Raw genomic sequence first — 115,343 nt, forward strand, 5'->3', positions numbered from 1 at the left:
TTGGTTTGCCTTTTCGTTTACTTCCTTATAAGTCAGCTGTTTATCTTCAAACACTACAGCAATATTATTGGGTGTCTTTTCTACCTGCTCTTCAAACAGTTGATGTATAGTCTTATCCTTAGGATACCGGACCTTTGTATCGTTAAAGTCATATAGTATTTTCTGCTTTTCTTCCTGTGAAAGCATATCAATTTCTGACAACCTTTTTCCAGGATAAACCGTTATCTCTTCCAGAACATTAAGGTAATGGGCTGCAAACCTTTCTACAGTCTCTTTCTTGAACAGCCTTGTGGCATATTCCAAATCAAATGCAATACCTTCCTGGGTTTCCCGAGCATTTAATGTCAAGTCAAATTTGGATATTCTAAATTCATTTGTATAGGGTATAAACTTAAGCCTATCTATCTTCAATTCTGATGAGCCGGTATTTTGCAATACAAACATAGTATCAAAAAGAGGATTCCTGCTCATATCCCTCTTTACATTAAGCTTTTCCACCAGTTCTTCAAACTGGTAGTCCTGATTTTCATAAGCCCTTATAGAGTTTTCCCTTACTTCCTTTAGAAACTCAGCAAAGGTCTTTTCTCCCTGGGGATAGTTCCTCATGGCTAAAGTATTTACAAACATACCTATTATGTCTTGTAAATCTGTATGAGGTCTTCCAGCTATAGGGCTTCCCACTATAATATCTTCCTGCCCCGTATACTTAGACAGCAGTATGTTGTATGAAGCAAGCAATGTCATGTAAAGAGTAGCCCCATTATCCCTTGCAAGCTTAATAAGTTTTCCCGTAAGCTCACTGCCTGCTTCAAAACGGATAAAACCTCCGTCAAAGCTTTGAACCGAAGGCCTTTGGTAATCTACTGGCATATTCAGCACAGGAATTTCTCCATTAAATTCCTGGAGCCAGTATTCCTCCTGCTTCTTTATTTTGTCCCCAGCAAATAGTTCCTTCTGCCAAACAGAATAGTCCTTGTACTGTATACGGAGGGAAGAAGGGTTATTTCCTCCATACATATCCATGAACTCATGTACCAGTATATCCATGGACGTACCGTCAGATATGATATGGTGCATGTCAAACATCATGACATGCTTGTCTTTTCCCGTTTTCACAAGGCCTACTCTTAGCAGCGGAGCAATTCCAAGATCAAACGGCTTTATAAATTCTTTTACGATTTCCCCCACTTTTTCTTCGTCAGATTCTAGATACACTACACTAAAACCCACAGGATCATTGATCTTCTGGACGGGTTCACCCTCTATGAAATGGAAAGATGTTCGAAGGGTCTCATGCCTATTTATAAGCTGTTGGAAGGTCTTCTGAAAAAGCTCCAGATCAATACTGCCTTCAACCAGCAAGCTGCCTGGCATATTGTATGCTGTCCCTGCTCCTTCAAACTGATTTAATATATACAGCCTTCTTTGGGCTGATGACATAGGGTAGTATTCCATCTCTTTAGCAGTTTGGATAGATTGATATATACTCTCCTTTGCTTCCTTCATATACCTTGCTATTTCCGCTATAATTGGAGCCTTAAATATTTCCTTAAGAGGCATGTCTATATTGAACTCTTTGTGAATTCTCGCTACAAGGCTTGTAGCCTTTAAAGAGTGTCCACCTAACATAAAGAAGTTGTCATTTCTTCCTATCTTCTTAATTCCAAGGATGTCTTGCCAAATCAGTGCAAGCTTCTCTTCAAATTCGCCTATAGGCGCTTCATACTCTATTCCCGTATTTATATTACCTTCGGGTTCAGGCAATGCCTTCCTGTCTATCTTGCCATTAGCTGTCAATGGCATTTTTTCAAGCTGCACAAAGTATGATGGTACCATGTATTCGGGCAGTTCTTTTAAGAGATGCTCCCTTAGTTCTGATATTGTCAGCTCATTTTCTCCCGCTATATATGCACACAGGTATTTACTGCCCTGATGGTCTTCCTTTGCAATCACCAAAGATTCCTTAATTGAAGGATGCTTTAGCAGTTGTGCTTCTATTTCACCAAGCTCTATCCTAAAGCCTCTTATCTTTACCTGGTGGTCTATTCTACCCAGGTATTCCATTTCTCCATCAGATAATAACCGGACCAGGTCTCCAGATCTATATAACCTCTCTTCCGGCTTGTACGGATTTTGAACGAACTTTTCCTTTGTAAGCTCCGGTCTTCCAAGATATCCTCTGCAAACTCCGTCTCCTCCTACACAAAGCTCTCCGGCTACTCCAATGGGAACAACTTTCATGTTCTTATCCATTACATATGTTGTAAGGGTTGGTATAGGCCTTCCTATGCTGCTCACATTAGATCTAATTTCTTCCTCTTCTATCTCTTTATATGTGACATGCACTGTTGTCTCGGTTATTCCATACATATTGATGAGTCTAGTTCGCGGGTACTTCTTTCTCCATCCCTTCAACAATGCAGGCTTTAATGCTTCCCCTCCGAATATGACATATCTTATCTTAAGTTCTTTTTCTTCATATGATACTTCTTCATTGGCTATATTATAGAAGGCTGAAGGTGTCTGATTTAATACGGTCACCTTCTCATTCCTTAGAAGTCTCAGATACTCTACATTGCTGCGTGCTGTCATTTTAGGAACTACCACCAATCTGCCCCCATATAACAACGCCCCGTACATCTCCCATACGGAAAAATCGAAACTCATAGAATGAAACATAGTCCATACATCATTTTCGTTAAAATCAAACTGCATTTTACTGTTAAATAACAGCCTTACTATGTTTCTATGCTCTATCATTGCCCCTTTGGGTTTACCTGTAGAGCCTGAGGTATATATTAAGTAAGCTAGATCGGAAGGTTTATTTACCTCCGATAAGTTATATTGTTCATCTGAATATTCCTGCTCATCTTCTAAATTTATTACTGTACCTATTGATGTATATTTGTCTATAAAATGTGATTGGGTCAACAGGATCACTGCCCGGCTGTCTTCCAGCATATGACTTATTCTTTCCTCAGGATAATCTGGATCTATGGGAAGATATGCCCCTCCTGCTTTTAATACCCCTAGGATTGCTACTATCATCTCAAGTGAGCGTTCTGCCAGAATACCTACGATACTGTCCGGTTTGACTCCTTTAGCCCTTAATACATGGGCCAACCCATTTGATTTTTTATTGAGTTCACTATATGTAAGCTTTTTACCCTCAAATACCACAGCTACATGATCAGGGTTCTTCTCTGCCTGCTCTTCAAAAAGCTGATGGATAGTCTTGTTTTTAGGATACTGTGCCTCTGTAGCGTTAAAGGTATATAGGATTTGCTGTTTTTCTTCCTGTAACAGTACATCAATTTCCCACAACCTTTTTTCAGGGCATGCCGTTATCTCTTCAAGAACGGAAATGTAATGGGTTCCAAACCTTTTTATTGTCTCCTTCTTAAACAGCCTGGTACAATATTCAAGGTTAAATGTTATACCTTCTTGACCCTCTACCACTTCAAGCATAAGGTCAAATTTTGCCTTTCTGCCTTCCAGCCAGTTGTTGTATTGTTTGAAGTTTATACCCGTTGCTGCAAATTCTGTCTTGTTTGAAGTGCGCAGTGCAAACATAGTGTCAAAAAGAGGATTCCTGCTCATGTCCCTCATGAGATTAAGTTTTTCTACAAGTTCTTCAAACTGGTAGTTCTGATTTTCAAAAGCCAAAAACGCATTTTCCCTTACTTCCTGCAAGAATTGGACGAAGGTCTTTTCTCCCTCAGGATAGTTCCTTATGGCCAAGGTATTTATAAACATACCAATGATACCCTGCAGGTCAGCATGGGGCCTTCCGGCTACAGGGCTTCCAACTATGATGTCTTCCTGTCCAGTGTATCTGGACAGGAGTACGTTATATGCAGCCATCAGTACCATGTATAAGGTAGCTCCATTATCTGTTGCAAGCTTATTTAGTTTGACTGAAAGTTCAGGGTTTATTTCAAAGCTTACAGCATCTCCTTCAAAACTTTGTACCGCCGGTCTTGGATAGTCAGTAGGCATATCCAGTACCGGTATATCACCCTTAAATGTCTGGAGCCAGTATTCTTCCTGCTTCTTTATTGAGTCTCCGGCAAACATCTCCTTCTGCCATACAGAAAAATCCTTGTACTGTATCCGTAGTGGCAAAAGGGTCTTCCCTTGGTACAAATCCAAAAACTCACTCATAAGTATATTGACTGATATACCATCTGATACTATGTGGTGCATGTCAAACATCATAACACGCCTGTCTTCGTTCGTTTTTACAAGTCCTACTCTCAGTAATGGAACTTGGCTAAGATCAAAGGGCGTTATGAATTCTTTGACTATTTCTGCTGCTTTTTCTTCATCTAGTTCCAGGTACGTAATACTGAAATCCACGTAATCATGAACCTTTTGTACTGGTTCACCCTCAACCATATGAAATGATGTGCGCAGAGCCTCATGTCTTTTTACTAGCTCCTTGAATGCCTGTTCGAAGCGTACTGCATCAATGTTTCCTTCCAGCAGTACGACGCCTGGCATGTTATATGCAGTACCTGCTCCTTCAAGCTCGTTTAGTATATACAGCCTTTTCTGGGCAGATGACATAGGGTAAAATTCCTGCTCTCTGGCAGAAGGTATTCCAGAAAAGGCATTTGGCGTATATTTTGAAACATCTTTTCCTTTTTCTTTTAGCATCGTCTCAAATAGCTTTCTTTTTTCTGGAGAAAGAGATTCTATTCTTTTCATCAAATTATCCATAACTTCGTCCCTCTTCTCTATTTCATCTCTTTTAATTCCTATTTATAGATTTTCAATCATGCTTAAAATTTCTTCGATTTCCACTGTATCGTTAAGTCTATTTTTAATACTTTTTGCTATTGCCGAAATTGTAGGAGCCATAAACACTTCTTTTAATGCAAATTCTATGTCAAATTCTTTATGAACCCTTGATACAAGATTGGTTGCCTTTAATGAGTCTCCTCCTAATTCAAAGAAGTTATCATTTACTCCAATCTTCTGGACTCCAAGGATTTGGGTCCATATCAGTACAAGCTTCTCCTCAATTTCACCGAATGGTACAGCATAGTCTACCCCTGTATTAATATTTCCATCAGGGGCAGGCAGGGCATTTCTATCTACCTTGCCATTCGCTGATAAAGGCAGTTTTTCCAACTGTACAAAATATGAAGGGATCATGTAGTCTGGCAGATCTTTGGAGAGATACTCCCTTAATTCCGGTATTGTCAATTCACTTTCTCCAACTATATATGCACAGATGTACTTGTTCCCTTGGGGGTCTTCCCTTGTTGCTGCCACAACTTCTTTTATTGAAGAATGTTTTAGAAGCTGAGCTTCTATTTCTCCAAGCTCTATTCGGTATCCGCGGATCTTAACCTGATGGTCTATTCTGCCCAGGAATTCGATATTCCCGTCAGGCAGCCATCTTCCCAGGTCTCCTGTTTTGTACAGCCTTATCCCCTTTTCTTCTCTGAAAGGATCTTCAAGGAATACATGGGCTGTTTTTTCAGGGTCATTTAAATAACCCCTTCCTACACCTGTTCCAGAGACGCAGATCTCTCCTTTTACTCCGATAGGGCACAGGTTCATGTTTTTATCTGTTATATATAGATTCATATTTTGTATAGGCTTGCCTACAGGAATGTTCTCTCCTTCATGAGCAGCTTCCATAGTATATAGAGTAATATCGTCCGCTGCCTCTGCAGGTCCGTAGGCATTAACTACTTTAGTATTTGGACATAGGTCAAACCATTTCCTTACTATGCCGGATTTTACGGTTTCTCCCGTTATCAGCAAGTAATGAAGTTTTTCCGGTTTATTCCCTGTATTTTCCACATACTCAAGCATTAAAGCAAGGTATGAAGGTACCACCTCAAGGACCGTTATGCCATCTTCTATGATCCGATTCGTAAACCTTGCAACATCCTTTACTATTTCATCTGGATAGATGATAATTTGAGCTCCTATGGTTAGGGCTGCAAAGAACTGCCATACAGATACATCAAAGTATTGAGGCGAGTTCTGGGATATTATGCTGTTGTTAGTTATACAAAGTTCCTTTATTTCCGCATGGATGTGGTTTATCATGCCAAGATGCTCTATCATAGCTCCCTTTGGTACACCAGTTGAACCAGATGTATATATAACATAGGCCAAACTATTTATGTTTATATCTAGATCTAGGTTTTCGCCACTTTCAGCCTCAATCTCTTTTTCACACTGGTCAAGGTATATAATTCGGCCTTTATAGTTCTCACTAAGCTGCTGGGTCACATAATCTGATAAGGTCAACACATAGGCAGCTTTAGATTCCTTAAATATATCAAGCACCCTTTGTGTAGGGTATTTTGGATTTACAGGTATGTAAGCCCCCCCTGCTTTCCATATACCAAGTACCGATTCTACAAATAAGGGTCCCCTCTCCAGCATGACAACTACGGCTTCTTCTCTACCAGTGCCAGCCTTTAGCATGTACCTTGCTATCCTGTTTGCCCTTTGGTTGATCTGGCCATATGTAAATCTACGGCCTTCATACGCTACTGCTATATTGTCTGGACGTACTTTCGTCTGCTGCTCAAACAGGTGGTGTACCGTCAGGTGATGTTCAAATTCAACCTTCGTATCGTTAAAGCCGTATATTATTCGCTCCTTTTCTTCTTGGGATAACATATTGATTTCTGATAGTTTTTTTTCAGGGTTTGAGGTTATCTCTTCAAGGATATTAAAGTAATGCTGAACAAGCCTTTCTATCGTCTCCTTCTTAAACAGACGTGTAGCATATTCCATCCATAATATTATATTATGACCATCTGGTATCAACTGGAATGTTAGGTCAAATTTTGATGTTTTACTTTCAACCGGATATTTGGAATACTTTAATTCACCACGATGTTCCATAATATGCTCATCAGAAGGAACAATATTAAACATAACAGTAAATAAAGGATTTCTGCTTGAATCTCTCTTTACGTTAAGTTTTGTCACAAACTGATCAAACCTGTATTCCTGATTTTCATATGCTTCTAAGGAGCTTTCTTTTACTTCTTCCAAGAACTCAGTAAAGGCCTTATTTCCCTCTGGGAAATTCCTTAATGCCAGGGTATTTATAAACATCCCCAGTATTCTTTCAGTATCAAAATGAGTTCTTGCCGCTATAGGAGTACCAATAATTATGTCTTCCTGTCCTGAGTATTTATACATTAGTGTATTTAATGCCGCAAGAAGTATCATATACACGGTGGCTCCTGTTTGGGAGGAAAGTACATTTAATTTATCCATCAAATGACTGTCTAAATCAAATAGCAACCTATTTCCTTCAAAGCTTTGAAGGACAGGCCTAGGATAATCTGTAGGCATATCAAGGATAGGAATTTCACCCTTGAACCTATTAAGCCAGTATTCTTCCTGCTTTTTGTAAACCTCAGTGCTAAACAAGCCATTCTGCCACTGGGCAAAATCCTTATATTGCACCTCCATTGCCGGAAGGCTTTCACCACTTAATATAGAAACTATTTCATCAAAAGTCCTGATTATTGAAGTTCCATCCGAGACTATATGATGTACATCAAGCAAAAGTATTTGCCTGCTAGCATGGATTTCTATAAGACCTACTCTTATTAAGGGTGCTTTGCTTAAATCGAACGGTCTTACAAATTCATCGATTATTTTCTCTACTCCGTCTTCCTCAGACTCAAAATATTCTATAGTAAAATCAACTTCATCTTGTATCCTTTGCACAAGCTCCCCATCAATCATCTCAAAGGATGTCCTAAATGCTTCATGCCTTTGTATCAATGTTTTTAATGCTTCCCCAAGGGCAACCCTTTCAATCCCACCTTCAAATAAAATTCCCACAGGTATGTTATACCCAATGTTGTTACCCTCAAGATTATTAATGATATACATCATCTTTTGTGCAGATGAGGTTTCATAGTACTCTTTTTCAGAAACTTTAGGTATTCTTTCAAGCTCAGCCTTACCCATATTTAGGGAACCCTGTTCTGAAATCTTTCCCGATTCGTATAGCTTTGATATCATTTGCTCGGAAAGATCGTATATGCTGGAACCCTTAAGAAGTTCTACTATGGAAACAGGTGTTTTAAAGGCAACCTCCATCCTGTTTTTTATTTCGGTGGCCATTAATGAATCCATCCCAAAAACAGTTAGTGGTTGTTTGGTACTTAGATCCTCAGGATTATAACGCAAAACCTTCGCTACTATTGTTTTAATATGCATTTCAACGATATTCTGCCTGCTCTGTATTGGAGATGAAATAATATCCTCCAGGATATCAACATCCACCTTTGATTTATTTATATTCTCTTGTTGTCCTGACTCATCTTGCAAAAGAGTTTTAAGCGCATGTGGAGAACTCATGGGTGAGAACCATTTTTCCCCAAACGTTTGCCACGAGAGTATAGGTAGAACCACAGACTGTGCAACAGCTTCTCCAACAAGGTGCTCCATAGCCCTAATTCCCTTTTCTACCGTTACAGATTCTATGGATTTTTGTATATAATACTCCGGATCACGTTCCATAAACCTTGCAGCCATTCCAACCTCTGACCATGGTCCCCAATTGATACTCAGTGCAGGAAGTCCTCTCGATAAACGGTAATGTGCAAGTGAGTCCAAAAAGGCATTCCCAGTTGCATATGCTCCCTGGCCTGGTGAACCAAATACAGAAGCAACTGAAGAAAATAAAATAAAGAAGTCAATAGGCCGTCCCTCTGTCATACGGTGAAGGTTCCATGCACCATTTACCTTAGGCGAAAGGACCCTATAAAAAGTCTCATCTTTACTAACCTCAAGAAATTGATCATCCGTAATACCAGCAGAATGTACAACACCTCGAATAGGAGGCCTTTCTTCCTTATCAAAATCTTTAAAAAATCCAGCAAGCTTTTCCTCATCAGTTACATCCACTGATCCAATATATACTGTTGCCCCCTGGGACTCCAGCTTACGAACAAACTCAATCCTCTCTGCAAGGCTGCTGCCTGGCTCTACATTGTTCCATTCAGAACGTTTTGGAAATTCTCCGCGTCCAAGCAGTACCAGATGTCTTGCTCCCTTGGCAACCATCCACTGGGCTGTAATCATACCTATGCCACCAAAAGCACCTGTAATAACATAACTTCCATCGGGGCGAAGATGTACGGGTACTTGATGCTGCATATCAATCCGCAGTTTATCGATTCTTGCTGCAAGTCTATTCCCATTACGGAAAGCAATTTGGTTCTCTCCATTACCTAAGACTTCTTTTAACAGCATTTCCATTTCACCCGCATTGGCCTCTATGTCAAGGTCTACAAGGCCTCCCCAATTTGAAGGCAACTCATGGTAACCTATGACGGTGCCAAGGCCCCATACCAACGACTGTAAGAATGCAGAATTTGGAGTAGCCCTGTTGATCATTTGGGCTCCTCTTGTAATAACCCACAGCTTAAAATTTAATCCCAGATTTGTGGTTGCTTGTACCAGGTGTTTTAATACAAACAGGTTTTCAAAACAAGCTTTTTCTATAGCTGTATTACTAACTTCCTGGATCTCAAGGATATTGAGGCTCCACATATATACAATACCTGTTAGCTTCGTTTTAATTTTTGAGAATTCATCAAACAACGCTCTAAGATCCTCAATGCTTCGAGGGTTTATATATATCTCACGCTCTTCATACTGCCAACCAAAATTCTCACCAGGATATACCATAAAGCATTCTTCTCCCCTTTTTTCAAGGAGATTTGCCAGTTCTTTTCCTGCTGCTTTATGATCCACAAAAATAAGCCATGCTCCAGAGTTAGCAGCAGCTGTGCGGGTATCAACTTCTTCACTTTTTAGAAGCTCCCAGTTTATCTCATAAAGATAATCCTTAACTCTTCCAGCATCAGACCCTCCACTATTTCCAAGTTCCTTAGTTCTTATGCCCAGTATTTCGGCGATTAGATTTCCGTCCTCACTATATAGACGGATGTTGGCGTTCAAATTATTATCTTTCCTATCTACCATCTGCGTATGACAAAGCATGACAGGCTCCGGCCTTCCATAAAGCTGCACCCTGTCTATTCCTACAGGTAGGAATGATTGGCCTTCGTTATTTTCATCTTCATTAAGTGGTGCAACTGCCGCAATGGTAACCTGGAAACAGGCGTCCAATACTGCCGGGTGAAGACCGTAGATAGAGCTATCAATCTCCAGTATTTTAGGGATCTCGATCCTGCCAAGAGCTTCGTTATCACCTTTCCATATCTTGTCTATACCTTGGAAATAAGGACCATAATGGAAACCCATTTGATAGAAGGTTTTATAACATACTTCTTTTCCGTATTCTTTGGTACAATTGCCAAGTATTTGAATCAACTCATCTTTAGCAGTGATCTTTATGTTTTGCCGTTTTCTTATTGTGCCGGATGCATTGCATGTCCAAGTCTTATCTTGTCCCGGTATCCTGCTTGAAATCTCGAATTTTGCGGTTTTTGGATCCAAAACCACCTGCACCACAGGTGATACTCCTTGATTTAAAAATAAAGCATTTTCAAACTTTATATCTTCAACTGTATAAAAACCCTCTCCAAAATAGCTTCTGGCACAAGCCATTCCCAGCTCTACATACCCTGCTCCGGGGAAAACTTCTATACCTTGTATTTTATGATCAGAAAGATACGTCATATAGGTAGTATTAAGTTCAATCTCCCATATAGGGCTGGAAGTTTTCAAACGGCGTCCTAAAAACTTGTGCTTATTTTTTCCCTGCCTAAATTCACTTGATTCCTGCGTTTCCATCCAGTATTTATCCCATTGCCATGGATAAAGAGGGAGACTTACAAACTCACCTTGGTACCGGTAAATCTTGTTCCAATCTATAGGGTATCCCAGTGCATATAGATTCCCTAAGTTCTCCAGTATTGAAACCTGTTCGTTTTCATTTCTTTTTATAGAGAACAACTTCTTACCTTCAACGTTTTTAGCTGACAGACAATCAGAAATAGAAGCTGCTAAAACAGAGTGAGGGCCCACCTCAATAAATAAGTTATAATTCAACGAAATCATTTCATACATTGCTGCTTCAAAACGTACCGGCTCTCTTACATTTTTATACCAGTAATGTCCATCACACTCTGTACCCGTCAGCATTTTCCCTGTAACCGTGGAATATATCGGTATCCCGGCAGGCTGGGACTTTATTCCTTTTAATGCCTCCAATAGCTCCTGCTCATATGGTTCCATTTGGTAACTGTGATACGCTACATTGACCTTTAAAAGCCGCGCAAACCCCCCCTTATCCTGCAACTGTTTTTGGATCTGCTCAAGGGCATCAGGATCACCTGACAAAGTTACCGAATTTGGGCTATTGATTGCTGCCATTGAAACACCTTTTATGTTCTCATCCAGCAGGGCCACAACTTCTTTTTCTGGTAAACCTACCGCCAGCATTGTGCCCTTGTTTACTGCTTTTTGCTGTGCACGGCTTCTGTGAATACTTACCAACATGGCATCTTCAAGGCTGTAAATTCCTGCAACATATGTAGAAGCCACTTCTCCAACACTGTGTCCTACCACCGCATGGGGTATAATACCCAAGGATTTCCATACTTCAGTCAAACCCACCTGAACAGCAAAATTGGCAGGTTGAGCAAACTGGGGCTGGTCCAGACGTGAATTCTCCTCATCGGCGAGAAGTTCCTCCAGTAGAGACCATCCAGCATACTGACGTGTAAGTTTATCGCATTTTTCTATCATATTTCTAAACACAGGGTCTTTTTCAAGGAGCTGTCTGCCCATAGCCCACCATATGGGCCCCATACCTGTATATACAAAAACAGCTTTATTGTACTTTCCTGCCTCAACATTTCCCGCAGACATCCCCTGGCGTGCTTGTCCTTTAATATACGCTTCCAGGTTTCCTGCAAGTTCTTCCTTTGAAGATGCCGAAACCGCTAGTCTATAGTCATGATGGGTGCGCTTTTTGCTCATCATGCTTCCAATATCATATAAAGAAATACTTTCTCCACTTCCATTAATAAAATCAACATACTTTTGCGCATAGTTTTTTAGCGCCTTTTCTGAGCGCGCAGATATGGGAATCATATATGGCCATCCGGTATTTACATTAACTTCAGGAGTACCCTCTTTTTGGAGATCTGTAGCTTCCTCCAAGAGGATATGGGCATTTGTTCCTCCAAAACCGAATGAATTTATGCCAACCAATGCGGGTTGCGGCAAAGGCTCCAGGGTCTGAGGAATTCGTATACATAAATCGTCAAAGGGAATTTTAGGGTTTGGATTCTTAAAGTGCAGATGTGGAGGTATTTGCTTATGCTTTATGATTAGTGAAGCTTTTATCAGTGCGGCAACTCCTGCAGCGGCCTCAAGGTGGGCAATGTTTGTCTTAACAGATCCGACAATACACTTTTTATCTTTTGGCCTGTCTGTTGAAACCACTCGTGCTATTGCATTAGCCTCAATAGGGTCTCCAACCGGAGTGCCGGTGCCGTGAGCTTCAATATATGTTATATCTGAAGGTGATATTCCTGCCTTTTTGTATACCTCCTTCATTAAGTTTTCCTGAGCCTGCCCGTTTGGAACAGTAATCCCGTCTGTGTGGCCGTCCTGGTTTACACCCGATCCACTTATTACGGCATAAATCCTATCTCCGTCTTCGATAGCATCTGACAGGCGTTTTAAAACCACAACGCCGGCTCCTTCTCCTCTTGCATAACCGTTTGCACTGGAATCGAAAGTTTTGCACCGTCCATCGGGAGATAAAAAACCACCCTTACTTTCCGCTATGGTATACTCAGGTGTAGCTATAACACTTACTCCGCCTGCTATTGCGAGATTACATTCATTATTCAATAAACTCCCGCATGCAAGGTGTGTTGCAACCAAAGAGCCCGAACACGCTGTATCTACAGACAAACTTGGACCTCTGAAATCATATATATATGAAATCCTGTTGGACAACATTGTCATCATCATACCCGTTGCCGAATGTGTATCTAAACTTTCAACCGATTCGTTTTTAAATTGTATTGCTTGATAGTCAAGGGTGAAGCCCGCTACAAAGACACCGGTATTGGTTCCTGCTAGCTTGGCCGGATCCAAGCCTCCATCTTCCATTGCTTCCCATGATGTCTCCAGCATCAGTCTTTGCTGTGGATCAAGAAAGGCCGCTTCCCTTGGAGAAATACCAAAAAACAAAGGGTCAAACTCATCTATTTTATCTAAAAATCCACCATGACAGGTGTAATGCTTGCCTGGCTTTGATTTGTCAGGATCATAAAACTTTTCTAAATCCCAGCGGCCTTCGGGTAAATCGGAAGTCATATCTTTTCCCGCAGTCAATGCTTCCCAGAACTCCTCAGGCCCCCTTATTCCTCCTGGCAAACGGCATCCTATTCCTATAATGGCGATTTTATCCATAACTTTCGACCTCCAATACTTTATTTATATTCTCTTGAATAGCTTGTCTGATAATTGAACAACCCTGCTGCAAAAGTTCAAGCTCGATGGTTAACGGAGGCATAAGTTTTATAACACTGTCTTTTCTTCCTGCGCTTTCGATGATTAAACCGTTTTGGTAACATTCCTCTACTACTTTTTGCGTGATTCGCTCATCCTCCACATTGGAAAAATCAATACCCCAAATCAAACCTGCACCCCGAATGGTCAGGCCCTTATGTAATGACAAAATCTGCTTGGTTAAATATTCTCTTACAAATGCTTCCTTATATTTCACAGACTGTTCCAAATTATTCATTTCCCAATATTCCAACGCAGCTGTAGCTCCAATGAAAGCAAGCTGGTTTCCCCGGAACGTACCGTTATGCTCACCAGGCTTCCAGACATCAAGTTCCGGTTTCATCAGCAGAATAGACATGGGAAGGCCATACCCGCTGATTGACTTGGAAAGCAGTACAATATCAGGGATCATCCCGGCACGTTCAAATGAAAAGAACGGTCCGGTGCGTCCGCAGCCAACCTGAATGTCATCGCAAATCAGTAGAATACCGTGTCTGTCGCTAAGTTCCCTCAGCCTGAGCATCCATTCGGGTGAAGCTATATTTACGCCGCCTTCCGCCTGAATGGTTTCAAATATAATAGCCGCCGGTTTTTCGATTCCCGAGTGACCGTCGTTTAGAACGGCTTCCATGTATTCAATAGTATCGAATGAGTCAATTGGACTCTCGGAGTATGGGAAAAAGGTAACATCGCATAATGCTATGCCGGAGGAAGATCTTTTCTGAATGTTGCTGGTAACAGCCAGACTCCCCAGCGACATTCCGTGAAATCCTCCCATAAACGCAAATATACCAGTCCGTTTAGTGATCTTTCGGGCAAGCTTCAGCGATGCTTCTACAGCGTTTGTACCTGTAGGCCCGCAAAATTGAATTTTATAGTTTAACTTTCGGGGTTCCAATATGATCTGCGAGAATTTTTCGATAAATTCACGTTTCGCTTTTGTGTACATATCAAGCCCATGAGTAATACTGTCCGATTCAAGATAAGCGAGTATCTTTTGTTTGATGTATTCGTTGTTATGTCCATAATTTAAAGCTCCTGCTCCTGCAAAAAAATCAACAAATTTCTTTCCGGATTCTGAATAAATCAGTGCACCTTTAGCCCGGTCAAACACATCGTAGAAGTTTCTACAATATGCTCTTACGTTGGATTCATACTGCTCAAAAATTTCCATACTCATAATTCCTCCCTTAAACTGAAGTTAGTGTTTAAACACTAACTTCAGTTTATTTTTCCGGCCCAATCCACATCCATGTTCTCTCCCGGCTTGTGGTGGATGTGCATCGTTGCCTTTGTCCTCCCCCGCCCACTCCCGTTATTACTTACAAAACTGGGTGTACATGTACGGTAGGATTGTAAAACCTGCAAGGGTGGAAAATAAATAACATCTTAGTTCTTACCGCCATAGCCCTTATAAGTAGCGTAAACTGCATCTGCATATTGATTGGCCAGAATAGGACGGCCATAAGAGTCTGTAGCTCCCGGATACCAGTTATCTCCTCCGTTATAGTGTAATAAGCCATTATATATGTTGCCGAATCTAGTAATCTTTTCATTTAAAATCAGTCCGCCCAAGCATACCTGATCTTGTTCACTGCCGTGATTATAAGCACGGCCAAATTTTGAGCTGAATTGAGATAAATAAGCATTACGTGTGTTTGGTTCTACCTGCATCAATCCGTCGCCGGCTGATGGACTGCCTGGTAAGCCTGCACCAAAGCTGCTTTCCTTTTTGATCACAGCACTCAGCAATAAAGCAAAATCTCCGCCTTTATCGAATTTATCGCCCGCATTCATTGTGTATGTCCATATGTGGCTTGGAACTTCGGAAGGCTTTGTTACTGAAGGACCTGTTGGTGGCGTTGTTGGCGGTGTTGTAGGTGGCGTAGTTCCGCTGCCGCCTTTCTTCCATAAAGCAGGAACATTGGATGGTTCCCAGCCTACAAGGGAAGTATGTGCCTGAAGACAGGTATAAGTACTTCCACTATATGTTACTGTATCATTTACCGAATATGCAGTATTTGGACGTTCATACAATATTTATACCATAACGAACATTGTTCGTAAAGAACAATGTTCGTTATGTGTTAGAACACCTACATGTTCTAACTTTAGAACTCTCATCTTTTTCGCGCCTCCAAAAGGCGGAATTTAGGAGAAGAGGATATCTTGTTGTCGTGTGAAAGTATATCGCAACGCTCCACTACCCGCCGGATATATATCGCTAGCTCCAGAAGTTTGGGCTTACCGGACGCGCTGGGGTTATGGCGGCAGCCGCAGGACCGATCGATGAGGATCGGACGGATTGACGCGGCATCAATGCGTCAAAGTCAAGAGGCCGCTGAAGAGCTTTCGTAAGCTTTTTTCTGTTGCGGACGGAACCACGAGGCAGCAAGAGCGAGTAGAGAAGTCCCTATTAGTGCGATGATGACCCAGCGGTAACCGTGAATGACGAAAGCAAAATCAACGGCAGAAATCACATTGTTCTTTCCGGAATACAGCACGTTCTTCAGGTGGGCTGGCAGCGCTGCGCCGACGATGGTTAAAGAAAGAGCCGTACTCAGCACTTGACCCAAGTTATATAGCATGGACCGCAGTCCATTCGTCACCCCGCGGCTTTGCTCCGGAACGCTTGACATGATCTCCGTCGTATTGGGGGTAAGGAATAAACCGGTCCCGACCCCGATTAACAACATGCCGCAAGCGGTGACCCCGTAAGAGAAATTTCCACCGACCACGAATAGGAGTAGTAGTCCTGCTATAGAAATAAGAATTCCAAGTGAGGCCAGAACTCGAATGGCCGCCTTCTTAGTCAACATGCCAGCAATCGGAGAAATGACCAACATCCCTATCGTAATTGGAAGGATCCTTAGACCGGCATTAAGCGCGTTTTGGTGGAAGGCAAATTGGTAATAGAGAGCGAAGAGCAGAGCAACCGCCGTACGGGCAAAAGAATTAAAGAATGTAGCGATGTTCCCCATACTGAACGTCCAGCTTTCAAAAAGGCTTAAATCTAGTAGAGGTGATGCTGAACGATGCTCATGCCATAAAAATATAGTAGTAAATATGGCGAATATCGCAAAACCTCCGATCACCTGCTTGTCTCCCCAGCCCAGTTCTCCCCCCTTGGATAAAGCAATGATTAGACCCGCTAAAGCGACAAAGATCATGATGCCTCCATATCCGTCCACTTTTTTATGGAGCTGCGCTAGGGGCTTCACCCTTAGAATCCAGAGCCCCCAGATGAGAGCAATGATCCCGAAGGGAACATTAGACCAGAACACCCACCTCCAGCCTCAGGCGGTCGTGACCACGCCGCCGACGACCGGGCCAAGCACCTGCGCGACGGAAGCGGACAATAAATTCAGACCGAGACCGGTGCCCAGCTGCGATTGGGGAAACGCATCGGTAATCAGCGGTGTTGTGTTCGTCACTACGAGCGCTCCTCCGGCAGCCTGTACGATCCGAAGAAGGATTAGTACCTCTACATTAAAAGCATAACCGAATAGTAAACTGGATACGGTAAAGATGGCCATTCCTATTAAATACATTCGGCTTCTTCCGAAAATATCCGAAATTTGTCCGAAGATTAAAATCAGGATAGTGTTTACCAGCATATAGGAAAGTAAAATCCAGCTGGAAGCTGCCGCATTCGCATGAAATTGCTGGCTTAATTCCGGCAATGCGACATTAAGCGTTCCGATATTGACCAGAACCAGGAACGCTCCGAGACTGGTTACAGATAAGACATACCAGGGGTACATCCTATCGGACTTGGGACTTCTCTTTTGGGTCATAGAGACCAACCTCCTGAAATAAAAATAGTATTTTTAAAAATCAGATCGTAAAGATCTTTTTTTATATCATTAACCGGCAAATAATAAGGTATGAGAGTTTTTTTATTTGAAATTATAATCGGATTAATTCTTATATCTAATTCAGTTAAAACGCAGTGAGTTTTGTTATTTTCTGCACACCAAATTTTTTGAGCGTACATTTCATAAATAGCTTTTTGACTTGAACGTTTGTCATCAGGGTCTATTTGAGAGGAATATTTTATGAATATAAACTTTTCCTCATTTGCCGATTTAATCCACATATCAAAAACTGTTTCTACAACTTTACCAGCCACAGAAACTGTGATTTTATGTGGCCTCTCACAGTAATCCAAGACAGAAAGGTCAGTTTCAGTTAATACCCAATGATCATATTGAAGGGAATTATAAAGTCTGACCTCCCTACCAAGCCTCTTACTAAAAACATAAAATCTATTTCTCCCCATCTCATTCTCTATCTTTCGGACTGGTGAGTACATAATATGCATTTCCTCCAATATTTTGTAGAAGTTTGACATAGTTCTATATATTCGATCTTTGATTAAACACTCCTTTGTTGAAAAAACACCTTTTCTGTCGAATTCTAAAAAAGTATCGAACGGATTTTTTCATGTAAACGTTTGTTGGAAAAGCGTTATTCATCTTCTAAAGTTTGTTTCTGAACAGATAAGCATAGCTGTATCAGTAATGCTATTGCATAAGACTTTTACTTCTCCAGTCAAGTAGGTAACTTAGTGTCATTTCCCAGTCAAGTAGGCAACTTTGTGTCACGAAATAATGACACAAAGTTGCCTACTAAAAACAGAAAAATCCTTATAAAATAAGGGTTTCTTTGGTAGGATAATATTTATCCATATTATTTACTGCATTTCTCATCTCTTCGTCTGTTAAATGTGTATAAATCATTGTTGTTTGAATCGATGAATGTCCTAATTGGTTTTTCAATCTAGGCACATCATTGTTCTCCAAGTGATAACGCGTTGCAAATGAATGCCTTAGAGAATGTACGGTTAAAGCCGGCTTTCCAAAAGCTGTAGCATATTTTTCGATCAGTTTCTCTATGGATCGCTGAGTTAAGCGTCTGCTTTTTCCTTTACGGCCTATGGGAGCTGCAATAAACAAAAAGGCTTCGTTTTTTTCTGGGATATATCTAGATTCTCTGATCTGCAGATAATTTTCTAAATCAAGTAGAGCTTGCTTGCTGAAATACACATATTGTTCTTTATTACCTTTGCGTATAACCCTCACTAAAGCTTTAGTCATATCCAGATCTTCAATGTCAATGCCTGCTACCTCAGAGAGCCTAAGTCCTGATCCTAATTGGCGTGGATGTAAGTGAAATAGTGGTCCGCCCCACAGCGCAAATGTCCAGGGACATCCTCATTAATGATCAATAAGGATCAGGTGCCACCTCATTACGAAATTTCTTGATCTCCGCAAAAAACTCAAAAATGCACCTCCAATTGTTAGTAGTGGTTAACAATTGGAGGTGCATTTCATATTCTTTAGCTTCTTTTATATTACATGAATGATTAATATCAATCCTTAGGCAATTCATTAAAGAAAGCGACATCTTCTATCGGTAATCTTACCGTCTGGTGTCCGGGCTTCACCGCCTTACCGATGGCGATAAGCATAACAGGAGCGTATCTCGCCGGAATATCAAACTCTTCTACAAATTTTACTTGGTCAAATCCGCCCATCGGGACCGTATCAAAGCCTTTTGCACGGGCGACAAGCATTAGCTGCATGGATACCAGTCCACTATCAATAAATACTTTTCGGAGTACATTTTCTGGAGGCATACTCGCGAACAGTCTTTGGTATCGCTCCACGAATGATTTAGCTGTCTCTTCAGGCATGTACCCCGCATCGACCGCCATCCCGTAAACTTTCTCGGCCAATTTATAGCCTTCCAAATCTCCGAGTATCGCAATGACAGCTGAAGCCTCAATCACTTGCTGCTGGCTGTTGGCGATCGGAAGCAGTTTTTGTTTTAGCTCCTGCGAGTCGATGACGAGAAACCTCCACGGCTGGAGATTGGCGCCAGAAGGAGCCAGTGTAGCTAGCTGCAATATATCCTTCATTTCGTCCCGTGAGATCTTTACTTCGCAATCATAGTACCTTACAGATCTCCGATCTTGAATAACATCAAAAAAGTGCGCCTCCACCTTCTGTGACGATTGTTCAACGGACATGCTTCTCTCCTCCTCATAATTACCTTGCCCCAAGTTGGCACAAGATGTTCTAAATAATTAGTAGTAGACCTTCAAAACAAATTCAACCATTGCAGTTAAATAAGCTTTTTTGTTACTATAAATTATTTAGTGTATACTTTAAAGTAGACACATTATTTTTATATAGATCTATAAATTAGACTAACTATACTATAGTAAGGAATGATTTTGTGGATATAAGCAAAGAGGACGAACAATGTCTCATCTCCATTCGCGAGGCGTTGGAGGTTGTTCGCGGAAAATGGGCTATTTTGGTACTCACCTTACTTAGTCTGGGTCCGCAGCGATTTAATCAGATGCGAAGATATTTAGACAATGTCAGCATCAAGTCTTTAACGGATGTCCTGCGTCATTTTGAGCGGCATGAAGTCATCAACCGCCAGGTGTTCCCTACCTCACCTGTTACTGTTGAGTATTCGCTAACAGATAAAGGAAGGGCGTACATACCTGTACTTCGGGAGATGCGCATATGGGGTGAAACCTGGGGAGGAACAACGGCAGGCGTTGATGATGACGAAACCCCGCTTGGGTAAAGTAATAGTTTAGACTGGCTCTTAAAAATGAAACGGCAACAGCTAGGGACCAGAAAATAAAGTCTTTGTTATGGTCTTAATACAGTATTAAGTTCATGTGATTAATGTTTAGATTTGCATCAAATCGGCAATCGGACTATGTTCTTGTCAATTCTGGTAATCGATACAAGTTCTTGTCCTTGGCTTGGGATAAGAACTTGTATCGATAAAATAAAAAAGCCGCTAAATTAGCGACTTCAATGGGTATATGTTCTTGTCCTTCGACACCTTTGTGTTTACATTATGGAGACTGGCTACATTATTATAGCCAGTCTCCAATTAGCCTTAGAACTATAATGAAAATCTTCACTCAATCGATTAATTGCATCAATTACTTTGCGTGCAGTATAGGGTTATGACCAGGATTCTTTATATTTCTTTTGCATATTCAGTAATTTCAAATGCCATCGTAAGACGCGGCAAAGTTATGCCTGCCTTTTTTGCTTCTCTCACAACTTCAAGTACCGCAAAACCTGCTTTACTATTGTTGTATTCCACAAAAAGCCGCGGTAAGCTGCCTTTTGCAAAAATAACCTTGTTAAAAAGTGTGCCGAGAAGTCCCGGTGGAATTTTAGTCAGCAGGAGAGAAATGGCATCAAGCTTTGCACCTCTTGCTTTAAGTACAGGGATCATTTCTCTCATATTTAACCCAACATTGGAGAATGAGGCACTATGGTTCATGAGCGCTGGAAAACTTCCCCGTTTTAACACCTCAGCTTCCATCGCTGCATTCATGGCAAAGTGATTCCATAGCCAGTTTTGCATATCCTTTACCCAGCTAATTTTAAAATGGGCACTTTCAAAACATTCCTTGACCAATTGGTTAATATGCTCAGTGCCTGCCCGTGGTTTTTCTAGAATTACCATTTTCAAAAAACCACCTCTAAGCTTATTGTCCGCTATGCCGCCTCCTGCTCCGGGGAAGCCAAAGACAACATTGTTCATAGACAATGGTGCGATCGATGATTTCAAATCTTGCCAAATGTTGTTGAATATGAGGATAGGGGTATTTCCTGCGGCAGTTGATAGGAATTGTGCTACTTCCGGAAGTTGTTCAGTGTTGACGCTCACAAGAATGAGATCATAATTTGGAAGGATCTCCTCATTCAGCTTGACGTTCCAGCTTTCTTTTATTAGCGTTTTCCCTTTTCGTGTGTCCCACATTTCAAGCTCGATACGGCTTCCGAGGGTTTCTTTCCTCCCCTTTCTAACGTAAAACTCAACTGTATGACCTGCCTGTTCGAAAGCCCACGCATATTGGGTCGATATTACACCTCTACCGAAGAATAAAATTTTCATGTTAGACTCCCCCAAAGAGTTGATAATCCGTTATTAATGATTAAACAACGTGTTGTATAATAATATTGTATGGATTCACCATACAGTCATCAACCATCAGATTTTCAATATCTGTCGGATCATCTATTGAACTGGAAAAGGAGGCAAATCATGAACAAGCAACCTGAAATTACGGACAAAACCAGGCAGACCTTTATAAATGTGTTCTGTGATTTATATAGCCAAAAGCCAATTGAAAAAATATCTATTCAAGAGATTGCCAACAAGTCAGGGTATAACCGCAGTACATTTTATCAATACTTTACAGACATTTATGAGTTGCTGAACTACGTTGAAGAGAAGGTTTTGAAATCCATTAACGAGGAAATGGCAAGCAGGGAACTTTCTACGCATACTTTCCAAGATGCGCTTCAATGCTTGGAAAATACAGAAGAAATTTCTGTCCTAAAAGCCCTCCTCGGTGACTATGGTTCTGTTCATTTTGTTGAACGCCTGAAAAGAGAAATTCCCTTTGAGAGATTGATTGTGAATCTTCCAACAAATGATGTCTTAGCGCCATACCTGGTTGAGTTTTACATATCAACATTACTATCTTTGTTTCGCCTCTGGATACGCAACGGCAAAGATTTATCGTCGGAAGAATTGGTCAAACTGATCGATAGCCTATTTGCAAATGGGATAAAACCGTATTATATCTTTGGCGCAGTCAATGAAGGGTAAACGCGGATCAAAATGGTATTCTATACTCTATATATCGTCCCAAAAATTTCACTAATTTATAACGATGAAGACGACAGTTCAAAACGGCCATTCGTTTGCACACTTAAGACGGAAGGCTGTTCCTTATCACTTCAGCTACCTTGTATAGGGGGATCTATAATCGAAGAGCAACGCGAAGACCCGATGATGATCTCATCGGGTCTTCGCAAGTTTGATCCGAACATGCTCGTCTAATTCGAACATGTACAAATGAAATTCATAATGCAAACGGCAACCCCGTCGAGAAATCCAACGGGTTGCTGTTTTAAGCCTCCAATACTTTTCCAGCATTTTTTGTGAGGTTTTTGCGGAGGGCCGGAATTGGTAATCACCACTTTAATACAAGCGGCAAGAACACTTCGTCCACAATCTCGACTTTAGACTTTTTAATCAAATAAAAGACCATCTCAAATCCATATTTTTTTAATGTATTTTTCTCTTTAATACTCTTAACTTTTTTTAATATGTTTATAAATTGTTGTTCAACTGGTTGATATCCTTTTCTATAACGCTTTATCTTATTACTTTCTGCTGGTTTGCGAAAATCCTCCAACGGTCCCCCATCTGAGTGTTTCGTAACTCTAATTTTAGGTAACTCCTTCATTTTGATTTCTCCCCAACTTTTTTTAATATTGTTATATTGGAGATTCTGGAGATGTAGGGTTGGCGAATATAAGTTCTAAAATTAAAATTATTACGAGTATTCAATTTGAGTTGGACCAGTGTCAAGGTAGTAAGTGCCATGGATGAGGTTGACCGGGGGTAGGTGGATGTGACATACACTCTAATGGTACGTAAGGTGCATCGACACCTACTATAGCCCAATCACAAGTAGCTCTATCCGAATGCCACCAAGTTGCAACATTACCGGGACTGTATCGTCCAATATGAACATGTGCTCCATACGAACGACCTGAATCGTCCACCGTTCCAAGGAATACCCCTCTTGTAATTGACATATTTTCCACTATACTGGAATCCGGTCTAACGTGATGATACCCGGTGTAGTACCGATCACTACCTTCGACCAGAATCATATTATCATTCCCGGGGCAGTTGTTCGGATCTGGACAATGCGGTAAACCTCGCCTTATAAATCGTACTGTGCCCGATTCCATGGCATAAACAGGCGTGCCCAGTCCGTGTGCGGTCTGTCCTGAATATGAAATACCATTAAACACCAAGTCTTTCCCGGGGGGGATATGACCAGGTCCACACCCCTGAGTGACCCAGACTCTTTCCGACGTATTAAATGGATGTCTGCAATATATTTTCAAATGTTCATCTCCCTGTAGATTTTATATAAATTACGTGATTATCCAAATTTGGTGTTTGTCCATGCTTGTCAATAAAATATAAAAAAGCATCTTCTTTTCATGTCATATTAAATAACTAACTTCCCTATTTTTCATACATTAGCTCCTTTGTGCATTCGACGTTTTGCAAATTCTTGTAATGTTCTTGTTTGTAAACCTTCCCGATCTTGTTCCAACTCAAAACCAGGCGCAGTTTCTTCAAAGCCATCCTGTTCTTCACCATCATAGCTGTACATCTTTTTCAGCAAGTTCCAAAGTGTTTCTATTTCTTCCATTGTTAAATTTTTACATTAATGGTTCTCCTATCATTTGGACTTGGTTCTGTAACTAGTGATGTTAAACTTCCAAAATACTCATCCCCGCGAATCTGTATCTTATTCAGAACTGAGAAAAGAGTCGCGTAAGCTTGTTGCATAAAAAATAAATCTTTAAGTTCCTTCGAATAATCCATTATTACCCCCTCTATTAAGACAACATAATGTCTTTTTTCGTCATAGCACTTTTGCTCATAAAGTGAATATGTTGTCTTTTTGTTTTCCCAGAACTAGTTCATGAGAAAATAAAAAGACCGCGCTTGGCGCGGAAATAAAAAATATATTTACTTTATGACGTCCTGGCAATCAGTTAGGGCGAGGTGCGGCTGGTCCAAGCCCAATTGAGCAGAGCCAATTCAGCGCTACCTCATGCAGCACGTTGATGTTGTCTACCTGACAGTGTTCTAATCCCCCAAGTCGTCTATCCTCTATTGGGAAGAACGTCTTGTTTTTCGAACCCGCTTGCTCATAATTTTTCAAGGCTTGTGTCAGCGGATTTGGCTGAACCAATATCTCTTCCGCTCCGTGCATTACAAGAAGCGGACATTCTATCTGGTGTAGCACGCCTTCAAGATCATAGGCAAAACGCGGATTACCCGCAAAGTCCTCCAAACTTTTTGCCCCCAGAATTCTCATGCCATGTGCCGCTAGACTCGGTGGCATCCATTTAAGCATTGCATCCCAATCAAAAGCGTGTGTACCGCCGTCGGAGATGACGGCAGCAATCCTGTGATCGAACGAAGCGAATCGCAAAGAGTCGTAAGCCGCAAAGCTCTCACCGTGCACGATAATCTTATCGGGATCGACTTCCGGCCGCGTTAGAAGAAAGTCGATTGCTCGGGAATGGAAAGCCTCACTGTCCGCTCGTCTTCCTTTTCCCTTTTCGTACAGCGAGAGGCCGGTGCCTGGCTGGTCATAGACCAGAAAGTTATATCCACACGAAATAAAAGCGGGACCTAGCCAGAAATAGTTTTCAATTGACCACTCGTCGCCACCGTTGAGAGCAAAAAGGGTCGGCTTCGGACCTTTTATCCAGGAAGGGGAAAAGAAGTAACCATCAAGCTTGACATCTTCGTAATCGATTTGGATCTTCTCCGGTTGGACATCGAAGTACTTCCCGGCAGCTTCGAAGAGTTCATTTACTTTTTTAAATACACGGATTTTCTCGGTGTCATCATCCATCACCGTATATTCCGCAATTCTGTAGTAATTGCAGGCACGAATGTAGCAGTTTCGTGCTGTATACCAGTTTCCAGCCGTTTCGGCCTCCTTGCCGTGTCTTTCCAATGCCTGAGCCGTTATGAGCCATTCCCTGTGCCATGTGTCCTTGTCATCAGGGTCGATTTTTTTGCAGGCCTCGTAGATCTCGGTGACGTCCGTAGCACCGAGGCTTGCCATACCTAAAGCTTTGGTGACTTGGTATGACATCATGTAGTGATTGGGCCAACGGCTGAACTCAATTGACATTGTAACATCCCCTTTTCCGGTTCTATTATTGTAGTTTTTTTACTACAAGTAATTTTTACAACACAAAGATAAAGCTTCTTTAAAAGAAAAATAAATGTTTGTAAAGAGAATATAAAAAATTATAAAACACTGAAAAAATAAAAATGGCTGCTGCCTGGGTGTTCACAGCTGGCAGCAGCCTTTAACTCCTGTAGTAAAGAAAATGTACAAAAATAAAATCAGTGTTGTGTGGTCAAGGGAAGGCTAAATCTTATCCCCAAACCGCCATATTCGGAAGGGTAGGCACCAATTTCGCCCCTATGATGTTCAATAATGGATTTACAGCTTGCAAGACCCAGTCCCAGCCCGCCCTTTTGGATTTGCCGCGATTTATCCACAGTAAAAAATTTGAGGAACAGAGAAGATATATCCTTATCCGGCACTCCAATTCCATTATCCTCGATTTGAAAATAGGCATACTGTCCTAGCAGGTATCCGGTCATATACACTTTCAGCTTATTTTCCCCCCCATATCTTACAGCATTGCTAAAGAGGTTGCCGAAAACCCGACGTATCATCGGTTCATTGACCATCAGCAATATATTTTCTGTGAATGAATGGCGGCAAGTAAGCTCGATGTCAAGTCCCGCCAACTCATACTCATATTCAAGGGCAATGTTTTCAAATAATTTTGATGCTTTTACAGGTTTAGCTACCATAGATTCCAACTCTAGTTTTTCTTTGGTGAAACTGGAGAAATAATTGATGAGTTCGACCATATATCCTGACTTTTTTTGAATTAAATCATAATATTCCTGCTTTTCAGTTTCTGGTAAATCCTTGTGCGTAGCCAGCAGTTCAGTAAAACCATTAATAGATGTCAAGGGTGTTTTCAAGTCGTGGGCAATTGCCGCGATCATATCGGTCTGTTCTTTGTGCGCGAGTTGAAGCCGATGCTCCATCTTATTGAAGTGTTTATAAAGTTCTCCGATCTCGTCATTACTTCTCATAGCTAGTGGAGGCAGTGGATGTACAATATCTACTTCTTCAAACCTAGTATTCAGAAGCTGAATGGGTTTCTCTATACAAAAATGAATATAGATAATCAGAATAATAAATATGAAACAGGCAATTGCAAATATGGGCAGGAGCAATGCTATATATCGCGAGTCCAGTAATGAACTGCGTATAGGGGAATATACTGCAAAGACAAGCTTCAGGTACATTCCAATCGAAAACATGAACAATATAAACATCAGCAGGAACAAAAGAGGAAGCTTTATTTTCAGTTTCATACTATTGCTCTCTTTCCGTGTATTTATAACCTATGCCCCATATTGTTTTAATAAAGTCATATTCAGGACCAAGTTTCTTACGGATATTTTTTATATGAACCGTTACGGTATTTATTTCTCCGTATTCGTCTCCCCAAACGTTTTCATATATCTGCTCACGAGTCAATACATTATTGGGGTGGCGCATGAGGACAGACAGAATCTGAAATTCCTTCGTTGATAAGTCGAGCTTTCTGCTATTCAGGAATGCCTCAAACGTCTTATCGTTCAACATGAGCGGAGAATCCACCTTTTCGTTACTGGAACTAAGTTCATCCCACTCTTTAAAAAGCCTGTCCACTTTTCTGAAGTGAGCCTTTATCCTGGAGACAAGCTCCTGAATACTGAAAGGTTTGGTCATGTAATCGTCTGCTCCTATTTCGAGACCGACGATTTTATCAATGTCCTTATCCCGCGCACTTAAAAACAGAATTGGAACATTATAAAAATTTCGGATACTTCTGCAGACATCAAGTCCATCCATATCAGGCAGCACTATATCAAGAACGATGAAATCAATGTTATTTTCTTCTAATGCAGATAAGGCTTCTTTCCCAGAATATGCCGACAGTATTGCAAATTGCTCGTACCTTAAACTCTTTGTGATGAGTTTTACGATTTCTTCATCATCGTCTACAACTAATATCGTTTTTAGCATATTTGTACCTCCCAGCCGTTTTAAATGGACTCAAGAGCCGCATGGACTTCTCGCATTGAAAAAAGTCGCGCTCAAAGCGCCTCTCCAGTCTCGGATAAGCTGGAATAAGAGCTTTGAGCAACGACCTGAGTAATACTGAGATCTAAATTGCAAATTTTTTTTAGTCATCGTTAGAAATTTAACATTTTGAAATGTTCTTTGTCTAACACTTGAGGGTATCCGTGTTAACAGATCAATATTACAATATTTTGGTAGAAATATATACTCAGTATTTATCTTCTCTTTTTGAGTTTTCAGCCATTTAAAAGTTGAATTATCCATTATATCAACCTTCTTATTCCAATTCTTCTATAAGATATCTGAAGAATCAGCTAATCTAAAACCACATTTGTATGTAACGGCTCTTATATATAAAGACCATCTTGATTTCAGACTCTACAACACCCGACAGTTCAATATTTTTTTATTTTGTATTTAAGATTGCAATTTATATAAAATACATTCTTTTTAAAGTATTCTCCTCTATCGAGAAAGAAAAATACTCTATAGGTATCTTGAGGTTTTCTGCCCTCCAAAGCATAGTATACATTGTTAGGCGTACATTAAAAAAAGCCTCCTTCCGAAAGGAAGAAGGCTTTTTCACTGGTTTATCTAGATTAGATTAGATTTTGAAAGCAATGCTTGTACCAGTTTAGCAACTTCTGCTCGAGACACATTCGCTTTTGGTGCAATCTCAGTTGAAGTTCTGCCGGATACGAGTCCTGCTCCCATGCATTGAACAACATTTTGTTCTGCCCATCCAGATACTAAAGATCGATCTTTAAAGTTATTCAGACTACTTGAACTAGTGTCTGCTTGAAGCCCCGTGATGTTCATCGCTTTAGCCATGATGACCATTGCTTGTTCACGAGTAATATGATCATTCGGACGGAATTTCCCGTCTTCAAACCCTTGAATAAGTCCATTAGAGTATGCAGTTTGAACATATGCGTTGTACCAGTCCTCACTACCCACATCAGCAAAGGAGTTTTGCCCCTCTTCGGGTTTAAGACCCAGTCCTCTCACGATAATCGCGGCAAATTCAGATCTTGTAATATCCGCATTTGGATTGAACTCTTCCTTATTTACTCCGTTAATGACCATCCGTGACCCCATGTCGTTTATGGCATCCTTGGCCCAGTGCCCTTCGACATCTTTAAATTCCACTGGATTCCAAATGACAGCATACGTACTGTTGGTCAAGCTATTAATCGTGGCATAGTACTGACCGTCTTGTTGAACCACTTTTGTCGGCACATGTCTTGTTGTTCCGTCGGCTTCAACGGCAATCCCCGTGGTGATTTGATTAGGATCCACATCCCCCGGAATCGTAATAGCCCGCTCGACGTATGCATTAAAGCGGGGGATTTCAACGGTTTGGTCCCTATAAGTTCCGCTAATGGAAAAACTCCGTGGCTGGGTAACCAAGGTAAAACCTTCGTTTGCAGCTGCGTTATTAATGGTGTTCAGCATAGAATCCACAGGTTTGGCGATGATGAGCTGAATAACGATATCTTCAAGCTGTACATCTTCTTCAAGTTGTTTAAGAATCGAGGCAACCTGAATTTGTTTAGTAGGAATCGTGTAAGTGGCACTTTCCGTTTGCAGTTTCAGAATCGCTTCAAGATCGTTCATTTTTTTAAGGGTTTCACCATTGATTTGGCCGATGATAACATCCTCATGGGACACGACCGGAATGGTAACCACCGTGCTACGACCTTCTGATGCAAGCTTCTGTTCGATTTTCTCTGGGTCGACGGAAATACGAATGACGGATTGACCATCTTTGCTTTCTACCGTCGCTGTGCCCGTACTCTCCTTTTTGCCGTTTACGAGAATATCGATTCCCTTGGTTGACGAGTCATTCGACTCATTAGCCGTTTTTGAGCTTTCGGAGCTGGTGCTGCCGGAACTTCCGCTTTCCGATGAAGAACCGCTTGAAGATTTTTTCGGTGTTTCACGGTTGGATTCCGCAGATAAAGCACCGACTCCCTCACTATTTATGGCCTGCACAATAAACGAATACTCGGTTCCATTGGTTAGCCCGGTTATGGTAATTGGGCTGGTTGCTCCTGTAGCGGTAATACCGCCTGGCATGGCAGTGACTACATACCCGGTAATGAGACCTCCTCCATTATCTGTTGGTGGATCGAATGATACGGTTGCTCGCTCATTCCCTGCTGTGGCCCGTACATGAACCGGAGCAGCTGGGGTCGTTTTCGGTTGGACGCTCACCTCATTGGAGGCAGTAGTCTCTCCAGAGCCATTTACAGCCGTGACTCTAAAATAATAAGTCGTTCCATTGATCAAGTCGCCCGCAACATATAGGTAGACCGATTGATAAACCGAGTTAGAGACGGTTACAGGTTCACGCTCAAAGCTGCCGGACGTCGTGCTTTGATATACTTGATACTCTTCTGTTCCTTCAATGCTATTCCAGTTCAGGGTTGCCTGTTGATTTCCAGCTATAGCATGAAGTACGAGCGGTGAAGTAACCACAGGCTCTTTCACAACTACGGCTGAAGTCATACCGAATTTACGTACCCGATTTAAGGAATTTACTTCTGCAACGACGATTTTTTCTCCGTTTTCTGCCGGTATGATTCCATTCGAAGGGAAATCCGTAAAGCCTGTTAATGCATCGCCTTCGTTCGGCACAGAAACTTCATCCGTACCCAGGTTCTGATAGACCAGTCTATGACCTGCTTCCGGAGAAGGATCTACCGTTACCAATGTGTGTCCGTCATTTTCCTTACCCACTAGGTCACGAGAAGTTACAGTTAGGCCACCTGCCGGGGTTGGCAGATGAACAGGTTCAGCGATCACGATCGCTGTTGCTTGTCCAAACTTCACGACTCGATTGGAGTCGTTCACTTCTGCTACGGCAATGATATCTCCATTCACAGCAGGGATAACCCCATCTTCCGGTAAATCCATATATCCGCTGAGTACCTCACCTTGGTAAGGCACGGTCACCGATCCGCTGCCAGCGTTTAGATATACAAGTCTGTTCCCCGCTTCTGTAAGAGGGGTTACGGTGATCTGTGTACGTCCGTCATTTGCAGCCCCCGCAGGATCGATAGCAGCTACGGTTAAGCCAGTTGCAGACGTCAGTGTGTTTACCGTGATTGCGGCCACATGACTTGTTACTGATGCTGTATTTATACCGGTTACGTTGATGTTTGTATTCGTTACAACGACGTAGTAATAGGTTGTTCCTGTAGTCGACGTCGGTGGAGCATATGAAGGATTGGTTGCCCCGAAGACTAACGTACCTTCACTATTCCTGTTCTCCGTGTTACTGTACCACTGATAGCTCAGGGTCCCACCGTCGCTCACGCTAGCCTCCACACTCAATGTCGGGCTGTCGGCCCCCTCGGTCACCGTTTGTCCCAACGGCTGTGTGTTGATCTGCGGCTCTGCTGCATGTGTCAGGGCATTTACCGTCACCGCAACTGTATTGCTTGTTACAGATGCTGTTTGTGCACCTGTTGCATTGGTATTAGTGTTAGTGACTACAACGTAGTAAAACGTTGTTCCCACGCTTGTGGTGGGTGCCGCATAAGAACTGTCCGTTGCTCCAATAATCAGTGTGCCTCCGTTATTACTATCTGTAATGTTGCTGTACCACTGATAGCTTAACGATCCACCGTCGCTTGCACTTGCTACTACGTTCAACATCGGACTGATAGCGTCCTTGTTTACGTTATCCCCTACCGGCTGAATATCGATTGTTGGTGGAGCTGTTTCTACCACTGCTGGTGGGTCAGCAGGTCCAAGCTGCCCCAAAATTGGGCTGGCACCGTTCATCATCCAAATATTTGTAAAATCCCAATCTACAAAGGTGTTTTGTAGAATCATTTCCTCATTCGTTTTTCCAGTTCCCCCTCCGCTGGTGCTCTGTCCCGACGAGGTTATATCCCAATAAGAATTCGTTACCGTACCGCTATTTATACCTATAAGTCCTCCACTTTGCGTGCTACCAATTACTAATCCAGTGGAATAGCTGCTTGTTACCTGACCAGCATTTTGTCCAACAAGTCCTCCAGCTCGGTTGACGGTCGTTGTGACTGAACCCGTTGAATAAGAATTGCTCACGGTTCCGTTAGAATTGTATCCGGCTAAACCACCAACGCGGGACAGTCCATCCACTTGGCCAGTTGCATAACTTTGGCTGACGGTGCCCTGCACATTATAGCCTGCAATTCCTCCAACATATCCAGCAGATTTCGTTCCCCTCACGTTGACAGCCGATATAGACTTAGTAATCGACGCGCTGTTAACACCGACCAGACCACCCGCATAATCATAGGTGCCCTCTCCGAGCGCTTCTACACTGCCGGATGCAAATACATTACTGATTTGACCGAAATTTGTACCGGCAAAACTTCCTACGTTTCTATTTCCGATTATGTTAACATCCATAAACCGGACGTTACGAACAATACTCGTAGCCGTTAAATTGCCAAAAAAACCGACATTCATTGACAAGGGCTGATTAATCGTCAAGCCGGAAATCGTGTATCCGTTCCCATCGAACACACCCGCGAAATTGGCAATTGGGTTCCAAGTATAATCCGTTAGTTGGATATTAGCACCTAATTTGTAATAAGCGTTCAGATCAGTCCTTATATCATCCAGCATCGCTGCCGTCGTGATGATATAAGGGTTCTGTTCCGTACCGTTTCCCGTTCCGGAAAACGCATGTGCCTGTGAAGGGGCGACGGGAACAATAGCTGCGGCAAGAATAATGACCGTTAGGATTAATTTTAAATAAGAAATAGTCTTTTGGTTTAGGCGAAATTCCTTAATTAAGGGTAACAATAAAAGTGCCTCCTTCTTGCGTGACAAATAAAATCATCTGAATTATTTTGGCTAATGCCACCTCATCTCATATAGTACTAAGTACAGCGACTCTATTTTCTCTCAAGTGAAAGAACGGATACTCACTTTTCAGACTCTCTTGGTTTTACCGTCGCTGCCCTATAATTAAATAACATTCCTCTGGCCTACTATAATCAGGATGTGATTATATGCATTGCAATATCGACATACATTAAATAAATATTTTATATGAAACGATGCTGCTTCCCTGTGCACAATCACTCTCTCCTTATGTAGGTTTTGGCTGTTATTTTGATATGAAGATTTTAGCATGGTATGACTGAACAAATTCTGAACATTCACACTCCTGCTTCTTCCGAGAATACTCTAATCTAAAATCTGGCTTAGATATTAATGAACCGAGAAGACTCAGCTGAATGGGCTAGGGTCTTGCTCGGTTTGCGAATTGCCTTACCTGAAGTTTTTCCTTAAAACTAGAAACGTGTCATATTCCAGTTGATACTGATTTTATTTTTTCTGCAAATTCAATCGTTTTTATTTGCTGTGGTTTACAAAAGTTTCAGAATAATTAGAACAATACAAATGATAATAATAAACAGTAGTCTTCATTTATTTTTCTTCATCTGATGAGCTCTAATTCTATATGCGTATAGTTTTTTTACATAGTATATGTTCCTCCAAGTTTTAGAAGCAGTTTACGTCTTTTTTTGCGACCATGTGCCAATAAAATTATTCGTATCTCAATGCATCTATAGGCTTCAGGCTTGCTGCTTTATAAGCTGGGTATACCCCGAATAGAATGCCTGTACCTGCGGAGCTGAGAAACGAATATAGGATAGGAGAGACCGTAAATTCAATGGCCATATGAGAAGTTGCTTCAATTATTTTAGATGCTCCTATACCAGTAATAACCCCGAGGATCCCTCCCAGAAGACCAAAGATAACGGCTTCTGACAGAAATTGAATCATAATATCTCTTGGCTTGGCGCCGATCGCTTTTCGAATTCCGATTTCTCTCGTACGCTCTATAACGGAGACCATCATTATATTCATAATTCCGATTCCCCCTACCACGAGCGATATTGCGGCTACCCCCCCCAGCAAATTACTCATGATTTTATCTACACCAAAAGCTGCACCTGCTGCTTCAGACAGACTCATCACTTGAAATTGATCCGGTTCTGAGGGTTTTAGCTGGTGCGTCACACGCAAGCTTTCCAATATATCGGAATGAGCCTGATCCATCAAAGCTGGTGATTTGGCCGACACATCCAGAGTGGCAATATTCTTCTGTCCCAAACGGGTCATCATCGTGGTGGCAGGGATATAGATTTGATCATTACTACTGTAGCTCAAGTTCGAAACGGGCGGAGTATCCAATACTCCAATCACTTTGAAAGGGATCTGTTTAACTTGAAATGTTCTTCCTAATACATTTTGGGTATCTCCACCAAAAAGACGTTGAACCGCTTTACTTTCCAAAATAGCGACATTCATGCGTTTATCCATCTCATGATTGGTAAATGTTCGACCTTCGGCAAAAGATACCTTTTTGACTCTATAAAATGAAGCGGATGTCCCTACAATGGTTCCATTATAGTTATATCGCCCCCATGTAGCTTTTGAATTGCTCGTTATATTCGGCATTAATGCATCAATAGAATTCTTTTGTTCCAATGCCTCGACATCTGTCCACGTAAAGGAGGGCAAGTTGTCTGGATTTACTTCTCCATCGGTCATTGGGAAGACTGGACTAACCATAAGCACGTTATTCCCTAATTTATTGATTTCCTCCTTAATACTGGCCTTTGAGCCGTTTCCGATCGCCATAATGGCAATGACCGCTGCCACCCCGATAATAATACCGAGTATCGTTAAAAATGAGCGCAGCTTGTTGGTGGTTAAGCTATTCATGGATACACGGATCGTTTCCATCACATTCATAGGCTCACCATCCTTGACGAAATTCGTCTATTCGCAATGGGTTCATCTCGCTCAATATTACCATCCCGAAAGCTAATCAATCGTTTGGCATATTCAGCTATTTCCAGCTCATGAGTAACCAGGACAATGGTTTTTCCTTGGTCATTCAAACCTTGGAACAGCTCCATAATCTCGATGCTCGTCTTCGTATCCAGTGCGCCTGTCGGCTCATCCGCCAGCAGAATAACCGGATTATTTACCAATGCTCGGGCAATGGAGACCCGCTGCTGCTGACCGCCAGAAAGCTCGTTAGGCTTGTTATACATCCGTTCTGCAAGACCTACCATCCGAAGCGCCTCTATAGCTCTTTCCCGACGCTCCTTGGCAGGCACACCTGCATACATCATAGGCAGCTCCACATTTGCTAAAGCTGTAGTACGAGGAAGCAGATAGAACTTCTGAAACACAAAGCCTAGCTTCTGATTTCTAATCTCCGAAAGTTCGTTCTCACGAGCATCCAATATGGAATACCCATCCAGATGGTATTTTCCGGTATCCGGATGATCCAGGCAACCAATCACATTCATCATGGTAGACTTACCTGAACCGGAGGGCCCCATGATAGCAACAAACTCACCTTCGCTAATAGATAAGTTCACACTGCGTAGAGCCTGGATCTCCTGACCGCCTACTTCATATCTTTTTTTCAGTTCTTTAATTTCAATAACGGTTTTATTGGATTGAGTTTGAATCATTGTGCTTGCCCTCCTCCACTGTCGTTCGGATCAGCACTACTGTTTTGAGGAGGAATAACAATGGTTTCGCCTTCCTTGACACCGGATTTGATTTCGGCCTGATCCGCTGTATAGATCCCTAGTTTTATCGGCCTAAACTCATAAGCTGCCGGATTTGCTGCGTTCTTCGCCACATATACTCCATCCACACCACCTTCAGATCTCAATGCAAACAACGGCACAGACAACGCATCTTTGTGTTCAGCTAACAGAAGGGATACATCCATGTTCATCCCCGATTGCAGCCTTATGTTTTGACTATCCAAAGACAATTCAATTGTGTATGTAGTGACATTGGATTCCGTCACTGGCTCTGGAGAAACAAAGCATACTTCGCCTTTAAATGGTTTGTCCGGGAATGAATTCGAGTGCATTGTCGCCTGAAGTCCAGTCTTCAATTTAGCAATATCACTTTCGTTCACCTTGGCAAGAACCTTCATAACCCCTGTGTTGGAGTTATTCATGACAATAAAAGGTGCAGTAGGACTGGTACCCACATCGCCGTTGACCTTCAAAATGATCCCATCCCACGGCGCCGTAACCTGTAATTTGCTCAAAACACTTTTTTTCTGCTCTAATGCTGTTTCAGCCTGCTGTAAAGAAGCCTGTGCAGATTGGATATTAGAAGCTTCAGGCGGGGACTGTGCAGCCTTTAATTGTATTAAAGCTGTTTTATAGCCCATTTCCGCCTCTTCGATCGCCTCAGTCTGTTTGGTCTGTACCTTCTTGTACTGCAGCTCTGCATTGCTCATATCCAATTTTGCCTTATCCAGATTTTGCTTGGCCGTCGCCAGGTCACTTTCTGCTACCGCATCATTCTGAACCAGATAAGCCTGGTCATCATAATCCTTCTGCGCCTTATCTAAAGTCACCTTGGCTGCCACCTTTTGTGCAGCGGCTTCCTCTAACTCTATATCGTTCTTGGCTGTTTTAATCGCCATCTGTGCCTTTAAGACATTCGCCTTCTGCAGCTCTATATCATTCGTTTTGGGTCCGCGCTTGGCTTCCTCCAGCTTAGCCCTTGCAATCGCCACATTGGATTCGGCATCCTTAATTTGCAGCCTGGCATCCGAATCATCTAATCGTGCTAGAACCTGACCTGCTTTGACGCTATCTCCTGCTTTGACATGGACAGCAATGAGCTTGGCACCCTCAACATTTGTAAAATTAATATTTACTTCCTTGGAAGCCTGAACGGTTCCAGTCACGGTAAGCGAATCGGTTATGTTAGCTTTCTGTACCTGTACAACCTGATTCGCCGGAGCCTCCACGGGCTTTTCTTGCCCCCTTTTCATATAGACCGTACTGCCAATTCCCGAAATAATGAGCAAGGTCAGAATACTTATGATCCCTTTCATTCTTCTTTTTTTTCTTAACACTTGTAATGAATCTTTCTTTTCTGTTTCCGGCAATGTTATATCCCCCTAAAATGTATTTTTTAAATCCTACACGCTCCACGGCTTGTTCAAAGCATGTTGCAGTAGCGTCATTTGAACAACAAGTTCATCCATATTTCGTTCAATTTGCTTTACTTTCAACTGATTTGTGGCGACCTCCGTACCCGTGGCAAATCCACGTTCCTTTTTTCTACGAGATATGTCCAACACTTTATGAGTGTTCTGTAGATTACTTTGCATTTGTTCATATTGTTCTTCATTTTGTTGTAGATTAAAGTACATACTTTTCAGTGTTTCTTCCAGTTGATCTTTGGTATTTTCCAGACCGCCTTGTGCTGAATCTACATCTATCTGTTTAATTTCATAGTCATCCGTTCCTGAGTTCCAGGTGTAATATTTAATTTCCATTTTTGCTAGCTTGACTGCCTCCTCCTGTCTCCATACCGAAGGACTCGCCGAGATGGCACGCGACACCAGTGTATCCAGATTCGTGTTATATATTTTTCGGTAAACGGGTCGATCCATCAGCTCATACACCGTCCCTTGCGGCTGTCCCATTTGCGTGTTTAGCGATTCTCGCGCTTTTTGCAGTGCAGTCTTTGCAATGTCTACATTTTTTTGAGCTTCTATACGAGTCTGAATAATCGTGCTTCGATCACCTGGAGAAATTTTTCCACGGTTGGCCTTCGCTTCAGCAGCCTTTTCTTCCAGTAGCGCGAGCGAAAGTGCATCCTCACTACTCTTGACTTTGTTATCAGCCAGAAGTACGTCATAATAATTCTTCATGGCAGTGTAATCAGCCTGATCTTGGGCAAGTTCGATTTTCCTTTTGGATTCCAAATAAGAAACTGTCGACGAGGCATAACCCTTCCAGGCTGAACTACTAGCCGCATCTTCTTCACCGTTGCCTTGACCTGCCGGAATGAAATCCAGATTCTTGCTTGCATTTTTCAGCATAATCCGGTTACGATCTATCGTTTGCTGGGCTTCCTTCATGCTAAAGCTATTGGATCGCGCCCATTGCTGGGCTTGGCTGAGTGTTAATTTCACATTCGCTTTGGCAACCTGCTGCGCCTCCTCTGCTTGGACAAAGGACTCTGATAAAAAACTGGTCGACAGGGCTAATAGTAATAAAATTAACATATGTTTTTTCATAGAACTGCCCTCTTTCCAATTTTTATATATTTATATAATTCCGTTGTTATATGAACTTTATATTTTAACGTGCGGAACGAGCACTTTCGACTCTTTAATGTTTGTATCCCCCTATATCCGCTGACGGATCTACTCATCAGTTTGATTGATCAAGTTGTAAATAAAATCTCACAACGGACGAAACTGGTTATCGCAAAAAACAACCTTACTCACAGCTGATTACCAGAATAAGGTTGTTTGTAAATAGAGTTTCAAGAAGGCTACTTACTTTACTGTTTGTGAGACTGGCTGGGTAGGACTGAACAATCGGTCAAAGCGGCGCATCAATCCTTCAAGCGGACCAACAGGACGCTGAGCAATCATTAACCCCAGCAGTAGTGTTGCAACTGCAATCATTATGTCAGCGAACGGAACTCCCTCCAGACTGTGCCCAATCTTTGTCAAATCAAGAATCCAAACGACTACAAACTGAATGGCATACATGGTCAGAGCCACACGTCCGACTGCTGCGAAAGGCACTAATACAGTAGAAAATCTCTTTGCCACGAAGCATGCCAGTCCCAATACTAGGAGTGAAATTCCCAATCCAATCAGCGTTTGGAATGTCGAAGCGCTGTGCGGAGCCGTTCCCAAGAGTAATTGCCACATCGGTGTTTCCGTATTAAGCGGCCAAATTGCATATTCATCCGGTTGTACAGGAGCAGTTCCTAGGACACTTATCAGCCATTGTTCAAAGTGAAGCCTCCAATTTGGAAGTATAAAAGCGGCCAGTGCTTTGCCAATAACAAGCATAACGATACCGCTGCCTGCGAGTGAGAGAGCTGTACGTAAACTGGTGAGGTTAAAGCGGCCAATGGCCATACCAGCAACAAATGCAGGGGTCAAGGCGAGAGCAGACATCGGTCCTCCCGCGATATCACTAAGAAGATAAGCTTTCGAGAAAAGGCTTGAGCCAAGAATCATTAACGGCGGGGCTGTCACGAGCAAAACTGCTGCTGTTGTAACAATGGTACGGGTCGAACGGCGAAATAACACAAGGGCCAACACAAACATCGCTGCATAGGCAGGCAAAATGATGCCATATGAAGTGTTCAGCATAATTAGAAAATAACCAATAATATCAACAAATACGGCACGAGCCAGCATTCGCGCACGAAAAGCGACCACCTCTGCTCCCCGATCCATCATACGCTGTCCCATAATAGAATAAGAGATACCGCCGCACAGTACGAATAATAAGGTGGTCGTTCCGGAAACAAGGGCAGACACGCTTGGATTTGACCCAAAATGCTGTAAATACATTCCCAGCACGGCCAGCCCTCGTACTGCATCAAGCGCAACGAGACGTCCTTTGATACTGTGTGTCTTTCTCCGTGGCTCTGTCACAGAGCTTTGGGGAAGATTATCGGTTTCTGCACTGTCGTGAGATGAGGTGATCCCTGGTGTGTCCACTGCTTTATTATCCAGGTTATTAGCAACCTGATCTTCAATTTTTGCGTCTCCCTCATATTCTCTGACCGATCTGCTTGTCAGTTTGATGCTGCTTAGCAAATTGCATTCCTCCCTAAAATACTGAATATATACATTCCATAGTCCCTGTTATAAATAGGCTTCATGTCATGCTATAATCCAAATATAGCCTCCAGATGTCGCTAAAGTTTGATCAAGTTGTAAACAAAATGTCACAACGGACGAAACCGTTTTATCGCAAAACAGCCTTATTCGCAGTTGATCACTCGAATAAGGCTGTTTGCAATATCATTAAAATTTACTCGGATTTTCCAGGTGAGGCATTGAAAATCGAATTGGCCAGTAGTCGGAATTGCTGCTGTGGGTGAGCTCCATTGGTTAGATCGTTAGAGAAAACTGTAATATTCTTTTTATTTTCCTTATAGGTAAAAGCCAGAATCTTTCCTCTGGCAGCATCGTGACCTGGCCACCAGCCTGCTTTGAAGAAGTTTTCTTTGTTACTAATGGTTGCAAGAACTTTTGCGACTTTAGGTAGTTTTGTAATGTAAGAACCTGTAACGGTATAGAAGTATTCTTCGTTATCGTAAGGGGCTGTAATCACGTTATCCTGTTTGACATTCGCCAGGAACACCCCTTCGTATCTTTCCCATGTCGGTCCAGCAAACGCAAATTGAGGAATCGAGTTTTTCACGTTATCCATGCCCATATTTCCATAAGCAATGTAAGGCTTTCCTTTCTCGACAAGTTTATCGGAATCGAATGTATTCACCAGCACATCGGCATGTTGCTGATCATCGGTTACTTTAAAACCGAGATTTTTGAGCACATAAGCTGGTTCACCAAGAGCGGCTACCGTAGAAGGTTTAAGAACTTTGCCAACAGGTCTATTATTGCCGAATGCCGTGACATCAAGATAATACTTCGAGGCCAGCGGGTGCAGATCATCATAGGCCACTGCAAAGTCACCCGCTTCATATCCTGTTCCGCTTTTGGATAGCATCGTAACGACTTTGCCGGATTTAAGCAATTCATTAACGGTTTTGATGGCATCGTTATTGGTGTTGCGGATTAAAACATAGGCAGAATCATTTGGTATTTGTGTTGCCGGAATCGATACGGAAGTCACCAGAGAAGTTTTGCCAGCAAACACTCCGGCTTCTCTAACCACATCACGTTCAAATCCTCGCATGACTGGAAAATCTTGTACAATCTCGCCAGCTACGGAAGCATAATCTGAGACGTTAATACCGTCATATAAAACCATGTTTGCAATGCCGTGTTTGGCCTGGTGCATATTTATGATAAATGAACCCGCAGGGTAGGTCTTGCCAGCAACGCTCACAGCTTCTGTCGAGCGTTCAACCGTTACTCCATTGCGAATAAGATATTCAATCATCCGGTAAGCTTCTAACGGATTTTTTTGAAGACCTTTATCGGTCGGCAACACGTAATACTCAGGGAAAAAGTTCTCATTACCATGACGAGGGCGGCCGATGATCTGATTTTTTGCATTGACTAGATACCGATCTACGGCATGATCATCTATATTATTAACTCCACGTTCATATACTTTTAACTGATTCAAAAATAACTTTTCTTTCTTTTGCATAACAAAATCAGTTGCAGCAGCGACACTATAATACAGTGCTTTGGTCGACTCATCATTCAATTCAGGTATTTCTAGCGTATGTCCCATTGCACCATGATGCATGGCGAAGACGGCTGTATAGGCTGGGGACGCATCATCCCATCCCGATGCAGTTCCTTTGGAAACATATTTAGGATTTTCGACCGTTTTCCGATGTTCTTCATAAGGAATATGGTAGTAATCATACTTCGTGTTTGCGATCCCTGCTTCACCCATCACTTTGGCCTGTTTTACCATGTTATCCATAAGCAGATCGTACTCAATATTCGGATCGTGAGGCGGTGTGGTAGGCTCGATCAGAAAATTCTTATCAAACCCGTGCAGATCCAGGAAAGAAATCGGCGACCACTTGGCGATTTGCTCTGTGATGCTGCGTGTTTCAGGCTGGGTTTGATATGAATTATCCCGATTCAAGTCAAAATATTCAGCATTATAACGGTCGGTATGAACCCTTCCATCCGGATTTTCCGTATACAGGAACAGGAAAAACACATGTTCAAGCGCATCATCCATATTCAGAGTTACCGTACTCGATTTTCCATTGGATGAGGTGGTCTTGTACGTAACATTTTTATCGAGAGCCATGGTCTTAAAATAATTGATAATCGTATCAAAGCCCGGCGCTTCATTCGGATGAATATTGTTGATCCAGATGGGCACTTGATAATCTCGGAATGCACCGGATTGAATATCGTTCTCCAGCTTTGCAGGATCATTCAGCATGGCAGGATGAGTTACATTCTGATATTTGTCAATCGTCGCTTGATCTTTGGCAACCACAGTCATATAAATATCACGGCCTTCAACGGATTTGCCGATCGACATCGTTTTAATGTATCTGTCGTTTTTTCGAGCTGCCTGTCCCGTAATCGCATCAATCTCAGGCTTCAGTTCATCATAGGTACGGAAGCTGTCGTACGGGACCAACTTAATGGGAGCCTGGGCAACAGTTTTACCGTTGACTGCTGCAGCCAATTCATAGGTTCCCATCAATGAGGCGTACAGTGGACGCTGCAGACTCGGTTCGGCAAGATTCTCCGTACCGTAAGTAAGACCGAAATTGATATTGGCAGTGACTTCTCCATTTTCTGCTTTGACCTGAGTAACGGTGATAAAGGGGGCACCATTATAATCGTGATTCTTATACGATTTCCATTCCGATAATGGCTTGCCACCATAGGTCCAGCTTATTTTCTTTATATTGATACCCTTCGGAAGCTTAAATCTAGCTTTAATGGTTCGTTTCTTCGTCATGGATGCCACATGGTTATCCAATTTCAGTGTCGGGGTATTTTTAGCCTGCGTTGAGATTGTTTTTGTTGATTGACTCTGTTTATCGTTCAACAACGTGCTTTCTGCACGTTGTGCAACATCAGCCATAGCCATGTGCGGAGCAGTGATCTCAAGAAGCATGGCGGCGGATATAGTTAATGCCAAGCAGAACCTTACGATCGGTTTTGTACCCATTCTTTTTCCCCCTATTTTATAACCGGAAGACCATGTTGTGCTCACAAAAAGCATTTAACAGACTATTGTCCGGCAAATTATGATTTTATATATTGTCTAATTCTATTCCAAATCTGTTTTTTGCTTCTGCCCCAAAGAATTGTCTGTAATCGAATGAGAAGCGTCAGAGTTTATGATACTTTGCACAAACTGCTTCAAGTCAGTTCGACTTTTTACATCCAGAACAGCCGCTTTGCCAACATATGTTTCTTTTAATAGCTTCATTGGCGGTATTTGTTCATTTCCGTTTAATGTACTTTGATACCCTACTGAAGCCAAATTCCACATATCAGAGACTGACAAATTGGTATCGATATACGGACTGATTTCCTCTAGAATAGAGGGGAGTTTCATAATTGAAGTCGTTGTTTTTACCTTCTCAGCTAATGCCGTAATAAATTGCCGCTGTCTCTCTGTTCTGGAATAATCGGACATGGCATCATGACGAAAACGGACATATTGAAGTGCCGTTTTGCCATCGAAGTGCTGCTGTCCTTGTTTTAAATGAATATCATACTTATGCTGGTCGGCTTTGCTCTCATAGTACATATCCTTTTCGACAAAAAAATCGAGTCCGCCTACCGCATCCACGAGTCTAATAAACCCTTGGAAATCGGTATATACATAAAAATGAACAGGCACCCCCAGCAATTCGCTGACTGCTTTCATCGCCGTATCTGGCCCATGCGTAACAGCGGTATTAATTCGATTTTTGCCATACCCGGGGATATCCGTATATGTGTCCCGAAGAATCGAAAACACATGAATATGCTTATTGATAGGATTTAACGAAACGACCATCATGCTATCGGATCGGGGTACACTACCCTTGTTGTTCTCGCGACTATCTACGCCCATCAGCAAAATATTGACAGGTTCGGTTCCCTCCCATTCCGGGGCTTTCAGAACTTCGACTTTATCAGTACTCACTTTTACCAATGGGGAGTTCTCCGGTGTTTTGCTAAGTCCTTCTAACCCTTTGTAAATGGAGAAGAAATAATAAAAGATAAAGCTTACAGCAGCGACCCCAAGTAACAACGTTACAATCAATATCCTCTTTTTCCTCTGTGTCATGTCATTCTTCCTTTCTAGATGTATAGACGCGCTTGTCCTGTCCCTTTCTGTATTAAGATTTTTGTAAGGCTGCTACGAGGAGTGAAGTGTAATATCGGCTACCATCTGGTTTTAAATGGACACCATCTCTATAAAAGTATTCATCTTTGCCTGCACTGGCCGAATACCAGTCCACTACGCTGACGTTGCTAAATTCATCGGCGACCTGTGCAATCGTCTCATTCACCGCATCCTGCCAGCCTTTCGGCACCCGCGTTGTCACCAAGATTACCTGTCTGGCTCCGGAAAGAGATTGCAGTACGTCGTGCAGTTGGTTTTTGCTAAACGGACCGTTGGTACCGAGTTCGATAATGACCTGATCTCCCAGCTTGCCTTGGACGGCTAATTCATTAATGACTTTTACCGCTTGAGACATCTGTCGACCAACCTTGCCGTCAACCGTCATATTCGGAAGCTGTTCTTTTAAATAAGGCTCAACTCCGACCGTAACCGAATCTCCAATCATCGTAACGCCCTCGCCAGTTAAGGAAGCGGATGGTTGAGCTTGTTTTCCTCTGGTGCTGGAAGCCACACGCTTTTGTGCAGCAGGCTGCATCGCATCAAGCTTGTATAGAGAAGAGTCCTTGCTGCGGGATTCGTGATCATCTGAATTTTGCTTTGCATGCATATGGAGACCTATGGCTCCTAATAAGATAAGGATAATCATAAATCCCCATAATCCGCTTACCATCCATCCATTTTTTTTGTTCATTCCTAGTTCATCCTTTCCTTTTAACATGCTAGTAGGTTTTATCTTGTTTGATAGCATCAATCAATAACGAGGCATAATACTGAGCGCCTTCTGGTTTCAGATGAACACCATCAGCATAAAATAGGTCGTCCCGGTTTTCGCTGGCTGAATACCAGTCGATAAGCCGGACATTTTGAAATTCACCAGCAATCTCACGTAGATTGTCATTTACGCTATTCTGCCACCCTCTCGGTACTCTGGTTGTTATCAGATAAATTTGCTGGGACTCCTGCAGTGAAGCCAGCAAGGACTTCAGTTGACTCTGGTTAAAGACGCCATTGGTGCCGAGTTCAATAATAATTTTATGGCCAAGCTTGTTCTGTGCCTGCAGGTCATCAAGCACACTCTTCGCCTGCGACATTTGCCGTCCCACCTTACCGTCAATGATGATACCGGGGAGCTGCTTTTCGAGAAACGGGGCGGCATCCAGAATAACGGAATCTCCAATCGCTGTAACCCCCTCTCCTTCTGCGGAAATACCTGTATTTTCAGCAGAAGGATTTTCATCGGAACAGCTGCTTTGCAGCTTTTCTGTCTGGATGGGTTCCCGACTTACAGCTGCTGACGCATCAGACACAGGATCTGGTGAGTCCGACTTCCATGATGTCAAGACTAGAATGATGGCGATAACAATGACGACCAGGCCTAGTTGGCTACCAGCACCTGACCTGCGGAGTGATTGTAGACCGCTCCAAAAGGTCCCGCGACGGATGGGCTCTTCGATGTATCTGTAAGAAAGACCTGCCATTATGAAACTGGCTATTACCTGCAGAGCCATGCGCATATAGCTGGCATCCTCGGTATTTACCACTGGACTGGATAAAATAATGACCGGATAATGCCATATATACAGACTGTAAGATCGCTTACCGATCCAGCTTAGAGGCCGGCAACCAAGCCATCGTTCCAGTCGGTTGGCCGGATGAACCAGTACAGCAATAACAATCGCCGTAATGAGTGATAAATAAAGAAAACCGCCGCGATATAGCGAATCATCATACTGGTTGGTCTGAGCGATCAGGATAAACAGCATTACCATGCCCAGCACACCAGTCATATCCAGCATGGTCCGGGACGAAGAAGATACATTGTCGCTCAGTCTCCAACTGGGCCAGACTACCGCCAGAGCCGCCCCGACCAAAATGGCAAACGCCCGCGTGTCCGTCCCGTAATACACCCTACTCGGATCGGTTCCGGGTTCATATATCACGGCCATTGCTATGGCGGATACGATGGCGCAACCCAGAATGTATAACATCAGTCTGCCTCTTCGCGGTGCAAAGCATAGACCAATCAGTAGAACAAGCGGCCAAATGACGTAAAACTGTTCCTCAATGGAAAGTGACCAGAGGTGCCCAATTGGAGAAGGCGGGCCAAAGCTCTCAAAATATGAAACATGATGAAAAATGAGATACCAGTTGTTTACGTAAAAAAGCGAGGAAACAAAATGGCCTTCTAATGCCTGCAATCTGGAGAAATCGGTAATTAAAAGCCACAATGCCACTGCAGTCAGCATAAAAATCATTGCCGGCAGTAGTCTGCGCATTCGTCTGATCCAGAATTGCAAAATGGAAAAACCGCTGCGCGTCCTCCATTCGAAAAGGATCTGATCCGTAATCAGATATCCTGATAGAACAAAGAAAATCTCCACCCCTAGCAGCCCGCCCTCTGCCCATCTAAAATGAAGATGATAAGCAATAACAGCAAGCACAGAGATGGCCCTAAGCCCATCCAGACCGCTCATGTAACGTTTAATGGGTTGATTTAGATGCAGATTCGGCTTTTCATTCATAATGGTCCATTCCTTGTCCTTATAGGCTAATGATCTTGCTTCTTTACTATAGAAAAAAGATGTCGCGAAAGTTTGATCAACATGTAAACAAATTGTCACAACGGTTGCAAAAAGAAAAACCTTATTCCGGCTGAACAACCGAAATAAGGTTTTTGATTTATACAAATATGAATATGGTTATTCTCATCGCTATTTCAGCTCAATGATCAATGACTCCTTGCTAGGAGAATCCGTTGGTGCAGTCTGCGAAGAATCCAACTGTTTTTGTCCTTGAAGTAGTACACTTTTATTGTTCAGATTCCAGTACATAGACGTAGGCACAATTCCGCGATACACCGGTTCCTTATACAGTATATTTCTTCCCTGCACCTTGGCTACGTAAGTGACATTTTGGTCATATACGGTGTATGCAATATTTTTCCTGTCAGGCGAGAATTTAAAATCAAACACTTTTTCCAAAATGACGGAAAGCTCGCCGTTTCGCCGATCATATTCATACAGTGAACTATCCGTTCCGAGAAACACAAACTGGTCGTTATTCATCCAGGCTACTGAATCTCCACCAATCTGACGCTCGTATTGAAATTCAATATTCTTCCCGGAAACCTTCCCTAAGGCTAGCACTTTTTTCTGACCTTGTTTTGCACCAAATAATTGCAGCAGTACGCTGCGGCCATTATTTGCAATGTCGGCACTTAAAAGCGAGTCTTCCTTTAGGATATCTTTTAACTGATATTTCGCGGAAGTTTGAGAACCCATATCGTAAATGTATAGACTATCAGCTCCATGATCAGCCTGGTTTTCTACCAGGTAGCCGATATACGAACTGTTGGCCGACCAGGAAACATACTGTACATAAGACTGGTTACTAGTGCTGATCCTGTCTATTTCCTTTTCCTTGCCATCTTGCAAGGAAATAAGCTTTAAGGTTGTCTCCGAGGAAGAAGGGGAAACTTCGCAAATATATTTACCATCGGGAGAAAGTATCGTATTGGAAGTTACCTTGCCGATTCCGGGTATGGTCTTGCTCTGCTCATACGGATAAGTTAAACGTTCCAGCGTGCCTCGCTTCAGTATGGTCATAGCTCCGAACGATGCGATGACGGCATCTCCAGACGACCAGCCCAGTAGTTGCCCCGTATTCGCAAAACGATCTGGAAGCCGATATATTTTTTGGACTTGAAACGGACGAGAGCTTTGATCGGTACTGGAAGCTTCATTGCTGTCGGCGATGACGATAGTCTCAGTTTTTGGTTCTGAACCGCATCCTGACAACAGTAATATCACGAGAGATACGACCAGCGGCATTACAACATATTTATATTTATTGCCCATTATTTATTCCCCGTTCCCCGCGGTTTTCAGCGCTTTAAATTCCACCGTAACGACGGTTTCATTATGCTCGTTTGTAATCAAGATGGAACCCGAAAATTCCTCGACGATGGATTTCACAATGCTAAGCCCCAAACCTACACTGCCTTCTTCTACGCTGTCGGAATGCGCCAGATAAAATGGCTGTACCAGACGTGACAGATATTCTGCCTCTATCGGATCACTTGGATTACTGAAGCTCAATCGGATATTTTCTCCTGCTCGCACTGCTTTTACTGATACTGTCGAAAGTGGCAAGCTGTATTTAATCGCATTATCTATCAAATTAATGAACAACTGTCTGATTCTGTCTCGATCGGCCAACATGATCAATTCCTCATTAATTTCATATTCAATAGTCTTTTTATAGCGCTGTGCCCGGATTATCATCGATTCACACACATCCTGTAGGATCAGCCCGATATCCACCCGTTCAAGCTCTTGAAGCATGATATTTTTGCGTGAAACTTCCAGTAGTTTTAGCACCATCGCATGCAGGCGCCTGCTCTCCTCGATAATATGATTCATTCCTTTGTCAAAAAAAGCACGGTCTTTCTCACCGTTCAGCCTAATCAGCTCCGCATATCCCAGAATGGAGGTTAACGGCGTTTTCAGTTCGTGAGTAACATTGTCAAAAAAAAGCTTTTCCTGCTGGTGAAGCTGCTTCAAATGATCGCGGTCCTTCTCAATAATATGGATTTGTCTGCTAATTTGATCAATCATATCGTTAAAATTTTCAGCCAATCGGCCGATTTCATCCTTGCGTTTAAAACGAAGGCGGATATCCAAATTTCCGTTTTTCACTTCGGAGGAGGCCTGCGTCAGTCTGGTCAGCGGGATGGTAATATGCCTGGAAAGTATATAGGAAAATATAAAGGCTGCCGCAAAAATCGCCAGAGCAATATAAAGGGTTATTTGTCGAATCTGTCCGGTTTGTTCGTAGAGTGAGCTGAAATCTTTGTAAAAACGCAGGATGCCAACCTTTGAGCCGTCTATAACAACCGGATAGGAGAAAAGGACCGTTGTCTTATTACGATCATAAGTAATGCTGTACGCTGTATTGCCATCAATCGCCTGTTGCAAATCGCTTTGCATTGGCTGCTGAAACATGGAGCTGTCTAGGGCATATTGTAATTTGCCTTTTACCGTATACACGCCAATACTGCTGTCCGTGGTATGGCTCAGATCAGTTGCGATCTCCTGGGCAATTTCTCCAAAATACAGCTCATTACTGCTGAAATGGTTAATCAGAAAAGCCTGGCGCACATACACGTTGCTGTTATTCTTCAGTCCGACCAGTTCGGAGGTAACCAGATTCTGATTGCTTGTCCTGATAAATTCCTTGACTGTCTGATTAAGCACGACAAAAGAAAGCGAAAAAATCAGAAAAAAGCCGATCAGAAATTTGATACTGATTTTACGTATCATGCTTGTCCACCCATTTTTCAAATTTGTACCCGATCCCGAAGACGGTAGTAATGTATCCGGTGACATCCAGCTTTTTGCGAAGTCTCTGGATATGCGTATCAACCGTACGGGTATCTCCGGCAAAATGATAACCCCATACCAGATCAAGCAGTTCGGAACGTGTAAATATTTTGCCCGGATGTTTAACCAGCATCATAAGTAGGTCAAATTCCTTGGGGGTCAATTCAAGGGGACGGCCTTCTTTTTGGACAAACCGTTCTTCTTCAATCACTTCAATATTTTCAAAGCGAATGACGACTTTCGTGGCTTCTTCCCTGTCCGGGCTGCTCGCCTGCTCCACTCTGCGCAAAATGGTTCGAATGCGCGCAACAACTTCGCGCAGATCAAAAGGCTTGGTAATATAATCATCAGCACCGAATTCAAGACCTAGAATTTTATCGGTAATATCCGATTTGGCCGTAATCATGCAGATCGGTATGTTATAGTACGTAGTTACCTTTTTACAAATGTCTAGACCGCTCTGATCAGGCAGCATCCAATCCAGCAGCAGCAAATCGGGCTGAAACGACTGTAGTTCTTCCATTCCCGCTGCTCCACTGGCCGCTGTGCGTGTCTGGAACCCCTCCATAGAAAGCCCGTACGAAAGCAAGTCGGCAATCGGGGCCTCATCTTCGATAATAAGAATCTTTGCTTTAACCATTGGAATCCTCATCTCTATTTTTAATACAGCAATTTAAGACATCGTACATTATATTAGTCATTCAAAGGAAAACAATCAAATATATATTGTAAAGCATCGCACCTACTATTAGCATATAATCCTACCATTTGTGCTATAAGAAGCCGTGAGATTATGACAACAAATTTATCGCTTTGCTTATATGACTTTTGTTGGAACAAGCCTAATGATATTTTTGATTTCATATTTAAGCTCTTATCTAGATAAAATTATTATTACAAGGAAATTCTCCTTGCTTTCAATCGATTCCACAGCCACGTGATCCCGATACTACATAGAACAACCACTATTCCCACTGGAATAGTAAGCCCAGCTGGCAAGCCACCCAAGCCAACCATTTCTTTTATGGCAACCGAATAAGTAATTAACAACCACTGTATAATATATATTGTATTTAAATTTGACGAAATATATTTGACTATGTTCTGCGTTCTACCCTGCACAATTTTTGAAATGAAATAATACGCAGAGATTGAAATACCCAAAATACATGTTATCCATAATGTACTGAAAAAATTTTGCTGATAGTAATATACACTTACAAAAAATCTTTTGATATCATAGCCTAAAGTAATAGTTCCAACAGATATTCCCACCAGGCATACTACACTAATCATCAATAACGTTTTGTAAAATGTCTGCTTATCTGCCACCCGACGTAGAATGCTTGCAAAGCAGATGCCAAGCACCGGATAGACCAGCCACAATGCCGTTGGAAATGAAATATATTGATTAGTATAGAAAAGCAAGCCAAATAAATATTGAACAATTTTCGGTGCAGAATCAAACAATCCAATACAAACCGTTCCTATAGCCTGTAGTAAAATAGCCACGCCTAGCAGCATCCATTTATTCGTTCGTAGTTTCTTCATCAACGAAACGATAAGGAATGTCATGCCAGCAAATTGCAAAATATCAATCGTTCCAATCGTATCAATCAAAGGCTTCTTATAATCCGTTTCAAGGGACAACATATTTGAGATAATTATTAGCAAGGTCTCACGGAAAAAATTAAGTGCATATCCCATGATGATTAACTTCAAACCTCGTCTAGCAAAATCTGCTGAAGAATCATGTCTTGTGTAAACCATTCCTACTCCCATTGCAAACATAAACATTGGTGCAGCCATTGGTGCTCCTATAAATTGAAGAAACAGATTATAAGCGCTGTCAGATCCAACACTATGATCGCCCATAATGTCAGACACATGGATAATTACCATGAAAAATACTGCCAGCGCTTTTGCAACGTCAAATTCCAATTGTCTTCCTTTATTCAGCTCTTCATTTTTTATCAACATGATCCACCTGGTTTCCGATATGTATACTATCCACTTCTTTTCGTAATGCCTTCATGCCTCTTTGAAACAATGTTATGAATTGATTACGTTCTTCTATGGAGAAGCTTAAAAACACATTCATTTCTGCCTGTCGCAGTGGATTTATGTTGTTCTCCACAAAAATTTTACCTGCCTCCGTCAATATCAGTTGCTTTCGCTTTTTCTCTCCAGAAATTTGGGCCAAAATAACATATCCTGACTTCAAAAGAGAATTGACTGCTGTGTGAATGGTTTGTTTCGAATAGTACCAACTATTGCACAAATCATTTTGTGTGCATGGCGACGGAAATGTGCTTATTGCGTACAAAACCCAAAGTTCCGTCTGAGAACATCCGATTTTTAATGCATAGTTCCTATAAATATCATCAGATTCTTTCTCAAGACTATTATAAACTTCAATTAGTTTTTCCACAGATTTTTCCATAATAGTGCGTCTCCTTTTCATTAAAATAGTCCGTAAACAGACTACATCATGATAGTCTGTTTACGGACTAAAGTCAATGTGATTCAATGTTATATTTGTGCAGCTGAATGATTTTAATTATCGCACGGACTGCACCATCTTCAGCATCTCTGATTCAGTTACCGCATGGTCGATTTCCAACGAATATGAAAAATGATCCAATTGCCAAATCGCAAGACTATATAATCCCTTGTTTCCTTTCATGGTTACAATATGAGAATCTGTACGGATTTCCTTTACATTTTTGAATTCATTATAGTTCCCGCTTACATCCTTATTACCTTTGTCCATTCTAAAAGTAACAGCCTTGTTTTCTCCTGAATAGACTGTTTCAGCCATATTACCCCCATAAAAAAAATAACTTGTTTTATCTACGGTAAACGGAAAATGACTGACTTCCTTTACCTGATATCCCACATTTGAAGATAGATCTTTAATCGAAAGTTGATCCGGGGAACCTTGTGTATCTAATGGGGGCGTTCCTTGTGTATCCAACGGTGGAGTTTCATTGTCTACGTCAGAAATATGTGGGAGCGCAAATACAACTCCAATTAGAAACACGAAGCAGGCTGCTACGTATAAGCCCCTTTTACTAAAAATCTGAAAGTTCCATTTTTTCTGCTTTGTGTCAAAACATATCTCGTTTACTTTGTCCATAATTCGACTATGCATCTGAGGCGTAACTTGAACCCTATTCATGATCTCCTGATATTTATTCCTCAAAGTCGTATTCCTCCTTTAAAATAACCTTCAATTTTTCCCTGCCCCTGTGTAAGTAAGAACGAACAGTGGCTTCCCTCTTTTCTAATACATTAGCAATGTGCATAGTTGAATAACCCTCCTGATAAAACAAGTGCACCACCTCACGGTAGTTGGGGGGCAAGCTTTGGACAGCCTCCCAGACAAAATGTAAATCGTGCTCTTCCACAGCAACTAGCGTTTCATCGAGCTCCATAGCCCCACGCTTTTTGTTATAAGAGATTTTATTCTTACTTATGTTAATAGCAACCCGTAATAGCCAGGCTTTCTCATGTACAGAATTCTCAAATTGTGGAGCGGATCTGATATATTGAATCAAAGTATCCTGCAAAACATCCTCTGCATCTGTGATGCTGTACAAATAGGAATAAGCCAACCGTAAAATGGAATTTCCATGCTCCTCCAGTAACCATGCCGCCTTTTGGTTTACGTATTCCTGTTGTTTTGCTGCAATATGAAGATTCGTGATCTCTCCCGCATGATGCCGTTTTTCTTTTGTAGCAAATTGAACTATCGACTTCCATATATATAGAAGAAAATGATTTAATAAATAATTAAAACCATTAACACCCTGCTCAACCATAGTCAAGCGATTACCCCCTAGCCTTTATGACCCATCTTTTTTTATATCAAGAAAAATAGATGGCAGAAGCCATCTATTAACTAAAGACCAAATTATTTAACAACGATTTTATAGGTTTTCGTTTGTCCTGGATCAGCTTTGGTGTCCCAAGGCTGAGCATAGGAAAACTTTAATGTGTAGGTGCCTGGTTTACCCGCAGTAAAGGTCCAGTTTTTTTGCGTAGGAGCACCATCAACATTATCTTTAGCCTTTATCTCTTTTTCGTTTTCGGCAATTAGCTTGATCTCTTTACTGTCAGTTGTGTAACTCCAAGCATAACCAGTAGACGCGTTCTCTTCCAACGCGATATTGAATTTTTGACCTTTTTGTACTGTATTGACGCTATCGGCTTTTAATATTACAAAGTCACTGGCTTTTGAATTAGAAGCTGTTTCTGTCACCTTAATGGTGTAGGTTACTGTCTTCGAAGCGCCTTTCTCCCATGGCCGCGCATAGGAAAACTTCAATGTATAGGTGCCCGGTTTGCCCGCTTTAAAGGTCCAGTTTTTTTGCGTAGGAGCACCATCAAGCTTATCTTCAGCCTTTATTTCTTTGACGCTTTTGGAAATCAGCTTGATCTCTTTACTGTCAGTTGTGTAACTCCAAGCATAACCGGTCGTCGAATTCTCTTCCAAGGAAATTTTAAAGGCTTCACCTACAGTAACTTCCTTTATTTTTTCATCTTTGGCAGTAGAACGGTTATTTTGTGTAACATCCTTCTTTATGCTGCTTTGTCCTCCCGGATGATTAGCTCCATTTGCAAAAGATGTACTCATAAATCCGACACTTCCCACGGATAAACAACCAGCCAAAGAAGCTGCGACTACTATAGTTTTTGTAATTTTCATACGTAATCCCTCCACATCGTAAAATTGTAATTTGGAAACTCTCACGAGAAAGTTTACTTTCTTGTTTGTTTTCCAGCTATCCTATATACAAATCAAAAGACGGTATTGTTGCAACGCTCCATGATTTTTTTAAATATTTCTCTGAAACAAAGTCAAATATTCATGAAACAACCATGATAGAATATCTTATTTCCGCTAGGGAATGCCTAATCATCGTTCATTCAGATACTTGGACGTATCTAAGGAACGTGATTTAGGCTGTTTATAAGCAAAAACACCCAAGTGGAGTCTTAATTTCCAAGTGGGTGTTCATTCATTGATATCGATCTACCGGTTTTAGAATTCAAATTTTATTGTTGACTCTTTTGCTACTCGTTTTTTGCTGCGCTATTGAGAGACATCGAAGCAGCTGCGATGTCTCTTGCTGCCCAATAGCTATTCGGCACATCCTTCCAAGCTAATTGGAACTGCCCATTTAGCGGCTTGCGGTTAAGTGCCTGATTTAGGAGGACGATCGCCTCTGCGCGGGTCAGCTCCTGTCTCGGATGGAAAGTGCCATCAGGATAACCATGGATGTAACCTGCACCCTGTGCGGATTTGATAGCCCAGTCATACCAGCTGAAGGCTGTATCAGCGAAGCCAGCCCCTGGCGTAGTTGTGGTTGGTTTAAGCCACAACAGTAGTGCCGCCATCTCTCCGCGAGTTACTGGTTGCTCGGGCTTAAACGTGCCATCAGGATAGCCGTTCATTAGTCCGAGCGTCGACACCTTCGCAATGGCTTTCGCTCCCCAGTAGTCTTTCGCCACATCTTCATACCTGAGTTCGTTCGCGTTGTCGGCCTTACTGCCTACCACTCGCGTTAAGATCGTCGCCATCTCGGCACGCGTGATGGACTTCTCTGGCTTAAACAAGCCACCTTCAAGACCAGAAATATATATGCCATCAGAGTACTCAGAGGCCAATTTTGATTTTGAATCGGTAGGTGAAGGATTCTTAAGATCGTTATGATGCTTAGTTATAAATGCTTCGACAGCTTCCATTACCGGCTTCGCATCAAATACACTTTTGCTTGCATGAGGACCATGTGTAAAATAGCGCGAAGTGACATTTTCATCTCCAATAAGTTTTCTGGCTTTCGATTCCATTACATGGCTTTGCATAGCTGGTACAGTCTGATCATCTTCGCCGTGGGCCAAAAACAATGGTGGAGCATCGGCTGTTATTTGATAATAGGGACTGGCTGACTTGATTAACTCAGTATTGCCGATATTTTTAGAGCCCAACAAGGCATACGCAAAAAGTCCGTTTGTATTTGTCGGTCCGAAATAGGAGACCATTGCTTGCACATCGCTGGAGTATCCCGCGTTACCCATATTGAGGTCTTCATAATTCGGATTCCCGTTGGTTGTTCCCAATAGCGTTGACAGATGACCGCCCGCCGATTCGCCCATCGAGACAATATAATTTGGATCCAAATTGTATTTTTTTGAGTTGGCACGTATGAAACGAACAGCAGCCTTCAGGTCATAGATATCCTGCGGAAAACTACCTTGTATATCGCCTTTACCCATATCCTGGGACAAGGTATATTCCGCATATACAACTGCATATCCTTTCGACACCAGATAATTCATCGTATTGCTTATAAAAGCGGATTTTCTGTTAAGGCTGGTCCAGCCTCCGCCATGTATCCACATAATAACAGGAAATGGCCCTTCTCCTTTAGTAGGCACTTCGATATCTACGTAATTGTACTTTGTTCCGTTTTCGACTGTGGGAATATCATTGTATCTTTTGGTCTCTACAGGTTTGTAAGATTCATCTTTATCCGAATAAGTCTCCTGCGGATTGCCAAGAATCCAGGTGACATTGGTCACTTTGAATGAACCGAAAACACCAAACGCAGTCAAGACATTTGTGTTGTTCGTAAACAAGGCTTTGGTTCCTTTGAACTTGGCAGTCACAGACTCACCATTGAAAGTCAATTGAGAAGCATTTGCAAAAAACATGTCTCCCAAATTCGTGTCTGTGAAAGTAACAAGTTCTTTTGCAGAGCCAACATAGTTCGGGAATCCCCCGCTCACATCAAACTTGAATTCATTGCCCCCATGATTCCCCCTCGCAACCATCAGCGCCGAAATAGGCATAACACCACCGAAACTGCCTTTTTCCAGCCGTTTAAAAGTGAGTTCAAACCCGACAATTTTTTTGTAATCTTTTGGATGTGTGATTTTAGGATCAATTAGAAATAGACCATTATCGTTTTTTTTAATCGAGGACGAGGCGGATGCCGCACTCTCAGCATATACACCCACTGGTATTAGAGACATCAGGAGAGCGAACGCAAGAAGAAGAGACATTTTTCTTTTCATAATTAATACCAATTCCTTTCTGCTAATATACCAATTTACTTTGAAGAAGCAACTCTTCCTAACTAATGCTTTTTACATAACTCCACTAAGGGCCAAAAATTCCCAATGAGCGAAGACTTCATATTGGAAAGATTACTCTTCAATATGATTCATTGACAGTGTCAAGGGCGGATGATGTGCAGACATTGCCGCAGAAAGAGTTCTATTTGTTGTACATGTTGCTATCTTACCCAGACAAAATTTTCACCCGGATTCAGTTGATGGACGAAATTTGGGGAATGGAATCTGAGACGAAAGATGTTACACTCAATGTCCATATCAACCGGCTAAGAAAGTGATTCAGCGATTATCCGGAATTCAAAATCATTGCGATCCGAGGCATTGGTTATAAGGCGGTTAAACACTGTGATTACAAGGAAAATCAAATTTAACAAAAAGGGTTACTTGCGCAGCTTTGGTTTGACTTTCATGTTTACGTTTATTGTGTTGTTTATTATGCTTATATCCATTTTTCTTGCGATGGTTATTATCGTGCTTCTTGCATGCCTTGGACTTTACTCGCCGACTATAGCAGACACCCCGGATTTAAGAAATGGGGTATGGCTTATTACTTATTTTGGAACCGTAAGTGTGCTGGTCAGTATCTTGGCCTCGCTTATTTTTAGCGGAATTCCCCTCTCCCCCATCCGAGAAGTCATTCGTGCTTCCCAAGAACTTGCCAAAGGAAATTTTGCTGTCAGGATCAGTCTCAAGGGACCAAAAGAGTTGAAAAAATTGAACAAAAGTTTTAACCATATGGCAGAAGAATTAGGAAGTATTGAAATGTTGCGTTCCGATTTCATTAATAATTTCTCACATGAATTCAAAACTCCGATTGTTTCTTTGAGGGGATATGCGAAGGTATTGAAAAAAGACAAATTACCGGACCATGAACGTAATGAATATTTAGATATCATTATTCATGAATCGGAACGTCTTGCTGAACTGGCCACAAATGTCCTTCAATTAACCAAAATTGAGAGTCAAACTATTGTTACAGAGAAGACACTGTTTAATGTAACTGAACAAATTCGAACAGCTGTCGTATTGTTGGATTCAAAATGGTCCGACAAAAACATGGCGGGATAATCAGAGTTGCAAAATCCGATGAAACGGGTACAAGAATTGAGGTAATTCTTCCTTTAGATAGGTAGGGCATATGCTCAAATTTCAAAAGGTTGCTTCCTAAATCATTCAATGACTCAGAAAGCAACCTTTTCATCGAGTTATTCAGCTTGCCAGATATCTTTCAATTTCCAGTATGTCAACCCAGTAACTAGAGCCTCTCCGCCCTCTGTTATGATTTCTATGCCTAGCAATTTCTCATTCGGATAGATGCGACTTGTCATCGTAGCTTGCCCTTCATTCGCAAATATTTCAATGGATGAGCGATCCAGATATACATGCAATGTCAGCTGCCCTTCAGCATTGAAGGCTGTTTGACGTACTCCATCCGTCTTCTTACCTGACTTTGAACAATTAAGCAAAAGTTTCTGACCTGGGATAGAATAAGTGATAACCGTCTCCTCTTCACCTGTTCCGCGAAGCTTCAAGCCTACCAGGTCTGCACTTGACTTTGTCAAATCGAACACAACCTTCACTTCAAGCAGAGCCGCTTCAACTTCTGACAAGCTACTTCCAGAAATAGCGCGATTCTGGTACAAAACATGTTCGCTTTGACGAAGCAACTTTATTTCCTCTACTGGATTCATTAGCAATTTATTATTGGCACCCAGCGTAATTACACGTGGGATCGTCAGCGCTCCGGACCAGCCGTCTGCTCTCGTCGGCATATCCGATTCCCACATATCCATCCAACCAATCGCAATGCGGCGACCTTGATCATCTAGCAAAGTTTGAACTGCATAGAAGTCATGACCATTATCCAACTCGATGAACTCTCCATGCTTATATTCATTACTTTCATAATTATATTCGCCAACATAATATCCCGTCTGGAACAAGTTATTGTACTTATCTCCTTGCGCATCAATACCTTGTGGGGAGAACATAAATATATGCTTACCGTTCAGTTCAAAGAAATCAGGGCACTCCCACATGAAGCCCATATTTTTATCTCCCTGCAAAAGCACACCGTGATAGGTCCAAGTTCTAAGATCAGGAGATGTATATAAAATAACACGCGGCAGATCTTCTTTCGTGCTGTTACCTAGGATCATGTACCATGTATCCCCATGCTTCCATACCTTCGGATCACGGAAATGCTGGGAGCTATCTGTCGGAGGTTCAGCGATTACGGGATTCTGCCCTAGTTTTGTAAAATGAATGCCATCTGTGCTTACTGCCACATTTTGATTTTGGAAAAAGATATTGTTTGGTTGATCAATATAGTGATGGCCAGTATAGATCAATGTCAGTTCGCCGTTATTATCTACTGCGCTTCCTGAGAAGCAGCCATCAAGGTCACACGCATCTCCAGGTGCTAATGCAATCGGGCAATGCTCCCAATGTACAAGGTCTTTGCTCTTCACGTGGCCCCAATGCATTGGACCCCAGTTCTCATCATAAGGATGATGCTGGTAAAAGGCGTGATATTCACCTTTGAATTGAATTAATCCATTTGGGTCGTTAATCCAGTTTGCTGGTGCCATAATATGATAACCTAATCGGTACCGCTTGTTCATCTTCGCTTCTGCCTGTTTCAACGCTTCCTCTGCTTGGTTTGTGTTGTTATTGTATGTGTTCATTTGTCTTCCTCCTATGCTGTTTCAATATGCTTGTTAGGCTTGGGGACCAGCTTTTTCGGTTCTTTCTTTAAGGTAAAGATTGAGATTGTTGTAAAGGCAAATACGAAAACACCCATAATCACGTACGTATTTGCAAAGCCTCTAATGTCATAAGACATACCGGCGATTGGCGAGAAGATCGAAGCTCCTACCTGACTCGTAAACTGGTATCCCACCAGATACAAGATCGAAGAAAGACGCGTATCGAAATTTGCAGCCAAGTATTTAAATACGGAGATCAGCATGATTGGCAGTTCCAATGCGTGAATCAATTTCATAGCTGAGATACCATAAGGTCCAATAACTAAGCCTGAACCCATGATCCGGAACGCCATCAAGAATCCTGCCAATATCAGACCCTTTTTTGCCCCAAATTTGTTGACAATGAAAGGTGCTAAAAACATCATGCCTGCTTCCAAGAATACTTGTAGGGAATTTAAGTAACCGTAAACTTGATTGCCTAAAGCAACCGTTGAGAACGTGGATGAAAAGTAATTCGGGAACTGCTGGTCATACACATTGTAAATACAGGTAACACCAAGAACATATAAAATGAAGAACCACAAATGTTTATTGGCAAACAAATGTCCGATTTGCCTAAAGTTAACCGATTCAGCTCGCTCCATCTCGGAATCTGTCATTTTAACTTTAATTGTCATCATAATAATAAACAGAATGACAGCGGATACTGATGCAATCCAGAAGTTAATGTTAGGGTTGATATTGAAGAGCTGACCAGCGAAAAATGTTGCTGCTGCCCAGCCTAGCGAGCCCCACATACGAGATTTTCCGTATTCAAAGTCATATTTTCGGCTGACTTTCTCGACATAAGATTCGATAGCTCCGATTCCTGCCAAAAAAGCAATACCCAAGTACAATCCACCTACAATGGCGCCCAGAAATACATTGTATTGAAGTAACGGCCCATAGATAAAGATATAGAAAGGACCGACAAATAAGAGTAATGAACTGATTAGAAACAAAATATGCTTTTTTAATCCGATTTTATCAGATATATAGCCATAAAGCGGTTGCATACATAGTGCAAAGATAGCGTTTACAGTAAAGATAACACCTGTTTCAGCACCATTCAGACTGATTTCTTGCCCTAGCCAGATGGAGAACAATGAATAACTTGCTGACCAAGTAAAGAAGAAAAAGAAGAAATAGGCACTTAGTTTCCAGTACATGCTCTTTGACTTTCTCATATCGAACGCTCCTCTAGTTGAACATTTAATGTAAATGAAAGCACTTTCGTATTTACAGATCGATTATATGTCAACCGTTTTCATATGTCAACCGCTTGACATATTTTCAAAAGAAAAAGAGCTCTCCTCTTTGACTTCAGCTACTCTAACAAGGATAGCTCTACCTTTTATCACAACGCTGAAACTATGGAAATTGTATTAAGCTGTACTAGCTTTAATCAGTTTCACTGGTAGATAGGTTTCTCGCGGGACATCACTGAAACCACCTTCAATTTCTTTAATAAGTAACTCTACGGAAGATCTCGCAATCTCCTGTATTGGCTGCTGAATTGTTGTTAATTCGGGAAGAAGATTGCGAGTTGTTTCTGTTCCGTCATATCCAACTACTCGAATATCTTCAGGAACGCGTCTTCCTCTTCTTCTTGCTTCAGCAATAAAAGACGCAGCCACCAAGTCATTACTCGCGAACAATCCATCTACCTCAGGATGTTCATCGAGCAAGCGTTTAATCGGTTCATCGTGTTTCTGTTGGTGAAAGGGATCATGTACTTCATAGGTAATCGCCTCTCGGCCATACTGCTCCATCACATCTTCATATGCTTTTCTTCTTAAGCTTGCCGGTGTTTCCAATTCAACAGGGCCATTTATGTGCAAGATATGCTTGCACCCCTTTTCAATAAGCAGCTCTGACGCCAATTTTCCACCCATATAATTATCCGATCCTACAACTGGAATTGAATCGGAAAGAAAACGATCGATCGCAATGACGGCAATATTCTTCTGTTCATAATTTACGATACCGCGGTTGTGTGCACCGACGATAATACCGTCAACCTGATTTCGCATAAGCATATCTACATAAGACTCTTCTTTATCCAGCTGATTCAAACTGTTACAAAGCAATAACTTATAGCCTAATGACGCACAAATATTCTCTATATGAAAAGTCAGCTCTCCGAAAAATGGGTTGCTTGTAGTTGGGATAATTAATCCAATCAGATTTGTTCGTTTACTAAATAATGACCGAGCCACATCATTAGGAAAATAATTTAGCTCCTGCATCGCTTTATGAACTTGGTCCTTCGTTTCTTGACTGATATAGCCACGATTATTAAGTACGCGAGAAACCGTAGTCGGTGAAACTCCAGCTAATTGTGCAACATCATTAAGTTTTGGTTTCATTGATTCAACCTGCCTTCTCTCCATGCCATTTCTCCAATTATCCTATTATTTTAACATGGTTAAACGCGAAAAAACATGTCTCCAACATTCCGTGCTGTATATGCAATGACATCAGTTAATCATTGTTGTTTATCATATTTCAATAATATATGTTCCTGCCTCTCCTTAAGAAAGGACTGAATAACGAATCCGGATGGGCTGCTCAAGCGGATAAAGAGAATATGCCAAACCGCACAGACTCTGCACAGCGCGCAGGTTTGTATACAACACCAGTAAAAATATCTGACTCGTTTAGTGTGAATTGTTATAGAATTATTGCAACTTTCATGACTTGTATTCGTTTAAGAAAGAGAAAGGATGTGTACATCTAAACATGAACAAACTTGCTCAAATTATTTCTATTCTTATACTTGCTGCAAGTGTAGGTGTGTTTGCTGGTTGTGGAAAACAGGAAACAAAAAGTCCATCCACCAATGAAACAGTACTGTCAACATCCTCAGAACCCGAAGTAAAAGAAGGACCAACTCAATCAGTTGCCCAGCCAAGCTTGGATAATATTAAATGGGATGAAGTTAAAGACCCTCTGATTGAAGAGGGTATGATAACCAAACTCAAAGCGGTTATAGCCGCTTTTGTATCAAACGATTTGAATCAATTCCATGCTGCGCTTGCTCCAGACAATGGATCAGGTCACGATTATCTTTTGGAGCATCCAGTGAAGTTTACAGGTATTGCCGAAGCTATAAAAGAAAAGAATCGGGTATTGGTACCCGTAGTTGGCGAACGCCTTAATAAAGAAGAAGGTTCTTCACCTGATGTACGGTATACCTTTTATTTTGAAAAAGATAAGGATGGAATATGGCAAATTGCTTCGATAGACTGATTCATTTTCCATTCCAATCTTTTTTCTACTATTTGAGCAATACTGACCAGTTAGGGTCTTTGTATCGTTTATCCACCACTTTCCTTACCAGGATAAGCTCTTCGGGAATCTGATCCAGCTTCATAATGCCGAATTCATAAGGCTGCTTTGCCTAACAGTCCCCCATGCCGATATATCCCTTTCTCCAATGATCAGTCAGCGTATATTTTCAAACGATGCCCCCCCACCGTACTTACGTCATTATGTTTACGAGGGGTAAAGCTCCTTTGATGATGTGGGTAGTGAGGACTGGTACAACGCATATGTTCAAACTGCTTACTCTAATGGACTTATTCAAGGGTTTGAAGACGGGGAATTCCGTCCGAATGATCATATTACTCGTGAACAAACAATGGTCATCATCGCTAAAGCGACGAACATCACGGGGCTTCTAGCAGACACTAGTTCACTGAGATTGCACCAAAAGCAAATGTGTCTCGAGCAGAAGTTGCTAAACTGGTACAAGCACTGCTTCCAAAATCTAATCTAGATAAACCATTAAAGAAGCGTTCTTCCTTTCGGAAGGAGGCTTCTTTAATGTACGCCCCGCAGGGAATCATTTTTACGACGAAGTCGGGAATGTGAACTACAAGTGCCTGCCAGTAGCCAAAGGGCATAAAATTTCTCAAGCAACTATTAGGACCAATTACTTTGTCTACTGGCTGAAGTCACTGATATCGTTATTATCGGAAGGGGAAATGAAGTGTATTAGCGAAATAGTGTATGCGCAGGGTGATTATATTGAACCTTCATATATAAGGTATTACGGATCGGATGGCTAGTGTAAACTATGCTTTGGAGGGTCAGAAAACCTAACTACGCTTATTTCATCTTCCGGTTTTCGTACAATTTCACGTCCTAGAAGCCGTCTGCACGGAAACGAGTAGGGATCTTATGGTTTTAGCATTCGGCCCTTAAAGAGAACGTAGGACAGCTCATTTTTGATAATTTTCTTATTCTCTATTGTTTTCACATAATCTATGTCATATTCGCGAGTTACAATTTCATCTTTATCTATACTGGGTCTTTTACGATTTCTATTTTCCCCGGTCGTGCTATCGTCAGAAAAAATAAAAGTGGTATTTAAATCTTCAATGCCCTCACTAATCTTTTTCCCTGTCATATTCTTAGCTGTAATGGCCAGATGAATTTTTTCACCCATAGTTAATTTGTACGATAACAACTGAAATGCATTTTCATTAGCCACTTGTTCTCTAAAATGATCCAAATCTTCTACATTCTCCATCATCGGTGTCTTCATTAATTCCTTCCCTGAAAGGGAATACAGTTTATTTTGTTGATCCCATTCCTGGTGTATATCTAAGTGCTTAGTAAGTACTCCTAAAGGGACAAACATCGCATTTTTATAGAGCACAGGGACGGTATCCATCACGGACGTGTTCGAGTCGGTAACAATCTCAGTGGAGTTCATTTTAAACTCAACTTTGTGTGTTCCAAACTTAATTGTGACCGTATTAGAAGTTGGGTTAAACGTAGTCTGCCCTCCCAACAAATCATTAATGGATCTTAAAGGCACCATATAACGATTATTTTGATCAATATAAGGTGCTTTAGGAGCTGTGAACAAGACATAGTAATTGTTAATCTTCAAAAATGGAGAGCTTGGACCTATATTCTGGGCTGACATTTTTCCTGTATAGGGTTGAGAAAAACAAAGAAACAGTGCACCTATTTGCATAATTCTGAACAACTTCTTTCCCATAAAATATCCTCCTTAAGAGAGGGGCTAGCAGCCCCTCACGGAATTCAATCTAAAAATATATTATCTGTTTCTTCTCCTCCATGTACGTAATCCACTACAACTTTACTCCGTGGCATAGAGCAATAATCATAGGTTTGACTGTTTCGCCAAGGGATATTATCTTCAGAATCTTTACCAATATAGGATGTCACAGTAGTTTGAAGTTGTTCAACCAGTCTGTCAAATACCTCGAACAGCTCGATTTGATCATAATCACCCTTGTATGATGACTTTCTTATATCATAATAGCATCTGCACAATCTTCCTCATTTTTAACGATTGATCTTGCTACTACATATAAGCTTTGTTGGACAGCTTGTGTAACACTCACAAAAGCTTCCTTGTCTCCATGTGTTGCAAGCTCTGCTTTCTCTGTTAAATCCATGCAACACTTCCCCCTTTCCATTTAAAGTCCATCTATAAATTAGATCATCAAGAAGTTGAATTGGTTCATAGGAAAATTAAAAATTTGCCCTTTTAGCTTAATGATTGTAACTATACTTGAATGAATTATCACCTAGAGAAATATGGATAAATGTATCTCTTTTAATGTATATACCCCGGTATTTTTCTCATTTTATATGGACAAATATGTGACTTCATAGAATGAATTTCATCTATGATTTCGTAATAGAAGATGGTGTTGGAGAAATGTTTGCAAAAATCAAAAAAACTGCTCGTAGAATTGACAAAATGGACAGCCCGTTCATATTCCCGTGGTGCAAAGAAGCCGTTCTTCTCGTTCGTGACGAATCACACTACGAACGAGAAGAACGGCTTTGCTAATTGTATTGCTGAATATTATGTGAAAGATTGCTTGTTACGAAACCAAACCACAATAGGAATAAGTAACAGTGACAAAACTGATCCCATTAAAGACAGTATAGAATAACTGGAGTGTGCCACCACCATACCAGATAGTGCTCCTCCCGATGCTCCTGATAATGCAATCAGAACATCCACTGTGCCTTGGGTCTTCGCACGAACAATGGATGGAGTTGCATCGACAATCGCCGCTGTTCCACTAATCAAACCAAAGTTCCAGCCTAATCCCAAAAGAGCCAGTGCAAGAGTAAGTAACCCCATTGAATCGCCAGGTACGAAGGCAGCCAACAAACCAGATAATAATAAGGTAAAGCCAGATGCATAAGCCATAAAAATGTATCCAAATTTATCAACAAGTACCCCTGTGATTACAGACGGTAAATACATAGAAGCCACGTGAACTCCAATAACAAGACCGATTTTACTTAAATCATGACCATGATGTTGCATATGAACGGGAGTCATTGTCATGATTGCAATCATGACAATTTGTGTTAGTACCATGACTGAGGCACCGATCATAATTCCTTTTTTATGGATACTGGTTCCTTCTTCATTTGACTTGGCACTGTTTGATCCTTCACTTTGTACCTCAGCGATTGCCTTGGCCACGATGAAAGGATCTGGTTTCAAGAAAATGAGCAGTATAACGCCGGCTAAAATATATGCTATAGAAGCAAGCATGAAGGGGCCTGTTAATGCAGGAGCACCTATTGAAGTAGCTAGTTTCCCCGTGAGCTCCACAAGATTAGGGCCTGCGACAGCACCAAATGTTGTGAATACCATTGCCATACTTATTGTTTTCGCACGTTGCGTAGGTAAAGCAAGATCCGTACCTGCATAGCGTGCCTGTAAATTGGTTGCTGTACCCGCTCCATAAACCAACATCGATATAAAGAGCAAAGGAATGCTGTTGAGCAAAGCTGCGAGGACAACGCCAATAGCACCAAAACCTCCTGTTAAGAATCCTGCAGCAAGTCCAATCCGCCTCCCCAATCGTTGCGACAATCTCCCTACCATGAGCGCTGCACCAGCAGAACCTAATGTAAAGAGGCCAGTGGGAACTCCCGAGAAGCTGTCAGTCCCTAGCATATCTTGTGCAAGCAGCGCACCTACGGTGATGCCTGCAGCTAGGCCAGCTCCACCGCAAATTTGTGAAGCAACTACAACTTTCATGGTTCTGGCATGCAGCTGACGTTGCTTCACCGGTGATTTCACATACTCCATAATTGAAGCTTGATGTTGTACAGATGATTGTTTATTTTCTGGAATCGTTTCTACCATTTATTTTCCCCTTAATTACGAAAAGCCACTTTGTATATCTAAGTTCCTACTTCATGCTCAGCCTAAATTCAGTTGAAACCCTTTTCAGCTTCGAGGGAAACATGACCTTCAACTGTTATTTGAACATCTGCTTTTATCAGAAGTTGGCCAATTTGGCAATTCTCTTCGGCGTTATGCATTAAAGTTTCTGCCATGCTAACATCTTGATTGGTTGCCTCTGATTTCGTTAAAACAATGCGGGGACGATGAGTAATGCTCAATTGGCCATTTGGAGCTGTGTTGCCTTCTGTATCCATAGATAATTCTGATACGGGAATACGATTTTGTTCCAGCATATATGTCAAATTCATTAGATAACAGGCTGCTGCCGAAGACATAAGAAGCTTTTTAGGTTCAACACCTTCCCCACTCCCTCCTTTTGAGACTGGGATAGCAATTTGAGTTTGGAAGTTTTCGCTCTTAATATTGCCCTTACCTTTTGCATTTCCGTGCCAAACTGTATTCAAACTAAGTTTTTGATTTGCCATATGGATGGTCTCCTTTAAGTTTTTATATGCTGTTCCTCAACGTAGTTAATCGATTTGAAAATTTTGATCTGATGATTGATTGAAATAAACCGACATAGCGAGACTGCGATGTCGGTTTATTATGTCAATTTTGAGTATTAGCTTTTATTTCCTCAAGAATAGTCAGTTCGCACAACATGGTCTCTAGAATGTACTATAAATCCGGATTTCCGGTTCAGCTTGAAGCAAGTCTTTAAGCCCAACAACAACGTCATTCGTGAAAAGATCACTTTCTAGGTAAGCCTTAGCATCAGCCTCGCTAGTAAAGCCATGCATAACCTGAACATCCTCGTCACGCACTAACAATTCTTTAGACACAGCACCAGAGATACCTGAAAGAAAAGGCTCCTTATATGCTGTATAAACCTTTGTAGCCGCCTCGCGTTCTGGTGCATTAATTTTTAGTGTAATTTGAAGATATGCCTTTGCCATGATTTCGAACCTCCATTGATGAATGTATCGATTTCCGAAAACTCAAATACTCAATCGATCAATTGAATTATATGTTATGGTGATTTCTTTCGTCAAGCAAACATTTGCTGTCTAACTTTGATTACATTTAAGAACATGATACAATTTGAATACTCAATTGATTCATTTTTGTAATAAATGTTTGAAGATAGTTGTAGTCGTAATGTTAACGCTAAAAAAGCTCAGAATAGAGGTTGACCATTATGAAAGAACCATTAAATTCAGCAAATGTTTTAAAAGAAGATCTGTATAAACAACTTGCAAGAATCGGAAAATGTTTGTCTAGTGACAAGCGGCTTGAGATTTTAAATGTATTAGCCCAAAGTCCAAAGACAGTAGAGAAATTGGCAGCATTTACAGGGATGAATATGGCCAATGTATCACGTCATCTTCAAATTTTACTTGATGCAAAACTTGTTAAATTCACTAAAAGGGGAACTTATGCTATTTACTCCCTAGCAGATCCGGAGATTATTGATTTCATGGCATCCCTTTGGCGCATAAGTGAAAAGCAGCTTCCTGATATCGCAAAATTAAAAGAGGATTTTTTGAACAACCTTGACGGCATTCAAACCTTGACTATGGATGAGGTTATGGAGAAAGTGAATAATGATTCCATAGTATTGGTGGATCTGCGTTCTAAAGAAGACTTTGAAATGGGTCATATATCTGGAGCAATTTCAATGCCCATGACCGAGCTTGATACATTGATGCAAGAACTCCCCAAAGATGCGGAAGTCATCGCTTACTGTCAGGGACCACTTTGTGTATACTCGGCACTGGCAGTTCAAAAATTGCAACAAGAAGGTTATAAAGCGTACCGCATGGATGAAGGAATAAATGAATGGCAAGGACATTTTCTGTCCCATTAACCCTGCTGTCTATGTTTTTAGTAAAATGACCTCAAAGCTAATAGTTGGCTTGGGGACGATATTCAACAAAGCAAAAACCACCTATCCATCTTTTAATGATAAGTGGTTTTGCTACGGAAAATTCACATCTTAAACTTTTTTATTAAGTCAAAGTCACCATGTAGTTTACGACAAGCGAATCAAAATATCCTATCTCACTTGAAGTTCTGGATAGCAATTGGGCGCCTTGTACAAATGCAATTAGTATCTTCGCTTGTTCCAAAGCAGTGTGAGAAAATGTGAATTCACCAGCCGCTTTCCCTTGCTTGAGCACATTCTCAACCCATAATGTATTGGCATCAAAAAATAAGTTTAACTCATCTTGAATTTCAATTGGAAAAGAGTTCAACTCAGCAGCCATCATGGAACACAAACATAGCTTGGTATTGTTCTCCAGAGATTCGCGATATAACCAAAAAAAGGATTGTATCTTCTGTCGCCAACTTAGAGGTTGATCGTTAATTTGTTGAAGCTTGTCCATGAACTCTCTACGGTATCGAATTAGAACAGCTTGCACCAAATCCTGTTTAGACGGAAAGTGATAATGAATACTTGCTTTCCGAATTCCTATCGCTTCAGCAATGTCAGCATAGCTAAAGCCATTGTACCCTCGCTCTTGTACCAAGGTGAGACCTATATCCATAATCTCTTGTACAGTGTTTTTCTTGATATTCATAAATGAAATCTACCCAATCAGTAAATATACTGTCAAGGTATCCTCCTCCCTATACAACTGGAAAATCGCTTATCTGCTGTAAACGAGCTGCAAGAGGTCCAAACTGAACAAATCTGCCTTCACGGAACGTTTCCCTTTGATCAATGAACATAATTATTGTAGGTGCTGAGAAGATTAAAAATTTGCCTACAACCTCTTCTACAGTACTTGTGTCAACATGAGCAAGTTTGATAGAAGGAAATTTAGTAAGCAAATCTTTTAATTTAGGATAAACTGAGTGACATACACTGCAATTCTCTTGAGAAAAATACAACATACTTAGTCGGTTGTTTTGAATAAAAGCATCTATCTCTTCTATTGATGATAATTCTTTATTCATTTAAATTATCCTTTCAGCTTGTTCTTTTATGCCAAACCTTTTTTAATAAAATTTAAATTTATAACCCCTTTCAATCAATATTTCCCTTAAATAAATGTTTGATGACTTCATTAACAACTCTTTCAGCTGATCGCAGGGCACCTTCAAGATGACCGCCTTGTCTATAAGCTGTTTCAGTTCCAGCAAAATAAATATTTTGCAATGAGCCTTTTTCGTCGATGATAGGTCCGTAACTCGGATAATCAAGAAGCGGAGCTGTATCTTCCGCTACAGCTGTATGTTCATCAAAGGACCAATCTTTATACAAAATCCCTGTTACATGCTTTGCTGCCGATCCGAAAAGGCGTGTCAATTGTTCCAACACAAGCTCAAGCAATTGTTCTTTACCCACATTCAAGCGAGCATTTGCAGGTAGGCCAAAGAAACCAAAAAGTGCGCCAGAACCTGTAGAAGGCGAGGCATCATGTATTTCCCTTAGAGGACCAACCCAACTTGAGACAAATCCAGAGAGACCTTGGTCACGCCAGAAGGGGCTGTCATAAACAGCAATAGCCTTAGCCTGACCGGACATCCAAGTTGGCTTATTCTTTAAATTCAATTTTAGCTCTGAAGAAAGTTCGGGAAAGAATGCAATATTTTGTTCAACGATCCGTGGAGGTAGAGCAATGATAACCGAGCTTGCATAAAAGTTTCCTGCATCAGTTTGAATCTTCACCCTGCTATCGTTTTCCTGATGAATAGAAGTTACTTTAGTATTCAGATAGATCGCTTCTGATGGTATTTTGGCAACCAGTGCATCAATTAGAGACCGAACTCCGCCTATAAACCGAAGTGAATATTCCATCGCTTCTGCGGACAAATCATACTGTTGCGGTGGTTCGTTTCTGGATCGTTCTAATAGCATTCTTCCTTCATTAAACTGCTCAAACGTCTGCAAGTTGAGCTCCTCAACTAGCTGGTTCATTGCCGTCTCATAACGGGGCCAATACCATGTTGGTCCAAGATCGAATTTTCCAAGCTCAGGCTTACCCTCAACCTCAACACTCAAGCCTCTTCCTCCAACACGATTTCGTGCTTCCAAGATGATGCATCTTATTCCGTGTGTGTTGAGTAAGGCAGCTGCACGAAGTCCGCATAAACCTGCACCAATTATGATTACAGGGGCATCCTTATTCAATTGAGGTTCCATACTTTGCTCCTTTAGATAGATAAAAGTTCTTATATAGACTTGGTAGTAGTCAAACGATGGCGGTTAGAACATTATCAGAGTTTACGAATGTAAAGGCTGTACTTGACCCAGGTCTAACTCTAATATGTGAAATAAAGAGTAAGGCTAACCTAATCAAGGTCAGCCTCAAAGAATTATCGAAGACGTGCAGTAACACCGCCATCCAAAGGCATGACTACACCAGATATCCAGGATGCCGAGTCACTAGCCAGAAACAAGATGGCTTCTGCAACATCCTTCGTTGTGCCATTTCGTCCGATGGGGTGAAAGGCATTAAAACTTGGTAGTACTTCTGCCACTTGTTCTTCACTCATAAATGTATTGTAAATTGGAGTTTCGACAACAGCAGGGGCCACTGCATTCACTCGAATGTGATCCCCAGCCAATTCCACGGCTAAATTTCTAGTCAGTGCGTGTCTTCCTGCCATGGCTGCTGAATATGCAGACGATGGCGTCGATTCAACTGCTTGAAGCGCCCACATTGAACCGGTATTCACAATCGCTCCCCCACCTCTTTTTTTCATTTCCGGAATCACTGCTTGCGAAGGGTAAAATGTCCCTTTAACGATGGTATCCAGGTATGATTGCAGATCATCCGCAGTGTGGTCCATGAAAGGGGTTGGATTAAATTTCCCTGTGTTATTCACCAATATATCTACTCCACCAAATGCTTCTACAGCAGCTCGGACCAGTCTCTTCGACGTTTCCGGCAAACTGATATCACCTGATACAACGATCACTTTCTTACCGGATGGGTCAATTTCCAGGGCAGTCTTTTTTAATACATCCTCTCGACGCCCATTTATGACTACGTTCGCTCCTTCTTCATAAAAACGTTGTGCTGTAGTCTTTCCAATTCCTGTTCCTCCGCCAGTTACAATCACTGTTTTGTTTTCAAATTTCATTTTAACATCTCCTTATTTTTTTACCTACTAGTTGGTAGTTGTTTGACAAAAATATTGTTTTTTTCTGCGTTGTTTAAAATAATCGGCAACAAGTTTAGAGTTGTTACCGATTATCTGATCCGTTAATTCATAAGTTTAAGGATTTTTGCCTCGAGAACATCTTTTTGGTTAACCCCAATCATTGTGTCCATCAGTTTACCATCCTGGAACAAGAGCAACGCTGGAATGCTTCTAATTCCAAAACGCGTGGCCAACTCCGTCTGTTCATCCACATTAATAGTAGCAATAGTCGCTTTTCCCTTCAGTTCATCGGCCAATTGATGAATTATAGGAAGTTGAATTCGACAAGGACCACACCAAGGTGCCCAAAAATCAACCAAGGTTATTCCAGACTGAATTTGGTCGTTGAAAGTCTGATTAGTTAATGCAGTTGCACTCATAAGGTTTACCCCCAATATATATTTCAATCAATTCATTGTTCAATTGAATAATTGAATTATAGAATGAACTATAATTACTGTCAAGTCAATATTCAAGTTCATTATTTCTAATTCTAGGTTGTATCCGTTTATCTATGTTCATTAAAAGGAGGCGAAAAAAAGGACCTCAGCCAAATTCGACTTGAGATCCACATAGCAAAGCAGGACAAATTGCCTTGGCGAGCTTTTATTTGGCTTTGTTTTCAGACATACTTAAAACTGCCCGAAACCGTGTTTTTGCTGCCATCATTTTTTCATACGCTTCGCTTGCCCGTTCTAAAGGAAAAACTTCAATCATAGGTCGAACATCAGTCAGGACGCTAAACCGGACGGCTGCCTCAATTTCCTTGGCTTTTCCAGTAAATGATCCCTTCACTGTATGGGGACCTTTCAAGAAATCCATAGATGACAGTTCTAAACGTTCTCTGGATCCAGCTACAATAATAAGCTCACCGTCTGCCCCGAGTCCATTAACCAAAGAAGATATCACTTCAGCGTTTGGCGCTGTGGCAAGAATGACTTTAGCTCCACCTAATGCTTTCAAAGCTTTAACAGGGTCCTCCTTTTCGGAATCGATGTAAAAATGTGCCCCGAGTTCTTTCGCTAGCTTTTCTTTGTCCTTTCCGCGGGATATAGCAACTGTCTGATATCCAGCTTTCTTGGCGTATTGCACAGCCAGATGGCCCAATCCACCAATGCCGGAAATGGCAACCAAGTCGCCTGGACGTGCAGAGCTGTTTCGTAGCGCACTAAATGTAGTTTCCCCAGCACACATTAAAGGAGCTGCTTCTTCAGAAGAAACTTCATCGGGAATAAGCACCAGGGATTCTTCAAAAGCGACCATATACTCCGCGAAACCACCATCCATAGTCAAGCCCGTTACATGATCGTCTCCACTATGATACCCCAATCCTACACGCTGCCCGATCTCCCATTTTGTTATTCCATCTCCTAGTTGTTCAACTATTCCAATTGCTTCATGGCCGGGTATTCTTGGATACTCTGGGGCAGCTCCCTTGATCGTGCTTGTGTCCCCACTACACACCCCGCATGCCTCAATCCGAAGAAGTACTTGTCCTTGGGCAGGAACAGGTATAGAGATTTCAACTAATTTCATCGGTTCACCTTTAGCAGGTACTTGAATTGCTTTCATATAATTCACTCCGTTATCCCCCTAAAATTTAGTTTTAAGCTTATTTTTAGTATAAATAAGTATGGAGTATTATTCAATTAAACAATTTAATAATTAATTAATTGATTATTGTATAGCCATGGTTATTTAAATTCCAGCATTTTTCATAACAAAAAAAACCGTTAGTGAGACTAACGGTTCTAAAAATTCAATTTTTTATATATGCTTCAACCGACTTTGCTCTTTCAATCTATAGAGTTTATCAAGAAATACTCCTCCAGTAAGAACGTCCTTTACGTCTGGATGAATTGAAGTAGACTGATATGGAGTGTTCAGATCGTTTTTTCTACTTTAAAATCATTGAAGTTGTGTAGGAACTTCGTAACGATGGGAATCCGTTGAATCTTCTTCTGAAGAAATTCTTTTCACCACTGATAAAGCGTTCCTTTGGGGCTGAGGCAAATAAGCTTTTAGCATAAGCTCCATGTCTTTTTTTGTTACTGGCTTTGCTTCAGGGTATAACTCATAACCAAGCTCGCCATTATTTTCAATAGTACCGGACTTCACGTCTTCAATATTAGAGATACCGACCATTCGCAGACGTTTTTTAAGGTCGTCGACTGACACTCGAAGCCTGCGTAAATTATCTATTTCCAGTTTTCCTTCATGAATGACGGATACACTTTTTCCTTTTAAGATCGACTCTATACGGTTCGAACGCAGCGTAACCCATTCAACAACGATAAGAAATAAAATGAAGGTGCCAAGTGCCAGAATCGTATTCGTCATCCCCTTGCCGCTTACTTCAGTACCAAGCACAGTACCGATTGCCAGTAAGATCATGACCTGTGGGATTGTCATTTGTGAAATGGATTTACGTCCTGCTATCCTTAGAAACAAGGTACCAATACAAGCCAAAAGAATCGTGCTCCAGACCATAATCCACATTGTGATTCCTCCTGTTTTTGCTTTGCTCAGAGTATTCCCGAAATTCGGAAAATTATGAAATAAGAGAGTAACTGTAATGTTTCTCGATGTATTATGTACCTGCTTGAACCATGTGGTACGATACAACTAAATACTTTATGAAAGACAAGGTGCAATCGATGGAACTTCATGAACAAGACGCCAAATATCATGAATTAGATAATAAGGCCAGTATCATATATAAATTTGTTATGACATATAGCGATTATATTAAAGCCATTCGGGACTACGGTACTGGCGAAGAGATCAATATGGTCGAAGTGCACACCCTGACGATGATTGAAGAGAATCCAGGGATCACTGCTGCCAAGCTGTCATTGGAATGGAACCGTACAAAAGGAGCAACTTCACAGATTCTAAAAAAGCTGGAGCAACGCGGATTCATCCTTCGAAAAAAGGAAAACGGTAATGCAAAAAACTTAAACCTTTACGCTACAGAAAAAGGAGAGGCATTGAGCAAAGCGCACAAATTATACGATATTAAAGAACTGATGTGGGCCGACAAAACGTTACACGAAAGTTTCAGTAGCGAAGAAATCAAGGCTTTTTACAACGTGATGCAGCGGTATACCGAAATGATGCTCTCTCCACGAAGCGAATAGAACACCAGGCATTCAGCCATAATGGAGCGATATTGTTCAAAAATAGTTTAGGTGCTATACTATTTGGATTGATATATTTATTTGTGAGAGAGGACCATCATGATGACAACATACAATTTTGATGAAATTATCGACAGAAAAAGAACCGATTCTATTAAATGGTCAAAAAAACATCTTGAAGAGAACTTCAACGCCGAAGATAGCTTTCCTGTGGATTGCGGATATGGATTTCAGAACAGCTCAACCTATCATTGATGCGTTGATTCGCAGAGCAGAACACGGAATTTATGGCTATGGTCACAAAAGTGATGAGTTTATGGAGGGAGCTGTAAACTGGCAGAAAAAAAGAAATGGCTGGGACATTGAGAAAGAATGGATTTTGTTCACCCCTGGAATCATTCCTGCACTAAATTTTATCGTGGAGACGTTCTGCAATAAAGGAGATAAGGTCATTATTCAAAGCCCAGTGTACTACCCCTTCCTAAACATTATCACAAATAATGGATGCCAAATTGCAAACAATCCGCTAATATATGAACAAGGTGAATATAAAATCAATTTTGAAGAATTGGAAACAATCGCCCAGGATTCTAAAACAAAAATGATATTTCTGTGCAGTCCACATAATCCTGTCGGCCGCGTATGGAATGAAAAAGAATTAAAACGTTTGGGAGAGATTTGTATCCGAAATAATGTGCTTGTCGTTTCCGACGAAATTCATTCTGATCTGATTTATAAGCCCCATCACCATACTCCTTTTGGAAAAATATCCGAAGAATTCAGAATGAACTCTATCGTATGTACATCTCCTTCTAAAACGTTCAATCTTGCAGGCTTGCAATTATCGAATATCATTGTTCCGAATGAAAGACTTCGGAGCGAGCTGAACCATAAGTTAACAACCATCGATATTGACCCAGGCTCTTTTGCAACTGTCGCCCAAATTGCTTCGTACAATGATGGAGAAGAATGGCTTGAGCAGTTGCTTATCTATCTTGAGGAAAATCTGACTTTTATTGAGCGGTTTGTGAAAGAGCGCATGCCCAAAGTAAAATTGATCAAACCGGAAGCGACCTATTTGGCGTGGCTAGACTTTAGAGAGCTAGAACTTTCGGACCTCGAATTGCAACAGCTGATGCAGAAAAAAGCCAAGGTTGCATTGGATGATGGATTTATCTTTGGCGCTGGAGGAGAGTTGTTTCAAAGAATCAACTTTGCTTGCCCTAGATCTTTTCTACAACAAGCATTAGAAAGTATCGAAAGAAGTTTACAAAGTCTCGATTAAGAGAATTTTCGTTATAGAATATCAAGGGTCTTATGAACATTAGTGCATAAGAGCTTGTTCAATAAAACAAAAAAGCCGCTATATAGCGGCTTTTTAAGATTCAACGTTCTTATTCTGAACATTTTGTCCAGTTCCATGTGTTGCTATTATGTTTCCTAACACTGTAATCTTCAGGAGGCATGTTCAAACTGGCTGTTGTATAAATCGGCATAGAATCCGCCTTTGCCCAGCAATTCCTCATGATTACCCGTTTCGATAATGTTACCGTCCTTCATGACCAGAATTAGATCGGCATTTTTAATCGTTGAGAGACGGTGGGCAATCACAAAGGATGTTTTCCCTACAGTAAGTCGATCCATCGCTTGTTGAATTAACAACTCCGTACGCGTATCGACCGAGCTTGTGGCCTCGTCCAGAATGAGCATAGGCGCATCTTCAATCATGGCTCTTGCAATGGTAATCAATTGCTTTTGACCGGCAGAGAGATTGGCTTTGTCGTCTAGCACTGTATCATAGCCTTGAGGCAGTGTTTTAAGGAAGCTGTGCAGACCTACTGCTCTACATGCGGCTTCTATTTGTTCGTCGGTAACATGCTCTTGGGAAAAGACGATATTCTCACGAATCGTTCCTTCAAACAGCCATGTATCCTGCAGTACCATACAGAATAATTTATGAACATTCTCACGTGTTAATTGGCTGATCGGAGTTCCATCAATATAAATTTCCCCTCCGTTCAGCTCATAGAACCGCATAAGCAAATTCACGAGCGTCGTCTTACCAGCGCCTGTCGGGCCAACAATGGCAATTTTCTGACCAGCTTCAGCTTTCATAGAGAAGTCTTTGATAATCATATGGTCTTCGTTATAACCGAAACGGACATGTTTGAATTCGACATCCCCTTTGGCGTTATCCAGCTTCATGATCTTGTTACTCTCATCCACCAATTCTTCTTCACCTAGAAATTCGAACACACGTTCACTGGCAGCAGCCGCCGATTGTAAATTGGTCGCAGCCTGTGCCAACTGTGACAAGGGCTGTGTAAACAGACGAATATACACCATAAAGGCCACAATAGTACCAATGGTTATAACATGTTGGTTCACCAGCAAGGCGCCCACGATACAGACCGCTACATAACCAAAATTCCCGATGAACATCATAACTGGCATCATCAGACCAGACATGAACTGGGATTTCCATGCATTAGTATATAAGCGTCCGTTGATGCCATGGAATACTTCCTTGGCTGCTTTTTCTCCGTTATATACCTTGACTACGTTATGACCAGCATAGGTTTCTTCAATATGACCGTTGATTTGTCCAAGCTCCGCTTGCTGTGCTACAAAATATTTTTGTGAATGTTTCATAATTACAGTCATCAGTGAAAAACCGATCAGCGTAGCTACAATCCCGGTTATGGTCATGATCCAGTTCGTATACAGCATCATAATCAAAGCACCCACAAAAGTTGCAAGTGCGCTGACAAGCGTGCCGAGACTGTTGTTTAACGTTTGTCCAATGGTATCGACATCGTTGGTCACACGGCTAAGCACATTACCATAGCTCGTAGCATCAAAATACTTCAAAGGCATATGATTGATTTTTTGGGACAGCTCTGTCCGCATCTTCTTTGTAATACGCTGCGACACGGTTACCGTAATGAAACCTTGGAAATAATTAAAGATAAGACCGAGACCATACAAAACCACCAATACAAGAACAATCTTTTGAACAGCATTCACATCAATGCCTGTTACGATTCCTTCCTGAATCAGGTTGGCAATATCGCTGAGCTTATCTGGACCAATCACGTTGAAGATGGAACCGGCCAGCGCCAGCACTATAGAGAGTATAATCATTGGCATATAGGCCTTGATGTAGGATAAGAGCTGACGGATGTTCTTCTTAAAATCATTCGTTTTTTTGCCAGTCTCCATCCCTACCGTAGGACCTCGACCCATGGGAGCTTGCTGCTTCATTTGGATGTGGTTACTGCTGACAGTGCGTTCATTTTTGTCCATGTACGAGTTCCTCCTTCGAAAGCTGCGAATAAGCAATCTCCTGATAGGTGCTGCAATTCGCCATCAGCTCCTCATGTGTGCCGTTCCCTACAATCTCACCTTGGTCCAGTACGATAATCCGGTCAGCGTCCTTAATGGTGCCTATGCGCTGAGCAACAATAAGTGTCGTAGCATGGCCGGTTTCTTGTTTAAGCGCAGAGCGCAGAATCCGGTCTGTTCTGTAGTCCAGTGCCGAGAAGGAATCATCGAAGATATAAATCTCTGGCTGACGGTAGATGGCACGTGCAATGGACAGACGCTGCTTTTGACCACCGGACACGTTCGCTCCACCTTGTGAAATCCGCCCTTGATACTGACCGTCCATTTTTTCGACAAACTCCGTACCTTGGGCAATCCCTACGGCGGCTTTGATGAGTTTCTCCGAAGGTTCTATTCTTCCGTTATCGCCATACGAAACGTTGGATGCTACTGAACCACTGAAAAGTACGGCTTTCTGTGGGACATACCCGATTTTGTTATGGAGTGTCTGCTGCTTATAGTTTCTGACATTCAGACCATCCACGAGTACCTCTCCCTCAGTCACATCGTAGAAACGGGAAATCAAATTGATTACGCTGGTTTTGCCACTGCCTGTTGCGCCAATAAAGGCAACTGTCTCGCCTTGTTTTGCTGTAAAGCTAATGTTACGAAGCACAGGCTCCTCTGCATCCGGATATTTAAAGCTGACATTACGGAATTCCACCTGACCCATAACGCCCTCTTCACCGGCCGTCTCATGCCCATCAATGATGCGGGATTTGGTATTCAAAACCTCCATAATACGTTTGGCAGAAATCGAAGCTCGAGGCATCAGGAAGAAGATCATACTTACCATCATAAAGGCCATGACCACCTGCACCGCATATGAGGAGAATACGACCATATTAGAGAATAGTGTAATGCGATTCGGAACGGCCGTTCCGTTAATCAGGTAAGCGCCAATCCAATAGATTGAGACACTCAGACCCGACATAATAAAGGTCATGCCCGGGCCAACCATTGCCATTAAGCGGTTCGCAAACAGGTTTGTATTCGTCAATTCCGCATTGGCCTGCCCAAACTTCTCCTCCTGATACTGATCTGCATTATAAGCACGCACCACCCGAAGCCCAGTCAAATGCTCACGTGTCACCCTGTTCAGATTATCAGTGAGACGCTGAATTTTTTGGAAACTGGGAAGAGCGAAAATAACAATGACACTCAGCATGAGGATCAGGACAGCTACAGCCACTCCTGTAGAGGCAGTCCACTGCCAGTTTTTATCGGCAATTTTTGCGATGGCCCATACGGCCAGAATCGGTGCCTTGATGATCACCTGCAGCCCCAGCGCAACCACCGTTTGAATTTGGGTAACATCGTTCGTGGAGCGGGTGATGAGGCTGGCTGTTGAAAAGTTGCTCATCTCTTCCATTGAAAAAGATAAGGTCTTGTCAAAGACCATCGCGCGCAGACGCATAGCCAGCCCTGCCGCCACCTTTGCCGCAAAATAGCCGACAATTATAGATGCAATCATACTGCCAACAGCACACAACAGCATGTAAATACCTGGAATCAGCAGTTCGGACATCGGCGTTCCTACGGTTTGCAGCTTGGTTGTAATTTCGGCCATATAATCAGGTAGCTTCAAATCGAGCCACACCTGCACAACGATGAAAGCCAAGCTGCAAAGCACGAACATCCATTCATTTTTCTTGAGATATTTGAATATCTTCAGCATTCTGTTGTTCTCCTTTTATCTGAAAATCTTAGGTGCTTGGTACAATTTAACGTACTCTGCATGCGGCCTTTACATAGGAATTTAGCTTTTAGAGACAATCAGCTTGATGAGTCGAATAAACTCTGTGGCATCCTGTTCGTCCAGCTTTCGAAGAATTTTCTCGCTCCATGCGACGCCTTCGTTATACCTGTCAATCATAAATTGCTTGCCTGAATCCGTAATGAATACAATCACCTTGCGTTTGTCGTTGGCATCCGTACGTCGTACAACCAACCCTTTCTTCTCCAAACTTTTCAGTGCCGTTGCTATCCGTCCCGTACTGACGGACAAGTATTCGCTCAAATGGCCCGAAGTAACCCCGTCCTGATGACTCAAAGCGATGAGAATCCCCATTTCACCACGAGAGAAATGCGTTCGTTCCTCTAGTACCGGCTTGCGTGATTTGGCGATATACTCGAAGAGCTCTGTTGCTGACGCTTTATAGTCCATTGGCCGTATCACCTCCTGAATTTATCTTATACTGTAAGATAATAATGATATCCGGATCTAAAGTCAATTCGGGAAAATATGGCGGGCTTGAAGTAGCATAAAAAACTGCACCACCAAAGTTTAGATCGTGCCTAAAAATTGGGGTGCAGTTCACACCTGATGCTTATTTTCTTACCCAGTGCTTTTCATACAAATCAGCAGCCATCAACCGCACTACGTCTTCAACAAAGCGAGGATTCTCGTACGCACGTTCTGTAATCTGTTTCTCGTCAGGCCTTTTCAATACAGGATGAAGGCAACTACTTGCATTGGATTCACAGGCTTGTCCCCCTGAATTGGATCAACGGAACCGAATAGTCGAAGCCTTTCAGCCTTATCAGGCAGCACAAATGAATGGGTCACACTCTTACTCATGTTATTCTGCTCCTCGTCAGGCGCTTGCTTCGGCAACCGCACATTCGCTAAATCGTGCTTTGAACCAGGCTTCATCCAAATCTTTACCAATTATAACGATGCGGCTCGTTCTGTCTTCACCCACATTCCATTCCCTGTCAGTATCCACCCCAAATATCATGTGAACTCCCTGAAATACGACCCTTTTATTTGTTTTCTGTACATTAAGAATGCCTTTGTACCGATACGTATCGGTTGAATGCTCTACCAACCAATCGTTTATAAAGTCATTCACTTTGTCTAAATCAAGTGGTCTCGTCTCAGTGAGAACAATGGAGAAGACGTCATCCTCATGATGATGGTGATGATGCTCTTCCAAAAAACGGGGATCTACTTTAAGCTTATGGTCTAGATCAAATGCATTTACTCCAAGAATCTGATTCAAATCAACTAAAGATTGCCGGGTATGCATTAATTGGGCATGTGAGTTGATTGCTTTGAGTCGAGATTCGAGTTGGACCAGATTATCATTTGCAACAAGATCTGTTTTATTTAACAAGATAACATCAGCAAAAGCGACTTGTTCCTTTGCCTCATGTCCGTGATCTAGGTGATATTCAGCATGCTTGGCATCTACTACGGTTATAACCGCATCAATTTTGAAAAAGTTTGAAATCAGTGGCTCCGCAAGAAAAGTCTGAACAACCGGTCCTGGATCAGCCAAACCAGTAGTTTCGACAACAATCCGATCATAATGAACAGGTGTAGAAATATCTGCAAATTTGCGATGCAGCAAATTTTTCATTATATCCACCAAATCACTTCGTACTGTGCAGCAAATGCAACCATTGTTCATTTCAATAATTTCTTCGCCAGATTCCACAATTAGCTCATTATCGATACCCACTTCTCCAAATTCATTCACAATAACAGCGATTTTATAACCATGATCTGCCTTCAATATATGATTAAGCAGCGTCGTTTTACCAGCTCCCAAAAATCCAGTAATTATCGTTACCGGGATGCGTGGATCTTGTTCCACTTCCATGTGAATTCCCCCTCTCCGGATAAAACACTATAATGCAGATTTTATTGGTACTTCCTTTCTATTTACCAACTCGACTTGGTAACACCAGGAATTTGTCCTTTATAAGCTAGTTCACGGAAGACAATCCGTGATACTTTAAACTTACGCAAGTATCCCCTCGGACGCCCCGTCAGTTCACAACGATTGTTCAGCCTGGTAGGAGACGCATTACGTGGTAACCTCTGCAATGCTTCATAGTCCCCTTTTTCTTTCAGCTGACGGCGCAGTTCTGCATATTTAGCTACGGTCACCTGACGTTTTTTCTCACGTACTACTTTTGATTTTTTGGCCATTGGTTTTTCTAGCTCCTTTTTCTGATAAAGTTAAATGGAAGCCGGCTGAAGTTGTTGCTCAGCCAGTGAAGATACGGTCATACGATTTTGCCAGCTCAAGATATGCGGTATCGTTTCTCATGAACTTTTTTACATCCTTGCATTCACCCCTTCTGAATGTAGGATGAATTATTAATAGTAATTATTAATAGTAATTATTACGATTAAATGAAACTATAAGCCTGTTTTGTCCACATGTCAATACAACATGTCGTTTATAGGATGAGCACCCATCAAAAATTGACCCCGCAATAACACCACTCAATGAGTACCTAAATCAGCTATTAAGTGTCTCTTTTTTTACAATTTCTCTCTTTCTAAACCTTCGTGCGAGGATTATACTCTGACAGCGCAATTTCTATGTTTTCATAATTAAGTGCTCGGTTCTCTATAATCGCTTTTCGTTTTGCTTTCAGCACAATCTGTTCAATATCAGCAAAGCTACATCCGGCAAGCAAATCCGCTGCCTGTCCAGCAAGGCTCTTCCCAATCAGCAGTTCAATGTATTGAATCCGCTCTGCCTGCGTTGGCAACTTATACGTCATTTTCGTATCGAAGCGGCGCCAGATCGCTGTATCCAGTTCTTCCTCAAGGTTGGTGGCTGCGACAAACACACTCTCTCCACCGAACTCGTCTAGACATTGTAGCAGTGTGTTCACCACTCGTGCCATCTCCTTCACCTCATCATTGGAATCCCTCATACGCCCTAGAGCATCGAATTCATCGAGAAACAGAACGCAAGGCGTTCCATTCGCATAATCAAAAATTTTGCGCACATTACTCCCTGTTTCCCCCAAATGGCTATGAATAATCGCGTCAAGCCTCACTAATATAAGCGGTAAATCCAAGCGCTGCGCCAAATAAAAAGCCGTCAATGTTTTTCCAGTTCCCGGTGGACCAAACATTACGATCTTGTTGGGCATGGGCACATCCTGCTCCTCAAACTTCTCTTTCATTCCCAAAATCGTAATAAACTCATCTACAATGGTCTGGTTTTTCTCGGCAAGCACGATTCGCTTGACCTTGCTGGCACATTCCTGTGGTATATATATGGTTGCCATATCAATGCCTTTGGCACGCGGGAGCCGTGCAGCAGCATTGCTTTTACTTTTGTTTTTATTCTTATTGTTCACAGTCATGGCCTTCTCCTCTAATAGTAATTATTACGAATAGAAGTGTACCAAAATCAGAGTGTGATTTCCACCAACCAGTCCAAGTATTTTGCAGGTATGCTTATTCTTCCAATATCCAGAACGTTTTTTATACTATATTTAATAAAAAAATACCCAGCCAAATGACTAGGTATCGTCTGTTTCGTACTCATAGGAGAGTATATAAATATTAGAATTTCAATAAAAATGGAAGACGGAAATTTCAATAGTTAGAAAGTCTTTGAACAAGAATACTGGCTTCATCAATGGTTTGTTTTACAATTGAAGCAGCAGGCTGGTCGTTGGCTAACCGAAGACCCTGACCCGCCCAAAGTGACATATACTCGGGGCTGTTCGCTTTTGCAGCCGCCTGACGAATGTCACGGGTCACCGCGTTTTGAATAGGGTAAGCAGGGATTGTACCGGGATACTGATGCATGTCAATCATAAATTTTGTTTGAATGCCTCTTGCTGCTTTACCGGAGTAAGCACGTGTAATTTGAGTGGAGTCTTCACTTGCCGAGAGAATTTTCTGCTTATACTTTTCGTGGGCGCCGCTCTCAGGGCAGGCTAAAAACGCAGTACCCATCTGTACTGCAGCGGCTCCTAATAAAAGGCTTGCTGCAAGTCCCCGCCCATCCATGATTCCCCCCGCTGCGATGACTGGGATCGACACATGGTCAACGATCTGCGGAACAATAGCCATGGTGCCTATCAAAGCATGGGAGGCGTCTTTCAGAAAGGTCCCCCTATGCCCACCTGCTTCACTTCCCTGAGCCACAATAGCATCTACACCACCTGCTTCCAATTGCTTGGCTTCATCAACGGTTGTTGCAGTTCCAATGACGAATATTCCATGCTGTTTCATGGTTTGGATTACGTTTTGAGATGGTATGCCAAATGTGAAACTAAATATGGACACACGCTCCTCCAACAGTACCTCTACCTGTTCCTCAAATGATTCTGAAGACTTCAAAATTAATGGATTTTTGGCAGTGCCAAGTTTGATGCGGTATTTATTAAGATAATCTGTCATCCGGTAAATTGCTTCTTCGGACTCTTCAGATTGCTCAGGAACAAACAAGTTTACTCCGAAAGGCTGAGCCGTTTGTTGCTTGATTTTTTGGATCTCGTTGCGGAGTTGTTCCGGCGTTAAGTATCCGCCTCCCAGGTTGCCTAGCCCACCGGCGTTTGAAACAGCCGCTACTAATTCAGGAGTCGAAACGCCACCTGCCATCGGTGCTTGAAAAATCGGGTACTGAATTTTAAGATTACGCGTCAATTCAGTCTTAAACACTATTAACAGCCTCCCTTTAGTTGAAAATTAGACGAGCTTTTCTCAGGATGAATACGAGTATGCTGCAAATTTCGTATCGTTCCCTTTTTCACTAAAAAATGACTGTACCAGATAGCATAGTATAGCAGCTGCAACAAGCAGCAAAGTGGCAAGAAGACGTTTCCAATATAGCGGCTTAACTAAGGAAATGCTAATAAGATTCAAGCTTCCATTGTTGATTATAATTGGATGTATACCGCCATTGCTGAATAGGAGCTCCCTCTGCAGTAGATAGACCTGTGACATCAGCTGGCTTATTGGAAATGATAGGAGTGATACGATAGTAACCATCTCCTGTTGAGATAAAGGCAAATTTTTGTTGCTCTTGGTCAGTACTAGCAGCCAGTTGGAATTTAGCGCCGTGATCAAGAGAACCATTTATTACCTCAAGTGAACGTCCGCTCTGCACATTTTTGATACTGTATTGACCACCACCTAGATGCTTAACACTCCATTGCTGATTTGCTTCACCTGTATAGGTTGATTTAATTACGTTTGCACCTTCGAGCGTATTATCGGCTTCCATGGCTTTGCTGTCCAAACGCACAATGAAACGATAAATACCATTAGAGACATTTCCATCAGGGAGGCTTGCCTGATCTCCGCTGCCGGCCGGCCGGGTATAGAGAAGAGTTCCGAAACCAAGTTGATCAAACGTTGATGGATACTCCAAATTTGGACCACCTTCGGTACCCTCCAGAGCCATTCTGACAGCAATATTGGGTGCAGACAGACCTTTTCGATTGACATAGTGGTTATAGATCATCTCCCAGATGGGACGCATCTCGCTACGTTTGTCAGGCGATATTCCAGATTGGATATTTATCGCACCGTTTCTTCCTGATCCCCATTCATAGGTTGTAAAGGGTACATCTTCGCCATTGTTGTATTTGGCAACATATTCAGCAGCACGCAGGAAACGATTGTCCGCCCAACCATATAGGTCATCTCCCTGATTCCATGCCATTTCAGCAATTGTGGCCATTAAACCAATACCTAATTGAGTATGTGCTTGGTCCCTTCCGGACTCTTGCCATTGAGCAAGACCATCAGGATGTAGGTATGGAATAGCGTTATAAATGGAGCCATTTCCTGCACCATTTTTAAAATACTCCACACCGATATCATAAATATCCCGGCGATCACAAAATATTCCGATTGCAATGGTGGCAGCCATATTACTTAGATCCCAGTTCGCCCAGTAATTTTGTATATATGAATCATTATGGCTTTTGCCGTACTCATTGCCAATAAGGAATCTCTCGTTCAATGGTTTATAAAACACGGTAAGAAGCATGTTTTGCATTTGTTCCACATTAAACCCCGGATAATCTCTCATAAGTTCGGCTGCATTAGCCAACTCATACCCATAAATTCCTGCCGCTAAGTAGCGATCAGCATTGCCGGAGATCGTTTTAAGATTAGAAGACCAGGCATTCAAAATATCACAAGCTGTATCTCCATTTGCGGTGTCACCTGTAATTTTCCAACGAAGTGCATTCTGGTAAGCACGAGCTATATCATTGTAAAACACAGCTACATTTTGCCCACTTCCTCCTCGGATAATGGTAGAGGTAGCGCGTGGTTTCCAGCCGGCCTGTGATAGTGGACTGGACAACAATTGATTCCAACCATCCAAATAGGGTTGTCTGCCTTCATGAATCATCTGCTTCATTCGGTCAAAATCTGCTTTCGTATGTAATAGACCAGGATGAGCAAATCCAGCGGATGCTGTTGCTTTCGGCAATGTTTTCTCAGTGAATCCAAATGCACTTATTACTAGGCAAAAAATAATTGATACTAATAGTGTTCTTTTCAACATTTACATTCTCCTTATATTAGTGTATCTAAATTTTTCTCAATCCCTCCTTTATGTAATTCTTCTTAGAGTTGGTATATATACCTGTTTTTTCTACGCTATTATATTTATCGGTACTTCAAGTTCAGATAATAGTAATATCCAAAAAATAGGTCTTTTGAACTGATAGCTAAAGGGCTTGAAAAGCAAAAGCAGCCCAATAGGGCTGCCTCTTCTGCTCTAATTATATTAATTACTCGTATATTTTACCCAGTCATATTCAGCATACAGCGGATTGACTCCGTTATATGGACCTAACCAGCTATCTACTCCGATGCCATTCCACAGATTCATCATAATTTGGCCTGGCGTTTTCGGTATGTTCGTGGTTGCTGTATGCTTCAGAGCCCCGTCAACATACCACTTAATGTATCCTGGCTGCCAATCGAATGCATAGGTGTGGAAGCCACTTGATGCATCAAACCCCAGATCGATAATCTTCTCATGACCACCGACCCCATTTGTATAATAGTTGAATTGCACTTTTGTTGTGTCTTTTCCTAAGAATTCAATATCTATTTCATCCCATTGCGTGCCATTAGCAGGTCCCGTATATGTGAAGAAAGAAGATACGATTCCTGTATTTTTAGCAGGCTTCATATTGACCTCGTATAAGCCGTATCCGTAAGTATTCTTCGAACGATACTCTCCGCCGTCAAATTTATTATACGCAGAACTCGTTAAGCTAAGCTTCATTTTGCCATCGTTAGTAAAATTGACATTATTGGCACGCCAAGTACAATTAAACATGTTCCCATTGGAATACCCATCTGCCTTTTGCCATGTACTCGGATTATAATAACTTAATGGTTCCCAGAACACATTCGCTGCAAAAGCGCTTACCGAAAAAAACAGAGAAACTATCCCCGTGATCACCAGTGTAAACCAATACTTCTTCTTCATAAATACACCTCCATGAATAATTAAATATGATCAATATTGTGGAACGGCGTTTCCAGTTTTAATGAATAATCATGATGAAAATTCAATGTAATCCACGTAGGCATCCCAAGTGCCATCATCGCTCGTCAAGGTGAGTTTGATCTCCTGATCTCCAGTAGCGTGAGTAATGTTGGACAAGGTTTGGACAGTCGGCGTTTTGCCTGTGAATTTGAAGGAACCTACAGTCACTCCTCCAATAACCAAGTCCACCTTGGCCGTACCAGCACTGTTTGAAGCCCCCCGCACTGAGATATTATGCGTAGGGTTGGCAAAATACTGAGAGTATGCAGCGTAGTCAGCATTGGCATACAAAGCGACCCCATCAAAAGGTGTACTGATCTTGCCAGCATAAGTACCGCCAATATTCATATTCTCGGCTTCAACCTTTGTTACTGTATTTCCACCCGTGTTGGGAGTGAACTGCCAAGCATCCAAATTCATTAGATTACCGTTACTTGACCCAGTAAACACCAGATAAACGTTGTGAACTCCAGTTGCATTATTAATCGTGGTCTCTACTTCTCTCCAGGTCTGCATACCCCCAGTTGATGACACTTTCAAGGAACCGACTAGAGGACCTGTTTCACTATCAAGCCGTACTTCAATGTTGCCGCCGACATTTGTGGCCACATTAGCTTTGAACGTCTTCGCTCCGGTAGAGCCAAAATCAGCCTTTCCAACAGCAATCCAGTCCCCATTATGGATGTTGGTCACGTCCAGATTGCTAATCGGGCCGCCGCTGGCTTGCGTAGGTTCGGTCGTAACACCTGCTTGCCATGCAATACTCTCCGCTTCAACTCTGGTATACGGGTTCATATTGGAGAGTTGAGCGATTCCTGTCATATTCCCCTGCACTTCAGAGATGCTTCCGTCCTCCTTGTGCACCAGCTTATTAATATGCGGAGAGCGATAGCCTTTCCCATCTCCAATTTGAGCTTTGCTGACCGTTTGGGCGTGGTACACGACATACCATTCATTCTTGAAATTAAATACAGCATGGTGGTTGTTGCCGCCAACGCCGAAGAACGTATACGGATTTTTCAGGAAATGGCCTTTATAAGTGAAGGGACCCATCGGGTTATCGCTGACCATATAGCCAATTTCACCTGCAGGGTACTGTGGAGGGTGCGTTCCGGCAAAGTTCATGCAGTACGAATAATAGTATTTGCCGTTGTGCTTATGAATACCGGAATCCTCAAACAGGTAAGGAGCATCAATAGTAGTGGCGCTTCCAATAACACTTGTCATATCTGCGCCTAATTTGATGACTCTGGCGGTTTTCGGATTAGCAATGGAAGCCGGATCGGATTCATTAGGAATTCCGCCACCGCTATACAGGTATCCCGTTCCATCATCATCTACCAGTACAGCCGGGTCAAAAAGCCAAGTCACGCCAGCCATCCCAGGTGTACTATGTGTCACAAGTGCTTTGCCAAGGGGATCTGTCCAAGGTCCAATAGGCGTGTCCGCTGTCAGGACACCAATACCTGCTCCCCCATTGGCGAAGTATAAAAAAAACTTGTCTCTGCCATTTATTTTTTTATGCGCAACTGCTGGAGCCCAAGAGTTAGAGGCCCATTTGGCAATGCCTCTTCCACTGTTTTTGTTGTTGGCACCTGCGACTGGTATCGTTCCGTGATCCGTCCAGTTCACCATGTCTATGGAAGATATGACCTGAATGCGATCCAGCGCACTGAAGTCGTTCTCTTTAATCGATCCATCCTTGTTATACACATACGTATCACTAGACATGTAGATATACACCCTTCCATCATATACCAATGAATAGGGGTCAGCTCCCAATTTATGATCCATTAGTGGGTTGGAATTTCCAGGCTGTTTAGCCAGTGGTCGATTAGCAGCATCTACATTTATCCCGGGAAAGACACTCAGCAATAAAGCGAAGGAAAGAAATAGAACTAGATATTTTCTAATCATAGACATAACCTCCGTTTTTTATATGGTCTAAAGCCGAGCTATCCGTAAATTTATCAAACTTATGAATATGCTCAGACTTCTACCCGTAAGGAAAACTGCCGTACAAATTGATAAGAGATAGAATTCGTTTGTAATCGCTTACAATTTATTGTTTTAGATGCACTCTACGAGAGGAATCACTATATACGTATCTTTGTATCTATGCTGTAAACTTCGGTATTAATCGAATAAAGTAGAGAAATGTAAAATATTAAGTGTAAATATGTAATTCGATTCATAATATTGGTTTTATTTGGCACAATCATAACATGATCTATCAAATATGACAATATCATTCTAAATTAAAAAAGAGCACATCAAAAGGGATGTAACCTAATGATTTGCTCCGTGAATAATATTAGAATTCTTGTACTGCCAATGCGTCAATGTACGCTTTCAGCACCGATGGAAACGATAAGTTCTATAGTGGTTTGACAATAGTGATGCAGCGAAGTCTGAGATTAGCTGTAAATCTCTTGTCCCAGCACCCGATTTACAGCCTTGATAAAGGCAAGATAACCACCATCGGTATCGGTTCGATGAGGAAGAGCCAAAAGCATTGTCTCTTTAATCTGGTTATCGTCTAGCTCATAGCTTCTTGTCAGGATTTCTGTGATCTCATCAACGGGTGTACCGAAAGCAAACTTCTGAGCTGCTCTATAGATTTCATAGTTCTCATAGATATCTCTCTGTATCACATTCTGCATATCGATAAAATCATATATTTTTTTAACAGTATACAACACCACCAGCACAATTAAGATCAAACCTGTCATTGTTAAAATTTCATTCATTCCCGCCAAACCTCCTAATGCCTCCTAACTTCCGGGTTAAGCGTAACATTTTCACCATTAGTTTAGGATTAGGGTTTTCATATAGGTATAAAGATACCCTTAAGATTTAGATGGCAGAAAAAAAATAAAGAGACCCTGCCCAAAAGGGCACGGCCTCTAATTACATTTTGGCATTCATTGCCTAAGTATCATCTCCAACCTGAAGCATGCGGTAACCAACTCCGATATGCGTTTGAATAAACTTTGACTGTGATGATGTTTTTTCTATTTTTTTTCTGAGCGTTGCCATAAACACACGCAGGGCAGGAATATCATATGCATGGCTGCCCCAAATTTCATGCAGAATAAAATTATGAGTCAATACTTTGCCTACATGCTTTGCAAGCAGGCAAAGCAGTTTGTATTCGCTTGGGGTCAGATGAATTTCTTTTTCATCGATCCATACACACCCTGCTGCATAATCAATTTTCAAATTTCCATTGGTAAAGCTGGAAGCATCCTTCAGGATCTTATCGCTGTTAAATCGAATTCTTCGTAAACTGACTCGAAGTCTGGCCAGCAATTCTTCTACACTGAAGGGCTTTGTTAGATAATCGTCTGCTCCGGCATCCAGCGCATCTATTTTATCCCGATCTTCGCTGCGTGCGCTGACCACGATAATAGGCATATTCGACCATTCACGAAGTTTTTTTATGATATCTACACCGTCCATATCCGGCAAGCCCAAATCCAGAATCATGAGATCCGGCTGCCTGGATACTGCTTCCAAAATCGATGCTTCGCCTGTTTCAGCCGTATGGTATTTATAGCCCTGTGTCTCCAGCGTAGTCGTGATCAGCTTGCGAATGGGTTTATCATCTTCCACAACAAGAATAAAAGGTTTATTCATGAATATTCACTTCCTCAGCTTGCAGGGTAAAATAAAAAACTGCCCCTCTGGGGACATTGTTATGAACACCAATGGTACCGCCATGGGCATTCACAATCGATTTGCACAGAGAAAGTCCCAATCCTAACCCACGACGTCCGTCCCCATGAATGTTATCCACTGTATAAAACATATCAAACAGCTTGTCCTTGACTTCTTCTGAAGAAATACCAGGGCCATCATCTGAGATTTCTACAACGACCCTATGTCTCCCGCGTCTTGCAGAAATCATGATATGGGAGCCATCTTGGGTATACTTGATTGCATTATCAACCATATTGATTAAAACCTGAATAATGAGGCGGGAGTCCATTCGAGCCATCATCAGTTCGTCATCCAATTTCGTTTGAATGACATGCTTCACACTGTTGCGATTCACATGAAGTAGAGCCTCCGAAATGATTTCCTCCATTAATTCTGCCTGAAAATTCAGATTTAGATTACCATTTTCGATTCGACTGATGGAGAGTAAATTTTCTACTAAATTGATTAGCCACATGGAATCGTCATATATATCTGTATACAGATCTTTTTTTTGTTCATTGTTTAGTACCTCAGAGTTCCCAAGAAGAATCCCCGCATTGCCCGAGATGCTGGTAAGCGGAGTGCGCAAATCATGAGAAATGGATCGAAGCAGACTGGCACGGAGTTGCTCCTGCTGGATTTGCATGGAGATCTCTTGTTGCTTTTCATTCAGTTTTTCTTTTTCCAGCGCCAGCGCGCATTCTCCCAGCATGGAAAGCATTAGGCTATTTTCAAAAACTTCTAAAGGTTCTTCCTGGTCCATTACAATAGCTGCCACCGCAAAAACCTGATCTCCTCCACGCACCGCATGATATAGACACTTAGCGCCAAAAAAAGTATCCGTTGTAGCTCCTGCACGCTTGTTGTTCTTATACACCCACTCTGCAACCGCACGTTCGTTGTCTCCTATGTAGACCTCTGGATCAAATGCAGATTCTTTCTTTGAGAAAACCTGCGGCGCCAACAGTTCCCCCTGGTGAACAGAATAAAAAATAACCGTTCTATCCAATAACTTCACCATTTGATACGCCATTTCATTAATAATATCCGAAGAATCTTTAGCCTGTTGCAATTTCCGGCTTGTTTCCAGAAGCACCTCGGTACGGTAAGCTTTATGTGCGGATTGCCGTGCTTGCTCTCTTACTCGCATGGTCAATGTACTCGTCATGAAAGAAGCAGCCAGCATGACCAGAAAGGTGACGGGATAGCCTGAATCATAAGCCTGTAAAGAATAATAAGGCTCGGTAAAGAAATAATTAAACACAAGTACACTCATAATAGAAGAAATGGCACTATACATTCTGCCCTTGGTCACAATTGCATTTAACAAAACCCCAAGTATGTACACGGTGATAATGTTGGCTTCTCGAAATTCCAAATGTTTAAACCACAAGCCAATGATTGTGCACATAGCCAAGATAGCAATCGTCTTGGTAGTATCAGCTAGCGACAGATTTGGGTATTTTGCGTAATAACTCATTTTTTTATAGTTTGATACATGGCTTGTTTTCACGTATTCGGCAATCCGCCCAGGAATATCGTCTCCATACTTCGTTGCGATATGTGCACCCATTTGCTCGACCAGTCTAAAGTTTTCCCTTAACTCCGTTTTATTTTTTGGTATCGATTCTATTACAGCGGTTCGAATCACTTTTTTATTGGAAGCAGCCGTGGACAAACTGACCCGAATATGTTCTTTCGTATTAAATTCATTCGTTTTCGCATGATCACTGATTTGCACCGCGATTCGGTCTAACTGACTTGCTGTATTACGCAAAGCAATTTCACGTAGAGCGGTCAGTTTCTCCTTGGTAAATAAATGGGCTTGTATATTCTCATTCTCACGATAAATCTTTCCCCTATATAAACGTTCTATTAAATTATCCGGATCAATATCGACTAATTCCACCTGATCAGCACGGTCAAATAAACTGTCCGGTATGCGCTCGTCAACAGAAATGCCAGTAATGGAGTAAACAATATCCGTTAGGCTTTCGATCTGCTGGATATTCACTGTCGTATATACATGAATTCCTGCGCAAAGAAGCTCCTCCACATCCTGATATCTTTTTCTATGGCGGCATCCTGCCGCATTGGTATGGGCCAAATTGTCCAATAAAATAAGGTCAGGACTTCTCTGGAGTGCTTGGTCAACATCAAATTCCTTAGTAGAGGATTGTTCACCTGAAATTTTAATGTAAGGAAGTAGTTCAAGTCCTTCCAACAGCGCCGCTGTGTAAGGCCGAGCAGCATGTTCAACATATCCAACTACGATATCCATGCCCTCTTTTTGCTCTTCGTGGGCGGCACTAAGCATCGCACAAGTCTTCCCAACACCTGGTGCATATCCAATAAAAATTTTCAGTCTTCCTCTTCTTTTCCTTTCAGGCATATCAGTAATTCGATCAAGTATGGACCTGGCATCGTTCTGTTGTACTGCCATCCTGTGCCACCCTCTATTATATTCTCTCCCAATCCTTAGTATATCACGAGCAAAATCAGTACCGTATTATGAATTTGTCCACAGCATTAAGATTGCATTAAGATTCGATCTAAAGTCACTTTCCCCCCTCTCCATTTGCTTAAATTCATTCCCCTACAAACTATTCTTGGTTTAGCCCACAACACTTTGTGGGCTCTTGAGTTTTTTCACACGTTCCTTGTTTTTAGCATAGGAATCAACTACCGCAAGGAGTATATTTTGGGTATGCGAGGACAAAATATGCTTTATCAGTAAATAAAGGGGGGATGGACTCGTGTTGTCAGATTGGTTTAGAGATGTTCTGAAACCTGGAAACAGGCATGAACAGGATACTGAGAAATCCAAGCAGCAAAACTCAGCTGACCCTATCAGTCCATCACTATCCCATACTCTATCTTTACTCCAATCGAAACTTGGACAAGGTCCTGATTTCGTTATTCGTGATTTTTCCGAAAATCCTGCCCATGTCGGTCATCTCGCAGTATGTTATATCGAGGGATTAATTGATCAAAACTTACTTTCCGATTTAATGGAAAGTTTAATTGCAGAAAAACTCTCTGAACCTTCATCTAAGCTTGGTGAAAATAGCGCGGTTTCTCTATTAAAGAAGACCATTTCAGCAGGAAATATTCAAATGATACATTCGCAAAATGAGCTGTATCAAGCCATTCTCTCTGGCAATGCTGTCATTGTCACCAACGGAAATACCTTTGCTCTGGCAGTTTCCATCGCAGGCGGAGTAAGACGGGCTATTCAGGAACCCAGTACCCAGACCGTAGTACGAGGTCCTAAAGAAGGATTTACGGAGGATATCTCAACAAATATCACACTAATCAGAAGAAAATTGCGGACACCTGACCTTAAATTTGAAAGTCACGTTATTGGGCGGTATACACAAACCAAAGTCACATTAGCTTACATTGAAAATGTCGCTAATCCAGGAGTATTACAGGAAATGACAAAACGGCTTCAATCCATTGATACAGACAGCATACTTGAAAGTGGCTATATCGAAGAATTCATACAGGATGAACCCCTTAGTCTCTTTCCCACCATGCTAAACTCAGAGCGTCCGGATACAGTCGCAGGAAGCCTTTTAGACGGACAAGTAGCTGTTCTGGTTGATGGGACGCCATTCGCTCTGATTGCACCTGTAACCTTCTTTAATTTCTTCCAGACGGCCGAAGACTATTACCAGAGATATGACATTTCAACTTTTTTAAGGGCACTTCGTGTGGTATCTTTTATAGTTTCATTGTTGCTTCCGTCTCTATTTATAGCCTTGACGACTTTCCAACAGGAAATGATCCCCACCACACTGTTAATTACCCTGATGGCTCAACGGGAAGGAACTCCTTTTCCTGCATTATTGGAAGCTTTAATGATGGAACTGATGTTTGAAGTGATACGTGAAGCAGGTGTGCGAATGCCACGGGTCATTGGACCAGCCGTTTCCATTGTAGGAGCTTTGGTTATCGGGCAGGCCGCGGTGCAAGCTGGACTCGTCTCAGGTGCTATGGTGATCGTTGTTGCCTTCACTGCTATATCGAACTTTGTCATCCCGTATTTTAGTATGGCTTCAGCAGTTAGGTTGTTACGATTTGCACTTATGCTATTGGCGGGGGCTCTGGGCTTATTCGGTATTCTAATCGGAATCATCCCCCTTCTTGTTCACCTTGTATCTCTCAAATCATTCGGAATTGATTATTTTGTGCCCTATAGCCCCACTTTTAAATCTAATATGAAGGACCTCATCATCAGAGTTCCCTGGTGGGCTATGAAAACCAGACCTAGCGAAAAATCAGGCCATAACCAGACCAGACAGGCAGCTCACCAATACCCTGCTAGTTCGGATGATACTAAAGGTGATCATAAGTCTGATACCCAAAAATAGGAGAAATCAATGGTACGCCAAATTAGAGTTGGTTATGTTATGTATATTGTAGTGTTATTACTCACAGGATGCGTGGATCGTACCGAATTGAATGAATTAGGCATCACAACAGCAACTGGAATTGACGGGCACAAAGGTGACTGGATCAATACTTATCAAATCATAATTCCATCAGCCATGACGACTGGCTCAGGTGGTTCTTCCTCCGGGGCATCACAAAGCGCTGTACATACCTTTTCTACACATGGAAAAACATTGAGAGAGACCGTTACGAAGAGTAGCCTGGAATACCCACGCAAACTGTATTTTGCCCAAAATAATATACTTGTTATCGGAAAAAAAACAGCAGAACAAGGCATTGAAGAGATTATTGATATTTATCTCCGCAACCTTGATTCACGAGAAACTGTAAAAGTATTCATTGCCAACGGAGAGGCTCGTGATTTTTTGAAAAAGCTTGTACCACCAGAGAAAATTCCTGGTCAAGCTTTAGAAAATATTTTAGAAAAAGATAGCCAATTAGGATCAATTTATCCTGCACTATCCATGTATGAATTTATTTCAAAAATCAGCTCAGATAGTGGTGCAGCCGGAGTTCCAGAAATATCTGTTGAGGGATCTGAGCCCGAGAAATTAGATTCCGTTGATGTTTTCAAGGAAACCTCCGCCAAAAGTAAACTCAAGTTATCGGGCTTAAGCCTTTTTCAGAAAGACAAGAGAGTCGGCTTCCTAAATGCAAAAGAAAGTATAGGGGTTTCATGGTTAAACAACCAAATTAATAACACCACTATTAACTATGTGGATGGGAGTGTTACGTCCGCTTTCCTCATCAGGAAAGCCAAAGTTAAGGTTACGCCAATCAAGAATCCAAATCATTATTACCTTAACGTTGAGGTTAAAGCTACCGGAGATCTTCTGTCAGCCTCTTCGCAAAGAGAAATGAAAAATATGCAAAGTATAGATCAATTGCAGATGCAAGCAGCAGAAACGATCAAATTGCAAATTCAGGAAGGTTGGAAAGCCTTACAGCAAAAGAATATCGACCTTATTGGTGTTGGAAATAAAATTCACCAAAAGTACCCAAAGGACTGGAAAAAAATAAAAGAAACATGGCCTGGAGAGTTAGCAAACATGGATATAAAAATAGGTGTAAAAATGAAGCTTGCGCGTCCAGGATTATTCGAAAAATCTTTTAATGAACTGCTGAATGAATAAACAGGGAGAGGTGAATTAAAGAAATGCGTCAAAATACCATCCGAGTATCAGAGCTGATCATTTGTATGTCTTTATTTGAAATTGGAAGTACAACTTTGTTTCTAATGGGAGCTGAAGCAAAGCAAGATGCTTGGTTAGTCATGTTGATAGGAGCTTTAGCCGGACTACTTCTGCTAAAGCTCCATCTTGCTATTCACCACCAGGATCCCGAATTAGATTTGTACATGTTGTTTCGCCGTTACACAGGGAAATATATGGGTACACTCATCAACTTACTTTTTGTGATGTATTTTACATATGAAGCTTCTCGGAACATACGCGATTTAGGCGAGGTGACCGTAATGACTCTGCTCCGCCAAACCCCCTTGTGGATCATCATCTTGATCACAATCTTGGTTGTATCCAACACGGTTCGTTACGGCTACAGAGCATTATTCTTGTTTTGCTTATTCCTTTTTCCTTTTTTTGTACTTGGATACGCTATAATTAGTATATTAATTCCAGCAACCGGTCTCTTTCACCTCGAAAATTCTCTTCCGGTTTTAGAGGAAGGATGGAAACCCATATTTAAAGCGGCTATTCCTGAGCTGATATCCTTTCCATTCGGACAAACTGTGTTATTTCTTGTATTTTATCCGCTTGCACATAAAGGCCGAAATCTCACAAAACCCGTTTTTTTTGCCTATATCATGACCGCACTTGCTCTAACATTTGTTAATCAATTGGAAATTTTTGTTCTCGGACCCAAGATTGCCGCAAATAGTACACTTCCTCTTTTGGAATCCGTCCAGTTGATTGAATTAGCAGATGTGTTCGAACGAATGGATGCCCTCTTCACCTTGCTTCTTTTTCTTGGTTTGATTATCAAAATGTCTTTATTTTTTAATGGTGCTGTGATAGGACTAGAAAAAATAACTGGGGTTGGATTTAGAAAATGGATTCTTCCCCTTGCAATACTTATTTGTGGGCTTTGTTTTTTGTCGCCTAACTATACACATCACATCGTAATCGGCCGAAAAGTTGTAATTAATACCTGGTTTCCTATTTTTCAAATTGTCCTCCCTTTGTTTTTATTTGCGGTTATGGTCTTCAAAAAAAGAAAACAAGCCAATAAACAGCCCTCTTCATAAAAAGGTCTGCTCAATAAACTATGCTACTAAACGCGATCGGTGGCTTCTTTAGTTCTAGAACATACTTCCTAGCTCCCAACATTACAAAAATTGACATTTACTGTGAAAATAAGTAGTATAATTGGAAAGATTCATATTGCAAAAGAGACTTTTTCTCATTCTCCTCTATTTAAATTCCTCATCCTACCTATTTTAAGGAGTGAAAATGCTATGCGTGCACGATCGCTAAAGGCAAGTACAAGGAATGTAATCGGTAACTATTACAAATGGATCGCGGCTGGGATGATTTTAACTTTCACGGGGTGTTCGCTTGTATCCGCTGCTCCTTCACCCTCCTCCTCCATTAAAAGCAGTGAAGCCACCTCCTCTCTAGTTACATTTCAATTGCAAGAGGCTACAATTGCTCAGATGCAGGACGCAATGAAGTCAGGAGCGCTGTCGAGTGTCGAGCTCACAGCTATGTACCTTAACCGGGTATATGCCTATGATTCCAGTGGCATTCGGCTGAACTCCATCCCTATTCTGAACCCTGACGTACTAAAAGAGGCTGCTCAGGCTGATCACTTAAGGGCGCAGGGTATTACTACTGGACCTCTGCAAGGCATACCCTACACGGTTAAAGACAGCTACAAGGTTAAGGGACTTACTGTCGCTTCTGGATCTCCAGCTTTCAAAAACCTGATGGCAAAGGATGATGCTTTTACCGTAGAAAAGATACGCGAATCTGGTGGGGTGCTAATTGGTAAAACCAACATGCCTCCAATGGCGGCAGGGGGAATGCAAAGAGGGGTTTATGGGCGTGCTGAAAGTCCGTACAATCCAGATTATTTGGCTGCAGCCTGGTACTCTGGCTCATCTAACGGATCAGGTGTATCAACAGCCGCCAATCTCGCTGCCTTCGGTATGGGGGAAGAGACAGTATCCTCTGGAAGATCACCAGCATCCAATAATGGTTTAATTGCCTACACGCCATCGCGAGGTCTAATCTCCATTCGGGGAAACTGGCCGCTCTTCCCTATACGGGATGTCGTTGTCCCGCATACGAGGACTGTCGAGGACATGCTCCGCTTGCTTGACGTGATCGTTGTAGAGGATAAGATCACCAAGGGCGATTTCTGGCGTGAACAAAAAGCCGTTCGGCTCCCTTCTGTCAACAGTGTCCGTCCCCACTCCTATCTAGAGCTGCGAGACATTCAAGCTTTGAAAGGCAAACGTATTGGTGTTCCGAAAATCTATATCGGTAAGGACCCTGAAACCACAACACCAATTAAATTCAGACCTTCGATACAAGCATTATGGGAAAAAGCTGTAAAGGATTTAACTGCTCTGGGAGCTGAGGTTGTGGAAGTTGACTTCCCCTTGCAGGTGAACAGCGAGAAGGATCGTCCAACCGCGAAAACACCTGAAGAACGTGGTTTGATGCCGGCAAAGTGGAGTGAAAAGGAATTCGGGCTGCTTAATCCTTATGCAGCAGAGGAATTCCTTAAAAGTGTGGGCGATCCGAACTTCCCGTCATGGGCTAATATCGATCCTGCAACCGTTTTTCCGAATCCGCCCGGTTCGGTGGATGCCAAACGTGGCAGAGACCTTGGTCACTATGACGTATTCATTGACACCATCAAGAAAGGCGTGACCCCATACGAACAAATTCCTCAGTTTTATGAAGGGCTGCGGGGGCTTGAGAATGTTCGAAAGATTGATTTTGAAGACTGGATGAAGCAAAATAACCTTGATTTTATTGCATTCCCGGCAAATTCGAATATCGGCAAAGCGGATTCCGATGTGAATGAAACGTCCTATGAGGAGGCTTGGGAGAATGGCAACTATTTCTCCAATACGAATTTCCTTTTACGCGAATATGGAATCCCAAGTGTGTCTGTGAGCATGGGTGCCATGAAGGATACTGGTATGCCTGTTAATCTGACAATGGCAGGTGCCGCATACAGCGATAATAACTTGCTTCGTTACGCTTATTCCTATGAACAGGCGACCAAAAACCGTCCTATTGCAGCACGTACGCCAGCACTTGAGGATGAGACCTTTTCCTATAATCCTCACACTACTCTTCCTCCCTTTAAACGCAAGGAAACAGAGGCTCCTGCACTTAAATTGAATGCTTCGGTCAAGGATGATGTTCTCGCTTTGGAAGGTTCCGTCAAAGATCAAAGCGATATTGCGCAGCTTAAAGTCTATGTCAATGGCAATCGTATCGATATTACAGAAGATAAAGCCAATTGGTCAGCAACACTTTCAACTACTAAATACAAACAGAGTGGTACTTCTCAAGCCGATACACTGCATATTCTCGTACTGGCCAAGGATATCTACGGAAATACCTCTGCTCAAGTCAAGTCTGTCACTTTATCCTAGATAAAACAAAGCTAGGTATAGCAGATGCATCACCAGAATTTAATATTTAGATTAGCAAACTCCCTCGCTGCTTTCGCAGTATAGGGAGTTTGTCATATCGAGGTCCCTTTTTAGCTTACCAGTTTTAGACCTATCGCTGAGCTGAGTACCATCATAATGAACAAAATTCTGCTGGTATTACGCGGTTCACCATATAGGATCATACCCAATAAGGCCCCACCCGAGGCTCCAATACCCGTCCAGACGGCATAGGCTGTCCCCATGGGTAGTGCTTTCATAGCCAGGTTTAGAAAGAAAAAGCTTAATCCAAAACCTCCAAGCAAGTAGATAATGGACAGCAAATTCCGGTCTTTATGGAGCTTATTAATCATGAGGACTCCAATCATTTCAAATATGCCTGCCAAAATGAGAAATACCCAGTTCATACGTTAGTGCACCTCTTTTCCTTGTTTGTTCTCTTTACTCTGTATTTTGAGTCCCACAACTCCCAGCAAAAGCAGCCCTATCAGCATTAATTTAGATGCCTGTACTTCAGCACCAAACAACAATATTTCTGCCAATACAGTTCCGGCTGTTCCCAAACCGACAAATACTGCATATACGGTCCCAACTGGAAGCGTGCGAGAAGCCATAATCATCAGTATGAAACTTACAAAAATAGCAACCAAAGTCCCTCCCCACTCTAACCACCCACTGGCATGTTTCAGACCGATAACCCATGCAACTTCAAATAAAGCGGCAATTACAACAGATAGCCATGTCTTGTTCATTTTATACTTCCTCCTTTTTGATAACGCTGCAATGTAGTGTGGATTACAGCAGTAAATAAAAAAAGCCTGAGATCATACCGCATACAGCAGTTTTTCTCCCAGGCTTTTATCCCTCCGTGACACAGTACAACGACTGTGAGTTTTCTCTCGGACCAGCCGATATGACATCGCGGAACCCTAGAAAACATTTTTAAATTCAATTATAGTATTAAGGTTTTGGTCATTATGAAATCAATCTGTTCTTCATCTCCCATATAAAAAGAGTGTGCACCTGTTTGAACAAACCCCATTTTCTCATAAAAAGCAAGGGCATTTTCATTTTTTTCCCATACACCGAGCCAGACCTTCTTTTTATTATGTCCTAGTGCAATTTCCATAGCTTTATTTAGCAGATATTTACCAAGCCCAAGCTTTTGAAATTTATTTTTTATATAAATCCTCTCCACTTCAAGTGACTCATCACCCATTTTTTCGGATTGAGCATCATTTATATTTACTTTTAAATATCCAGCAAGTTCTTCATTAAAATAAATAAAAAAGATTTCTGAAGAGGCATTGGACAATTCCTTCTCTAACTGTGTTGAATTAAATGCTCTTTCCAGATAGGCTTGCATATTTTCAGGTGAATTTTGCTCTTTAAAAGTATCGTTGAATGTTTCAATGCTTATTTCTTGGAGTATTTGTAAGTCTGCATGGCTGCATTTGATCAATTTCGCATTCATTATAAATTTATCGCTCCTTCATATAAATCAATTAATAATTTCTTTTGTTCCCTTTTTTCACAAATTCCCATTCATCACTTATGTTTTTTCTTACTCTTTGAAGAAGATTAAAAATGGTGTTTACTTCACTTTCTGAAAATCCTGCTAATGCAACACGATCCGAATAGTCATGTTCTCTTTTTATAAAAGGATACACACGCTTTCCTTTTTCTGTTGGAAAAAGTTTATTAATTTTTTTGTTATGCCGATCCTCTTTCTTTTCAATAAATCCGTTAATGACAAGTTTGTTAATAGCACGAGATGCGGTTGTTCGATCTACTTTTATCATCTCAGCTAACTTTTCTTGAATAATTCCTGGATTTTCACATATTCGTACAAGGTATAAATACTGTCCTTTTGTAAGGTCATACTCTTTGAACTCGATATTACTTATCGAATCTAATGCTCGGGCTATCATTCCAATTTCACGAAGTACTTCCTTCATAATGAACTCCTTTGCCCCTATTTTGTTGCAAATGCAATAAACATGATGTATATTTAATCTACCCTAATTTTGTTGCATTTGCAACATCAAATGATGATAAAGAGGTTGAATACAGTGAAATATGTTTTCTTTGTAATAGGAATTTTTATATTATCCCTTGGTATTTCTTTCACTATACAATCAGACCTTGGGACATCCCCTTTTGACGCGCTTTTGGTAGGATTATCCGCCAATGTGGGGCTTACTGTAGGAAGTTGGGAAATCATAATGGCTTTAATTTTAATCTGTTGTAATTCACTTTTAAAAAGACAAAGACCAGAAGTTTTGGGGTTGTTAACAGCATTTATAACGGGGATTGGTATTGATATGTGGCTTTTTTTATTGCAGGATGTGATAACACCTGAACTATGGTACAGCAAAGTTGCTTGTTTTGGAATTGGTTTGGTTGTTGTGGGATTAGGGACTGCAACCTATTTACAGACAAACTTCGCGCCCATTCCAGTTGATCGATTAACATTAATCCTACAAGAATTAATTGGAACGAATCTATTTTTTTCAAGAACACTCATTTACCTCTTATTCCTGATCATAGCATTCATTTTAAATGGACCCATTGGCATTGGGACTTTATTAACTGTTGGCTTAGGAGGGCTAATACTCAATTGGTTTATGCCGATTACTAAAAAAGCATTAGATTGCATTCTGATATATTCTGGTACATCACCAACTCCTGGTAAAGATAAAAGGCATTCTATATAGAATGCTTTTTATGTTTCTTGTCAACTAATGAGAAGTGGTACAGTTATTTGTCTCTTAATTGGTACTTTAATAGTCTCTAATTCATTTTTATAATGTGTTTGTATTTGGAAGGTCAATTTATAAAGGAGTGTAACTTTATGTTCCGTGGATTATCTGCTTTTCCACTCACCCCAGTAAATGAGACAGGCATTGACGAAAAAGCCTTTGTGGCATTGATTCAACGATTAGTTGCAGCTAATGTTGACTCTATTGGTGCATTAGGTTCAACTGGAAACTATGCATATCTTGATCGAGAGGAACGTTTACGAGTACTTCAACTTGCCATCCATGCAGCTGAGGGAATTCCCGTAATGACAAGTATAAGTGCGTTTCGTACCTTAGAAGTACTTCGATTGACAGAAGATGCACAAAGAGCAGGAGCAAGTGCAGTGCTGCTAGCCCCTATCTCCTATCAAGCACTAACGGATGAAGAAGTATTTTCACTCTATGAACAGGTAACCCGTTCACTCTCCATTCCACTTTGTGTCTATGATAATCCGGGTACCTCCCATTTTCATTTCAGTGATGAAATGCACGGCCGAATTGCTGAGCTACCTCATGTTAGTTCTATCAAGATTCCTGGAGTACCTATGGAGTCTGAGGCAGCCAAGACACGCATTAGAAAATTACGAATGGTCATTCCTTCCCATGTAACGATAGGAGTAAGTGGAGATTCATTTGCAGTCACTGGCTTGAATGCAGGTTGTGAGGCATGGTACTCCGTTCTCGGCGGGTTGTTTCCAAAGGCGTGTCTGAACATGACCCGATTGGCCCAGGACGGAATTACTGACGAAGCTGTACGACTCTCGGCATTACTTGAACCTATTTGGACGTTATTTCACCAATATGGCAGCCTTCGTGTTGTTTCAGCAGCAGCAGAAATATGTGGCATAATCTCAAGCCCAAGTCTTCCTTTACCTATACAACCATTGAATCAATCAGCTAGAGAACACTTGAAACTCATACTAAAGGAACTTCAATCTACTGAAGCATTCAGCTCCTCATTCGGCTAATACCTATTTGAAGGGGAAAATACTAATCATGTTTACTGTTAATTTTTCGTTATGAGTGTTGGAGGAGCAACAGAAGTAGTTCACACTTGCAAATGTGAACTACTTTTTTTCTTTGACCAATGTGGTCATCTCTATCCATGAACGTCTCAACGTTCTTTTGAGCGGAATCTGCTGTTTGTTGGCGTACCTGTATATGTGTTCAAGAAGATCAATAACTAACATGTATACAAGATCGCGAAATCCTGTGAATCCCCTCAAGCTCAACCTTTTTTTATATCAAATATTTTTTTGAAGAAGCAGCGCTATTTTTTAATATAGTCAGCGAACTGCCGAAGAAATTTGAGAGAATGTATATCCTTTCTGAGATGATGGTGCACCAGCTCGTCCATTTTGCTTGTTTCCTGATTCAGCATATATTCAAGCATTGTTTGGTGCTCATGCCAGATTTCCATCAGCTTCCCTGTTTCCAGCATATGCAGCTTGCGATATCTGATATAGTGAACATTTGATTGCTGAATCATCTGCCAAAGTAACTCTCGGCCCGCTATTTGGAACATAGTATGGTGGAACTCATCATCCAAAATGAGAAACTGATCCGTAGCATGATCTTCATCCACGACGGCTCTCTGCCTGTCCAGAATTTCGCTCAACTTCTGTATATCACTTAATGCAAATTGCGTAGAAAGCTCTTTCATAATCTCTTTTTCCAGTGCACTTCTCAAGTAGCTCATTTGCTCCACGGACTCCAAATCAATATAAGAAACAATGTTCCCCTTCTTGGGATATATATCAATATAAGACTCCAGCGCAAGCTGCTTCAATACATCGCGCAGCGGAGTTCTGGACAACTGGAAGCGTTCTGACAAGGTCGTCTCGCTGAGCAGAGTACCAGGCTTTAAGGTCAGTGACAATATTTCATTTCTTAAAAGCTGCTTGATTTCTTCCTTCGTAAACATATCATTCCTGCCTTCGCTTTATAAATCTAGTCTTATTATAAAGCATTTTGATGTAATGAACTCCTCTAAAATAGCCATTGACAAGGGCAAACTGTGTACTTTATGATCAAACCAATCTTGTATACAAGATTAGGGAATAAAACCAAGGAGGTTATAGTTATGAACATGACCTGGAGATGGTATGGGGGAGGCAACGACAATATCACACTGGATCATATCCGGCAAATTCCGGGAGTTATGGGCATTGTCTGGTCTTTGCATGATAAGGTAGCAGGAGAAGTATGGGAAATGGAGCGAATTGAGAAGGTAGCTAATCAGATTAAGAGCAAGGGCTTTAGTACAGCGGTCGTAGAAAGTGTAAATGTCCACGATGATATCAAAATTGGCCTACCATCTCGCGATCAATATATTGACATTTATATGGATACCATCCGCAAATTAGCTAAGGTGGGAGTCAAGGTGATTTGCTATAACTTTATGCCTATCTTTGACTGGACCAGGACAGAGCTGTATAAAGAACTACCTGATGGGTCTAACGCTCTCTTTTATGAAAAGGCTGCCATTACCGAAGATCCCCGCCAAATGGTGAATCGGATTCTCAAGGGAGCCGGAAAGTTCACGATGCCAGGCTGGGAACCGGAACGGTTGGCGAAATTGGATGAGCTTTTTGCTGCTTACGCGGATGTCACAGAAGACAAGCTGTTTGACAACCTAAAGTATTTTCTTGAGCGCATCATTCCCGTCTGCGAGGAGGTTGACATCAAGATGGCCATTCATCCAGATGATCCGGCATGGCCCATCTTTGGGTTACCGAGAATTGTCCGGAGTCGTGAAACTATCCGGCGTATCCTTGATGCAGTGAACAGTCCGTATAATGGTCTAACCTTCTGCACAGGCTCACTGGGGACTCATCCAGAAAATGATTTGCCAGCTATGATTCGAGAGTTCCATGATCGTATTCATTCTGCTCATATTCGTAATGTCAAAGTGTTCGAGAATGGCGATTTTATTGAAGTGTCACACCGTGGGAAGGACGGGAGCGTCAATATACCGGAAGTAGTTAGGGCGTATTTTGAAATCGGCTATCAGGGATATGTACGCCCGGATCACGGCAGACATCTATGGGGAGAAGAAAAGAATTGTCGACCAGGCTATGGTTTGTATGACCGTGCATTGGGAGTTATGTATTTGCTTGGTGTCTGGGATAGTCTCGCTCAAAGCAAGGGAGTGGAATAGATGCTCCAGCTTGATCGAAAAGGCATTTTAGACAGAGCGACCTGGGAAGCAGTCGGCATTGAATTACCGAAATATAATCTGGAACTTGTAGCCCATAACACCCGACTTAGACCACAATGGGTGCATTTTGGTGCAGGCAATATTTTTCGGGGGTTCGTAGCCAACGCACAGCAACAACTGCTGAATAACATGAAAGCGGATACAGGTATAATAGCGGCCGAAGCCTTTGATTTTGAAATGATTGACAAGGTCTATAAGCCTTACGACAATCTAACCTTACTGGTGTTGATGAGTGCAGACGGAAGATTTAACAAAAGTGTGGTCGCAAGCATCGTCGAAAGCCTCGCAGCAGCACAGAATCATCCAGACGACTACCTCCGTCTGACTGAAATATTTGAAAATCCAACGTTGCAGATGGCCAGCTTTACAATCACGGAAAAAGGATATGCCCTGACTGGGCCCAACGGCAAGTATTTGCCTGTTGTGGAGAGGGATTTAACGAATGGTCCTGAACAGCCAGTGCATGTGATGAGCATAGCTACTTCGCTTGTCTATCGGCGCTTTCGAAATGGACAGCATCCAATGACCTTTGTAAGCATGGATAATTGCTCCCATAACGGTGATCTGTTAAAGAATAGTATGATTGATATCGCCAAGGAGTGGAATCGTAGAGATCTGGTAGAAAAAGAATTTACAGAATATCTGCAGAATGAGGAGAAAATAACCTTCCCGCTGACCATGATTGATAAAATCACTCCCCGCCCTTCCTTGCAGGTGCAATCTGCTCTTCAAGAGCTGGGATTAGCCGACATGGAGATGATCGTTACCTCCAGGCATACGTATACGGCTCCCTTTGTCAATGCTGAGGTTAGCGAATATTTGGTCATTGAAGACAAGTTCACCAACGGAAGACCTGCGCTGGAGGATGCTGGCATTATCTTCACGGATCGGGATACGGTGGACAAAGTGGAGAAAATGAAAGTCACAACCTGTCTCAATCCGCTGCATACAGCGCTAGCCCTCTCCGGCTGTCTGCTTGGGTACCAGCTCATTGCAGATGAAATGAACGATTATACCTTGCGCCGGCTGATTGAAACCATTGGCTACCAGGAAGGCTTGCCTGTTGTGGTTGATCCCGGAATTATCCAACCCAGAACGTTCATTGACGAGGTATTGCAGGAACGCTTTGCCAATCCCTATATTCCAGATACACCGCAACGGATTGCAACAGATACCTCTCAAAAGATGAGCATCCGTTTTGGTGAAACTATAAAGTCTTATGTTAGCACAGCAGGGCTCAATCCTGCGAACTTGACTGCCATCCCCTTGACCATTGCGATCTGGTGTCGCTATTTGCTAGGGGTGGATGATCAAGGAGCCCCCTTCCCACTCAGCCCGGACCCGTTACTGGATACATTGCAGGGATATTTGCAAAATACAAAGCTAGGCGATCAGACCTCCGAGGTTCGCGGTCTCCTTGAGGATGAAAAACTGTTTGGCGTCCGATTATATGAGATTGGTCTGGGCGACAAGATTGAAACCATGTTTCACGAGATGCTGGCAGGTCCCGGAGCAGTCCGAAGCACGATTGAAAAGTATGTGGACTAAAACTTACATCAAACATCAAAAATTTCCCCCTGCCAAGAAACTTTGGTCAGGGGGATTGCACTATCAAAACTGGGTCACAGCTCCGATTAAAATCCTGCGGTCCAACCCGCGTCAGCGGCAATAACAGCCCCGTTTACAAAGCTTGATTCGTCCGAAGCCAGGAAAAGGGCTACTTTTGCGATTTCTTCAGCTTCCCCTACGCGAGGTATTACGCCTTGTGTGATTTTCGTTCGAGATGCGCCAAACTCATTCAAGTTGTGAATCGTTGAAGCAATATTTGTAGCTGTCGCACCTGGTGCAATGGCATTGCATCGGATGCCTTTTTGAGCATACATAAATCCCGTATTTTTCGTAATCCCGACTACTGCATGTTTCGAGGCGGTATAAGCAGCACCTGCATGCGCACCGCTGAATCCACCCGTAGATGCCGTGTTTATAATCACACCATTTCCTTTGTCTAGGAAGATCGGGATCACTTTGCGAATCGCACGCATGACGCTTTTTGTATTAATATCGAATATCAAATCCCATGTCTCATCGTCCACATCACCTATCGGCGCCATGTTGTCCATCACGCCCGCATTGTTAACCAAAATATCGAGAGTTCCGAATTCATTAACAGCAGTATCAATCATAGCATGAATATCCTTCAAGTCAGCAACATTGGTTTTTACTGCAATGGCGTTCCCTCCAGCTGATTTAATTCCAGCTGCAACCGCTTTCGCTCCTTCAATGTTCAGGTCTGAAAGAACAACACTTGCACCTTCTTTGGCAAATAATTCTGCAATCGCTTTCCCCATTCCGGATGCTGAGCCTGTAATAACTGCAACTTTTCCTCCCAAACGCATGAATGATCCCTCCAGAATTTTTAATCAACCGTTCATTTGAAGTATGAATCAACTTCTAAATCAAAGTCAATTGTACGAAAGTACAGGCGAATACTCTATCTTTCCTATCAAAACCCTGATCGTTCCCTTCAAGATAAAACTAATGTGTATCACGTTGATAAAGAGCATGATGCATATTATTAAGAGTTTATCGATTTATTTTTACAATTTCTGTAGAATTATATATATACATTTCCAGAGTAATGGTATATTCTAGTAAAAACAATGCTCATATAAAAAAATATGACCTTACGGAGGGACAGGCCTTGAAGAGACTATTCGCTTTAAGTTGTGCTTTCTACCTATTAATCGGCGTCACCAGCGTAGTGGTTGGGACATTATTGCCGACTTTATTGCCTCACTATGGACGGGGATACAGTGACGGCGGTTTACTGCTGTTCCTGCAGTTTTTCGGATTTCTTGTCGGCGTTCTGCTTACCCCCTTCATGGCTCTGCATATGGGTCGCAAGTTAATGCTATCCATTGCTTTGGGCAGTATCGTAGCAGCCTGTACTATCTTGGGGGGACTCCCCTCATGGAATTGGGTTATCGTAATGGCCATCTGGGTTGGTTTCGGCTCAGGTATTATCGAATCTTCTATTGGAGCGTTCACAATTGAATTTACTGAAGAGCAAAAAGCCGTAGCCATGTCCAAGCTGGATGTCTATTTTGCACTTGGTGCACTTCTTATTCCGGCGATCGTAAGTTTGTATATCTGGCTTGGAATGTGGCATCTAACCTTTTATACCATCTCCCTTCTGACCTTTATCCTGGCGCTGTTTTGGCTTACCATGCCTGCTTCCGCCTCCTCTCACCTTACCCAGGCAGACATCCGCACTACTGAACGTTCAGCTGAACAAGCCCGATACTCAGGACAGCATCGTGTATTGCTGGGAATCTTCATTATATTCTTCTTTGTTTATATGGGGCTTGAACTGGGGCTCATGAACTTCCTACCTTCTATTCTAATCGAGACGCTACAGCTTAAGGAATCCGTAGCATCGCTGGGTGTCAGCGTGCTTTGGATTGCGATGATCATTGGCCGTATGTTCTCAGGAAAGATTGCAGAGTCAGCAGGATATGTTCCTTTCCTGTTATGGAGCGCAATCGGCGCTTTCTGTTTCCTGGTTGCCATGGTATTTGTATCCACCCAATGGGCTACATATCTTCTGATTTTCGGTGCAGGTTTATTCATGTCTGGACTCTTCTGTATCGCGCTTGTCTATGCCAACGTGCTAATGCCGGGAATGACTGAGCGGACGACCAGCATTCTGATTGCGTCGGGCGGAATTGGCGGCTCGGTGCTTCAATATGCAATAGGCTGGAGCATGAGCGAATGGCCAGTGACGGCTAGTCTGTGGATTTTAGGGGCTTTTACACTGATTTTGCTGTTTGCAGTTATTCTCACGCATCTGTGGAATGATCGGAGCAGCAGAGTAGTTGACTCCCTTGTCCAGCAGGGCAAGGAAGGATGATAACTTTCTAGTTCTTTGGGGAGGTGAGGCCTATCGCATTTTGGGTTTTCGGGCTGATTCTGTTCCAGCGATTATCTCACGTATCTGTGAAATCGCAGGAACAGCCAGATTGCGGCTTCTTTGTCCATCAGGGCATGGAAGATAAATTTCTTGTTTTGAGGAGGTGAGTTCAGCCTCGTTAGCTGTAATAAGGCGTTCTATTTTATAAGGATGATTTAGTGAAATATATTTTCTGATATGGAGGGTAAATATCGTGCAAACCTTGACCAAAGAACGTTTCAGATACGGAAGAGGCATTACTTTGATTGATGATTCAGGCAAGGAGTATTTGGATGGCGTATCTGGCACTTTCAATCTGTCGCTCGGTTATAATCACCCTCATGTCGTCACCAAAGTACAGGAGCAAGTCGCCAATCTTGCACACATGTCTTCATCCTTTACCGAGCCTTACGTCGAGGAAGTCCTAGACCATCTAATCCAGTATGCCCCGAACGGCATTGATGCCGGGTGGATGAGGGATATTACCGGCTCCACGGCGAATGAATGTGCGGTGAAACTGGCTCAGAAATATACCGGAGCAACCGATATCATCAGCCTGCATCTGTCACATCATGGGCAGACCCAGTTCGCAACAGGTATTTCCGGCAATGCCTTTCGTCGCAAGAATTTTCCCAATTCAACTGCGGCAAATTCTCTGCATGTGCCTGCTCCTTACTGCTATCGCTGTCCCTTTAATTCTTCACCAGACAAGTGTGGTCATCATTGTATTGAAGCCATATCGGACGCCATTGAATATGCAAGCTCAGGCTCTGTGGCCTGCATGATTATTGAGCCCATTCTGGGCAATGGAGGTAACATCATCCCTCCAGCAGGATATTTCAAGCACCTTCGTCAGCTATGCGACGAGCATGGAATGATTCTGATTGCTGACGAAGTGCAGACAGGGATTGGGCGGACAGGCTATATGTTCGCAAGTGAGCTGTTCGACATCCAACCGGATATTATTACACTCGCCAAGGGTCTGGGTGGCATTGGCGTCCCGGTTGCAGCGGTATTGATGCAGTCTCGTCTCGATGTCCTGGAGAAGCACGAGCATTCCTTTACCTCAGGCAGCAATCTGATCTCGGTCACGGCAGCCAAATCCACGCTGGAGGTTGTAAGCGAGCCCGGTTTTCTGGAAGACGTCCGGTCCAAAGGAAGCCTGCTCGGATCCCTGCTGACGGAGATGGCCGACAAGCATGATTGCATTGGTGAGGCTCGTGGTGTCGGACTGATGTGGGGACTAGAAATTGTAGACGAGGATGATGCCCCAGATGCAGTGCAAAGCAATCGGATTATTGATCGTGCATTTGATGAACAGCAATTAATTCTCAGAGGTTCCCGTTACGGTTATGGCAATGTGGTCAAAGTAAGACCTTCCCTCACGGCTACAGAAGACGAGATTGTCGAAATTGTTAACCGGCTTGACGCCGTTCTGACTACGCTTCACTAACTATCTGCCCAACAGGCAAAAGGAGGAATTATTCATGCTTGCACTGGTATACAAATCAGCTTGGGATGTCGCACTTGAGGAAAGACCCATCCCGGAGATTAAAAAAGATAACGATGTACTCGTCCGGATTCGGGCGACAGGTGTATGCGGTACGGACCTAGGTATTATTAGCGGCAAATATCATGCCGTGCCGTCCACGATCTTGGGCCACGAATCAGCGGGAGATGTGATCGCTGTAGGATCAGCCGTCAGTTCACTGCAGCCTGGGGACCGGGTGGTAATTGATCCAACGTACTACTGCGGCCAATGCGAAATGTGCCGTACTGGAAGACAGAATCATTGCACACACAAATCCGTAACAGAGACCGGAGTTAGCGCCGACGGTACGTTCACCGATTATTATGTGACTGAGGACCGTTTTTTGTACAAGCTGAAGGATCATATCAGCTACGAAGAAGCAACGCTGACCGAACCGCTGAGCTGTATGCTGACCGGAATCAACCAGATTCACCTGTTGCCGAACTTCACAACCGTTATTCTAGGCGCAGGTCCGATCGGGATTCTGTACAGCTATGCTCTTGCTTCGAAAGGCGTAACTGGTTGCCTCGTTGACATCTCGGAGGAGCGGCTCGCCATAGCGGATTCTATTGCCCCCGAACGGTGGTCCGCGCACGCCACTCTGGAGTCAGCCATTCATGAGCTTGCTCCGGAAAAAAATCAGGTGGATATGATTGTGGATACCACAGGAGTGGTCGGCACTGAGGTACTAAGCCAGCTTGCGAGCGGCGGGTATTTGATGCTGGTGGGGCTGAGAGATGGGATAAGCTCGTTTAATCCGAAAGAGGTCGTTGACCGTAGCCTTAAAATCATCGGCTCGATTGATTCTCTAGGCACATTCTCCACGGCGCATTACCTGATTGAGCAACAGATCATTCCCGCCAAAAAAATCATCACCCACTCCTATCCGCTTGACGACTTCCATGAAGCCTTTAAGACGCTTGGATGCAATATCAGCGAGCGAACACTTCAGCCTTCGTCCCAAGCGATCAAGATTGTGCTGCAATCGAATGGCTCCGGCAACTAAATTCAGCTACTAACAAGGGGGAGAATGGACATGACGAGCATTCATCATGTTACACAGGCGAATCATGAATGCACAGGAGACCTATCAGCGTCCGTTCCAGTCAAAGCGGTCATTTTCGACATGGACGGGGTGCTGGTAGACAGCGAACCGATTTACTTTGAGGTCGAACGCAGCTCCTTTGCCCATTTCGGTGCGCCCATGACGGAAGAAGAGCATCACACCTATGTCGGCGTGACACTCGAATCCATGTGGCGTCAAGTGCTAGACAGGCATCAACTTACCAATACAGTGGAAGAGGTGCTTGCCTATCACCAAAAAAATGTGATGCAGACCATAACAGCATATGAGGGCCTGGTGGCGATTGACGGACTAGAACGGTGGCTGGACTGGCTACAGGAAAAAGGAATTCCAGTTGCAGTAGCTTCTTCCTCTCCGCGATCACTAATTAATCTCATTATGGAAAAAACGGGACTTGGTCGTTACTTTGACATTCGAATCACCGGGGAAGAGGTCCCCCAAGGTAAACCGGCACCGGACATCTTCCTATATGCCGCCGAACTGCTTGGCATAGAACCGGCCCATTGCGTTGTTATTGAGGATTCACGTAACGGTGTTCATGCAGCCAAGAGTGCGGGTATGCGCTGCATCGGTTTACACAACCCAGGCTCGGGGCAGCAGGATTTGTCCAAGGCTGATCATCGTATTTTCAGCTATGGTGACCTATGGACGCTAAAAGAGAGCTTGCCCTTCGGAGAATAGTTGCCTGTCAAGAGAAGGACCGTAAGGGCTGGAAGGCAATCCCCCTATAAATATATTAAACCGCTGATCTATAAATTGGATGAGGATACGTAAAATCACGCCCCATAGAGTACATAGTAGAGTATGTCATATACACTACCCTGTGTGCGCTCTATGGGGCGTTTTTGCATTAAATAAGCCCTGTTGAATCGAATACGTTACGGGTTCTTTCCCCCGCCTCAGCTTTGTAATTATTTTTTAACCTCATATCTGTTACGGAAAAAACTGAGTTTAGGAAAGACAAAATCGGAATTTTTAGAGTATGTATGTTTATGGTGTCAAGTAGTGGATTTCCGCTTTGGTCTTCCTTATCAGTCTCGGTTTTTATACCCAAATACACGGTTTCCCTGTTGGAGCCGTTAAAATACATAATATTATAAAATGCTACTCTTTAATCATATTGTATGTGTACAAATTACAAGTTTATGGTATCCATAATGCTTTGCTCAGCTATACAGTCGTTTTTCAATGATGTTCTACAGGAGGATCACTATGAAGGTCTTGGTCCCGCTCTGTAAAGTTCCAGCGAGTAAAGGTCACCTCAAAACCTTCGCGGGTTGGCGAACAGGTATAAGGACCGGCCTGATTTCCGGTGGTGTAGGGAAAACGCGCCACACGAATTGTTCGCCAGCCGTGGTGCTCCGTCCGTGCGCGAATAATCACAGCATCCTTGATGATGGAAGCGCGCAGGGTGACTTCTTCACCGACCCACTCCGGCACAGCCGCAAGCGACCAGTCAGAATATCCAGCGGTTACGACTGTGGAAAGCTGAGGAATGCCATCATTGATTTCAATCCCCGTCTTAATCCATTGCTCCGGGCCATGGTACAACAAAATACCTGCCTGATCGTAAAGCTCCGTAAATGATGCAAGTTGAAACGAAACCTCCACCGCCGTCTTGTGATTCCAATCCGATAATAAGGCGGACCCATCTTCAAATTCAAAACCATATAAAGTCTTTTTCCAGAAGTCTCTTCCCTTTTCAGGCGCAACCTTAAGGAAATCCCCCTCTTTCCGGGCATATAGAGGTGAATTGATCCAATTCCCTTCCTCCCATTGCATTCTTTTCTTAGTCATCTTTTTGTCCTCCTTTTTTTCAAATAAATATGTGTCGTAATGTCCTTATTATAGATAATTGTGGAGATATCTTAAAGAAGCCGTTAATATAAATGTCTTATCAAGATTATACTGAGAGTTAATTCCTTATGAATCTAGCATCAGATACCAATAGATCGCGACCTCGTCACTTTCTTTATCAAGGCCTCTGTAGACGTAGGAATCGAATCCACCGATGACAAAACCGCAGTTTTCATAGAATTGACATGCTCGAACATTATTATTTTGTGTCTCCAGCATGATTCCTGGCATTCCGCCATCCTTCGCCCAGCGTTTAGCCTGTTCGATGAGTTTCTTACCAATGCCGTGGCCTCTATATAGCTTGTCGACTTTGATATCTTCCACATAAGCATATTTGTTCCAATTCTTTTTCAGTACAATTTGACCTACGATTTGATTATTTACGAGTGCTAAATATATGACTTGATCGGGATTGCCAATATAGTTCGAATAATCCTCAACTGTATCTTCTTCAAACTGCTCGTCATCATAGCTTTTCTTACTAAAAGGCCTCTCCTCCACTGTATAACCGATTTGCTGTCCCGTTAATTGTAAGACAAGGGTAGAATCCACGATAAAGCTACCATCAAGATTTGTACCACACTCCTCGTCCTCAGCCGCTAGCTCTCTGATTAAAATATCCATATTCGTATTCGCCTCCTTCATCATCACCCCTATTAAACTTTCTCCCATTCCCGTTTCATTCATAAAGAGAGCTAGTAATAATACGGTCCAGCAGCTGCGTAAAGGCGATACCTGCCGCAGCTGCACTCTTGGGAAGCAGGCTGTTAGCGGTCATTCCGGGTAAGGTATTTACCTCCAGCACGTAAGGTACATTCTGACACAAAATCATATCGATCCTTGCATACACCTTGCACTGCAGTAGCCGATAGCTGGCCAGTGCCGCCTCGCGCACACGCTGCTCAATAACGGATGGAAGCTGGATCACCTTCTCCTCAGCACCGCCGGTCTCATATTTCGATTTATAATCGAACCATTCAGAATGGGCGGAGTGAATTCCTATAATCGGTAATACCTCGCCATCGACGATTGAGCAAGTAAGCTCCGTCCCTTTCATATAAGGCTCCACCAAAATCGTCTGGTCCAAATCGCAAGCCTCTTGAATTGCCGAATAAAGCTCCTTCTCATTATGCACGAGTTGGATGCCAATACTGGATCCCCCCATATTCGGCTTCACAATAACGGGGTAACCCAGTTGCTCTACCGCATGCTGATCATAGTCGCCCATTCCCTGCCAGCAGAGGCCGGCAGGTGTATGCACGCCTGCCGACTTCAGCAGCATCTTGGACAGCTGCTTATTCATGCATAGGCTGCTTGCCAGAACACCGCTCCCTGTGTAGGGAATGCCCAGTGTCTCCAGCGCTCCCTGCACTGTTCCATCTTCTCCATATCGGCCATGCAGCGCCAACAGCGCAAGATCGATGCCTGCGTGCTGAACCTGTACGATTAAATCCGCTGGTTGATC

General features: G+C 42.2%; 91 protein-coding genes, 6 pseudogenes and 1 riboswitch (1 of these 98 running past the window's edge). Of the genes and pseudogenes, 23 read left to right on the plus strand and 74 right to left on the minus strand.

Annotated features, from left to right (window positions below):
• The 4 genes from ABEW32_RS06265 to ABEW32_RS06280 form a co-directional block, all read right to left on the minus strand.
• Nucleotides 1-4,722: amino acid adenylation domain-containing protein (locus ABEW32_RS06265; protein WP_430185748.1), on the minus strand; the 4,722-nt coding region annotated here is incomplete at its 3' end.
• A 42-nt stretch (nt 4,723-4,764) separates the two neighbouring features.
• On the minus strand, nt 4,765-13,404 hold the full coding sequence (locus ABEW32_RS06270; RefSeq protein WP_430185751.1) for an amino acid adenylation domain-containing protein: 8,640 nt from the start codon (nt 13,402-13,404) through the stop codon (nt 4,765-4,767).
• Nucleotides 13,397-14,677: a diaminobutyrate--2-oxoglutarate transaminase gene (ectB, locus tag ABEW32_RS06275; RefSeq protein WP_430186158.1), complete on the minus strand. Its 1,281-nt coding sequence runs from the start codon at nt 14,675-14,677 to the stop codon at nt 13,397-13,399. The genes ABEW32_RS06270 and ectB overlap by 8 nt, the downstream gene beginning before the upstream one ends.
• Nucleotides 14,678-14,892: 215 nt before the next feature.
• Nucleotides 14,893-15,300 (minus strand): transglycosylase SLT domain-containing protein, encoded by a 408-nt coding sequence (locus tag ABEW32_RS06280; RefSeq protein ID WP_430186160.1) that lies wholly within the window; start codon nt 15,298-15,300, stop codon nt 14,893-14,895.
• A gap of 13 nt (nt 15,301-15,313) precedes the next feature.
• Here ABEW32_RS06280 and ABEW32_RS06285 point away from each other — a divergent pair, with 13 nt between their 5' ends.
• Nucleotides 15,314-15,466 carry a hypothetical protein gene (locus tag ABEW32_RS06285; protein ID WP_231517198.1) on the plus strand — a complete coding sequence of 51 codons (153 nt, stop codon included), beginning with the start codon at nt 15,314-15,316 and terminating at the stop codon, nt 15,464-15,466.
• Here the strand turns inward: ABEW32_RS06285 and ABEW32_RS06290 are convergent.
• Nucleotides 15,466-15,540 (minus strand): annotated as a pseudogene (locus ABEW32_RS06290) (carbohydrate-binding protein); the annotation flags it as partial. The gene ABEW32_RS06285 and the pseudogene ABEW32_RS06290 overlap by 1 nt on opposite strands.
• A gap of 132 nt (nt 15,541-15,672) precedes the next feature.
• Here ABEW32_RS06290 and ABEW32_RS06295 point away from each other — a divergent pair.
• Complete coding sequence (locus ABEW32_RS06295; protein ID WP_155617170.1) at nt 15,673-15,861, plus strand: hypothetical protein; 189 nt, start codon at nt 15,673-15,675, stop codon at nt 15,859-15,861.
• Here ABEW32_RS06295 and ABEW32_RS06300 read toward each other — a convergent pair.
• The 4 genes and pseudogenes from ABEW32_RS06300 to ABEW32_RS06315 form a co-directional block, all read right to left on the minus strand.
• Nucleotides 15,834-17,300, minus strand: a pseudogene (locus ABEW32_RS06300) (MFS transporter). The gene ABEW32_RS06295 and the pseudogene ABEW32_RS06300 sit on opposite strands and share 28 nt — an antisense overlap.
• Nucleotides 17,297-17,818 (minus strand): hypothetical protein, encoded by a 522-nt coding sequence (locus ABEW32_RS06305; RefSeq protein WP_430185753.1) that lies wholly within the window; start codon nt 17,816-17,818, stop codon nt 17,297-17,299. The pseudogene ABEW32_RS06300 and the gene ABEW32_RS06305 overlap by 4 nt, the downstream one beginning before the upstream one ends.
• A gap of 334 nt (nt 17,819-18,152) precedes the next feature.
• Nucleotides 18,153-18,659, minus strand: a pseudogene (locus tag ABEW32_RS06310) (tyrosine-type recombinase/integrase); the annotation flags it as partial.
• Between the two features lie 218 nt (nt 18,660-18,877).
• Nucleotides 18,878-19,537 (minus strand): nitroreductase family protein, encoded by a 660-nt coding sequence (locus ABEW32_RS06315; RefSeq protein ID WP_430185756.1) that lies wholly within the window; start codon nt 19,535-19,537, stop codon nt 18,878-18,880.
• A 209-nt stretch (nt 19,538-19,746) separates the two neighbouring features.
• Between ABEW32_RS06315 and ABEW32_RS06320 the strand changes: the two genes are divergently transcribed.
• A complete protein-coding gene (locus ABEW32_RS06320) occupies nt 19,747-20,109 on the plus strand; it encodes a winged helix-turn-helix transcriptional regulator (protein WP_430185758.1) in 363 nt (120 codons plus the stop codon).
• A 408-nt stretch (nt 20,110-20,517) separates the two neighbouring features.
• On the opposite strand, the gene ABEW32_RS06325 is transcribed toward ABEW32_RS06320, so the two are convergent.
• Nucleotides 20,518-21,447, minus strand: a complete 930-nt coding sequence (locus tag ABEW32_RS06325; RefSeq protein WP_430185759.1) for a ketopantoate reductase family protein — start codon at nt 21,445-21,447, stop codon at nt 20,518-20,520.
• Nucleotides 21,448-21,597: 150 nt separating this feature from the next.
• Between ABEW32_RS06325 and ABEW32_RS06330 the strand changes: the two genes are divergently transcribed.
• Nucleotides 21,598-22,167: a TetR/AcrR family transcriptional regulator gene (locus tag ABEW32_RS06330; RefSeq protein WP_430185761.1), complete on the plus strand. Its 570-nt coding sequence runs from the start codon at nt 21,598-21,600 to the stop codon at nt 22,165-22,167.
• Nucleotides 22,168-22,534: 367 nt separating this feature from the next.
• On the opposite strand, the gene ABEW32_RS06335 is transcribed toward ABEW32_RS06330, so the two are convergent.
• The 25 genes and pseudogenes from ABEW32_RS06335 to ABEW32_RS06455 all read right to left on the minus strand — a co-directional run bounded on the left by ABEW32_RS06335 (nt 22,535) and on the right by ABEW32_RS06455 (nt 55,649).
• Nucleotides 22,535-22,810, minus strand: a complete 276-nt coding sequence (locus ABEW32_RS06335; protein ID WP_430185763.1) for a hypothetical protein — start codon at nt 22,808-22,810, stop codon at nt 22,535-22,537.
• 331 nt (nt 22,811-23,141) lie between these two features.
• Nucleotides 23,142-23,324 (minus strand): annotated as a pseudogene (locus ABEW32_RS06340) (hypothetical protein); the annotation flags it as partial.
• Nucleotides 23,325-23,614: 290 nt separating this feature from the next.
• A pseudogene (locus tag ABEW32_RS06345) lies at nt 23,615-23,973 on the minus strand (hypothetical protein).
• Between the two features lie 169 nt (nt 23,974-24,142).
• Complete coding sequence (locus ABEW32_RS06350; protein WP_430185765.1) at nt 24,143-25,303, minus strand: alpha/beta hydrolase family protein; 1,161 nt, start codon at nt 25,301-25,303, stop codon at nt 24,143-24,145.
• A 218-nt stretch (nt 25,304-25,521) separates the two neighbouring features.
• Nucleotides 25,522-26,577, minus strand: coding sequence for a HAMP domain-containing sensor histidine kinase (locus ABEW32_RS06355; RefSeq protein ID WP_430185767.1), 1,056 nt, complete (start codon nt 26,575-26,577; stop codon nt 25,522-25,524).
• A 1-nt stretch (nt 26,578) separates the two neighbouring features.
• Nucleotides 26,579-27,274, minus strand: a complete 696-nt coding sequence (locus ABEW32_RS06360; protein ID WP_430185769.1) for a response regulator transcription factor — start codon at nt 27,272-27,274, stop codon at nt 26,579-26,581.
• A gap of 651 nt (nt 27,275-27,925) precedes the next feature.
• The gene (locus tag ABEW32_RS06365) at nt 27,926-32,137 is read right to left on the minus strand and encodes an S-layer homology domain-containing protein (protein ID WP_430185771.1); all 4,212 of its coding nucleotides are present in this window, start codon (nt 32,135-32,137) and stop codon (nt 27,926-27,928) included.
• A 750-nt stretch (nt 32,138-32,887) separates the two neighbouring features.
• Nucleotides 32,888-34,102 (minus strand): ABC transporter permease, encoded by a 1,215-nt coding sequence (locus ABEW32_RS06370; RefSeq protein ID WP_430185773.1) that lies wholly within the window; start codon nt 34,100-34,102, stop codon nt 32,888-32,890.
• Nucleotides 34,099-34,836: an ABC transporter ATP-binding protein gene (locus ABEW32_RS06375; RefSeq protein WP_430185775.1), complete on the minus strand. Its 738-nt coding sequence runs from the start codon at nt 34,834-34,836 to the stop codon at nt 34,099-34,101. Before ABEW32_RS06375 ends, ABEW32_RS06370 begins: the two co-directional genes overlap by 4 nt.
• The gene (locus ABEW32_RS06380; RefSeq protein WP_430185777.1) at nt 34,833-36,287 is read right to left on the minus strand and encodes an efflux RND transporter periplasmic adaptor subunit; all 1,455 of its coding nucleotides are present in this window, start codon (nt 36,285-36,287) and stop codon (nt 34,833-34,835) included. The genes ABEW32_RS06375 and ABEW32_RS06380 overlap by 4 nt, the downstream gene beginning before the upstream one ends.
• A 33-nt stretch (nt 36,288-36,320) precedes the next feature.
• Complete coding sequence (locus ABEW32_RS06385; protein WP_430185779.1) at nt 36,321-37,427, minus strand: TolC family protein; 1,107 nt, start codon at nt 37,425-37,427, stop codon at nt 36,321-36,323.
• Between the two features lie 264 nt (nt 37,428-37,691).
• A complete protein-coding gene (locus ABEW32_RS06390; RefSeq protein WP_430185781.1) occupies nt 37,692-38,978 on the minus strand; it encodes a DUF418 domain-containing protein in 1,287 nt (428 codons plus the stop codon).
• Between the two features lie 217 nt (nt 38,979-39,195).
• Entirely contained in the window at nt 39,196-42,012 is a 2,817-nt protein-coding gene (locus ABEW32_RS06395) for a M14 family metallopeptidase (RefSeq protein WP_430185783.1), read from the minus strand.
• A 102-nt stretch (nt 42,013-42,114) separates the two neighbouring features.
• Nucleotides 42,115-43,125: an LCP family protein gene (locus ABEW32_RS06400; protein ID WP_430185785.1), complete on the minus strand. Its 1,011-nt coding sequence runs from the start codon at nt 43,123-43,125 to the stop codon at nt 42,115-42,117.
• A 52-nt stretch (nt 43,126-43,177) separates the two neighbouring features.
• Complete coding sequence (locus ABEW32_RS06405; RefSeq protein ID WP_430185787.1) at nt 43,178-43,876, minus strand: SGNH/GDSL hydrolase family protein; 699 nt, start codon at nt 43,874-43,876, stop codon at nt 43,178-43,180.
• A 28-nt stretch (nt 43,877-43,904) separates the two neighbouring features.
• Nucleotides 43,905-45,707: an acyltransferase family protein gene (locus tag ABEW32_RS06410; RefSeq protein ID WP_430185789.1), complete on the minus strand. Its 1,803-nt coding sequence runs from the start codon at nt 45,705-45,707 to the stop codon at nt 43,905-43,907.
• 189 nt (nt 45,708-45,896) lie between these two features.
• Nucleotides 45,897-47,042 (minus strand): hypothetical protein, encoded by a 1,146-nt coding sequence (locus ABEW32_RS06415; protein WP_430185791.1) that lies wholly within the window; start codon nt 47,040-47,042, stop codon nt 45,897-45,899.
• Between the two features lie 3 nt (nt 47,043-47,045).
• Nucleotides 47,046-48,506, minus strand: a complete 1,461-nt coding sequence (locus tag ABEW32_RS06420; protein ID WP_430185793.1) for a sensor histidine kinase — start codon at nt 48,504-48,506, stop codon at nt 47,046-47,048.
• Entirely contained in the window at nt 48,496-49,206 is a 711-nt protein-coding gene (locus ABEW32_RS06425; protein ID WP_430185795.1) for a response regulator transcription factor, read from the minus strand. Before ABEW32_RS06425 ends, ABEW32_RS06420 begins: the two co-directional genes overlap by 11 nt.
• Before the next feature lie 254 nt (nt 49,207-49,460).
• Nucleotides 49,461-50,546: an acyltransferase family protein gene (locus ABEW32_RS06430; protein WP_430185797.1), complete on the minus strand. Its 1,086-nt coding sequence runs from the start codon at nt 50,544-50,546 to the stop codon at nt 49,461-49,463.
• The gene (locus ABEW32_RS06435; RefSeq protein ID WP_430185799.1) at nt 50,530-51,009 is read right to left on the minus strand and encodes a MarR family winged helix-turn-helix transcriptional regulator; all 480 of its coding nucleotides are present in this window, start codon (nt 51,007-51,009) and stop codon (nt 50,530-50,532) included. Before ABEW32_RS06435 ends, ABEW32_RS06430 begins: the two co-directional genes overlap by 17 nt.
• A 117-nt stretch (nt 51,010-51,126) precedes the next feature.
• Complete coding sequence (locus tag ABEW32_RS06440) at nt 51,127-51,771, minus strand: hypothetical protein (protein ID WP_430185801.1); 645 nt, start codon at nt 51,769-51,771, stop codon at nt 51,127-51,129.
• Entirely contained in the window at nt 51,761-52,390 is a 630-nt protein-coding gene (locus tag ABEW32_RS06445; protein ID WP_430186162.1) for an RNA polymerase sigma factor, read from the minus strand. The genes ABEW32_RS06440 and ABEW32_RS06445 overlap by 11 nt, the downstream gene beginning before the upstream one ends.
• Before the next feature lie 92 nt (nt 52,391-52,482).
• Entirely contained in the window at nt 52,483-53,277 is a 795-nt protein-coding gene (locus ABEW32_RS06450) for a protease inhibitor I42 family protein (protein ID WP_430185803.1), read from the minus strand.
• 368 nt (nt 53,278-53,645) lie between these two features.
• Nucleotides 53,646-55,649: an S-layer homology domain-containing protein gene (locus ABEW32_RS06455; protein WP_430185805.1), complete on the minus strand. Its 2,004-nt coding sequence runs from the start codon at nt 55,647-55,649 to the stop codon at nt 53,646-53,648.
• A 176-nt stretch (nt 55,650-55,825) separates the two neighbouring features.
• Here ABEW32_RS06455 and ABEW32_RS06460 point away from each other — a divergent pair, with 176 nt between their 5' ends.
• Both ABEW32_RS06460 and ABEW32_RS06465 read left to right on the plus strand, forming a co-directional pair.
• Nucleotides 55,826-55,987, plus strand: coding sequence for a helix-turn-helix domain-containing protein (locus ABEW32_RS06460; RefSeq protein ID WP_430186164.1), 162 nt, complete (start codon nt 55,826-55,828; stop codon nt 55,985-55,987).
• Between the two features lie 130 nt (nt 55,988-56,117).
• Nucleotides 56,118-56,777, plus strand: coding sequence for a sensor histidine kinase (locus ABEW32_RS06465; RefSeq protein ID WP_430185807.1), 660 nt, complete (start codon nt 56,118-56,120; stop codon nt 56,775-56,777).
• A gap of 137 nt (nt 56,778-56,914) precedes the next feature.
• On the opposite strand, the gene ABEW32_RS06470 is transcribed toward ABEW32_RS06465, so the two are convergent.
• The 3 genes from ABEW32_RS06470 to ABEW32_RS06480 form a co-directional block, all read right to left on the minus strand.
• Nucleotides 56,915-58,396, minus strand: a complete 1,482-nt coding sequence (locus ABEW32_RS06470; RefSeq protein ID WP_430185809.1) for a glycoside hydrolase family 32 protein — start codon at nt 58,394-58,396, stop codon at nt 56,915-56,917.
• Nucleotides 58,397-58,407: 11 nt separating this feature from the next.
• Nucleotides 58,408-59,643 (minus strand): MFS transporter, encoded by a 1,236-nt coding sequence (locus tag ABEW32_RS06475; protein WP_430185811.1) that lies wholly within the window; start codon nt 59,641-59,643, stop codon nt 58,408-58,410.
• Between the two features lie 198 nt (nt 59,644-59,841).
• Nucleotides 59,842-60,825 carry a LacI family DNA-binding transcriptional regulator gene (locus tag ABEW32_RS06480; RefSeq protein WP_430186166.1) on the minus strand — a complete coding sequence of 328 codons (984 nt, stop codon included), beginning with the start codon at nt 60,823-60,825 and terminating at the stop codon, nt 59,842-59,844.
• Between the two features lie 373 nt (nt 60,826-61,198).
• Between ABEW32_RS06480 and ABEW32_RS06485 the strand changes: the two genes are divergently transcribed.
• Nucleotides 61,199-61,708, plus strand: a complete 510-nt coding sequence (locus tag ABEW32_RS06485) for a hypothetical protein (RefSeq protein WP_430185813.1) — start codon at nt 61,199-61,201, stop codon at nt 61,706-61,708.
• A 274-nt stretch (nt 61,709-61,982) separates the two neighbouring features.
• Nucleotides 61,983-62,237: an S-layer homology domain-containing protein gene (locus ABEW32_RS06490; protein WP_430185815.1), complete on the plus strand. Its 255-nt coding sequence runs from the start codon at nt 61,983-61,985 to the stop codon at nt 62,235-62,237.
• 402 nt (nt 62,238-62,639) lie between these two features.
• Here ABEW32_RS06490 and ABEW32_RS06495 read toward each other — a convergent pair whose 3' ends face one another.
• From ABEW32_RS06495 to ABEW32_RS06515, 5 genes are all read right to left on the minus strand, one after another.
• Entirely contained in the window at nt 62,640-63,470 is an 831-nt protein-coding gene (locus ABEW32_RS06495) for a copper amine oxidase N-terminal domain-containing protein (protein WP_430185817.1), read from the minus strand.
• Between the two features lie 274 nt (nt 63,471-63,744).
• A complete protein-coding gene (locus ABEW32_RS06500) occupies nt 63,745-63,894 on the minus strand; it encodes a hypothetical protein (RefSeq protein WP_430185819.1) in 150 nt (49 codons plus the stop codon).
• A gap of 416 nt (nt 63,895-64,310) precedes the next feature.
• Nucleotides 64,311-65,561 (minus strand): MFS transporter, encoded by a 1,251-nt coding sequence (locus tag ABEW32_RS06505; protein ID WP_430186168.1) that lies wholly within the window; start codon nt 65,559-65,561, stop codon nt 64,311-64,313.
• Nucleotides 65,562-65,686: 125 nt separating this feature from the next.
• On the minus strand, nt 65,687-66,145 hold the full coding sequence (locus ABEW32_RS06510; RefSeq protein WP_430185821.1) for an OsmC family protein: 459 nt from the start codon (nt 66,143-66,145) through the stop codon (nt 65,687-65,689).
• A gap of 183 nt (nt 66,146-66,328) precedes the next feature.
• Nucleotides 66,329-66,616, minus strand: a complete 288-nt coding sequence (locus ABEW32_RS06515; RefSeq protein ID WP_430185823.1) for a hypothetical protein — start codon at nt 66,614-66,616, stop codon at nt 66,329-66,331.
• Between the two features lie 242 nt (nt 66,617-66,858).
• Between ABEW32_RS06515 and ABEW32_RS06520 the strand changes: the two genes are divergently transcribed.
• Nucleotides 66,859-67,527 carry an ArsR/SmtB family transcription factor gene (locus tag ABEW32_RS06520; protein ID WP_430185825.1) on the plus strand — a complete coding sequence of 223 codons (669 nt, stop codon included), beginning with the start codon at nt 66,859-66,861 and terminating at the stop codon, nt 67,525-67,527.
• Between the two features lie 142 nt (nt 67,528-67,669).
• On the opposite strand, the gene ABEW32_RS06525 is transcribed toward ABEW32_RS06520, so the two are convergent.
• The 7 genes from ABEW32_RS06525 to ABEW32_RS06555 all read right to left on the minus strand — a co-directional run bounded on the left by ABEW32_RS06525 (nt 67,670) and on the right by ABEW32_RS06555 (nt 73,313).
• Entirely contained in the window at nt 67,670-68,242 is a 573-nt protein-coding gene (locus tag ABEW32_RS06525) for a TetR/AcrR family transcriptional regulator (protein WP_430185827.1), read from the minus strand.
• 49 nt (nt 68,243-68,291) lie between these two features.
• A complete protein-coding gene (locus tag ABEW32_RS06530) occupies nt 68,292-68,621 on the minus strand; it encodes a thioredoxin family protein (protein WP_430185829.1) in 330 nt (109 codons plus the stop codon).
• 70 nt (nt 68,622-68,691) lie between these two features.
• Entirely contained in the window at nt 68,692-69,810 is a 1,119-nt protein-coding gene (locus tag ABEW32_RS06535; RefSeq protein ID WP_430185831.1) for a flavin monoamine oxidase family protein, read from the minus strand.
• A gap of 173 nt (nt 69,811-69,983) precedes the next feature.
• The gene (locus tag ABEW32_RS06540; protein ID WP_430185833.1) at nt 69,984-70,754 is read right to left on the minus strand and encodes an SDR family NAD(P)-dependent oxidoreductase; all 771 of its coding nucleotides are present in this window, start codon (nt 70,752-70,754) and stop codon (nt 69,984-69,986) included.
• A gap of 122 nt (nt 70,755-70,876) precedes the next feature.
• Nucleotides 70,877-71,194, minus strand: coding sequence for a thioredoxin (gene trxA, locus ABEW32_RS06545; protein WP_430185835.1), 318 nt, complete (start codon nt 71,192-71,194; stop codon nt 70,877-70,879).
• 226 nt (nt 71,195-71,420) lie between these two features.
• Entirely contained in the window at nt 71,421-72,386 is a 966-nt protein-coding gene (locus tag ABEW32_RS06550) for a zinc-binding dehydrogenase (protein ID WP_430186170.1), read from the minus strand.
• Between the two features lie 336 nt (nt 72,387-72,722).
• Nucleotides 72,723-73,313, minus strand: coding sequence for a DUF421 domain-containing protein (locus ABEW32_RS06555; protein WP_430185837.1), 591 nt, complete (start codon nt 73,311-73,313; stop codon nt 72,723-72,725).
• A 137-nt stretch (nt 73,314-73,450) separates the two neighbouring features.
• Between ABEW32_RS06555 and ABEW32_RS06560 the strand changes: the two genes are divergently transcribed.
• Both ABEW32_RS06560 and ABEW32_RS06565 read left to right on the plus strand, forming a co-directional pair.
• Nucleotides 73,451-73,954, plus strand: a complete 504-nt coding sequence (locus ABEW32_RS06560) for a MarR family winged helix-turn-helix transcriptional regulator (protein ID WP_430185839.1) — start codon at nt 73,451-73,453, stop codon at nt 73,952-73,954.
• Between the two features lie 121 nt (nt 73,955-74,075).
• Nucleotides 74,076-75,239 (plus strand): MalY/PatB family protein, encoded by a 1,164-nt coding sequence (locus ABEW32_RS06565; protein WP_430185841.1) that lies wholly within the window; start codon nt 74,076-74,078, stop codon nt 75,237-75,239.
• A gap of 170 nt (nt 75,240-75,409) precedes the next feature.
• Here ABEW32_RS06565 and ABEW32_RS06570 read toward each other — a convergent pair whose 3' ends face one another.
• From ABEW32_RS06570 to ABEW32_RS06640, 15 genes and pseudogenes are all read right to left on the minus strand, one after another.
• On the minus strand, nt 75,410-77,260 hold the full coding sequence (locus ABEW32_RS06570; protein ID WP_430185843.1) for an ABC transporter ATP-binding protein: 1,851 nt from the start codon (nt 77,258-77,260) through the stop codon (nt 75,410-75,412).
• Nucleotides 77,247-79,016: an ABC transporter ATP-binding protein gene (locus ABEW32_RS06575; protein WP_430185845.1), complete on the minus strand. Its 1,770-nt coding sequence runs from the start codon at nt 79,014-79,016 to the stop codon at nt 77,247-77,249. The genes ABEW32_RS06570 and ABEW32_RS06575 overlap by 14 nt, the downstream gene beginning before the upstream one ends.
• 81 nt (nt 79,017-79,097) lie before the next feature.
• Nucleotides 79,098-79,505, minus strand: coding sequence for a MarR family winged helix-turn-helix transcriptional regulator (locus ABEW32_RS06580; RefSeq protein WP_430185847.1), 408 nt, complete (start codon nt 79,503-79,505; stop codon nt 79,098-79,100).
• A 172-nt stretch (nt 79,506-79,677) separates the two neighbouring features.
• Nucleotides 79,678-79,827 (minus strand): annotated as a pseudogene (locus ABEW32_RS06585) (GTP cyclohydrolase, FolE2/MptA family); the annotation flags it as partial.
• Complete coding sequence (locus ABEW32_RS06590) at nt 79,785-79,919, minus strand: hypothetical protein (protein WP_430185849.1); 135 nt, start codon at nt 79,917-79,919, stop codon at nt 79,785-79,787. The pseudogene ABEW32_RS06585 and the gene ABEW32_RS06590, both read right to left, overlap by 43 nt.
• A gap of 16 nt (nt 79,920-79,935) precedes the next feature.
• Nucleotides 79,936-80,946 carry a CobW family GTP-binding protein gene (locus tag ABEW32_RS06595; RefSeq protein ID WP_430185851.1) on the minus strand — a complete coding sequence of 337 codons (1,011 nt, stop codon included), beginning with the start codon at nt 80,944-80,946 and terminating at the stop codon, nt 79,936-79,938.
• Nucleotides 80,947-81,008: 62 nt separating this feature from the next.
• Complete coding sequence (gene rpsN, locus ABEW32_RS06600; RefSeq protein ID WP_430185853.1) at nt 81,009-81,278, minus strand: 30S ribosomal protein S14; 270 nt, start codon at nt 81,276-81,278, stop codon at nt 81,009-81,011.
• A gap of 356 nt (nt 81,279-81,634) precedes the next feature.
• On the minus strand, nt 81,635-82,456 hold the full coding sequence (locus ABEW32_RS06605) for an AAA family ATPase (protein ID WP_430185855.1): 822 nt from the start codon (nt 82,454-82,456) through the stop codon (nt 81,635-81,637).
• 235 nt (nt 82,457-82,691) lie between these two features.
• Complete coding sequence (locus ABEW32_RS06610) at nt 82,692-83,765, minus strand: NAD(P)H-dependent flavin oxidoreductase (protein ID WP_430185857.1); 1,074 nt, start codon at nt 83,763-83,765, stop codon at nt 82,692-82,694.
• A gap of 190 nt (nt 83,766-83,955) precedes the next feature.
• Complete coding sequence (locus ABEW32_RS06615) at nt 83,956-85,626, minus strand: RICIN domain-containing protein (protein WP_430185859.1); 1,671 nt, start codon at nt 85,624-85,626, stop codon at nt 83,956-83,958.
• 225 nt (nt 85,627-85,851) lie between these two features.
• Nucleotides 85,852-86,565, minus strand: coding sequence for a beta-glucanase (bglS, locus tag ABEW32_RS06620; RefSeq protein ID WP_430185861.1), 714 nt, complete (start codon nt 86,563-86,565; stop codon nt 85,852-85,854).
• 69 nt (nt 86,566-86,634) lie between these two features.
• Entirely contained in the window at nt 86,635-88,542 is a 1,908-nt protein-coding gene (locus ABEW32_RS06625) for a carbohydrate-binding protein (RefSeq protein ID WP_430185863.1), read from the minus strand.
• A gap of 500 nt (nt 88,543-89,042) precedes the next feature.
• On the minus strand, nt 89,043-89,375 hold the full coding sequence (locus ABEW32_RS06630; protein WP_430185865.1) for a hypothetical protein: 333 nt from the start codon (nt 89,373-89,375) through the stop codon (nt 89,043-89,045).
• A gap of 181 nt (nt 89,376-89,556) precedes the next feature.
• On the minus strand, nt 89,557-90,264 hold the full coding sequence (locus ABEW32_RS06635; protein WP_430185867.1) for a response regulator: 708 nt from the start codon (nt 90,262-90,264) through the stop codon (nt 89,557-89,559).
• Nucleotides 90,257-92,770 carry a DUF4118 domain-containing protein gene (locus ABEW32_RS06640; protein ID WP_430185869.1) on the minus strand — a complete coding sequence of 838 codons (2,514 nt, stop codon included), beginning with the start codon at nt 92,768-92,770 and terminating at the stop codon, nt 90,257-90,259. Before ABEW32_RS06640 ends, ABEW32_RS06635 begins: the two co-directional genes overlap by 8 nt.
• A gap of 313 nt (nt 92,771-93,083) precedes the next feature.
• On the opposite strand from ABEW32_RS06640, the gene ABEW32_RS06645 reads away from it, so the two are divergent.
• The 4 genes from ABEW32_RS06645 to ABEW32_RS06660 all read left to right on the plus strand — a co-directional run bounded on the left by ABEW32_RS06645 (nt 93,084) and on the right by ABEW32_RS06660 (nt 99,418).
• The gene (locus tag ABEW32_RS06645) at nt 93,084-94,703 is read left to right on the plus strand and encodes a spore germination protein (protein WP_430185871.1); all 1,620 of its coding nucleotides are present in this window, start codon (nt 93,084-93,086) and stop codon (nt 94,701-94,703) included.
• Between the two features lie 9 nt (nt 94,704-94,712).
• A complete protein-coding gene (locus ABEW32_RS06650; protein WP_430185873.1) occupies nt 94,713-95,918 on the plus strand; it encodes a Ger(x)C family spore germination protein in 1,206 nt (401 codons plus the stop codon).
• A gap of 23 nt (nt 95,919-95,941) precedes the next feature.
• Nucleotides 95,942-97,048 carry a GerAB/ArcD/ProY family transporter gene (locus tag ABEW32_RS06655; RefSeq protein WP_430185875.1) on the plus strand — a complete coding sequence of 369 codons (1,107 nt, stop codon included), beginning with the start codon at nt 95,942-95,944 and terminating at the stop codon, nt 97,046-97,048.
• 210 nt (nt 97,049-97,258) lie between these two features.
• The gene (locus ABEW32_RS06660; protein WP_430185877.1) at nt 97,259-99,418 is read left to right on the plus strand and encodes an amidase; all 2,160 of its coding nucleotides are present in this window, start codon (nt 97,259-97,261) and stop codon (nt 99,416-99,418) included.
• A 110-nt stretch (nt 99,419-99,528) separates the two neighbouring features.
• Here the strand turns inward: ABEW32_RS06660 and ABEW32_RS06665 are convergent, their stop codons facing one another.
• The 4 genes from ABEW32_RS06665 to ABEW32_RS06680 all read right to left on the minus strand — a co-directional run bounded on the left by ABEW32_RS06665 (nt 99,529) and on the right by ABEW32_RS06680 (nt 101,394).
• Nucleotides 99,529-99,843, minus strand: coding sequence for a DMT family transporter (locus ABEW32_RS06665; protein ID WP_430185879.1), 315 nt, complete (start codon nt 99,841-99,843; stop codon nt 99,529-99,531).
• A gap of 3 nt (nt 99,844-99,846) precedes the next feature.
• Nucleotides 99,847-100,188 carry a DMT family transporter gene (locus ABEW32_RS06670; protein ID WP_430185881.1) on the minus strand — a complete coding sequence of 114 codons (342 nt, stop codon included), beginning with the start codon at nt 100,186-100,188 and terminating at the stop codon, nt 99,847-99,849.
• 93 nt (nt 100,189-100,281) lie between these two features.
• Nucleotides 100,282-100,380, minus strand: a riboswitch (guanidine-I (ykkC/yxkD leader).
• Nucleotides 100,381-100,388: 8 nt separating this feature from the next.
• Nucleotides 100,389-100,910: a spermidine/spermine N(1)-acetyltransferase gene (paiA, locus tag ABEW32_RS06675; RefSeq protein ID WP_430185883.1), complete on the minus strand. Its 522-nt coding sequence runs from the start codon at nt 100,908-100,910 to the stop codon at nt 100,389-100,391.
• Between the two features lie 31 nt (nt 100,911-100,941).
• The gene (locus ABEW32_RS06680) at nt 100,942-101,394 is read right to left on the minus strand and encodes a MarR family winged helix-turn-helix transcriptional regulator (RefSeq protein ID WP_430185885.1); all 453 of its coding nucleotides are present in this window, start codon (nt 101,392-101,394) and stop codon (nt 100,942-100,944) included.
• A gap of 114 nt (nt 101,395-101,508) precedes the next feature.
• On the opposite strand from ABEW32_RS06680, the gene ABEW32_RS06685 reads away from it, so the two are divergent.
• Entirely contained in the window at nt 101,509-102,153 is a 645-nt protein-coding gene (locus ABEW32_RS06685; protein WP_430185887.1) for a YczE/YyaS/YitT family protein, read from the plus strand.
• Nucleotides 102,154-102,290: 137 nt separating this feature from the next.
• Nucleotides 102,291-103,205, plus strand: a complete 915-nt coding sequence (locus ABEW32_RS06690; protein ID WP_430185889.1) for a dihydrodipicolinate synthase family protein — start codon at nt 102,291-102,293, stop codon at nt 103,203-103,205.
• Between the two features lie 302 nt (nt 103,206-103,507).
• Here the strand turns inward: ABEW32_RS06690 and ABEW32_RS06695 are convergent, their stop codons facing one another.
• On the minus strand, nt 103,508-104,161 hold the full coding sequence (locus tag ABEW32_RS06695) for a GntR family transcriptional regulator (RefSeq protein ID WP_430185891.1): 654 nt from the start codon (nt 104,159-104,161) through the stop codon (nt 103,508-103,510).
• Nucleotides 104,162-104,320: 159 nt separating this feature from the next.
• Here ABEW32_RS06695 and uxuA point away from each other — a divergent pair, with 159 nt between their 5' ends.
• Both uxuA and ABEW32_RS06705 read left to right on the plus strand, forming a co-directional pair.
• The gene (gene uxuA / locus ABEW32_RS06700) at nt 104,321-105,397 is read left to right on the plus strand and encodes a mannonate dehydratase (protein WP_430185893.1); all 1,077 of its coding nucleotides are present in this window, start codon (nt 104,321-104,323) and stop codon (nt 105,395-105,397) included.
• The gene (locus tag ABEW32_RS06705; protein ID WP_430185895.1) at nt 105,398-107,005 is read left to right on the plus strand and encodes a mannitol dehydrogenase family protein; all 1,608 of its coding nucleotides are present in this window, start codon (nt 105,398-105,400) and stop codon (nt 107,003-107,005) included.
• A gap of 86 nt (nt 107,006-107,091) precedes the next feature.
• On the opposite strand, the gene ABEW32_RS06710 is transcribed toward ABEW32_RS06705, so the two are convergent.
• Complete coding sequence (locus ABEW32_RS06710) at nt 107,092-107,853, minus strand: SDR family oxidoreductase (protein WP_430185897.1); 762 nt, start codon at nt 107,851-107,853, stop codon at nt 107,092-107,094.
• Nucleotides 107,854-108,158: 305 nt separating this feature from the next.
• Between ABEW32_RS06710 and ABEW32_RS06715 the strand changes: the two genes are divergently transcribed.
• From ABEW32_RS06715 to ABEW32_RS06730, 4 genes are all read left to right on the plus strand, one after another.
• Nucleotides 108,159-109,367 carry an MFS transporter gene (locus ABEW32_RS06715; protein ID WP_430185899.1) on the plus strand — a complete coding sequence of 403 codons (1,209 nt, stop codon included), beginning with the start codon at nt 108,159-108,161 and terminating at the stop codon, nt 109,365-109,367.
• 253 nt (nt 109,368-109,620) lie between these two features.
• Entirely contained in the window at nt 109,621-110,859 is a 1,239-nt protein-coding gene (locus tag ABEW32_RS06720) for an aspartate aminotransferase family protein (protein WP_430185901.1), read from the plus strand.
• A 34-nt stretch (nt 110,860-110,893) separates the two neighbouring features.
• The gene (gene gutB1, locus ABEW32_RS06725) at nt 110,894-111,943 is read left to right on the plus strand and encodes a 2-amino-2-deoxy-D-mannitol dehydrogenase GutB1 (RefSeq protein ID WP_430185903.1); all 1,050 of its coding nucleotides are present in this window, start codon (nt 110,894-110,896) and stop codon (nt 111,941-111,943) included.
• Between the two features lie 30 nt (nt 111,944-111,973).
• Nucleotides 111,974-112,702, plus strand: a complete 729-nt coding sequence (locus tag ABEW32_RS06730) for an HAD family hydrolase (RefSeq protein WP_430185904.1) — start codon at nt 111,974-111,976, stop codon at nt 112,700-112,702.
• Nucleotides 112,703-113,206: 504 nt separating this feature from the next.
• Here ABEW32_RS06730 and ABEW32_RS06735 read toward each other — a convergent pair.
• The 3 genes from ABEW32_RS06735 to ABEW32_RS06745 form a co-directional block, all read right to left on the minus strand.
• Complete coding sequence (locus ABEW32_RS06735) at nt 113,207-113,818, minus strand: DUF1349 domain-containing protein (protein ID WP_430185906.1); 612 nt, start codon at nt 113,816-113,818, stop codon at nt 113,207-113,209.
• 126 nt (nt 113,819-113,944) lie between these two features.
• Nucleotides 113,945-114,502, minus strand: coding sequence for a GNAT family N-acetyltransferase (locus tag ABEW32_RS06740; protein ID WP_430186172.1), 558 nt, complete (start codon nt 114,500-114,502; stop codon nt 113,945-113,947).
• Between the two features lie 55 nt (nt 114,503-114,557).
• Nucleotides 114,558-115,343 carry the 3' portion of a D-alanine--D-alanine ligase gene (locus tag ABEW32_RS06745; protein ID WP_430186174.1) on the minus strand. Its footprint extends 120 nt past the window's final position, so 786 of the gene's 906 nt are visible here — the last part of the coding sequence; the start codon falls outside the window, past its right edge; its stop codon occupies nt 114,558-114,560.

Source organism: Paenibacillus jamilae (genome assembly GCF_050482105.1).
Taxonomy (GTDB): domain Bacteria; phylum Bacillota; class Bacilli; order Paenibacillales; family Paenibacillaceae; genus Paenibacillus; species Paenibacillus jamilae_B.

Bases quoted from the DNA above. Each gene is read 5' to 3' on its own strand.
- ABEW32_RS06355 (WP_430185767.1), bottom strand. From the start codon at position 26,577: ATGAAACTGAAAATAAAGCTTCCTCTTTTGTTCCTGCTGATGTTTATA.
- ABEW32_RS06525 (WP_430185827.1), bottom strand. From the start codon at position 68,242: ATGAATATCAAGAAAAACACTGTACAAGAGATTATGGATATAGGTCTC.
- ABEW32_RS06420 (WP_430185793.1), bottom strand. From the start codon at position 48,506: ATGATACGTAAAATCAGTATCAAATTTCTGATCGGCTTTTTTCTGATT.
- ABEW32_RS06590 (WP_430185849.1), bottom strand. From the start codon at position 79,919: ATGAGTAAGAGTGTGACCCATTCATTTGTGCTGCCTGATAAGGCTGAA.
- ABEW32_RS06605 (WP_430185855.1), bottom strand. From the start codon at position 82,456: ATGACTGTGAACAATAAGAATAAAAACAAAAGTAAAAGCAATGCTGCT.
- ABEW32_RS06530 (WP_430185829.1), bottom strand. From the start codon at position 68,621: ATGAATAAAGAATTATCATCAATAGAAGAGATAGATGCTTTTATTCAA.
- ABEW32_RS06575 (WP_430185845.1), bottom strand. From the start codon at position 79,016: ATGCTGAAGATATTCAAATATCTCAAGAAAAATGAATGGATGTTCGTG.
- ABEW32_RS06570 (WP_430185843.1), bottom strand. From the start codon at position 77,260: ATGGACAAAAATGAACGCACTGTCAGCAGTAACCACATCCAAATGAAG.
- ABEW32_RS06680 (WP_430185885.1), bottom strand. From the start codon at position 101,394: ATGAAGGAAGTACTTCGTGAAATTGGAATGATAGCCCGAGCATTAGAT.
- rpsN (WP_430185853.1), bottom strand. From the start codon at position 81,278: ATGGCCAAAAAATCAAAAGTAGTACGTGAGAAAAAACGTCAGGTGACC.
- ABEW32_RS06655 (WP_430185875.1), top strand. From the start codon at position 95,942: ATGCGTCAAAATACCATCCGAGTATCAGAGCTGATCATTTGTATGTCT.
- ABEW32_RS06510 (WP_430185821.1), bottom strand. From the start codon at position 66,145: ATGGCAAATCAAAAACTTAGTTTGAATACAGTTTGGCACGGAAATGCA.
- trxA (WP_430185835.1), bottom strand. From the start codon at position 71,194: ATGAGTGCAACTGCATTAACTAATCAGACTTTCAACGACCAAATTCAG.
- ABEW32_RS06565 (WP_430185841.1), top strand. From the start codon at position 74,076: ATGAAATTATCGACAGAAAAAGAACCGATTCTATTAAATGGTCAAAAA.
- ABEW32_RS06415 (WP_430185791.1), bottom strand. From the start codon at position 47,042: ATGGGCAATAAATATAAATATGTTGTAATGCCGCTGGTCGTATCTCTC.
- ABEW32_RS06705 (WP_430185895.1), top strand. From the start codon at position 105,398: ATGCTCCAGCTTGATCGAAAAGGCATTTTAGACAGAGCGACCTGGGAA.
- ABEW32_RS06405 (WP_430185787.1), bottom strand. From the start codon at position 43,876: ATGAACAAAAAAAATGGATGGATGGTAAGCGGATTATGGGGATTTATG.
- paiA (WP_430185883.1), bottom strand. From the start codon at position 100,910: ATGAATGCGAAATTGATCAAATGCAGCCATGCAGACTTACAAATACTC.
- ABEW32_RS06480 (WP_430186166.1), bottom strand. From the start codon at position 60,825: ATGAAACCAAAACTTAATGATGTTGCACAATTAGCTGGAGTTTCACCG.
- ABEW32_RS06540 (WP_430185833.1), bottom strand. From the start codon at position 70,754: ATGAAATTTGAAAACAAAACAGTGATTGTAACTGGCGGAGGAACAGGA.
- uxuA (WP_430185893.1), top strand. From the start codon at position 104,321: ATGAACATGACCTGGAGATGGTATGGGGGAGGCAACGACAATATCACA.
- ABEW32_RS06635 (WP_430185867.1), bottom strand. From the start codon at position 90,264: ATGAATAAACCTTTTATTCTTGTTGTGGAAGATGATAAACCCATTCGC.
- ABEW32_RS06485 (WP_430185813.1), top strand. From the start codon at position 61,199: ATGAACAAACTTGCTCAAATTATTTCTATTCTTATACTTGCTGCAAGT.
- ABEW32_RS06445 (WP_430186162.1), bottom strand. From the start codon at position 52,390: ATGGTTGAGCAGGGTGTTAATGGTTTTAATTATTTATTAAATCATTTT.
- ABEW32_RS06315 (WP_430185756.1), bottom strand. From the start codon at position 19,537: ATGTCCGTTGAACAATCGTCACAGAAGGTGGAGGCGCACTTTTTTGAT.
- ABEW32_RS06595 (WP_430185851.1), bottom strand. From the start codon at position 80,946: ATGGAAGTGGAACAAGATCCACGCATCCCGGTAACGATAATTACTGGA.
- ABEW32_RS06470 (WP_430185809.1), bottom strand. From the start codon at position 58,396: ATGAACACATACAATAACAACACAAACCAAGCAGAGGAAGCGTTGAAA.
- ABEW32_RS06665 (WP_430185879.1), bottom strand. From the start codon at position 99,843: ATGAACTGGGTATTTCTCATTTTGGCAGGCATATTTGAAATGATTGGA.
- ABEW32_RS06495 (WP_430185817.1), bottom strand. From the start codon at position 63,470: ATGGGAAAGAAGTTGTTCAGAATTATGCAAATAGGTGCACTGTTTCTT.
- ABEW32_RS06630 (WP_430185865.1), bottom strand. From the start codon at position 89,375: ATGAATGAAATTTTAACAATGACAGGTTTGATCTTAATTGTGCTGGTG.
- bglS (WP_430185861.1), bottom strand. From the start codon at position 86,565: ATGAAGAAGAAGTATTGGTTTACACTGGTGATCACGGGGATAGTTTCT.
- ABEW32_RS06640 (WP_430185869.1), bottom strand. From the start codon at position 92,770: ATGGCAGTACAACAGAACGATGCCAGGTCCATACTTGATCGAATTACT.
- ABEW32_RS06465 (WP_430185807.1), top strand. From the start codon at position 56,118: ATGTTTACGTTTATTGTGTTGTTTATTATGCTTATATCCATTTTTCTT.
- ABEW32_RS06375 (WP_430185775.1), bottom strand. From the start codon at position 34,836: ATGATTCAAACTCAATCCAATAAAACCGTTATTGAAATTAAAGAACTG.
- ABEW32_RS06670 (WP_430185881.1), bottom strand. From the start codon at position 100,188: ATGAACAAGACATGGCTATCTGTTGTAATTGCCGCTTTATTTGAAGTT.
- ABEW32_RS06435 (WP_430185799.1), bottom strand. From the start codon at position 51,009: ATGGAAAAATCTGTGGAAAAACTAATTGAAGTTTATAATAGTCTTGAG.
- ABEW32_RS06515 (WP_430185823.1), bottom strand. From the start codon at position 66,616: ATGGCAAAGGCATATCTTCAAATTACACTAAAAATTAATGCACCAGAA.
- ABEW32_RS06650 (WP_430185873.1), top strand. From the start codon at position 94,713: ATGGTACGCCAAATTAGAGTTGGTTATGTTATGTATATTGTAGTGTTA.
- ABEW32_RS06270 (WP_430185751.1), bottom strand. From the start codon at position 13,404: ATGGATAAAATCGCCATTATAGGAATAGGATGCCGTTTGCCAGGAGGA.
- ABEW32_RS06625 (WP_430185863.1), bottom strand. From the start codon at position 88,542: ATGATTAGAAAATATCTAGTTCTATTTCTTTCCTTCGCTTTATTGCTG.
- ABEW32_RS06505 (WP_430186168.1), bottom strand. From the start codon at position 65,561: ATGGAGTATGTGAAATCACCGGTGAAGCAACGTCAGCTGCATGCCAGA.
- ABEW32_RS06730 (WP_430185904.1), top strand. From the start codon at position 111,974: ATGACGAGCATTCATCATGTTACACAGGCGAATCATGAATGCACAGGA.
- gutB1 (WP_430185903.1), top strand. From the start codon at position 110,894: ATGCTTGCACTGGTATACAAATCAGCTTGGGATGTCGCACTTGAGGAA.
- ABEW32_RS06285 (WP_231517198.1), top strand. From the start codon at position 15,314: ATGTGGCTTGGAACTTCGGAAGGCTTTGTTACTGAAGGACCTGTTGGT.
- ABEW32_RS06410 (WP_430185789.1), bottom strand. From the start codon at position 45,707: ATGAATGAAAAGCCGAATCTGCATCTAAATCAACCCATTAAACGTTAC.
- ABEW32_RS06370 (WP_430185773.1), bottom strand. From the start codon at position 34,102: ATGAATGTGATGGAAACGATCCGTGTATCCATGAATAGCTTAACCACC.
- ABEW32_RS06280 (WP_430186160.1), bottom strand. From the start codon at position 15,300: ATGAATGCGGGCGATAAATTCGATAAAGGCGGAGATTTTGCTTTATTG.
- ABEW32_RS06425 (WP_430185795.1), bottom strand. From the start codon at position 49,206: ATGGTTAAAGCAAAGATTCTTATTATCGAAGATGAGGCCCCGATTGCC.
- ABEW32_RS06430 (WP_430185797.1), bottom strand. From the start codon at position 50,546: ATGTTGATAAAAAATGAAGAGCTGAATAAAGGAAGACAATTGGAATTT.
- ABEW32_RS06555 (WP_430185837.1), bottom strand. From the start codon at position 73,313: ATGTGGATTATGGTCTGGAGCACGATTCTTTTGGCTTGTATTGGTACC.
- ABEW32_RS06450 (WP_430185803.1), bottom strand. From the start codon at position 53,277: ATGAAAATTACAAAAACTATAGTAGTCGCAGCTTCTTTGGCTGGTTGT.
- ABEW32_RS06535 (WP_430185831.1), bottom strand. From the start codon at position 69,810: ATGGAACCTCAATTGAATAAGGATGCCCCTGTAATCATAATTGGTGCA.
- ABEW32_RS06710 (WP_430185897.1), bottom strand. From the start codon at position 107,853: ATGCGTTTGGGAGGAAAAGTTGCAGTTATTACAGGCTCAGCATCCGGA.
- ABEW32_RS06740 (WP_430186172.1), bottom strand. From the start codon at position 114,502: ATGGATATTTTAATCAGAGAGCTAGCGGCTGAGGACGAGGAGTGTGGT.
- ABEW32_RS06615 (WP_430185859.1), bottom strand. From the start codon at position 85,626: ATGTTGAAAAGAACACTATTAGTATCAATTATTTTTTGCCTAGTAATA.
- ABEW32_RS06455 (WP_430185805.1), bottom strand. From the start codon at position 55,649: ATGAAAAGAAAAATGTCTCTTCTTCTTGCGTTCGCTCTCCTGATGTCT.
- ABEW32_RS06330 (WP_430185761.1), top strand. From the start codon at position 21,598: ATGAACAAGCAACCTGAAATTACGGACAAAACCAGGCAGACCTTTATA.
- ABEW32_RS06335 (WP_430185763.1), bottom strand. From the start codon at position 22,810: ATGAAGGAGTTACCTAAAATTAGAGTTACGAAACACTCAGATGGGGGA.
- ABEW32_RS06660 (WP_430185877.1), top strand. From the start codon at position 97,259: ATGCGTGCACGATCGCTAAAGGCAAGTACAAGGAATGTAATCGGTAAC.
- ABEW32_RS06560 (WP_430185839.1), top strand. From the start codon at position 73,451: ATGAAAGACAAGGTGCAATCGATGGAACTTCATGAACAAGACGCCAAA.
- ABEW32_RS06550 (WP_430186170.1), bottom strand. From the start codon at position 72,386: ATGAAAGCAATTCAAGTACCTGCTAAAGGTGAACCGATGAAATTAGTT.
- ABEW32_RS06475 (WP_430185811.1), bottom strand. From the start codon at position 59,643: ATGAGAAAGTCAAAGAGCATGTACTGGAAACTAAGTGCCTATTTCTTC.
- ABEW32_RS06395 (WP_430185783.1), bottom strand. From the start codon at position 42,012: ATGGGTACAAAACCGATCGTAAGGTTCTGCTTGGCATTAACTATATCC.
- ABEW32_RS06520 (WP_430185825.1), top strand. From the start codon at position 66,859: ATGAAAGAACCATTAAATTCAGCAAATGTTTTAAAAGAAGATCTGTAT.
- ABEW32_RS06500 (WP_430185819.1), bottom strand. From the start codon at position 63,894: ATGGATTTAACAGAGAAAGCAGAGCTTGCAACACATGGAGACAAGGAA.
- ABEW32_RS06695 (WP_430185891.1), bottom strand. From the start codon at position 104,161: ATGTTTACGAAGGAAGAAATCAAGCAGCTTTTAAGAAATGAAATATTG.
- ABEW32_RS06735 (WP_430185906.1), bottom strand. From the start codon at position 113,818: ATGACTAAGAAAAGAATGCAATGGGAGGAAGGGAATTGGATCAATTCA.
- ABEW32_RS06580 (WP_430185847.1), bottom strand. From the start codon at position 79,505: ATGGACTATAAAGCGTCAGCAACAGAGCTCTTCGAGTATATCGCCAAA.
- ABEW32_RS06305 (WP_430185753.1), bottom strand. From the start codon at position 17,818: ATGTACTCACCAGTCCGAAAGATAGAGAATGAGATGGGGAGAAATAGA.
- ABEW32_RS06400 (WP_430185785.1), bottom strand. From the start codon at position 43,125: ATGACACAGAGGAAAAAGAGGATATTGATTGTAACGTTGTTACTTGGG.
- ABEW32_RS06350 (WP_430185765.1), bottom strand. From the start codon at position 25,303: ATGTCAATTGAGTTCAGCCGTTGGCCCAATCACTACATGATGTCATAC.
- ABEW32_RS06360 (WP_430185769.1), bottom strand. From the start codon at position 27,274: ATGCTAAAAACGATATTAGTTGTAGACGATGATGAAGAAATCGTAAAA.
- ABEW32_RS06385 (WP_430185779.1), bottom strand. From the start codon at position 37,427: ATGAAAAAACATATGTTAATTTTATTACTATTAGCCCTGTCGACCAGT.
- ectB (WP_430186158.1), bottom strand. From the start codon at position 14,677: ATGGAAATTTTTGAGCAGTATGAATCCAACGTAAGAGCATATTGTAGA.
- ABEW32_RS06325 (WP_430185759.1), bottom strand. From the start codon at position 21,447: ATGAAAATTTTATTCTTCGGTAGAGGTGTAATATCGACCCAATATGCG.
- ABEW32_RS06690 (WP_430185889.1), top strand. From the start codon at position 102,291: ATGTTCCGTGGATTATCTGCTTTTCCACTCACCCCAGTAAATGAGACA.